Here is a 115,343-nt window from a genome sequence, read left to right as displayed (position 1 = left end):
TTCCGCGGTCGGGTCATTCGGCACAGACCAGAAGGCATCGTTATTAAAGAAGACGTTCGGGTCATCAACGTGGTAGCGGGCCAAGAGGTCACGCTGAACCTTGAACATGTCCTCTGGGTAGCGGAAGTGCTCGCGCAGCTCATCGGAGATCTCCGATTCTGGCTTGACCACATCCGGGAAAACGCCTTCCCATGCCTTGAGCACGGGGTCTTCCTTGTCAAACTCGTAGAGGTCCACGCTGCCGTCATAGGCATCCACGGTCGCCTTCACGGAGTTGCGGATATAGCCCACCTGGTCATTGACCAAGCGCTGGGTGGTGCCATCGGGGTTGAGGGCGTCCTGGGTGGCATCCGAAAGCGAAGCGCGCTGCGAATACGGCAGGGAGTCCAGGGTGGTGTAGCCATCGACGATCCACTTCAGGTGGCCGTCAATAACGGCCGGGTAGGTAGCGGAATCGGTGGTCAACCATGGAGCAACCTTCTCCACACGCTCGCGGGGATCGCGGTCATAAAGCAGCTTGGATTCGCTGCCCACGCGATCCGAAAGCAGGAAGTTCAGCTCGCGGTACTTAGCGGCATACATGGTGCGGTCAAACAGATTGCCAATCTCAACGCCACCCTCACCGTCATAGGTGTAGTTGGTGCTATCGGTGTCGTACTCCACCGGTTTTTCGCCGGTGGTACCGGTAATGGCGTAGTCCAGGTTATCTGCGGCACTAGCGATGACCGGGCCGTAGTAAATGCGTGGCTGGTCTACCTTGATGCCCAAAGACTTCTCGGCATCTTGGGTCTCGCCCTCGCCCTCGGACTCGCCGGCCTGGGTCTGCAGGTCAGAGACGGTGAAGATGGGGTAACCACCGCGGGCGGAACCGGCATCGCGGGCAACCTCATCGACGGTATTGGCCTGCGCGGCTACGAAGCCATTGCCGTGGGTATATACGGTGTGGCGGTTGATCCAATCGGACTGGTTTTCACGCAGCTCGTTCGGGTCCAGCTCGCGGGCCGCAACGACGAAGTCGCGCATCTTGCCATCGATTTCATAGCGGTCCATGGACAGCGTTTCTGGGAACCCATAGAAGTTCTTCAGCTGCTGCATCTGGGTAAACGTCGGCGACAAAATCTCTGGATCCAGCAGGCGCAGGTTATTGATGGTGGCGTTATCAGAGGCAACCTTGTCATCCGATACGTTATCGCCGCCCCAGTTTTCCTTGTAGGTCACGTGGTCATCGGTAAGCCCATAGGCATACCGCGTGGCCTCAATATTGCGGGCGATGGACTCATTTTCCTTGGCCTGGCGGTTTGGCTGGACCGAGAAGCGCTCCATCAGCAGTGGCCATGCCTGGCCGATGATCAGCGAGGACGCGAGCATCAGCACCACGGCGAGGCCAGGGATGCGCAGGTCCTTGATGACGATGGCCATAAAGAGCGCAATAGCGACGAAGACGCCGATGATCATCAAAATGATCTTGGCCGGCAGGTAGGCGTGGATATCCGTGTAGGAACCACCGGTAAACAGGTCGTGCTCGGAATACAGCAGCCCGTAGCGCTCCAGCCAGTAGCCGGCGACCTGGGCCACCATCCACAGCCCGGCCGTAATGGCAAGCTGCAGGCGCGCCGAGCGGGAGATGGAACCGCGCACGCCCGCGGCCTTATTGCCAATGCGGATTCCGCCCAAGATGTAGTGGCCGAATAGGGCAATGAGGAAGGCGAGCACAAGCAGGATGGACAGGGTGCTGACCACCATCTGCAACACGGGCAGACTAAAGGTATAAAAGCCCAAGTCGTGGTGGAATTGGGGGTCTTGTACGCCGAAGTCCTGGCCGTTGAGGAATAGCATCACATCGCGCCAGTGGGACTGGCCGATGAAACCGGCGATGATGCCCACGATGGCCGGGATGACCTTGAACAGCACGCCCATGGACTTCTCAATGGACTGGCGGTACTGATAGACCGGCGAATTCAAATCCCCCATATCCAGGGAATCGGGGCGGCCGCGCCAAGCAAAGAACCCGGCTGCCCACACTACTGCGGCAGCAACGAGCCCGAAGATGATAAAGAGGACTATGCGCGCAATAATCGCGGTGGTGAAAACACTGCGGTAATCAATGGAGCCAAACCACCTCCAATCCGTGTACATGCCCACGAGCATGGGGCCGAAGAATAAGAGGACGGCAATGATGGCCGCAATAATTGCCGCGACCTTAGGAGGCCGCTTCAATGGGGCGGCTGGTGTGGATGACCCTAGGGACAACGCCAGCTCCAATCAAGTAGTGCGAATATTAAACATGTAGACTTTTTCCAGTTTAAGGAATCAATACCCAGATAACGAATAAGGATGCCTATGAGTTCCCCCGAATTATCACAGCCAGCTTTAAACCGCGCCATGACGGAGGCCGTGGAGTTCGTCCATGCTGAAGGTTGGGACGCCCGCCCCACCATCTTCGCGCTTGTCCCCACCCATCTGGTGGCAGACCAGCTAGCGGCCATGGATGAGGAAACCGCGTCCCCGCTAACCCTTATCGTGCAAGACAATGTCCCGGAAAACATCGAGCCGGGTTCCGAGGAATTGGCTGATTACGTCTCCCGCTTGGCCTGGCCGCGCGAGGTCGCAGGTGCCATCTTGGCCCAGGAGATTAAGTTCCGGGATACCTCTAGCGAGGACCCCTCCCCTCGCCCGGCGCGCCTGTATTCGGGTGCCCTGCGCGAGGAAGGAATTGAGACCACTTTGCTGCAGCTGCGTCCCACAGAGGAAGAGCTTGAGGCCGCAGGCCCCTTTGCTGAGGACGATATTCAGCTCCGCGGCGGCCCGCAGGTAGCCCCCGGCGTGATCGCCGCTTTGCGCTATGGCCTCAACCAGGATCCGGATGAACTAGACTAAGTGGCAATTAAGCCCGCGACCAAGGAGTTCTATACAGTGCGACGCCTTTCCTTCTCCCGCCGTTTTCCTGCCCGTACCGCTACCGCGGCGGCGCTACTGGGGCTCAGCGTGGCTGCGGCAAGTTGTTCCTCCGATGCCGATGCGCCTGACGATGCCCCCGTAGAGACCACTCCTGCCGCCTCCACCACAACCTCTGAAAACGACGAGGAATCCACGGCATCCAGCACCGAATCCTCCGCCGCGTCCTCCTCGGAGTCAGAAACGGCGGACAAGGATGAAGACGAGGCTTCCGAGGAAAGCACCACCAGCGAGCCGAGTGCTGGCGGCGAGTTGGATAAGTCAGTCGCCAAAGTCTACGACGTATATAAGTCGCTGGCACCCAAGGACCTATTCGCCCAGTTTGAGCGCTGCGATTCCACCGGCGGGGACTCTTCGTACAATTGCTCCGGCCCTAAGGTGGGGCAATTCCAGTTCTTTAAGTCCCACTCCAAGGCCTCCCAAACCACCCAGGTACTTACGGAGCTGCGCAGCTCCCATGCCATCGAGGACGATGGCGATCGCGTCGTCGGCTGGTCCACGTTGGGCACCACCGCGGTTATCACCGTGGTGGATAATAAGGAAGGCCTGGTCATGCAGCAGATGATCTCTTCTGACCAGGTGGACCCGGAAGAAAAGATTAAGGAATTGGGCCTAGTAAAGGACTAGGCCTCGGCCGCACAAGCTCTTTTTAGCTGCATTCCTTGACGTCTTTGCCCGCCGCAAAGTCCTTCATGGCCGCCACGGCATCGTCCAGGTTTTCTACCTGTGCAATGGTCATATCGCCGTGGTCGCTGCCGGCCGCCGCTGAGCAGTTGTCCTTGGGCGCCAAGAAAAGCTCGGCGCCTGCCTCGTGCGCGGCGGCGATTTTATGCTCAATGCCACCAATCGGCCCGACCTTGCTATCGGCCTGAATGGTGCCGGTGCCGGCCACGAAGGTGCCGCCGGTTAGGTCTTCATCGCTGAGCTTGTCGATAACCGCCAGGGTAAACATCATTCCCGCTGATGGCCCGCCGATATCCTGTAGGTTGTAGTTCACCGAGATATCGTCCTTGGGCTGGGATAGCATGGCGATTCCCAGCAGTGCCTTGCCCTTATCGTGCGGGTTTTCGCCCAATTCGATTTCTTCGCTGAACTCTTTATCCCCGCGCGTGACGCTGACTTTCACCTTATCGCCAGGGCTTTTGTCCTTGATGATGTCTTGGACCTCGCTCGGCTCGGTAACCTCGGTGCCATCGACGGCGGTGATGACATCGTCTTTTTTAAGGTGCTCCGAAGCGGCGCCATCCTCAATGACCTCCGCCACCGTGATTTTGACCGGCAGGTGCAAATAGTCCATCGCCGCGATGGTGGCAGCGGACTCCGATTGGGTAAAGGCCTGCTTATTGGATTCTTGGACCTCTTCATCGGTCATGTTTTGCGGAATGACGGTATCGATGGGCACCAGGGTGTCATCGGTAAGCGCCCAGCGCCCCAACGCCTGCGCCAAGGTCATATTGGTGCGCACGGATACGGTGGTCATATTGAGGTGCCCACTGGGCTCATAGGTCTTTGGCGCCTGCACATCAACGACTTGGGTGCCATCGACCTCGCCCAGCGTATCCACCGTAGGACCGGGGCCTTCGGCGGCATAGGGAACGGTCAGCGAGACATCGGTGCCCGGGATATGGTCAAGCGATACCAACGCACCGGTAAGCACAACGGGGATAGCACCCCAGGCGATGGTGCGGACGCGACGGCTAGCAGGAGAATTCACGAAGCAATAGCCTACAACCTTTGGCGTACTGTTCGCTGTCAGCGTTGCTGTGATCATGGAAACTTTCCGCACGGTGCCGGTAGATTGGAGCGCATGAGCAACGGATTCGGTTTTTCTTTCCCAAATAACGATGACGACGATAATGACGGCCGTCGTGACCAGAACCCGTTCGGCGCATTCGGCGGCGGTAATGGTGGCGGCCTCGGAGACATGCTGAACCAGTTCGGTCAGATGCTATCCGGAATGGGCTCGTCCATGAACTCGCCCCAGAACTCCGGGCCGGTCAATTACGACATGGCCAAGCGCATCGCCCTGCAGCAGATCCCCAAGTCAAAAGACATCAGCGCGGAAGATTCCAAGGCAGTAGAAGAATCGGTGCGCCTGGCGGAGCTCTGGCTTGACGATGCCTCCATTCTCCCCACCGCTTCCGGAACCACGCAGGCATGGGATTCCAAGCAGTGGCTGGAAGAAACCATGCCCGCCTGGGAGCGCATGGTCACTCCCGTGGCCCAGCACATGAACGATGCCCAGCTGGAATCCATGCCGGAAGAGGCCCGCCAAATGATGGGCCCGATGACCAAGATGATGGGCCAAATGTCCAGCATGAATTTCGGCATGCAGCTAGGCCATGCCCTGGGCGATCTGGCCAGCCAAGCGCTGACCGGCTCCGACTTTGGCCTCCCCATCGCCCCGGCCAATACGGTGGCACTTTTGCCGCATACCATTCAGAAGGTCGCGCGCGAGCTCAACGTTCCTGGCCAGGAGGTATTGGTCTACATCGCCGCGCGCGAGGCCGCCCGCCAGCGCCTGTTCAAGCACGTGCCGTGGCTGGTAGAGCGCATCGTCTCCTCCGTGGAGGAATACGCCATCGGCTTGGTCATTGATACCTCCCACATTGAAGAGCTCGCCCGCGAGCTGAACCTGGAATCCGGCGATCCGCAGGCCATCCAGGAAGCCATGAGCAAGCTGCAGGGAATGGATCTCTCCCCGCGGATTACCTCCAAGAACACCGCTGCCGCCTCCAGGCTGGAAACCCTGTTGGCCTTGGTCGAGGGCTGGGCCGAGCACGTCGTGAGCGAGGCCTTGGGCGAGCGCATCCCCTCCACCTCCAAGCTCACTGAGGCATGGGCGCACCGCCGCAGCACCGGCGGGTCTGCTGAGCAGGCCTTTAGCAAGGTTGTGGGCATCGAGCTCAACGCCCCCAAGGTCACCGAGGCCGCCGAGCTGTGGCGCCGCGCCACCGTGGCCGTGGGTGCCGAAAAGCGCGATAAGGCCTGGGACCACCCAGACTTCCTGCCCACCGCAGAGCACCTCGATAACCCGGCTGCCTTCATCGATTCCCTCTTGGATGATGAGCCTGATGAGGGCTTCGAGGAAGAATTTGCCAAGCTCGAAGAGATGCTCAAAAACGGCGAGGGTTCCGGCGAGGACTCCGAAAGCAAGTCCGAAGAGGACAAGGATTCTGCACAAGACAAGGACTCGCAAAGCAGCGACGACGGGGACGACGTGGACGACGGCGACGACAACTCCGAAAAGGACAACGGCGGCGAGGATAAATAGCTCGCGCTAACCGCCCCAGCGCTGGTAGGCCTCAAGGTAGCCCTTGGCCCGCTCGGCGTGGGGCGCCCTATCGGCCCACCGCCAGAATTCGCGCCCATGGCGCGGGATGAAGGTATGGGTCAGCTCATGGATGATCACCGAATCCAATACATAATCCGGCACCTGCTGTAGGCGGTTGCTCAGCCGGATATCCGCGGTGGAGGTAGTACAACTACCCCACCGCGTATTTTGATTGCTCACCCACCGGATGGACCCAATCCACGCGCGGCCTTCCAGGTACTGCGCGTTGAGCTGTTCTGCGCGCTGGAGAAGCGCCGCATCGGTCTTCGTACCACCACCGGTTTTCTTCTCTAAGCGCGCGAGCATGTCCTGTACCGCCTCGTTTTCCTCCCGGGCGGACATCCAAGCCGGAATGCGCACTTCCAATACCCCGGCCACCATGCGCGCCTGCACCGACTTCCGCCGCCGCGCAGAGCGGATAACCTTGACCTCAGGGTGGGTACGTCCTGGTGGTTGCGTGCTCGACATGACAGGCCATTGTACCTGTGGTGCAATGGACGCACATGCGGCACATATGCCGTATTCGGGGCGATAGAGGGGATTTGAGGGGGAGAACCAGTGACTGGCTCACACGGCACGGCTCAACGTGTGACATTGGCGCCAGGGTGCGGCGTATTTTGCCGCGAGAATTCCGTGGTGCAATTCGGAATGGACGCCACCCGGGTGGCGGTGGCGGATACGGGCAATGCACAGGGCGTGGCCCGTGCCTTTGCCACGGCCCATCAGCCGGTCGATTCCGGGGAATTGGCGGCGCGGTTGGAAGCGGCCGGCTTGGATAGCGCCGCCGCCAGCAGCCTCATCGATGATGCCTTGGACTATGGCATTCTCTGGTCCCAGCCACCACATCCAGAGCAGCCTGAAACCGTCATCATGCTGGGCGAATCCCCGCTTGCTCTGGAGTTGCGCGCCCGCTTGGCAGCAGATGGATATACGGTGCGCATCCCCCTTGATGAGGACAATATCTTTTCCTATATCCACGACCTCGATGGGCTTTTTACGGTGCTTGCCATCGACCAGCTCCATTGCCCCATCGATTGCGCCAATGCGCTTGCCGGAACCCCAACGACGTGGCTACCCATCTCCCTCCTAGATAACCGCGGCATCATCGGGCCCCTGCGCGTGGAGGGGCAAGGCCCCTGCCCACTGTGCATTCACTTATACCGCGTGGATGCGGATCCGCAGTGGACCACCATCGCCTCCCAGCTCACTAGCGTGCGCAGGCAGCCAGAAAAACTAGTCATCGATGCTGTAGCGGCCCAAGCACAGGTGGTGGTCCGCCGCTTAAGCAAGCGCCCCTTACCGCCAGGCGCGCCAACCTCATTTCCGCGCCCAGGCCAACAATGGGAGGTAGACGTCTACGGCCGCCACCAGCAGCGCACGGCCATCGCCCATCCGCGCTGCCCGGTGTGTTACGGCGGCAAGGTTAACCTGGCTACATCCGCACCGAGCGAATGACCTCTAGGATTTGCTCGCCGTAGCGCTCCAACTTATTGGGCCCAATTCCAGATATAGACAGCAGCTCCGCTTCATCTACCGGCAGCTCTTCCGAGATGGCCTGCAGCGTGGCATCGGTAAAGATAACGTATGCCGGAACCTTTTCTTCCCGAGCGACCTGCGCGCGCCACGAGCGCAGGGCGGAAAAGACCTCATCATCGCCATTGCCCTCGCAGTCTTCATGCCGGCCAATGACCTTTTCCGCCGGTGTCTCTAGTACCCCACTGCACACGCGGCAGCGTTTCGGGCGACGGGAGCGGCCACTTCCCGCAGCCGATTCCACGCCTGGCGCGATGCCATCGAGAAACCGGGTGCGCTCCCGGGAGGCCCTGGAACCGGCGGTCTTCGCCAATGCCCACGACAGGGCTAGATGCTCGCGGGCGCGGGTAATGCCTACATAAAACAGGCGGCGCTCTTCCTCGATCTGCTCGTTGCCCGCTTTGATGGCGTGGTTGATGGGCATGAGCTTTTCGCTCAGCCCGACGAGGAAGACGGCGTCCCACTCCAAGCCCTTCGCCGCGTGCACCGTAGCGAGGGTAACGCCCTCCATAGCGGGGGCTTGCTTATCAGTGGAGCGGCGGCGCAGCTCGCCCAGCACGCCATTGAGATCGATGCCCGGGGTGGATTCCACGATCTTTTCGATCAACCCCACCAGCGCGTTCAGTGATTGCCAGCGCTCGCGGGCCTGCGCGCCCTGCGGTTCGGTCGCGCTGAGCCCAAGCTCGACAAAGGCGGCACGCGCAATCGCCACGGGGTCCTCCGGTAAATCATCGCGGCGCGTGGCGGCAATGAGCACGCGAATGGCCTCCAGAATCTCCGGGCGGCGGAAGAAACCTTCACCGCCGCGGACTTGGTAGACCACTCCGGCATCGGCAAGCGCCTGCTCAAATTGCTCCGACTGGGCGTTGATGCGGTACAAGATGGCAATTTCTGAGGCCGGCACGCCCTGGTTGAGCAGGGTCAGCACCTGCCCGGCCACCTCCTGCGCCTCATTTTCCTCGGACTCGTAGGCCTTAAACGTCGGCTCCGGCCCAGGCTCGCGCATGCCCTGCAGCTCTAGGCGGGTGCCCGCCGCGCGCCCCGTAGCCTTGCCGATGACCCGATTAGCCAGGTCCGTGACCTGCGGCGTAGAGCGATAGTCGCGCTGCAGCTTGACGATGGTCCCGTCCGGATAGCTGCGCGAAAAATTCAACAGGTACTCCGGCGAGGCGCCGTTGAAGGAATAGATGGTCTGGTTGGCATCGCCCACCACGGTGAGATCATCGCGATCACCCAGCCAGGCGTTCAGCACGCGCTGCTGCAGGGGCGTGACGTCCTGGTACTCGTCAACGACGAAGGTGCGGTACTGCTCGCGAAAGGTCTCTGCAATGGCCGGGACATTTTCGATGGCTCCAGCGATGTGCATGAGCAGATCATCGAAGTCCAAATGCATCATATCCGGCGTAGCCTTGGCCTTCTCGTAGCGCCGGAAGGCCTCGGCTACCTTAGCGGCATCGGCTGGAGCGGTGCGATCCGTTTCCGCGATGACGCTCTCATAATCCTCCGCGCTGACCAGCGCGGATTTTGCCCATTCGATTTCTGCCAGCACGTCGCGGATCATGTCTTTGGAATTATCCAGCCCCACCGAGCGCACCGCGCGGGCTACGAGCGGGAATTTATTATCCAATAGAGTCCACGGCAGATCGCCTGCGACCTGCGGCCAGAAATACTTCAGCTGGCGCCGCGCGGCCGCGTGAAAGGTCTGGGCCTGCACGCCAGCCACGCCCATCATGCGCAGGCGATCCCGCATTTCTCCTGCCGCACGCGCGGTAAAGGTCACGGCCAAAACGCGCTGGGGGTTTACGAACCCTTGATCCACCATGTTGGCGATGCGATAGGTAATGGTGCGCGTCTTACCGGTGCCCGCGCCCGCCAAAATGCACACCGGCCCGCGTGGGGCGGTGGCCGCGCGGCGTTGATCCTCATCCAGCAGGGATAAATCCGGCTTATTCACCGTGATACCACTCCATAATCATCGTGTGTGCGATAGAACCCGCGGTGGCCAACGGGAGCTCAGGCAGCTCGGCGCGGGTCACCCAACGAATTTCTTCCAGTTCCCCATCAGTATGGCAGGTGGCCTGGACATCCGATGTCTCTGCGTGAAAGCCCAGCATAAGCGAGCCACTCGGCGGCCACGGCTGGGAGCCCCAGTAGCGAAGATTGTCAATGCGGCGCCCGGTTTCCTCCATGGTTTCGCGGGCAAAGGCGGCCTCAATGGTCTCGCCCGGTTCCACGTATCCGGCGATAAAGGAAAAGAAGCCATTGCGCCCGCGATTGCGCGCCAGCAAAATCTTCTCCTCGCCCTTGAGCTCAATGAGCCCGATAACCGCCGGGTCTAGGCGCGGAAATACCATGCGGCGCGAATCCTGCGGATCGCGGCCAATAATACCCGGCGTGGGATAATCCAACGGGTGGCCCGTGCGCGGATCGAAGCGCTGCTCCAGCCGGTTGCGAATCAAGGCAATGGCCTGCATGACGAGGGAATCATCGGCGAAAAAGGTCGCAGGTTGTAGCTGCCCCATGCCCCGCGCAATTGCTTCCGGGCAGGCAAAAACGTGCAGCGTGCCGATGTCCACCATCTCCGGTGTCCCCACGCCCTCCGGCAATTGCTCCACCAACGCGGCGTCCCCGCTCGCGGTGGCAGGCACTAGACCCGTGTGCGTTACGGGCAAATACAATTAATCCTCCTCGTCCTCATCTTGCACTTCCACGGGTTGTTCCAAGTCATGCTTGATATACAACAGGCGGTCGCCCGGTTTCAGTGCGGAGGCATCAGCAGTATCGACGCGGTGGAGCTCGTTATTGCGCAACACCGCGAGCACGATATCCGCCAGGTGGCGTGGGTTGGACCCGACCTCGAATTCGCGCACGGCGCGCTCTGATACCGAAAAGCCCTCGTTGGGAGAAAGCAGGTCTTCCATCATTTCCACCACGGTGGGGGTCACGGTGGCAAGCCCCAGCAGGCGGCCGGCGGTCTCTGCAGAGGTAACCACGGAATCGGCACCGGATTGGCGCAGCAGGTGGCGGTTTTCGGACTCGCGCACCGAGGCCACGATCTTGGCCTTAGGGGCGAGCTCGCGCACGGACAGGCAGCACAGCACCGCGGTATCGTCCGAGGATGGGGTGACCACCACGGAGGTTGCGTGCTCCACCCCGGCGATCTTGAGCACGTCCTGTTTGGTGCCCGAGCCAAAGATGGTGACCAGCCCGTGGTGTTCCGCATGCGCCAGCGAGGCGCGGTTATTATCGATGACCACGATTTGGGAGGTGGGCACGTCGTCTGCCAAGAGCGCGGCGACCGCCCCGGCACCCTTCGTTCCATAGCCGATAACGACGGTGTGGTTACGCAATTGCTTTCTCCAGTTCTGGATTTCAAAGGTGCGGCGGGCCTTGTCCGTGAGCACGGAGAGCGTCGCACCAACCAACAGCACAAGGAAGATGAGGCGGGCTGGGGTAATAAGTACGAGGTTGATAAACCGCGATTGCTCCGTGACCGGAACGATATCGCCATACCCCACGGTGGTCAGCGTGACGGCGGCATAGTAGGAGGAATCCAAAAGCGACATGTCCTCGCTATAGCCCCCGCCGTCTAAGTACACCACGACGGTGACAAAGATGAGGATGCCGAATGCCCACAGCGCGCGTTTAGCCAACTGGCGCCACGGGCTGGCATTTTGATCCTTGGGCACAGTGATGACATCAAGGAGCGCGTGATCAGGTTGCGAGGACAACTCGACCTGCGGCAAAAAGCGCTGTTTAATACGCCCTTTGAACACCTTCGCATGTTTTTTGGCCACTGGCCCAGCCTTCTTTTCTGGATCGATTTTTGATTCCGCCGGTTATACGGGGACGCAATTATCCATTCATCGTCCGCATTCCGTCCCCATACCTTAGCCCTAGTGGCCTGCTACTGACGATTCAAGCAGGCTACGCAGCTCCTCACCTTGGGCTAAAGTATCTGGCTCAAAAGTATAACCATCGTGAACGTAATGGAAAGCGGCGCGGATTTTATCGCCGCCGTGGATGCGCCGCCAGGCTTCGGCATAAACCGCCAACTGAATCTTCGCCGCGTCCATGGCCGCGCCCTTCGGCGGCCGCCCGGTCTTCCAATCCACCACCATCCAGGTGCCATCTGCCAAGCGGAAGACGGCATCCATTCGCCCGCGCACCACCGCACTGCCGATGGTGATTTCAAACGGCGCCTCCACAAAGTCCGGCTGGCGCTGCGCCCATTCGGAATTCAGGAAGGATTCCTTGAGCTCTTCCAGATCGAAATCCTCTGGCTCATCGATGCCCGGCAATTCCTCTTCCCCTAGCAGCGCGGGGCTGCCAAAGCGCTCTTCCAACCACGCGTGGAAGGCGGTGCCTCGCTTGGCATAGGAATTGGGCTTAAACGGCACCGGGCGGCGTTGCCGGCGCGCAAACTGTAGCGGATCGCTGCCCAAGGCCACCATGTCAGAAGCGGTAAGTTCACTGGGAAGTTCCACATCCACAACCGGTTGTTGCAGGGACTTGTATTCCTCAATGAGCGCGCCCGCATCCTGTTCCCACAACTCGAAGGTCTCGCCGTGGCTCAGCTCAGGAAGGTCCTCCATGGCGGCCAGGACCGCATCCGCGCCGGCCAGGGAATCCGGATCCGCTTCGAGGGCTGGGAAGAGCCCGCTTTCTGCCCCATGAGCCGCGGTATCCACCGGCTCTTCGGGCACCGTCCACTCCCCCACGTACTGGGGGAAGGATTCTTTTAGCCTTTCGAGGTACTCATACGGGCCCTTCTTGGCCTTGCCCGTCCGGTTATTCGTGCCGGAGCCGGTAACGGTCAACGTGGACTCGGTTCTGGTCAAGGCCACATAAAACAGGCGTGCTGCTTCCTCCGCATTATGCGCGCGGTCATCATCCAAGAATGCCTTGCAGGCCTTTTCAAATTCGGAACGGGTGACCGCATCGGGTGAGACCTCGATGTAGTCATTGTCACCGGGTACCTTCTCGATCTTGGACAAAAAGGTCTCTGCTTGGGCCTTATAGCTTGAAGAGTCAGCGTGCACGACATAGACGTGCTCCCACTCCAAGCCCTTGGCCTTATGCACGGTCATAATCTGTACGCGATCCGTGGAGGCGGGCACCTCCCCAAGCCCGAGGCCATCTTCATGCTCGCGAGCGAGCTCCAAATAATCTAAGAGCGCATACAAGGAGTCTCCGTGGAATCCCGCGACGATATCGGCGAATTTATCCAGGTGGGTGGCTCCCCCGGCGCTGCCGCGGGCAAGGACCTCGGTGCGGATATTGAAGATGGCCTCAATATCCGCAAAGAGATCGCTTAAAGGCTTAGACAGCGAATAAGTGCGCAGGTAGCGCAGCTTGGCAGATACCTCTTCCATGCGCGCCAAGCCCTGCGGGGTATAGCGATCGCGCTCGCCGAGGTCCGCCAGGGCATCGGCAAGCCCCACCGTCTGATCAGGGCCCTCAGCCGTAAGCTGCGCTAATTGGGCGCGCAGATACTCCTCAGGATCCATGCCCTCTTCCCACTGCAGGCGCTCTTGTTTTGCTCCCGCCAAGTTCTTTTGCCGCGCGGCAAGGGCTTGGATATCGCCCATGCCCAGCCCGCAAATGGGCCCGGCGAAAATGCGGAGGGCGGCTTGCGCGTCTTCCGGCCGCACCAGCATGGTCGCCAGCGCTACAAGGTCCTGGATTTCCGGTTGCCATAGCAGTCCACCCAGACCATTGATTTCATTGGGGACATCGACGGCGTCCAAGGCTGCTGCAATGGCCGCGGTTTGCCGGTTGGTACGCACCAGCACCGCTGCGCGAAAGCCATCGCCCTCGCGCGCATCCCACTGCTGCCTTAATTTCTGCGCAATATAATCATGTTCCTCATCTTCGCTGGCGAAATAGCCGAGCTCAATCTCGCCCTCGCCCTTGTGCGGGGCCGCATGCAGCTCATCGACGGGCCGCGGGCCGCCCCCAAAGACCCCGGCTGCTACCGAGTTGGCCAGCTCTAAGGCACCCGACGGGTTGCGCCACGAGGTAGTCAGCTGATCCTTGGGAGCAGGGGTGCCATCTGCCTGCGGGAAATCCTCCACGAATGCGGTGAGGTTTTCTGAGGTAGCCCCGCGCCAGCCATAGATAGCCTGCATGGGATCGCCGACCGCGGTCACGGAAATGTCCTTGTGCTCCCCACCAAAGAGGCTGCGCAGGAGTACACGCTGAGCATAAGACGTATCTTGATATTCATCCAGCATGATCACGCGGTAACGCTGCGCCTGTTGCTTGCCCACCGCCGGGTGCTCTTGCGCGAGGCGCGCTGCCACAGACATCTGCTCACCAAAGGTGATGACCTGCTGCTCTGCCTGGGCGCGCTTGAGTTCCTCGATCAATGGCACGTACTGCACGCGCAGATCCTGGACATTGATGTACTTCTGCAGGTCCTTGGAATACTCGCCCTTCGTCCTCGGCGCCTTTTCCAGGTTGTCAATATCAGCGCGGAAATCCCGTGCGAACTCGGCGATATCATCCGGATCTTTCAAGGAATTGTCCATATCGGAAGTGATCTTGAGCAGGGTTTCCGTAATGGAGCCCAAGGTCTTTTCATCCGATAATTTGCCACCGTAGTTTTTCACCACGTCATAGGCAATGGCGAAGCGCTCTGCCTCCGTGATGATGCGCGCCGAGGGCTCTACTGGGACCAGGAGGCCGTATTCGCGCACGAGCTCGCCGGCATAAGAGTCATAGGTGGCCACGGTGGGCGCGATATTGTTAAGCGCCTCGGCGGCGGGGCTACCGGGGACGATGAGGCCGGAATCGCGCAGCTGAATGAGCTGGCGGCGAATGCGCTGTTCTAGTTGCTGGGCCGCCTTGCGCGTAAAGGTTAGCCCCAATACCTCTTCAGGGCGCACGTAGCCATTGGCCACCAAATAGACCACGCGGGAGGCCATGGTTTCCGTCTTACCGGCACCCGCGCCGGCCACCACGAGCTTGGGGCCAAAAGGACTCTCGATGACGTGGGCTTGTTCCTCGGTGGGTGGGTAGTCCTTGCCCAGTGCTTTCGCTATTTGTTCCGGGGAAAAATTCTGCTTAGGCATGGATGGTCATCTTTCCTTCCTCCTGCACTGGGCAGATGATACGAATGGGGCACTTATCGCAATCTTTATTGGTGCGCGCGGTAAGTTGCGGACCACGCAGTTCCGCTGCCAGTGGTGGCAAAAGTGCGGAAAATTCTTCCAGCGCCTCCGCGGTGAGCTGGCTTTGTGTGCGCGTGGTGATTTTGCTGGAATCTTTTCCGGGATAGACAAGCACCCCGCCTGCGCGCGGCATCCCTTCGCCATCGCGCACGCGCTGCCCGTCAAAGCTTCCCCGGGACAAGGCCAATTGGTAGGTCATTAGCTGGCGGTTTTCTTCCGCCTCTGCCTGCGTCGCTGCAGATTTACCGGTCTTGAGATCCACGACCAAGTAGTTTCCGTCTCCATCCTGCATCAAGCGGTCCATGAAGCCGCCCACCCGGATATCCGGGGTGACCTCGACGTAGACGGGTACTTCTACCCCGGCGAGCTCGTTTTTCACCTCGGATTGCTGTGCCCATTGCTGCGTGCGTTCCAGCAGGCGAGAAAACTCTTCCAGCTTGCTCTGTAGCTGCCACTGTGGAACGTCCAGGATGAGCTCATAGGCCTCCATGACGAGCAGGCGCGCCTTTTCTGCATCCATGCCGCGGCCGATGGCCTCCAAGAAGGCGTGTGCCATGGTGCCGCGCAAAAGGTGCTCGGCGCCGCTGGGATCTTCGGCCAAGTTTCCCACGATCGCCTTGAGCGGGCAGTTAAGCAGGGCTTCGACCCGGGATGGCGATAGGCTCTTGCTACCGCGCAGCTGCGTATGCGAGGCCACAGAGCGCGCGGAGAACCACTGGTCTGGATGGGCGCCTGGGATTCCCGCCTGCGCTAAGCGCGCCAGCTGCCGGGCCGCCTGACGTCGATCCGCCTCGCCGGAATCTGGGTTCGTGACCACGCGGCGCAATTGCGCCACAAAGGAAGGGACGGAAAGCACCGATATATCGAGGGGATCGACCTCGAGCCCATCGCGCAGGGACACCGGTGCCGGCTCAGGAACATCTAAGCCCAGCTCGCGGGGAAATTGGGTGGCGCGCAAGGCGCGGCTGGCCTCCCGGCGCGCCATTGTGCCGGGCACATCGACCCCGCGCCCGGTAAATTCCGCGATGAAACGGGAGGGCTCTGCAAAGGCATCCTCGTTGGGGTTTTCCACCGCGGCGATGAGCAACCGGTTCCGGTGGCGCGTGGTGGCGACGTGGAAGAGCCGACGCTCCTCGGCCAGACGGGAGGCAATGTGGCTAACAGGGGTATCAGGCTCAATATCGCGGTCCAGGAGATCGATGAGATCTTCTTGGCCAAAAATGGAACCGGTCTCCCCCAGCGAGGGCCACGCGCCTTCTTGGGCTCCGGCGACGATGACGGTATCCCATTCGCGGCCGACGGCGCCGTGGGCGGTGATGATCTCCACGGCCTGTGGGATGGCGGTGCGGCGGTCGCGCACGCCGGTGGGCAGTTCTTGTTCGGTGATATGGGTTAAAAAGGACTGCAGTGAGGATCCAGGGCGGCGCTCGGAGTAATCACCGGCGGCGTCAAAGAGCGCCATCATGGCATCAAGATCGCGGTCCGCCTGCGAGCCGGTGGCGCCGCCGCGCAAGGCGGATGCCTGCAGGCGCATATCCAGCTCGGTAGCACTCCATACCTCCCACAGAATCTCTTCCACAGAGGCTTGGGCTTGTATGGCCTGCCGGCCCGCGGCGAGTACCGCGCGCACGCGCTCCAGGATGGAAAACTCGCGCTCTGTGAGCTGGCCATTGAAGTCCGGCAGCTCGCCCTGCAAGAGCTCGCGCAGGCTATCCATGCCGCGCGTATCGGGCGCCCACCGGCGCAGACCGCGAATCAGGCGGCGCAGGGTGACGGGATCCGCCCCGCCCACAGGCCCGGTCAGCAATTCCTCAAGCTCCGCATTGCTGAGGTCTTCTTCCAAGGCGCGCAAGGCAAGGAACATGGCAGATACTAGGCGCTGCTCAGCCAAAATGACGTCGGTTGGGCTGATATGCACCGGCACCCCGGCCGCCAGCAAGGTGCGGCGCATCTGGCCAATATCCGCCGTTGAGCGCACGATGACGGCGATATCGCGCCACTGCACGCCATCGTCCAAATGGCGGCGGCGCACGGTATCGGCCACCACATCGCGCAGGCGGCCCTCAGAATCCACGATGGAAACGCAGGCTGGGGATCCGCTGCGATGCGGCTGCGAAAGCTCCACGGAGTGTTCCGCGGGAAATTCCTCAAGGAACTGCGAATTCGCACCGCGGAAGGCAAAGACGGATTGGTCCGCATCGCCGCCGATGACCAGCAATTGTGCATCGGGGGCCAAGCGAGAAATGAGCTCGCCCGCAGTGGGATCCAATAGCTGGGCATCATCGACCACGATGGTGTGCCACGGGTGCGAACTCGTAAGTTCTGGGCGCAGCAGGACCTGGTTGACTAGCTCGGCCGCGGAATAGGAGTGCGCCCCGGATAGGGCTTGGACGCGTTCGTATTCGCGCAGGAACGTACCGGCGGCAACCCACATACTGCGGCCGTACTTGGCTCCGAGGTTCTCCAAATCCGCGGGGCTTAGTCCTCGTTCGATGGAGCGCAAAAGAAAATCGCGCAATTGGCGGGCAAAGCCTACGTACTCTAGGGCGGGTCGGACTTCCTCCGGCCAGTCGCCGTGGCCGGACTCCGCGTGGCCTTCGAGCAATTCACGGATAACGGCGTCCTGTTCCGCGCCGGTGATAAGGCGCAATTCCTCATCGCTAGCGCTGCGCAGGAGGGCAAAAGCCAGGGAGTGGATGGAGCGAACCATGGAGGACTGCGCCGCATAATCTTCGAGGCGCTCAGAAAGCTCGCGGCGCAATCGAGCACCGGACTCCTTAGAGGCGGCAACCACGAGGATGCCGGAAGGGTCTGCCCCCGTCTCCTGGGCGCGGTCGAGAGCATGAATGACGGTATCGATAAGAAAACTGGATACGCCGGTTCCGGCGGTGCCGGTTACCTTCCAGGTACCGGTTTCCGGCAGCTCAACGGGCCAGGATCGGGCGTGTGCGGACGTGGTGCGGGCGATGAGTCGTACCTCGGGCGACGGCGGTAGGACCACTCCCGCGCGGGCGGTGGAATGGGGATCGTAAGTCACCGCCCCAGTATTGCAGATGCCCTAGACACGAGAAACTGTTCCACCCGCTCAATATTGGAACGCACATTCGAGCGCGAGCGCGGGTTAAGATCATTAATGTGCCGACGATAGGACACCGCTCGCAGCAAAAGCTCCTGCATGCCTGGCACATGGCCAAACCGCTGGCAGATATCATCATCTACCACTTGTGCGATCAGACCATCCACGATCACAAGCGCTGCGCTCCACCCGGCTGGGCGCGCGGATTGGCTCGGCACGAGATCCACGATTCCTGGTGGGTGCGCGCCATAAAAGACCGTGGTGGTCAGCAGGGCGGTATGGGCGGTGATCAAGGGGACATCGGCAAGCGCGGCCTTATCGTAGGCCTCCCCCGTCTCCGCCCAGGCGGTGCGCTCCGCGCGGGCAAAGGCATCATCGCGGTGCGCACCCGGCGGCGCAGGTGCATTGGCCATGGCATCGTCCAAGCGCAAAGCCGTCTGCGCTGCTTCATCGATGCGCCCGGTGACCTCGCCGGGAAGGAACTGCGTCGCCTTCCACCCGGCGGCGGTGTGGCGGCCGTCGCTCGCTAGTACCGGCCGCGATACCCGCGCGCCCGGCACGCTGAGTTTTTCGCGCACCTTGGCAGACCACGCAGCGAAGGGGCCGGCCTGGGAGTAGACCACGTCGCCCACCTTGATGCCGTTATCCCATACTGGGCCCAGCTGATCGCCTTGGGCCCGGCGCGAGCCTGTCGCTCCGGTTTCTGCGTGGAAGGCGCTTAAAACATGCTCTGGGGGAAGCGGCATCCAGTACTCCTTATTGGGGTTGGTGGGGATCCTTTTGCTCCGGATTAGGATATGGCCACGGATTGGGCTCGCAGGTCACATCCTCATCAGGATAGACCTCCTTGGGATTGCGGTCATGCAATTCCTTGTTGTTCAAACTCAGCGTCTGCTGCATCATTACCGGGGCCAATTTGCCCTCGCCGCCGCATTGTTGGTGGGAGGCATATCCGATGGCGTGGCCCAATTCATGATTGATGACGTACTGGCGGTAATTGCCCAAATCGCCCTCAAAGGGCGTGGCCCCGCGCACCCACCGCGCCTCATTAATGATGGTGGTGGATTCGCCGGTAAACATGGTGTGACAGGAGGTTTCCGTCTCAATCTTCTCGCCACACCGCTCCGCGGCCGTGGTCAGAGAGGTCAGCTGGATGCGGGTATCGGGATCGTCTGCGGAGGCAACGTGCTCGAATTCGAAGTCACCTCGAGCGGTCCACCCGCGTGGATCCGCAAGGGTTGCCTCCACCATTGCGGCAAAGGCATCATCTCCGCCGTAGGGAGCGGTATTGAGCCCATCTTCTACCTCGATGGAATAGCGCACCTTCTTCTCGCCGCCCTCGCCCGCTACAGCGCCGGGGCGGCCGATTCCGTGGAACGTGCCCTTGCCCTTTTTGGTGAAGTCACTTCCAGGGGGCATCTCACTAATCTCGCGCTCTACCGCCTCCGCGTTTGCGGGGTCAGGCCCCGTGAGATCCTCGTGGGTAGGGGTGGCGGCTGCGGTGGTCTCGGCGCTGGATGCATCGCCATTGTCATCGGCCGAAGAGCCGGACGCGATATCCACAATCACCCAGATGGTAAGCAGCACCATCACGGGGATAGCCACCACACGCCACCAGCCGTAGCGGCGGGCGAACCGGACCACCGGGTTCGGATGATCCGGGATTCGCCCATGGCTATGGTGAGCCTTGCGATTCTGCCTACTTTCCATAGGCATTGAGCGTACCCGGTTGCCTATTCAAAAACTGAATTAGCAAACCTTTAAAAAGCCCCAAGCTTAGGCGCCGGCGAAACCGACGGACTGCTTCTTCGCGGCACCAACTTCGACGTACACCACGCGGTCAGTGCGCACGAGGTACTTGCGGCCCTTGTCATCTTCTAGCTCCAACGTGGAGTTTTCCGCCAGGGCGCTATTAATCTTTTGCGTCAGCTCCGCCTGCTCGCCACTGGTGCTAATGATCAGCTCGCGCGGGGTATCTGCAAAACCAAACTTGATATCCATAAAATTATCCTCCTTTAACGAGAGTTTTACATGCCAATGGCCCCACTATAACCATCCCGGCTACTATCAAGGTGTGTCTGTCATAAAAACCCAGCCACCGACCTTCGCGGAACTCGGCGTCGCCGCCGAAATCTGCGATGGGCTCGCTGACCGTGGCATCGCGCGAACCTTTGCAATCCAGGAATTAACCCTGCCCATTGCGCTTAAAGGCCAAGACCTTATTGGCCAGGCGCGCACCGGCATGGGCAAGACCTTTGGCTTTGGCGTGCCGCTGCTCGATCGCGTTTTTGATGACGCGGATATTGCCCCGCTGGATGGGACACCTCGGGCGCTCATCGTCGTTCCCACCCGCGAGCTAGCGCAGCAGGTCACCGCGGATTTGCAGGACGCGGCTGCGCACCTGCCGGTCCGCCTCGCCTCCATCTACGGCGGGCGCCCCTATGAGGAGCAAATTAAGCTTCTCCAGCGCGGCGTCGATGTGGTCATCGGCACGCCAGGCCGCCTGCTCGATCTGCACGAGCGCGGCGATCTGGTCCTGCGCCACGTCGCCATCGTGGTGCTCGATGAGGCCGATGAGATGCTGGACCTAGGCTTTTTACCCTCCATAGAGGCCATTTTGGAAGCGCTCGATGGCAACGCGCACCAAACAATGCTGTTTTCTGCCACCATGCCCGGCGCCATCTTGAACCTATCGCGCCAGTTCATGAATAAGCCCGTACACATCCGGGCCGAATCGGATGCGGATGAGGTCACGCACGAAACCACCCGCAAGGTCACCTTCCAGGCCCACCGCATGGATAAGGTGCCGGTCATCGCGCATATCCTGCAGGCCCAGGGCCGGGGTCGCACCATCATCTTTACCCGCACCAAACGCTCGGCCGCGCAATTGGCCGATGACCTTGCTGAGCGCGGCTTCCGCGTCGGCGCCGTGCACGGTGACTTGGGCCAAAAGTCCCGGGAGAAGTCCCTGCAGGCCTTCCGCTCGGGCGAGGTGGACATCCTCGTCGCCACCGATATCGCGGCGCGCGGCATCGACGTCGACGATGTCACCCACGTCATCAACTACCAGGTTCCCGATGATCCCATGACCTTTATCCACCGCATCGGGCGCACCGGCCGCGCAGGGCACACCGGCACCGCCGTCACCCTGGTGGGCTACGATGAGCTGGCCAAATGGCAGGTCATCAACGATGAACTAGGCCTAGATACGGCCACGCCGTCGCAGTGGTTTTCCACCTCCCCGGAGCTTGCCCAGGCGCTGTCCATCCCCGCTGGCGTGCAGGAAAAGGTGGGGCCGGCCACCAGCGTGATTGGCCAACTTCCGGCGCATAAGCGGTCTGCGGGACAAGCCCAATCGCGGTCCCGGGACGGGTCTCGGCGCAGCAAGGGCACGCCCCGAGGAGGGCGCCGATGACTAAGGCCCCCATCTTGCGGGCTACCGCGGCGGATTGGAAGGCCACCGGCGTCATCGGCGCTATCTGCGCCATCGCGGTGGGCGGCGCGGTCGCCACGGCCAATATCCACCAGGCTGACCTGCACCAAGAGGCCGTTCCTGGGGAAAGCGATGCCGCCGTGCTTGCCGATGTCCCCTCCTCCCTCACCGCCGCCTACAGCCTGCCCAACCAGCCCGTACCCGGCCAATACCGCGCCATTTCCGCCCACGGGTTGAGCATTAGCCACGATGGCGATGTGCTCACTGCCACCAATGCCGACGGCTCCACGGCCTGGACCTATACCCGCAGCGATGCCGAACTCTGCTCGCTATCGACTGCTTGGGGCAAGGTGGTTGCCACCTATCGCACGGGCGTGGGCTGCGGGGATACGGTGGCCATCAACGCCGCGACGGGTGAATATGACTCCACCCGCAGTGCCATCAATTCCCCGGACGTTATCCCCGTGCGATCCAATGACCGGGTAGGTACCGTATCTGCCGGGCGAATCGACCTATGGCGCTCAGATCTCGTGCGCACCGTGGAATACGGCGACGTGGAGGCCAAGCAGGAGGCGCAGAAGCAACCGCACGAGGAATGCGCCATTTCTTCGGCGCTCACGCGTACCGAGAACCTCGCGCTGACGGAATCATGCCCGGAGGAACCTCACACCACGTGGTTAAGGTTTCAAAACACCACCCCGGAGGACTCCCGGGAACCAGAAATGGACGCCGATGTCTCCCTCGAACGCGATGGGGCGCGGCTTATCGCGGTGGGCCAAGACGCCGCCGCGGTCTATATCCCCGGCCCAGAACCCCGCATTGAGTCCTATAACAACCAGGGCGACAAGCTTTCTTCTACCCCCGTAAAGCCTTCTGCCGCCATCGATTCCGGCACAAGTCCTTTTGCCCCAGCCGTAGCGGATCTCCCGCACCACATGACGTGGTTTGATGGGCAGCGCCTCTACCTTCTAACCCCCAGTGATTTGCACGTCGATCACGTCATTGACGGTGCCATCGGCACCCCGATTTCAGTGGCTGGGCGCATGCTAATGCCCACCGAAAAGGGTATAGCCGTGGTGGACTGGTCTACCGGCGAGGTACTGCGCGAGATAGCCGTCGACCGCGGAGGCTACCGCGGTCCTGTCCACCTCACGTTGGCGGGCGAGACCATTGTAGAAACCCGCGGCGATACCGTCGTTGGCCTCAGCAGCGACTAAGCGAGTGCCACTCGCGGTTCCCGCGCGAGTGGCCCTTAGAAATTCGAGGCGGCCCACTCTGAGGACTCGCGCCTAAACATCAAGAGATAAAGCACCGCGACCGCGCTTAGCAGTGTGATAGTTCCCAGCACCGGGGATCCACCGCTATACATTTGAAACGCACTCGCACCCAGGATGAGCTCTACGAGGACCACGGCACCTCTTCCCCATCGCTTTCCCTTCACCATGGCCCAGGCGCCCGCGATGACAAAGCCAAAGACAATGAAGATAAAGATGGCGGTGCCAAGCCCTACAAAGCTTCCTGATCCGGAATCAGAGACCATCGAGTCATTTTCCGCACCCACCGCTTCGCGCACAATGAGGAAAATGCCAAAACAAATAACCGCGATGGATTGCACCGTGGCAATACCAGCGCCTATCAGCACCGACTGCGGGGCACTCTCCGGTGCCGGCGCGGGCGCTGCCGACTTATCTCGCTGCTGTTTATTTACCTGGCGTTTGTTCTGCTTAGACACAAAGCCACAGTCTACTAATCCGGCGCGAATTTTTTCTGCGCCACCCACGGTGGGCCTCGATGTTGCCAGCAGTAGCGCGGGGGCAGGGGGCTGAACTGGGAAATTTGACGGTCTCTTCCTCACCACACTCACCATATAACACCTATAGCTGCAGCTCACGGCGATTCTCACAGGTTTCTTTAAAATTCGATTTTGACATTTATGGCCCCCACACTGCACCTATTTGCGTGATGTTAACCACAATTTAGCCTTTAACCCTAGCGGCGATCGGGTAAACATGTCATCATTCTCTAGTAGCAAAAAGAAAGAGGGCGTAAACCTCTTCTTAACCTGGAGGAAACTTCAGGTAACAACACCGTGAACCATAGGCGGCGGCGACGCTGGCCCGACCTCGAGACCGGGCCCCACTGCTAGCAGACCAGTTCACACACCACCTAAAAATCAAGGTGCTTTCCTGCCCCTCATGGATTGCGCTCGTATTTACTGCTGTCAAAAATTTGTTAGGAGATATCAATCATGGATTGGCGCCACGAAGCCGTTTGCCGCGACGAAGACCCAGAGCTGTTCTTCCCAGTAGGTAACTCCGGCCCTGCTCTTACCCAGATCGCTAAGGCCAAGCTGGTCTGCAACCGCTGCCCCGTTGCCTCTTCCTGCCTCAACTGGGCACTCGAGTCCGGCCTCGATGCCGGCGTCTGGGGCGGCCTGTCTGAAGAGGAGCGCCGCGCCCTCAAGCGTCGCCGCAACCGCGGCCGCGGCCGTTCCCGCGTGTCCGCCTAAAAGCGCGGACCCGGGGAGCCTAACCCCTACCCCAATTTTCGTTTCGGCGCCCTTAGCCGCTACAGTTGAATAAAGTTCAGAAACCCTCAACGAAGGAGTGCGCAATGAGCAAGCGTGGTCGCAAGCGCAAGGATCGCCGCAAGAAGGCCGCTAATCACGGCAAGCGTCCTGGCGCATAACGTACAGCACATATTAAAAGCCCGGTTTCGTACCAGTTCACCTTAAGAACTCGTACGGCCGGGTTTTTAATCTTTCTATTAGAAATCCGACTCTCGGAGCAGTAGCGACCAGGGCGCTAATTTGGGTTGGTACTACTGGTCCATATCGGGACATCGGTCATAGCTTCCCCGAAGTGCACTAATTGAACTCATTTCGTGGTTTCCTTTTGCCGGCTTCCGTTAGCAGGTATAGCGATCGGCGATGGTGGCCCCTGTTACATATGGGTGCCCATCGTCCGTAAGCTGTTCGCCTCAACTACCTCCTCAAGGCGAAAGACACTTGACGACGACGAGTATGCAGGACTAGCCCGAGACTCACCGTGCAAACTGGTAGTAGCCGGAACCCGCACAAACATCGCTCCTCACTACGCCCAAATTGATGGAGTAGAGACATACTAAATCTTGCTGACACCAGAAACCGATTTAGGCGCATAATTATCCTCGGGGCAGCGATTCTCGCCTTCTTCACTTCGACAACATCTCTGCTGCACCCCACAGAGCCGAATCTTGAATCCTCAGGACACAACAGCCAAATCTTCGTTGTAGAAAAGTGAATGCTGGAATACACTCGATCGTCTAAGAAGACAGCAAAACTGGGTACTGGGCTATATCCGCAACCTGTTTTCGACAAGACTTTAAATCAATATTCAGGGGCTTGGGTTATACGCCCTGCATAGCCCGAAAGGAATCTCATGTGGCTTGACGGATACCATCAGCAATTCGGAAATAGGCTGGAAGACTTCCTTTCAACAACAGTCCCCACGACACTTGCAGACCTTACGCCTCTTCAGCGCAAGCAGGTCACCGATGGCACAAAAGAGTTTCCCTTCGAGATCGTACTCGAAATCTTAAACTCTAAACACAGCTATGAAGAGAAAGCATCCCGCATCCTCGCCATCAACGGCACATGGATGAATGCGATGTCAGGGAGTCAGTGGGCACTTGGCCCTTTAAGTAGCACGGCCTACTCCGAAAGAGTAGGTATAGGCATCAGATGGGGCGAGATCGCTTTTTCACCGTTGCTAAACATCGCAGAAAACCTTATCGATACGTATCCCATCTGGCCGGGCGTACTCATGGAATTTGCTCACATGCAAGAAGACAATCGTGATTACTACCGCCAGCGAATTCAGAAAAACTAGCGCTGGTACCACCAGAGAGGTACCAGCCCCAAAAACAGAACCCGTTCTTCAACTATTCGCAGGATGCGTATTTACCAGTCGGGGCCGGACATGACCCCAGAAAATGGACACGTCAGGGCTAGGCCCCTACTATTTGCCTATCCACTCGCATTACGCCCCAGGGCGTGTGGGTAGGGTTTGACTCGCGGGTTGACCGCTGCGAGTGCGATCCTATGGAAAATTTTTTCTACAGCACCGCTTCGGCAGAGGGCGCCTGACGGTAAGTATGCTTGCTTCTGAACTGGATGAGGAAACACGGCAGTACGAACTGTCCCGACTCTTGTTGCGAGACGTTCGCAGCTCTGAAGGGCGCTTCTTACCAGCGGGATTCGATCTCCGTAATTTCTATCGAGATGCGGCGGCGCAGCGATTGCGGTGCCTTAGCTTGGCCGGCACAGCAATTGCGCACGAGGGAGCGGACGAGCTCTTCGCGCTCTAGTCGTTGCTGGCAAAAATCACATTGGGCGATGTGCTCGCGGATGGCTAAAGCGCGGGCGTAGGTCGTGGATTCATCGAGAAGCTCGCAAAATAGGTTGTGTACCTCAGTGGAGCTACACGCACCACAGTTCTTTCCGGTTGCGCCTTCCATTACTTCTCCTCCATGTCCGGGTGTTCTAATCCAATTCCTTGTTCACGTGCTACGTCCTTCAACGCCTTGCGGAGCATTTTTCTTCCACGATGTAGCCGGGACATCACCGTTCCCAATGGAGTATCCATGATTTCGGCGATTTCTTTGTACGCTAAGCCCTCCACATCGGAGTAGTAGACCACCATCCGGTAGTCCTCAGGTAGGTCATTAATGGCCTGCGAGATGGACCTATCTGGCATCTCTTTAAGCGCTGCCACCTCGGCGGATTCCAAGCCGGTGGAATCGTGTCCCGCGGTGGTATAGAGCTGAAAATCACTCAGATCATCGGCAGAAGACTCGGTAGGGCGCCGCTTCGCCTTGCGATAAGAGTTGATGTAGTTATTGGTCATGATGCGATACAGCCATGCCTTCAAATTCGTTCCCTGCTTAAAGGAATGAAAGGACTTATAAGCCTTGAGATAGGTCTCTTGCACCAAGTCTTCCGCGTCTTGCGGGTTTCGCGTCATGCGCAGCGCGCCGCCATAGAGCTGATCAAGCAGCGGGAGCGCTTCCTTTTCAAAGCGGCGCTGCAGCTCCTTTTCGCTCACTGTTTCTTTAACCACACAATCTATCCTAACGTCTCACGCTAAAATTCCTATATGGCCAAAAAGTCCCCGCATGCCGCTACCCCGGCCCTGAAAGTCATCGAAGATGCCGGAGTCAAGCACTCCGTATCCACCTTTGAAGCGGGCAAGGATCACTTTGGTGATCGTGCCGCGGCGGCCTTAGACGTAGAACCCGAGCGCGTGCTGAAAACGCTCATTATCGATCTCACTGCGGGCAAAGGTCCGCGCCGCGAGCTGGCGGTATGCGTGATTCCCACGACGCACCATTTAAGCCTCAAGAAGGCAGCCGCTGCCCTTGGCGTATCTAAGGCAGCCATGGCGCAGGTGCACGATGCCGAGAAATCCTCAGGCTACGTGCATGGCGGCATTTCCCCGCTCGGACAAAAGAACCCGCTGCCCACGGTGATCGAGGAATCCGCGGTGCTTTTCGATACTGTCTTTATATCCGGCGGCCGCCGCGGCCTAGATATCGAGCTCAACGCAGAAGAACTCGCGCACTTGTGCGGGGCCGACTTTGCCGATCTACTGGCGGATGAGTAGCTCCGGGTAGTCATTGGAGACAGTCCCCACGGCCTTATCCACCGCGTGGTAGTCGAATCCCCGCAGGCCAGTGGGCACTAGCAGCTCCTTAGCTTCGTCGGCGCTGCCCTCGAGCCAGGTGCGCATCTCCTCCGGCGCCAAAAATCGCGGCAAGCGGTGGTGCAGCCACTCCATCTCTTCGGTAGCCGCGGTGGTCACGATGGTGGCAGAGAGCCGATCCAGCCCGGTATCCCAGAGCCCCGCGGCCCACAGCAGGCCCTGGTCGGGATGGACGTAGTACGGCGTCTTGGTGGAGCCATCCTTGTGCCACTCGTAATAGCCGTTCATGGGGATAAGGCAGCGCTGGGATTTAAAGGCCGTGCGAAAAGACGGCTTGCTCGCCACCGTTTCTGCCCGGGCATTAAAAAGCGGCGGGCCATCCATGTCTTTCTTCCACTGCGGCAACAGCGCCCACCGCGCGGGTTCGACTTCCGCCAGTTCTTCGCGCACGCGCACGATGGGAATGGGCTGAGTAGGGGCAATGTTATATCGCGGCCCGGGCGTGCCCTGTGGGGCGTGGACTTCCTGGACACCTGGGAGGTTTCCCACCTCATCGAGGAGGGACTCGGTAAAAAGAACGAATCTTCCGCACATGGCCTCTATTATGGACACTATGTCTCAACCTTGGACCGCCCCGCTGGCTACCAGCCCCGTTACGGGGGAACACCAGGTGCCAGGATCGAAATCGATTACCAATCGCGCCTTCATCCTGGCCGCGCTGGCTGATTCCCCGTCCATCCTGCACGCCCCGCTGGTATCGCGCGATACGCAACTGATGGAGGACGCACTCAGTGCCATGGGGGTTCGCTTCACCCATGACGGCGCCAATATCCACGTCCAGCCTGGGAAGCTGCACGGTGCCAGGGTGGATTGCGGGCTGGCCGGCACCGTGATGCGCTTTGTGCCGCCGGTCGCAGCGCTGGCGGATGGCCCGGTGCGCGTCGATGGCGATAAGCAGGCCTATAACCGCCCCATGTCCACGACGCTGGATGCGCTGCGCAGCCTCGGCGTCGATGTGGAAGGAGGTAGCCTTCCCTTTACGGTGTCCTCCAACGGCGTGCCAGAAGGCGGCAAAGTCACCATCGATGCTTCTGGTTCTTCCCAGTTCGTCTCCGGCCTGCTGCTGAGCGGGGCGCGCTTTTCCCAGGGCATCCAGCTCACCCACGAGGGCGGCCAGCTGCCATCTATGCCGCACGTGGAAATGACGGTGGGCATGCTGCGCCAGGCGGGCGTGCGCGTGGATTCGGATGGCACCACGTGGACGGTGCACCCCGGCCCCATCGCCGGCCGCGAATGGTTCATCGAGCCGGATCTCTCCAATGCCACGCCGTTCCTCGCCGCAGCGGCGGTCACCGGCGGGCGCCTGACCATCAAGAATTGGCCGGCGAATACCACCCAGCCGGGCGATGCCATCCGCCAGATCCTGCTGGATATGGGCGTGATGGTAACCCAGGAGCACAACAGCGTCACAGCAGAGGGCAACCCGGCGGGAAGGTTGCAGGGCATCGAGCGCAATATGGGCGATATCGGGGAGCTTACCCCCACCGTTGCAGCCTTGTGTGCGCTCGCGGAAACGCCGTCGCGGCTCACGGGCATCGCCCACCTGCGCGGCCACGAGACCGACCGTTTGCAGGCGCTCGCGGCGAATATCAATGCACTGGGTGGTAGGGTCACCGAGCTTGACGATGGCCTGGTGATCGAACCCGCCGAACTCCACGGCGGCGATTGGCCGTGCTATGCCGATCACCGCATGGCCACCGCCGGTGCCATTCTGGGGTTGAAAGTCCCTGATATCCAGATTGAGGATATTTCCACCACTTCCAAGACCTTGCCCGGTTTCGCCCGCATGTGGGAGACGATGCTGCACCCCGACCAACAGGATTTACATGGCTAGACGTTTCGGTTCCTTTGATGAATCTGATGTGCGCGTGCGCCCCGGCAAGGGCTCGCGCCCGCGCACCAAGGATCGACCCAAGCACAAAAATGCCAAATACGGCATGGTAATCACCAAGGACCGCGGGCGGTGGGGCGTTGCGCTTGACGATGGCCCCCAAGTCACCGCCATGCGCGCCCGCGAGCTGGGCCGCACCGCCATCGAGGTCGGTGACCGCGTCGGCGTGGTTGGTGATACCTCTGGTGCCAAGGACACGCTGGCGCGCATCGTCAAGCTGGCGGATCGCACCTCCGTGTTGCGCCGCACCGCCGATGACACGGATCCGTATGAGCGCATCGTGGTGGCCAATGCCGATCAATTGCTGATCGTTTCCGCCGTGGCCGATCCGCCCCCGCGATCCGGCTTTGTCGAGCGCGCCTTGATTGCCGCGTTCGTGGGCAACCTCCACCCCATCTTGTGCCTGACCAAGACGGATCTCGCAGATCCAACGCCGTTTGCAGAAGAATTCGCCGACCTAAACGTCACGGTGGTCGAAGCCGGGGTCGAGGATGGCCTAGATGCCGTGCGCGCGCAAGTAGATGGCCATATTACCGCGCTCATCGGGCATTCCGGGGTGGGCAAGTCCACGCTGGTTAACCGGCTGGTTCCAGACGCGGAAAGGGAAACGGGGGAAGTATCGGGCATCGGCAAGGGCCGACATACCTCGACGCAATCGGTGGCCCTCCCCTTGCCCACCGACGCCCCAGGAACCGAATCTCAGGGCGGCTGGATCATCGATACGCCGGGCATTCGCTCCTTCGGGCTGGCGCATGTGGACGCGGATACCGTCCTTGGCGTTTTCGAGGACCTCGCCGCGGCTATTGAGGAGTGCCCGCGCGGTTGTACGCACGCAGGGCCGCCGGCGGATCCGGAATGCGGGCTCGATGATCCAGAGATCATCCCCGAGGGCACCGCTACCGCCCGCCGCCGCGATGCGGTACGCGGGCTGCTACAAGCCCTGCGCACCAACGTGGAGTGGGAAAATTAGCGCGACTTAGAGCAATTCCACGAGGAACGGCAGCTCCGTTGGGTGGTAGAAGGCCATGAAATTATCCAGGGCATCACCCACCGCGAGCTCCGCGTCCTCATCGCCCAGGTCCGCGGAATCGATGGCTTCGATGGCCTTGGCGGTTGCCTCTTCGGATTCTTCGATATCCACGTGAATGGCGGCGAGGTTATCGGTGCCAAATTGCGCTGGCTGAAGCTCTACCACCGGCTCGCCCATATCTGGGCGCGGGGTGACTGCAGTGTCATCAACGTCGATAGAAATGACCACGCGACGGTGCGGGAACTTCTCCTCGTCCCCAATGGTCAACAGGCGCAGCGAGGCCATAGAGGCCTCAAGGAAGGCGGAGTAGGCGATCTCTTCTTCATCGCCTGCGGTATAAAAATCTCGCAGGGCTGGGGTGACCATGAAACCCCAACCGGAACGCGCCGCGAGCGTTCCAGTTTCTGCGAGCTCCGCCAGCATGGCATAGGTCGCCGGAATATAGACGCGGGCTTGAGCCACTAAAATTCCCCTTCAATATCGAATACAGCTTGAATTTCTACGGACACGCGGTCGAAGCTGGTGTACAAGAAACCGATCATTCCGGCATCGACGGCGGCGCGCACGTTAAGAATCGAATCATCGACCATGACGCAATCGCTCAAGGGCAGCTCGAGGGCATCGGCAGCCGCTTGGAAGGCCGCAACCTCCGGCTTTTCCGCCCCGATTTCTCCAGACAACACCACGGCATCAACGTTGCCGCGGTATTCCCACTCGCGAATGTGCTCAGCGCCGGAACCGCCCGGGTCATTAGACAAGATAGCGGTTGCGGCACCATTTGCCTTCGCCGCAGACAGCAGAGCCTTCCAGCGGCGATTGTCCTCTTCAGCGCCATCGAGGACGCCGACATAGTCAACGATGAGACCACGCATAATTTTTAATCCTTCAGTACACGAATACTTTGTAACTCCCGAAAGTATAGCGAACTGCGCTTATATTCTCGCCCGCCTCATACAGGAAACTGCCAGAAATAGCGCGCGCAGCGCCCCCATGAGATAATTATCACGCGTTCGCCTCCTGCCTTTTTCGCAGGAGCACTCATTTCACCATGTATGAGCCCATTCCCGGCTACTCTCACCTCAAGCTGTATATCGCCCCGCACCGCATCCATTACGGCCGCCTCCCCACAACGGCCGAGGTTGCCGCCCAGCACCATATCCAAGCCTGGGTCGTCTTCATCCTTGAGGTCGCCGCCGGCTACCGCCCCATTGCCCACCTCAATTCCCCGCGCTTTTCGGATTCCATCCGCCTGCACATTGGCTCCTGGGTGCACCGCCGGGAAAGCCCCTATGACACCGATGCCTTGCGCCTTACCAGCCTGCACGCGCGACCCAACGGCGAATACTTCGGTTCCGCGGTCATCGGCACTCACCGCCACGCCTTTACCGGCTCCGCCACTGACCAAGGGCTACGCTCGTTTCGGCTGCTCTAAAACTAACAGCGCCCCTCCCGCTTCCCCACCGCGCAAGGACGGGGAGGAAGAGGAAGGGGCGTGATAGGACGTTGAAGCGTTATGCCTCTACGGTTTCTTGGCCTGCAGGACCAGAGCCCGAGTCACCGCCGGATTCTTGGTTTTCTTCCTGCTGCTTGAACTGCTTGCGCAGCATGAATAGCTGGCGCACGGTTTCTTCCTTCACGCCTTCATTCATGGCATTGAACATATCGCCACCCTCCTTCTGGTATTCCACCAGCGGGTCGCGCTGCGCCATCGCGCGCAGGCCGATGCCCTCCTTGAGGTAGTCCATCTCATAGAGGTGCTCGCGCCACTTCTGGTCAATAATCGGCAGGATCACCATGCGCTCGGTATTGCGCATCTGCTTGTCGCCGCCGATGGCAGAAACGGCTTCCTCCAACTTGTCGTACTCCCGGTTCGCGTCGGTAACGAGGGCATCGCGCAGCTGCTCCGCAGTGAGCTCGCCTGGGGAACCGTACTCGGAGCCTTCCACGAGTTCCTCCGGGGACATCGTGGGGCCGTAGAGCGCCTCAAGGGCGTTCCAGAGTTCCTCGAGGTTCCAGTCTTCGACATAACCGGTGGCGGTAGCACCCGCGACGTAGGCAGAAACCGTGTCATCGATCATGGTGCGGATATCGTCCTTGATGTCATCGGCATCGAGGATGGAATAGCGCGTGGAGTAGACCACCTTGCGCTGCTCATTGAGCACCTCATCGTACTTCAGCACGTTCTTGCGCATCTCGAAGTTTTGATTCTCCACCTGCGCCTGGGCGCCCTTAATGGAGTTCGAGACCATCTTGGCCTCGATGGGGACATCATCAGGCACGTTGAGGCGATTCATCATGTGCTCCATGGACTGGCCCACAAAACGCACCATCAATTCATCGCGCATGGACAGGTAGAATCGGGTCTCGCCCGGGTCACCCTGACGGCCGGTACGGCCGCGCAGCTGGTTATCAATGCGGCGGGACTCGTGGCGCTCGGTGCCCAAGACATAGAGCCCGCCCGATTCGCGCACCTCATCACCCAAGCGCTTCGAGCGCTCCTTCTCACCGTCGATCTCGGCTTCCCAGGCCTCCTGGTACTTTTCCTCATCCTCAAAGGGATCGAGGCCGCGTTCGCGCAGCTTCTCATCGAGGATGACCTCCGGGTTACCGCCGAGCACGATATCGGTACCACGACCGGCCATGTTGGTTGCCACGGTCACGGTGCCGGGGCGGCCCGCACGGGCAATGATCTGGCCCTCTTCTTCGTGGTGCTTGGCGTTGAGCACGTTGTGCTGCACGCCGCGCTTGCTAAGCAACTGCGACAAGTATTCGGAGCGCTCCACAGAGGTGGTACCAACCAAGACCGGCTGGCCGTTTTCGACGTGTTCTGCAATATCATCAACCACCGCGGCAAATTTTGCCTCTTGCGTCTTGTAAATGCGGTCCGAGTGGTCGGTGCGCTGGTTCGGCTTATTGGTAGGAATGGGAACCACATCCAGCCCATAGATGGAATGCAGCTCCGCGGCTTCCGTCTCCGCGGTACCGGTCATGCCGGAAATTTTTTCATAGAGACGGAAGAAGTTCTGAAGGGTAACCGTCGCCAGCGTCTGGTTTTCGTTTTTGATCTCCACCTGCTCCTTGGCCTCAATGGCCTGGTGCATGCCTTCGTTATAGCGACGTCCTGCCAAAACGCGGCCGGTAAAGCCATCCACGATCATCACTTCGCCGTTGCGAACGATGTAGTCCTTATCGCGGGTAAAGAGCTCCTTGGCCTTCAACGCGTTATTGAGGTAGGAAACCAACTGGGAGTGCTCCGGCGCGTAGAGGTTATCAATGCCGAGCTGATCTTCGACGTATTCCACGCCCTCTTCCAAGACGCCGATGGTGCGCTTTTTGTGGTCCACTTCGTAGTGGATGCCCTCGCGCATGCGCGGCGCCAGCTGGGCAAAGACGCCGTAGAACTGGGAGGAGCCATCAACCGGGCCGGAGATGATGAGTGGGGTACGGGCTTCATCGATAAGAATCGAGTCCACCTCATCCACGATGCAGAAATTGTGTCCGCGCTGAACTACATCATTAAGGGTGCGCACCATGTTATCGCGTAGGTAATCAAAGCCCAGCTCATTATTGGTGCCGTAGGTGATGTCGCAGTCATAGGCTTCCTTGCGCTCTTGCGGGCGCATTTCTGCCAAGATTACGCCCACGGACAGGCCCAACCAGCGGTGCACACGGCCCATCATCTCGGCGTCGCGCTTGGCCAAGTAGTCATTGACCGTGACAATGTGTACGCCCTCGCCCTCCAAAGCGTTGAGGTAAGCAGGCAACAAGGAGGTCAGGGTCTTACCCTCACCGGTACGCATCTCTGCAACATTGCCAAAGTGCAGGGCGGCGCCGCCCATGATCTGCACGGGGTAGTGCTTTTGCCCTAGGACGCGCCAAGCGGCTTCGCGGACGGTAGCAAAAGCATCGAGCAAGATGTCGTTCTTTTCTTCGCCATCCTTGAGGCGAGTTTTGAACTCGTCAGTCTTGGCCTTTAGCTCATCGTCCGAAAGCTCCGCGTACTGATCCTCGAGTGCAATTACATCGTCTGCAATCTTGCCCAGGCGCTTGACCGTACGGCCTTCGCCCGCGCGCAGCAGCTTGGAAAGTCCAAACACTATTCGTTAGTCCTTCTTATCGCGACACATTCGTTAACTTCCCGCAATTGTACTCACGCCGCTGGCCTTGTCGCGTTCTACCCGCCCTTAAACGATAGTGATTTCACACTAAGGACACTAAGAAAACAGATAACTCACAGCATGACAAATCCCCCTTCCCCACCTCATCGAGCAATAGCCCGATTGGTAGGAAGGGGGAATAAAGAGGTTTAGCGCTCTAGGCGGGCGCCGGAGGCTCTAGCCCTCTGCATCCTCAGACAAGGAGATGATGCCGTAGTCGAAAGCGTGGCGGCGGTAGACCACGGATGGCTTGTTGTTTTCCTCATTGACAAAGAGGAAGAAATCGTGACCAACCAGCTCCATTTCACTCAGGGCATCGTCCACGCTCATCGGGGTGGCCGGGTGTTCCTTGGTGCGCACGATCTGGCCGGGGCGAACATCCTCGACGGTCTCGGCATAAGGATCAACCAAGCGCTCTTCCTTGGCGCGCTGTGCTTCTGCCTCCGCAACCATCTCGGCGGCGATTTCGCCGGTGCCCTTCTGTGCGCGGTGGCCGCCCTTGACGTATTCACGGCGCACCTTCACCTTGCGCAGGGAGCGTTCCATCTTCCCCATCGCGGTTTCCAGCGCTGCGTAGAAGGAGTCTTCCTTAGCCTCTGCGCGGGCGATGTGGCCTTTACCGGTCGCAGTGATCTGGATGCGGTCGGACTCTGCTTCGCGGCGTGGGTTTGGCTCGTGCTGCAACTCCACGTGGAAGAAGGTCAATGTGGGATCAAGGCGTTCAATCTTGGCCAGCTTTTCATTGACGCGCTCTTGGAAGTGTTCCGGAACTTCAACGTTACGGCCCGTAATCGTTACCTGAGCATTATTTGGCTGGGACATTGAGATGCCTCCCTTTGGTAGTGGGGACTAGAAACAATCACAGTAACTGTTCCTCTGTGACACCTTTAATAATACCAGTGGTTATGACCTGATGGCGTTAGGGGGTAACACCGTGCACCCTACTGTGTGATGTACCTTAAGCATCTGCGAAGGCCAATGCCCCATAGACTGTGGCGCCGGCGGCGCGTAGGGCCGCCATACTGGCCGCAAGGGTGGCGCCGGTGGTTATAACGTCATCGACAAGCAGCGCCGGCTTACCGTTCACTGGGGCGCAAACCCCCACTCGCCCCTGTAGATTCGCCCATCTATCCTGCGCATTGAGCTCAGATTGATCCTCGGTATTCGCGCCCATGATAAGCGCCTCGCGCACCTGCAGGGACCGTTGCCCGCGCGCCGCACCCTGGCACACGGCCGTCACGGGATCGCCGCCGCGCCTGCGCGCAGAGCGGCGACGAGTAGGTGCCGGCACTAGGCACAGCTCGCGGGGAATCTCGCCGCGGGCAGCCAAGTGCGCCACGCCCGCGGCCACCACCGCACCGATATAATCGCGCACCTCCCTATTGCCCTGTTCCTTCATGCTGATGATGATATTTCGGCGAATGTCCGAATAGGACCCCAGGGCAAATACCGGTGCCCCGAGCAGCCGCGGGCGGCTTACCAGGTAAGGAGGCTGGCGCAGGTGCTCCCGGCACTGCGCGCACAAAACATGTCCGGGCCCCCGCACACGCACGCGGAAAAATCAGTTCTCGCACGCTCACTGCGCACCACCGCCCCATCCCCGAAAGGCCTTTGCGGCGGCGCCACCTAGAGCGCAACCGCCTTCTAATCGGACACGATAGGCGAAGAACGCCGGCCCTGCAGGCCAGGCACCTCGCGCCAGTTCACCTCATCTACCACCGTGGCGGGAAGTTCCAACATGGCATGGGAATCCGTTATATAAAGCTTTGACGGCGAGGTCGCCACCGCGACTACTGGGGCGGTGATATTACCCGTCGGCATGGTAGATGCCGAAGAACCATCCTGCTCGATGCGCCATACCGGCGACTGCCCAGAGGACGTACCCACGATGAGCGAGCCATCGTTATTCCAATCCAGCGATAATGCCGAACCAGAGACCTCTGGACCCACCTCGCGGGCGTTGACGATGCGCTTATCGCCGCTGCTGGATTGGGCTACCGCAGCGATATAGACGTGGCCGTCAATGATCATCGCCGCGCGTGCGCCGCTATGGGAGAGCCGGATAACGGAGATTTCGCCCTCGATCTCATCAATGCTGCGGGCATCAACCTCGGATTCCGAAATCCGCCCGGTGGTCTTGGAACGCACGACGCGCACGATGCGGTCACCATCGACCACCGTCCAGGCGGCCTGCCCGTTGAATTCGAAGGTGGGCCGCGCCAGCGTCTTGCCGTCGACCGAGTCCTGCATGACGGAGCCGATTTCGCCCATTTGCAACTTGAAGTCACCACTAGACTTCCGGCTGACCGCCGCAATCATGCCGGAGTCGGTGACATCGACTGACTGCACATTGCCGCTCGAGCCCAAGGCACCAGTGATCGGCTCGGCCACCCCACTATCGACTTCCAGCACGTTGCCCTCGTTCAATGCGTACAGCGTGGACAGGGAATTGCTATTGATCTTGGGGTTATAGTCAGCAAAATCATCCACGCTGACTGTATCCATGCCTTCTACCAGGTTGCTGCCATCGGCCTTGACCTTGAAGGGGCCGATATGTCCGGCATCAGAAAGCGTCCAGACCAATTGCGCGGCAAAGCGGGTGCGGTCATTTTCATCCAGATCTGACAAGCCCTCGAACTGGTAGCCGTTTTCATTATCGTAGCCAGCAAAGGTGACCTTTTCATCCGCTGCCCGGCGGGTAGCCGGGGCAATGCTGCTGGACGGGCCTTCCATCAAGAGGGTAATCAGAGTGGACTCGGATTCTTCGCTGCCTTTATAGAGCCACCGGCGATCCGGGACGAGGACGTCATCGGTTTGTTTATAAAAATAGAGCGATTGCGGGGTGTAATGATTGCGCAGCTCATTGCGCTCAATAACCAATCCTGCCGGCAGCCCATTAATAAGCCACTGGTCATCCACCATTTTCATATCGATGGTAGCTTCGTAGCCTTCATTTTCCGGCACATACGCCCCACCGGATTTAAGCCGTCCAATGATGGTGCCCCGCACATTAAATGAGCGCACATCCTCCGCTGTGTTTTGTTTCTTATCGGGTGCGGTCACGATATCCAGGCTATCGACCACCATGACATCGCCCGAGGCATCCCACGCCCCGCGGGCGGTCTCCGTGAGGAATCCACGGGCCGCATCGTGATCATTGGTGGGAACGGCCGCAGCTCGGTAAAAATCGCGCAGGGTAAGGTCCGGGTCTGCCCCCACCTCTGGGGCAATGACTTCTTCCGGGCCATCGGGCTGATTGTGGTAGGTACCTACGACTTGGGGGCTCGTATCGTGCGGCAAGGTTGAGCAACCGGAAACAAAGCCCAGCGCCGCCACCGCGCCCACTGCGGTGCTCCGCCGCCACAATCCGTTGCGTACGACCGAATTCATTTATATATCCCCCTTAAAATCTGGCGCCTTATAGGAGCGCCTCTCTGGCGACGCGGCCCCGCGATTGTGCTCGCGTTCGGAGGGCCACAGGATGCCGTCACCATCTGACTCAGCTGCGTCAGCGGAGTCATCGTCGATGCCAATTCCACGACCTACCACTGAGCTATTGCTTGGCGATGCCCCACCAGCGGACGCTCCGCCCTTATCTTCCGCTGCACCATCCTCCGTTGCATCAGCTTCCGCTTCCCCAGCTTCCTCGGTACTAATATCCGCGTTACTAGCATTCGCGGCGCCAGTTGCGCCGCTGGGGTCGGCGGTAGCAGGGGCATCGGCAAGCGCAGCGTGCCCAGAGTCTGAAGCTGTGCCTGGGGCACCTGGAATCTCGCGGGAAATGGGCTCATCACCAATCTCGGTATTCGGCTCGCGCGGGATGATGAGGCGGAAACGGGAACCATAGCCGAATACGCCAAAGGCATCGAGCGTGCCGCCATGCAGGGCTGCATCCTCGCGGGCGATGGCAAGGCCTAGCCCGGTGCCGCCGGAGTGGCGCTTGCGGGAAGAATCCGCGCGCCAGAAGCGGTTGAATACTAGTTCTTCTTGTCCTGGTTTCAGGCCCACGCCGTGGTCCGTAACGGCCACGCCGACGGCCTTATCTGTGGTGGCAATATCGATCACCACAGGTTTGCCCTCGGAATGGTCGATGGCATTGGCCAAGAGGTTGCGCAAAATACGCTCGATGCGGCGCGAATCGGCCTGGATGGTAATCCGCTCGTCCGGCATATTGCGAACGACCTCCACGTCGAGCTTCTGCGCCAAGTGCTCGACCTGGCGGTAGGCAGCATCCACGCAAGAGCGCAGGTCAATGGCCGTGGTGGACAAGTCCGCCACGCCGGCATCGTGGCGGGAAATCTCCAACAGATCCGCCAGCAGCTCCTCGAAGCGGTCCAGCTCCCTGGACATGAGCTTGGAGGCACGCTGCGCGCCCGCAGGCAGGCTATCGGCCTCGGATTCGATGAGGTCTGCGGCCATGCGCACGGTGGTAATGGGTGTGCGCAGCTCATGCGAGACATCGGAAGTAAATTGCCGCTGCAAATCGCCGTATTCCTCTAGCTGCGCAATCTGGGAGGATAATTTATCCGCCATATTATTAAAGGATGCGGCAAGCCGGCCCATCTCATCGTCTCGGTCCACGGCCATGCGCTCCTTAAGGTGGCCGGCGGCCAGGCGCTGGGCGATGCGGGACGCGGACTTAATCGGGGTAATGACCTGCTGAGTAGCCAACCAGGCAATGCCCACCAGCAAGACCACGACCACCACGCCGGCGGCAGAGAGCAGGCCGCGCATAAGCGCCATCGTTGATTCTTCCGATTCCATGGAAAGGGCCAGGTAAACCTGCAAATTCGGAATCTCTGCATCAGTGGGCGTGCCCACCATGAGCGCGTTATAGTAATCGCCATTGCCGCGCGGGACAGGGTAATACTGCTGCGCAATCTGGTCCTGGCCCACCATCTTCCGCATTTGTTCCGGCACCGGGAAATCCTCCGGCGAGGTGGTGATGGATCCATCTTGGTTTTCCACCACGATGACGGGTTCATATACGGCCTGCGCATCGCCTTGTTGTGCAGAGAGCTGATCCAAGGAAGCGCGCGCGGAATTGATGCGCACCTGCACCGAGTTAGCGGAGCTGGTGGCATCGATTTGCTGCTCTACCGCCGTGCGGGCGCGCTCGAGTTCCTGCAGCGCCACGTCTTCTTTTTGGGATACCAACCGCTGGGTCAGCACGGAGACCAAGGCATAGGCCAAGATGATCATGACCACCGAGGAGGCGACCACAATCATGCCGATAACGCGCGCCTGCAATGAGGTGCGCAGCGTATCTACTATGGCGTCACGAATGCGCCGCAGGCGGTCCAGAATTCTGATGTTTCCTTACTCCCCGGCACCGGCCTTGCCGGTCTTATACCCCACGCCGCGCACCGTCAGCACGATCTGCGGATCTTCCGGATCGTGCTCGATCTTCGCGCGCAGGCGCTGCACGTGCACGTTAACCAAACGAGTATCGGAGGCATTGCGGTAGCCCCAAACGGATTCCAGCAGTGACTCGCGGGTATGCACCTGCCCTGGGTGCCGCGCCATTTCCAGCAGGAGATCGAACTCCAGCGGGGTCAGGTTCAATTCGGTGCCATCGGTACGGCGCACCGTATGTTCCGGCACGTCGATGATCAGGTCGGCGACCTCAAGGGTTTCCGGTTCCGCGGAATCGGTGCGGCGCAGGCGCGCCCGAATGCGGGCGATGAGCTCCTTCGGCTTAAAGGGCTTGGTGATGTAATCATCCGCGCCGGATTCAAGGCCCAAAACCACGTCCACGGTATCGGTCTTGGCGGTAAGCATGACGATGGGCACCGCGGATTCGCGCCGGATGGTGCGGCAGATATCCACACCATTCATGCCCGGCAGCATGAGATCCAAAAGGATGAGATCCGGTTCGTGCTCGCGGAAGGCAGGAACGGCATCGTTGCCATCCATGACGGGGACGGGGTTTAGTCCCTCAGATTCAAGGACAATGGTCAGCATTTCCGAGATCGCTGGATCATCATCCACAACCAAAATCGTTGGCGCCACGTTTTAATCTCCTACAAGGTCATTTATTGCTGCCGTAATAGTATCCGCATCGGCGGTGGCGATCCAGCACCCACCCCAACCGGATTCGACCAAGCGCCGGTAGGCGGCGGCGGTGCGCTCCTGTAATCCCCCATCGCGTTCATAGTGGTCGCGCTCGCGGGTGGAATCGCTAGCGGCTCGGGAGTGCGCTCTTGCCGATGCCACCTCCACCGCCGTATCCACATACACCTGCAGGTCTGCTTGTGGCAGGCCCAAGGTGCCAAATTCTAGGTCATAGACCCATTGGAAGAGGCTATCGTCGCGCAACCGGGCCGCGGAATAGGCAGCGTTGGAGGCTACATAGCGGTCTAGGATCACTACCTCGCGCGTTTGCTTCGCCGCCAGCAATTCCTCTTTTACCCCAAAGCGGTCGAGGGCGAAAAGCGTGGCCATACCGTAGGCCGAATCCGTAAGGTCGCCCATCTTTCCGTAGAGCGCCTCGCGCGCAAGCTGCGCGTGGATGGAGGTCTCATAACGCGGAAAGGAAACGGTTTTTACTGGGACTTGGAGGGCGTCCCGCACTGCGGTCGCAAGTGTATTTTTTCCGGCGCCATCAATGCCTTCAATGCTTATAAGCATGGTGAGATATGCAGAATCCTTTCTGCTCCTAGGCGGCGCCAGCGGCACCGAGGGAGGTGGGTTTTAAGAAAGCGCCTCGATAAACGGTTCCACGTCGTAGTCTTCTTCGACGGTATCCAGGATCTCAAGGGCATTTTCGGTCAGGGTATCGTCAACGGTTCCCACCAAGTCCCTAATATAGGGGTAGTCTTCAACGGTTTCGCTGGCGCTGAACGGCGCGCCCGCCCAAATGGCGGCGATCGTGGCCGCAGCGTGGGCGTTGAGCTGTTCTTCCTCGGTTAAATCGTTCTTGCTGCGAGCCACCTCGCAGGCATCCTGTACTGCGCGGATTACCCCTTCTTCATCGAGGTTTGCCAATTCATCTAGAAAATCCACGTTGAGATCGGTGCTAAAAATCTCTTCGTCCCAGCTGCTCATTTCTCACTCCTTCGACGGGTTTAGCGCCATTTATACACGCTTTTGCGGCGCAGAAAAATCGGGCATGAAAAGGATTGCATAGAAAATTCACTTTTCCATTTGAGCTTTGTTCACATATCACGGATTCTAAAGGCTGTCGCGAAAATTCCAATGCATGATACTCTCGTTATCAACTTGTTACCCACCCTATGTAACTAAGAAAGGAGGGCACGATGAAACCAGATTCACGTCGCGTGTACGTCTTCATCGTGCTCGGCCTTATCGCCGCCGTCGTCGTGGGAGTGGGTGTGTGGCGCATGAGCACGCCGAGCGCCCGTTACTCCAACGCCGCGAATGAGTCCCCTACCTCTACCGTGGCACCAAAAAATACTTCCGCTGAAGAATCGACGACATCGTCGACGCATAAGAAGCCTTCGACGGAAAACTCTGCCCCCGCAGAGGCCAATTCTGGCGCCGGTGAATCAGACCACCAGCACCCTGAATCAACGGACCCATACTTGGCGCCGAATGCCGTCACGCATCCCCACGCGGCCACCCGCCCTACCAAGGTGTACCGCCCCGAAAATGTGTACTCGCCAGGAACTTCCGTTAATAATGCCCCGTCTAACCAGGGCGGGCAGGTGCCGCAAAATGGTAACGGCACAGGCACCGGCACCATGCAGGCGGTCCCAGATAACCCCAGCAAGCCGGATAACCTAGCACCGTCGTCCCAGGCACCGAGCTCACCGGCTCCATCCCCTGCCCCGGGCGAAGAGAAGCCTGATCAAGGTGGCGAGCCCGGCAAGCCTGGTAAGCCGGAGGAGCCCGCCGAATCCGGTATCCCGGCGCCGCCAGCGACGCAGGCTCCGCACAAGCCTCGTCCCGAGTCGAGCACGCAGCGCACCCCGTCGGCTCCCGATGCCACTACAGAGGGACACGGTGCAGGAGCGGGCGCGCCTTCTGGTACACAGCAGACGAAAAATAAGTCCCACGCCGAGCCGCAGGCAACCGAGAAGCTTGTTCCTACGCAGCAGCCAGGAAACCAAGAACCCACGGATCTCCCGGCAACGGGAAGCTCAGCCGCCAGTTCTTCTGCTGCGCGCTAACTTTTCACCGCGGCTAGCGCCTAAAAATGCCCCCTTGCTGGGATTTTCCAGCAAGGGGGCATAGTTGTGAGGCCGCTTAGACTCGGGCGACGAATAATTGCGCCGTGCTGCCCTCAGGATTTTCCTTTTCTACAGCGTGAGCCTGGGCGGTAACCATGCCGTCGGAGGCCGGCAGCCATGCGGCCTGGCCCGGGGAAAGGATCAATTCCTCGCCCGCAGCATTGCGCAGGTTGAGGGACCCACCGGTGCACAAGGCGATGGTGGGGCCGTCATAGTCGAGGTCGACGGAAGAATCCGGCCCGAGCTCGGCGCGATCAAGCAGAAATTCATCGATGGGCACCGGATAGGACCAAGCCTCGGCACCATGGACGTTATCCTGGTTCCGCTTATCTTTTTGCTGCACCCGCGGCTCATTGGCGGCCGCATAGGTCAAGACCTTCACCAACTCCGGCACATCCACGAATTTCGGGGTCAATCCGCCGCGCAAGACGTTATCGGAATTGGCCATTATTTCTACGCCAAGACCGGAGACATACGCATGGAGCTGCCCGGCGTCGAGGTAGACGGCCTCACCTGGGGCAAGCTCGATGTGGTTAAGCAAGAGCGCGCCAAGCACGCCAATATCGCCAGGATAGCGATCATTAAGGTCCACCACCGTAGCCATGACCCGCGCTTTCCAATCCTTCGGGTCGGCGGAAATCAGGCGCTCGCCGGCGGCAACGATGGCCTTAATAAGCTCCTTGCGCTTGGCCGAAGGGATGGTAATCCACGTGGTGAAAAGCACCCGGAGGTTGGCGGATTCGGAGGATTCCGCGGGGTCATCGTCAAGCATGGCAAGATAACGCTCAAGCTCTGGGCACTCCAAGGCAGCAAAGAGCTCGCGGGTTTGTGCCAGGGGACGGAAACCGGCCATGGCATAGAAATCCGAGAGCGCCACGATAAGTTCCGGCTTGTGGTTATCGTCCTTGTAATTGCGATTTGCGGCCTGCAGGGCAATACCCGCCTCGTTTTCGCGGGAGAAGCCCTCTTCGGCCTGCTCCTTGGAGGGGTGGGCCTGCAAAGATAGCGGGTCTTCGGCGGCGAGAATCTTCAACAAAAACGGCAGTTTTTCGCCGTATTCTTTGTAGACTCGCGTACCCAACTGGCCTTCTGGATCCTCCGCAATCACCTCGTTGAGAAGCTGGCCTTCCACCGTGGAAGGATCACCGGGGTGGGCACCAAACCAGAGTTCAGCTACCGGCTTTCCTGCGGCTTCTTCGCCCCGCAGCTCAGGGATGAGGGTGCGTGATCCCCAGGAATAGTTGCGGATTGCGCCTTCCAGTAATTGCATATATTTCTATCCTTTAGAAATCTCGTAGGCGGTCGCGGCAAAACTCCGCGTAATAAGCTGCAGCGAGCGGGCAAGGTACCCTAGGCCCGGTTCCGGGTCGGTGCTGCGGACTGCAAGCGAGTTGGGCAGGTTCGCCTCTTCCTGCCCCCAGAAAATCACTTTTAAGGGTATCAAAGGTGCCTCCGCGCCAGCACCGTCGATAAAGGGATCGTAGAAAAGGTCATCGGCCGGCGTGGACGCCGTGCTGGATTCGGCGCCTCGGTCGAGTGCGCCACTCAGGTCAGCGGGCTCGACGAAGGTCCCGGGCAGCCCGTGCACGGCCCAGATAGTCGCGGCCATGCGGGCGACCAGGGTATCGATGTGCACGCGCTCACGGCGCTCGGCATATGCATAGGGATCGATAACGCAAGAATGGATAATCCGCGCAACCTCTGCGTATTCGCGCAGCTGCCGTCCCGGATTGATGGCATCATCGCGCTCTGGAGAAAGCTGCTCGATCTCGCGGTCCACGGCGGCGGCGAGGTCCTCTAGCTCCTCGCGCACCGCATGCGGGGAGGTATGCACGATGCTGCACAGCGCGTATAGGGCCGTGATAAATCGCGCCGGCGAGCAGCCCTCTGCGGTGGGAAGCGACGGGGCAATCAGGGTGTCCTCTGGGCAATCCTCTACCAAGGGACCGCTTGCCGGGCCCACCAGAATTGTGGTGGCGCCGCGCTGGCTCGCGGCAATGAGTGCGCGGGAGGCCCAATCGCATTCTGCGGGCTCGCCCACTGCCACGACGATATCGAGCGCGCCCACGTACTGCGGCAGCGATTCCGTCACCACCAGCGGGATGCGCAGCGGTTCGGCCAAGCCGACGCCGAGGTGCGCTGCCTCGCGGGCGATGGCGTCGGTGGGTAATATGACCAAGGAGCGCGGGTTGAGCCCGTTTAAGATTTCACCCCAGCGCTCCACTTGCCCGGCGAGCAGACGAATCTGCGCACCCTCGTGGGCGACATCAAAAAATCGCACCGTTTCGGTGTCATAGGTGGAACCATCAGTGAAACCGTTATCCATATCGCTCTAGCATAGTCGGGCTCCCACTAAGATGGTGCGGCATGACGTCAGCACAGATTCATCCCGTATCCCTTATCGGTGGCGGCCCCGGCGCGTGGGACCTGATTACGGTTCGCGGCATGCGCGCCTTACAGGAGGCCGAGGTCATCTTGACCGATCACCTAGGCCCTGCCCCGCAGTTGGATAAGCTCTGCGATATTTCCGCAAAGGAGCTTATCGATGTCTCCAAGCTGCCCTACAAGAAGTCGATTACGCAGGACAAGATCAATGAGCTGCTCATCGAGCATGCCCAAGCCGGGCGGAAGGTGGCGCGGCTCAAGGGCGGCGATCCTTTCGTGTTCGGCCGCGGCTTTGAAGAGGTACAGGCCCTAGCCCAGGCATCTATCCCCACCACCGTGATCCCGGGAGTGACCTCCGCTATTTCCGTGCCCGCAGGCATTGGCATCCCCGTCACCCAGCGCGGCATGGTTCACGGCTTTACCGTCGTATCGGGCCACCTGCCTCCCGGGCACGAGAAGTCCCTCGTGGATTGGCACGCCCTGGCCCAGTCCGGCGCGACCTTATCCATCATCATGGGCGTGAAAAATGCCCCGGCGATTGCCAGGGCATTGCAAGACGGCGGGCTCGCTGGCTCGACACCGTGCGCGATTATCCAGGAGGGCACCCTGAACACGCAGCGGGATTTTCGCTGTGAACTAGCCCACCTTGCGCAGACGATGGAGGATCATAATGTCTCCTCCCCCGCCGTCTATGTCATTGGCGAGGTTGCCGGCCTCGACCCAGCCGGGGATTAGGCCTTATCCGCCTGCGGTGCGGAGTCCTCCACGATGCTCACGTCCTTGGAGGCACCGGCCGCGTTGTGCGCAAAGCCTGCGGCATGAAACTCCGCGTGTGCCTTGGTCTCGGCGTTCTCGGCTTCCAGCTCCCTTACGCGAGCAGCCCGGGTAGCCCGCGCGCCGTGGATGGTGGCGGAAATACCCACGACGAGGATCATGCCCATGAGCAGTGGGGAGACGAAGCCCGGCACCGTCAGCCCGAAGTAGGTTTCTAGCCCGCCTAAGACCTTGCCGATATTCAGCGCCACGATAGCCGTACCCACGAGGCCACCGAGGACGACCGGCTCAATCCGGGAAATCACCCATGCCGCAATCGGCGCGGCAATGGAACCGCCGATGAGCAGGGCCAACACGGCGGAGAGGTTGGCGACGATATCCTGCCACAATCCAACGACGAAGCCGAGGGTGGCCCCCAGTGTGACTAGGAATTCGGCGGTATTTACCGTGCCGACGATGCGGCGAGGCTGCTCGCGGCCAATTGCCATAAGCGTCGAGGTAGACACCGGACCCCAGCCACCACCACCGGTGGAGTCGACGAATCCGCCGACGGAACCAAGGCCAATCAAAAATGGGGTGGAATGGCTGCGTTTTTGCACAAACTTCGCCCGGCGCGGGCGGGAAAAGCGCCAGATCAGGTTGCTGCCGATGGCCACCAAGATGAGCGCGGTAATGGGAGCAGCCGCATCGGTGGAGATATTGGAGAGCACAGTGGCGCCGATAAACGCCGCGATAGAACCCGGAACGCCCAGCCGGAAGACGGTCTTCCAATCCACATTGCCAAAGCGGGCGTGGCTGAGACCAGACATTGCAGTCGTCCCCAGTTCCGCGGTGTGGACTACGGCGGAGGCTTGGGCGGGTCCCAGGCCCGCTAGGAGGAGGATGGTGGTTGAGGTGACGCCGAAGCCCATGCCGATGCCGCCATCGACAAGCTGGGCGGCCGCACCGGCCACGGCGATTAAAATAAGGGTTAGCATGGAACACCGACCTCCTGGGCGATGTGATAGTGAGCAGCAACGATGCCAGCTAGGTCGGTACCCAGAACGGGATCGACGGTGACATTGCTGGGGGTAGATGACAGTGGTTTAAGGAGCAGTCCTGCGGTAACAAACAGCGGGATAACCCGCATTCGCGCAGTGCTTCTTGCCAATGCATGAATGTCATTGCTGCCACCGCGGGTGGCAAATGCGGCCGTAGCGGGAACGCCGGTGATTCGGGATACCTGAGCCGCAAGCCGGCGGACGGAGTCATTGGCCGCAGCAGCAGAGGAACCAACGGAGTAGATGACGTGGTGGGTATCCCCAGACCTGGCGCGTGCCGCGAGCACCGCCGCCAATTCGGCTTCAGCGGCTTCCCGCCTGCCCACATCTCGTACGCCATACTCTGCGGCACGCCCTCCGCCCAAGCACTCACCTTGCACCAAGCGCAGGCCTGAAGCCTGTTCGGCCGCAGCGATAACGCGGGGAACGTCAACGCGCTGGTGGTAACCCTGCGTAAAGAGCAATGGAATGACTACGGCCGTATCCTCCCCGCAACGAGCGAGATCGACCGCAGCGGCGGTGAGATCGGGAGTATTGAACTCCAGGTGTGCCGCACGATAAGCAGGTCGGTCTGGAATCGCGGCGGCAGCGGCCTGGGTGAGCTGTTCAACGCCGGCGGCGGCGCCAGGGTGGCGCGAGCCGTGGGACAAGGTAATCAGTGCGGTCATGGTGCATCCTTAATCCACTGGAGCCGTGGAGTGTCCGCGGCGGGCTAGGGAGCGCTGCAGGGCCTCGGTGGAAGAGACTGCTGGGGCCGGTGCTACGGGGGCATCGTCTTGTCCGTGGAAGCGGACCGAAAATACGCGCAGGCATTCCTGGCAATTCCAGGCAAAGTCGTCTTCTTCATCCGGGAAGAGATCGGTGCCGGCGCAGTAGGGGCAAAAGGTGGGGTGATTGCGATTGGGGTTAGGCTTACGGCGAAAATTCACTGCAGATCTTCCTCCTCGGCGCGCAGTACCCAGTGGCGGAACTGCTCGCCTTCTTCGCGTTGTTCCTTATACTTATTGACCAGCCGTATGACGTAGTCTGGGACCTCATCGGCCACGACCTTGTGTCCGCGGAGCTTGCGGCCCCAGTCAGGGGAAAGGCCTAAGGCGCCACCCAAGTGGACTTGGAAGCCCTCGACGCGGTTGCCATCGGCATCGGTGACGATCTGGCCCTTGAGCCCGATATCGGATACCTGGGAGCGCGCGCACGCATTGGGGCAGCCGTTTAATGCGATGGAAATGGGCACATCCAAATCCCCCAGGGTGTCTTCGAGGATGTCCACCAATTCGATGGCACGGGCCTTCGTGGTCACGTGCGCCAACTTGCAAAATTCCAGACCAGTGCAGGAAATGACGCCGCGGCGAAACTCCGTGGGCTGGGAATACAGGCCCGTTTCATCCAGCGCGCGCGAGAGCGCCGGAATATCGTCTTCCTCCACATCGAGGAAGAGCAATTCCTTCATCGGGGTGGTACGGATGTGCGAGATGCCGAACTTTTCTGCCACATCAGCAATGGCAATGAGCTGTTCGCCCGTTGCATGGCCCACGGTAGGTTTCACGCCGACGTAGAATTTGCCGTCCTTTTGCTTGTGCACTCCCAAGTGATCGCGGCTGCCGGGATTGACCTCGAGCGGGATGCCATCGGCCAGCGGCTTGTCCAAGTACTCCTCCTCGAGCACTTGGCGGAACTTTTCGATGCCCCATTTAGCCACCAAGAACTTCAGGCGCGCGCGATTGCGGTTGCGGCGGAAGCCGTAGTCGCGGAAGATGCTGACCACACCGGCCCATACTTCCGGCACGCGCTCGAGTGGCACCCACGCGCCCAAGGATTGCGAGAGCATCGGGTTGGTGGATAGTCCCCCGCCCACAAAGCAGTCAAAGCCGGGGCCATATTCGGGGTGGTTGACGCCGACGAAGGCAACGTCTTGAATTTCGTGCGTCACGTCCTGACGCGCATTGCCGGAAATCGCGGTTTTGAACTTGCGGGGAAGGTTATGGAACTCCTCGCGCGGTAAGTAATTATTCTTAATCTCCTCGATGGCTGGGGTGGCATCGATGATTTCATCCTCGGCTACCCCGGCGACCGGCGAACCCAAGATGACGCGCGGCACATCGCCGCAGCCCATCAAGGTGCCCAGGCCCACAGATTCGAGCTTGTCCCAGATGGTGGGCACGTCTTCGATCTGGATCCAGTGCAGCTGAATATTCTGGCGGTCCGTAAAGTCCGCGGTGGAGCGGGCATAATCGCGCGAGATTTCTCCCACCGCGCGCAGCTTGGCTGGATCGGCGCGGCCGCCATCGAAGCGCACGCGCATCATGAAGTATTCATCTTGCAATTCCGCGTTGGATAACTTGGCAGTCATCTCCCCGCCCAGGTTCTGGTTGCGCTGGGTATACAGCCCCAACCATTTAAAGCGCGGTGCTAAATCCTCCGGCGGGATGGAGGAAAATCCCTGCTTGGAGTAGATGTCTATCACACGCTGCTTGGCAGAGAGGCCACCATCATCCTGTTTGATGGCCTCATCGTTATTCAACGGTTCCTTACCGTCAATTTTCCACTGGCCCTCGGGCTTATTGGCACGTGGCTTGCGTTTGGTCGTTGTTGCGGTAGCCATAATGTGGTGTAGACCTCCCTTTCAAAGCGTTGAGGGAAAACCTACCCGTCTATAGATTGCAGACAAAGCAGTCTGTTTTATTTTCACTTTTCCCAAAGCTATGACCTGCACTTTGAGAAGGTTTAATAAAGAATCTAATTATTCCGCTTGTGCGCAAACAGACCATACGGTTCACTCTCTTAAGAGAAATCCCGCGCTCACTCACGATAAATAGACCACGTGGTCTATTTACGCATATTTATCGAGGGTCCGTTCCCTTCACCCCACCGCGGGAGAATACGCAGACAAGAAAGGCAAAATTACCGTGTCAGAAAAACCCTTAAACGTAGCCGTCATCGGTGCCGGCCCCGCCGGCATTTACGCCTCCGATATCTTGGTGAAAAAGACCGGTGGCAATGTACACATCGATCTCATTGAGCAAATGCCCGCCCCGTTCGGTCTCATTCGCTACGGCGTGGCCCCTGACCACCCGCGCATTAAAGGAATCATTAAATCCCTGCACCGCGTATTGGACACGGAGCAGATTCGCTTGCTTACCAACGTGCACATCGGCCGCGATATCACCGTGGACGAGCTGCAGCAGCACTACGATGCCGTCGTCTTTGCCACCGGCGCAGTAGGCGATCGCCACCGCGATATTCCGGGCGCGCAGCTGCAGGGCGTGCACGGCGCCGGTGAGTTCGTGGGCTTTTATGACGGCAATCCGCGCTTTGAGCGCGAATGGGACCTCTCCGCCATCGAGGTCGCTGTCATCGGCGTGGGCAATGTGGGCCTGGACGTCTCGCGTATCTTGGCCAAGACTGGCGATGAACTTAAGGTGACCGAAATCGCCGATAATGTCTACGATTCGCTGGCGCGCAATAAGGCAGAAACCGTACGCGTCTTCGGGCGCCGCGGGCCCGCCCAAGCCAAGTTCACCCCGCAAGAGCTCAAAGAGCTCGACCACTCGGAGAACATCAATGTGGTCGTCTCCCCCGAAGATATTGATTACGATGAGGCCTCGCTAGAGGCACGCGCTTCCAGCAAGTCCACGGATTTGGTCTGCCAGGTTCTTGAGCAATATGCCATTCGCGATCCCAAACAAGCTCCGCATACGCTGCAGATCCACCTCTTTGAGCAGCCGGTGGAGATCCTCGGTGAGAACGGCCGGGTGAGCGGGATTAAAACGGAGCGCACCGAGCTGACCGGCGATGGCAACGTGCGCGGGACGGGTAAATTCACCACGTGGCCGGTGCAAGCGGTCTACTTTGCCACGGGCTACCGCTCGGACGCCGTGGATGGCGTGCCATTTAATAGCGAGAAAAACGTCATCAACAATGACGGCGGCCACGTCATCGACGAAGAGGGCACCATCGTGCCTGGCCTCTACACCACCGGCTGGGTAAAACGCGGGCCCGTGGGCCTGATTGGCAATACCAAGTCCGATGCCAGTGAAACCATTGGCATGCTGCTTGATGATGCCGCCGCGGGCACCCTACCGTCCCCCACCGCCGGCGATATCACCGAGGCCTTCGCAGATAAGGGCATCGACTACCTCACGTGGCAGGATTGGCAGCGCCTCGATGCCGCTGAGCGCGCTTTGGGCGAGCGCGAAGGCCGCGAGCGAAAGAAGTACGTGGAGTGGGAAGACATGGTCGCCCACTCCCGCGCGCAGTAATTCAGTAATTAGCGCCTGATGATGGCGAGGACCTCGTCTACGATCTGCTGCACCTCTTCGGAGGTCTTCGCCTCAACATTGAGTCGCAGCAGCGGCTCGGTATTGGAAGCGCGCACATTGAACCAGGCATCCGTGCCCTTGAGCTCGACCGTAACGCCATCGAGCTCATCGACGGATTCAATCTTATCCGCCAGCTCATCGAGTACCGCCTGGGTGGCGGCCTGTTGATCCGCCACGGTGGAGTTAATCTCCCCGGAGGCCTCATAGCGGGAGTACTCCGCCATGAGCTCGCTCAAAGGCTTATCCGTCTGCCCCAGCGCGGCCAAAACGTGCATGGCGGCCAGCATGCCGGAATCGGCATTCCAGAATTCCTGGAAGTAGTAGTGCGCGGAGTGCTCGCCGCCAAAGGCCGCCTTGTGCTCGGCCATTTGAGCCTTGATGAAGGAGTGGCCCACGCGCGTGCGCACGGCGGTTCCGCCCTTTTCCGCTATGAGCTCCGGCACCGTCTTGGAGGTAATTAGGTTGTGGATGATGGTCGCGCCCGGGAACTTATCCAAGTAGCGGCTGGCCACCAGCGCGCAGATGGCAGACGGCGATACCGGCTGGCCCTTTTCATCCACCACGAAGCAACGGTCGGCGTCGCCGTCGAAGGCAAGGCCGATATCGGCGTTTTGCTCTACGGTGAATTTCTGCAGATCCTCCAAGTTCTTGGGATCCAGCGGGTTCGCCTCGTGGTTGGGGAAGGTGCCGTCGAGCTCAAAGTAGAGATCGCGGACATCAAAGGGCAGGCCATCGAAAACGGCCGGGACCGTGTGCCCGCCCATGCCATTGGCGGCATCGACGGCGACGACCAGCGGCTTGGATTCTTCCAGCGGCACGAGGTGACGCAGGAAGTCCGCGTAGCCGGTCAGGATTTCTTGCTCGGCGATGGCACCATTAGGGCCGTCGTAGCTTGGGGTGCCATCGATAAGCATCTGCTTGATTTCTTCCAACCCAGTCTGTTGCCCCACGGGGACGGCACCGGCGCGGCAGAGCTTGATGCCGTTGTACTTCGCCGGGTTGTGGGAGGCGGTAAACATCGCGCCCGCGCACTCCATAGAACCCGCCGCATAGTAGAGCTCATCCGTAGAGGTAAGCCCCAAAAGCGTCACATGGAGGCCTTGGCTCACCACGCCCTCAGCAAAGGCTTGCGCCAACGCGGGAGAAGACGGGCGCATATCGTGGCCTACAGCCACGGTGTTTTCGCCTTCTTCGCGCAGGATTGCGGCGAAGGCGGCGCCAGTATCGCGCACGAAGTCTTCATCGATATCTTCGCCCACCACGCCACGGACGTCATAGGCCTTAATCACTGCATCAAGATGCTCACGAGTTCGCATACCTCGCAATAATACTCCCTGCCTACGGGCAACTAGCGCAGTGCTCCTTCCGTGTCTGCGGCTAGGTAGCGCGAGTTTTCTCAGGCGCTGTGCTCAGCGCCCTTGCTTTAATCAGATTCGGTGTCCGTGTCCTGCCTCTCGGCAGAATTATCTTCGCTCTGCGCATCAGGAACGACGGACAGGTGAGCGCGGCGGGCCTTTTTGGCATAGGCCACGCGGCGGGTGCGAAATACCGGGTGATTGGAATTGGCGGGATCAGCGCCATCGAAGGTGGCGGCGTAATCGATGGGATCTGCCCCGGAGCCGGCGCTGCGGTCATCGACAAGCCCAGTGGTCACCCTGCCATCTTCCTTGACCGCCTGGGCCAGTGCCATAAGGTCATCATCCTCGTCCAGCTCAATGCGGTCTACGCGCACCAGCTCCCACCCCACCGGCGCAGAGATGCGGTCGCGGTGGGTGCTGCACAGATCCCAGCTATGCGGGTTATCCTCTTCTGCCAGCGGACCAACCACTGCGGTTTGATCCGCATATGCATAGGTCAACGTCGCCACGGCGGGTCGGCCGCAGCCTGGGCGGGAGCAATGGCGAGATTCAGTCACGGACAATAGTCTAAACCCTTGGTTGAGATTTAGATAGTACTTCCCCGGCGTGGCTGCACTTATTGCGCCGCCACCGAGCTTTAGAATCAACGCCATGACCGCCGCTCGCCCCCGCCCGCATATTCGTCCCGCCCGCGACCGCCACGGGCGCGGCCTGCACGGGCCCTTGCTACCGCAGCAAACCCCGCGCTACCGCAGCGCCCGCGAGCTCTTCGATGCCGCCGTCCTCGAGGCCTACGCACCCATTCAGCACGCCTTCGCCCCGCAATTGCGCGGGCTCGACCTTGCGGTAGATACCATCCCGCGCATGCGACTTTCGGCGGATATGACGGTGCTGCCAGATGAGATCATTGCTGATGGCCCAGTGCCGCTCGGCCGCATCGTGCCCGCCGGTGTCGACTCTGCTGGCACCCCCACTCGCGCCCGGCTCGTTATCTTCCGCATGCCCATTGAGCAGCGTGCCGTCACCTCCGCCGAGCGCGCGGAACTCCTCGGCACGGTCATTACCGCCCTGGTGGCCAATTACTTAAACCTCGCCCCAGAGGAGGTAGACCCGCGCTATAGCTGGTAGGGACACCTTTTCGCACCACAAAGAAAACTCTAGCCCTTGACCGCACCACTCAGGGGGCGCAGCCAAGGGCTAGAGCACACAACTTAATTAACCAATCTCGCGCTTAAGGCGGCGGCGTTCGCGGTCCGAAAGCCCGCCCCAAATTCCGAAGCGTTCATCGTGCTCCAGCGCGTATTCCAGGCATTCATCGCGCACCGCGCAGGCTTGGCAGATACGCTTTGCCTCACGGGTGGAACCTCCCTTTTCAGGGAAGAATGCCTCTGGATCCGTCTGCGCACACAACGCTTGATCCTGCCACTCCTGCTCGACGGCACCGAAGAGTTCATCGAGCGATACCTCTGCAGCAGCACCGCCACGGAGAATGGCGTTGTTATTAGCCATTTTGTCCACGCCTTTTCCTTTCTCCGAGGTTGGGTAATCCTAATCAGTGCAACCGACTGTACACGAGGCTGAAGTGCGGCTGAATCGCCGTCAATCCGCGAACCAATCCGTGAAAACAAGTGCGTCGGTCGCCGTTTCTTGCACTGGTGTAATTTCACACCGGATCACTAAATATCGTCAACCTGAATTAGTGCCTTTTTCGCGCTTTATCGCAAAAACGCTGCACACGATCCCCATCCGTCACATTAGTAACACCCGGTGTCATCCGGGGGTGTAGGTAGGGGGTACTAGATATAGTGGTACCCGGTTTTTCTGTCAACAATTTTCAGGAACTTTCGGCGTGTCTCCCAAATCTCGACCGGGCAGGGATCACAAAGCCCTCCGCACCGCGCGGCGTTACCGAGCTGCAGGCGGTGCGGAGGGAAGGCGGCGGGCTCTTTAGGCGTCGGAGCTAAAGCGAATGCCGGCATCCGGGATGGTCACGCCGGGAAAGACTCGCATGCCGTCCACGAGCTCGCAGCGGGCGCCAACGTGGGCGCCTTCGCCGATGACGCAGTTTTCAATGACCGCATTGGCGCCAATATGCGCGCCCGAGGCAATGATCGAGTTGTGGATAATGGCGCCTGGTTCGATGCGCACGCCATCAAAGACCACGGTTCCTTCAAGGCGGGAGCCGGCGCCCACCTCAGATCCGCGGCCCACCGCGGTGCCAGATAGCAGCAGCACGCCGCCGGCAATGCCCGCAGAGGATTCCACGAGGGACTCGCCGGTGCGACCTTCCAACAGTGGCGATGGGGCGATGCCGCGCACCAAGTCGGAGGAGCCGCGGGTGAAGTCATCCGGGCGGCCCATATCGCGCCAGTAGGAGTTATCGACGTGGCCGACGACCAAGCGGCCATCGGCAAGCAAGCCTGGGAAGGTCTCGCGCTCGACCGAGACCACGCGGTCTGCAGGGATGGACTCGATGACGGAGCGGTCAAAGACGTAGCAACCGGCATTGATCTGGTTGGTTGGTGGATCCTCGGTCTTTTCCAAAAAGGCCGTGACCCGGCCCTCAGAATCCGTGGGCACGCAGCCAAAGGCGCGCGGATCCGCCACGTTGAGCAGGTGCATGGTGACATCGGCACCCTTGTTGTGGTGCGTGGTCAAGATGCCCTCTAGATCCATGCCGGAAAGAACATCGCCGTTGAATACCATGACGGTGTCATTGCGCAGCTTGTCATAGACATTGCGGATGCCGCCGCCGGTGCCCAGCGCGGTTTCTTCCACCACGTATTCAATGTCCAGGCCGAGCTCGGAGCCATCGCCAAAGTATTCCTCGAAAACCTCTGCCTTATACGAGGTGGACATCACCACGTGCTCAATGCCCGCGGCTTTGATGCGGGCGAGCAGGTGCTGCAGGAACGGGTAGTTTGCCGTCGGCAGCATGGGCTTGGGTGTACCAATGGTCAGTGGGCGCAGGCGGGTACCGCGCCCGCCCACCAAAATCACCGCATCGGTGGTGGCACCGTGAGTGGTGGCTGCTTCAGTCATAGTCATCCTTTGTATGCAGACAATCTTATTCTGAGGTTTTTCGAAGGTCAGTGTATGCGGCCGCGACCAGAAACCAGGTCAACGGCACGCGCTTCAGGCCTCCGAATCTTTGGCCGTGCTGGCGCGAGCGGCCGTTACCGCTCCCCGCGCCTGCAAGCCCAGCCACAGCGCGGCGCGCAGCGGGGCCTGCCACCACGCCGGGTGACGGTCCGCTTGGAAGCGATACGCGGAGCTATGGTGCGCCCGCAGCATCGCCCCGGCGTGCGCCTGGGTGGAATGCCCCTTGGCGTGGCTAATGACGGCTTCCGGGCAAAAAATGTTTTGGTACCCGGCGCGGGCGAAGCGATCACCCAAGTCCACATCTTCCAAGTACATGAAGTAGCGCTCATCAAAACCGCCAATGGCATCGAAGGCGTCCCAACGCACCAAGAGGCAGGACCCAGACAGCCAGCCGGCGGGGCGCTGGACGGACATATCGGCATCGTTGCGGTACGTGCGCGTCCAAGGATTAGAGGGCCACAGGTTCGAAAACAGCGCGTGGCCGATGCCGGTAGATATATTAGGCACCGACCGGGCAGACGGATAGTTGCTGCCATCGGGTTCCACGATGCGCGGGCCTACCGCCGCGGCATCCGGCCAGCGGCGTGCGCACGCGATCATCTGGTCAATGGCGCCTTCACTAAAGGTGACATCCGGGTTAGAGATAAGGAAAAACTCATCATCTACGCGCTGGTTCTCGCGCACCCACCGCGCACCGGCGTTCATGCCGGCGCCGTAGCCGATATTGCCGCCGGTATCGAAAAAGTGCACGTCTTCTGTTTCTGCAGCAGCGGCTTCGGGGATGCCGTCGGTCGAGCCATTATCCGCCAGCACCACCTGGGCGCCTTGAGCGCTGGCGTCCGGCAGGGAGCCTATAAATCGCGCCAAGTACTCACCGGGGTTATAGGTCACGGTGATAATGGCGAGCGGAGCTGTAGTTTCAGTAGTCACAATGGGCCCCAAGTTTAGTCACGCCAGAGGCTGTGTCCGGAGACAGACACTGTTTCAAACACGCGAAACTGGTCACGGATCCCTAATTTTGGCGAGATCTCCCCTAAACTGTCTCCAGATCCCCGGAAAGTAGAAAGCCTTCACTTGTGACTTCTGAGAACACTCGCCGGGCGCGCAATATCCAACCCGCGCCCTCTGCCGCTAGCGCGGTTAAGCAAAAGGGTTCCACGGCCACCAAAACCATCGTGGCCGTCATTTCTGCCCTCATCCTAGCTGTCTCCGGCGTGGGCTATGCCACGGTGGGGCGCCTGGATACGGGCATGTCCTCCGCCTCGGACCTCTCTTTGGGCGAGGATGGTTTATCCGATCCATCCTTGGACGGTGCCGCCGATATCTTGCTCGTGGGCAAGGACTCGCGTACCGATGCCCAGGGCAATCCGCTCTCCGAAAAGGAGCTGGCGGATCTCCACGCCGGCGTTGCCGAGGGCGAGGAAAATACCGACACCATCATGCTCGTGCGCATTCCAGAAGACGGCTCGCGCGCTACCGCGGTCTCCATTCCGCGCGATACCTATGTCAACGATCCGGACTACGGCAATATGAAGATCAATGCCGTCTACGCCTCGCACAAAAACGACAAGGTGCAACAGCTCCAGCAGGAAAACGCCCAGGCGGAGACGCAGGGCGAGAAGAAACCGTATACGGATAAGGACATCGAAAAGCACGGCGTAGAAGCCGGCCGCGAAGGCCTGCTCAAGATGGTGCACTCCCTGACCGGCGTATCCATTGACCACTACGCCGAGGTGGGCTTGCTCGGCTTTACGCTGCTTACTGATGCCGTCGGCGGCGTCGAGGTGTGCCTCAACGAGGATGTTGAGGACGAGATGTCCGGCGCCAATTTCCATAAGGGCACCCAGACCCTCGATGGCGCGCAGGCGCTGACCTTCGTGCGCCAGCGCTATAACCTGCCGCGCGGTGACCTTGACCGCATCGTGCGCCAGCAGGCGTATATGGCCTCGCTGGTGAATAAGGTGCTCGATAATGACACGCTGACCAGCCCGTCCAAGCTATCCAAGATTGCAAAGGCTGTGGAGCGCTCCGTGGTCATCGATGATGGCTGGGACATCATGGGCTTTGTCACCCAGCTGGCCGGCCTGGCCGGCGGCAATGTCACCTTCACCACTATCCCGGTCACTTCTATCGATGGCCGCGGCGATTACGGCGAATCCATCGTCACCATCGATACCAATGAGGTCCACCGCTTCATGGAGGATCTGGCCATGTCGCACGAGGAAGCCGAAGAGGACGCGGCCAACAATGAGGAAAACTCCGAAAACGAGCCGGAGCACGATGCCGATATCAACTCCGATAACGAGGTTCATGTCCTCAATGCCGGCAATATCGATGGATTGGCCGCTGGCATTGGCACCTGGCTGGAAAACACCGGCTATACCGTTGAGCGCTCCGCCAACGCCCAGCCCGGTATCTACTCCGAGTCCCAGGTCGTGGCCGCAGACCCGGAGAGCGAAGATGCCAAGAAGCTGGCGGAAAAGCTCGGTGGCCTTCCTGTGGTAGAAAATCCGCAGCTCGATGACAATACCTTGCTCGTCGTGGCCACCGATGATTACCAGGGCCCTTCCGATGAGGAGGCCAGCGCGGAGGAATCCGCTGCCGAAGAAGATACCGACCTGGTAGGAACCCCGGGCAATGACTTCGGCGCCAACCAGGTCTCGCCTGAAATCGACGCCGGCGGCCACGGTCCGCGCTGCGTGAACTAAGCAGGCTGGCCTACGATGGGCGGGTATGGAACTACTCGCCCATCTTTTAAACGCCGATGCCGCCAGCCCGCGGCTGACTGTTTATAACGAATCCACCGGCGCGCGCATGGATTTTTCCGCCCAGACGCTCGATAACTGGGTGGCGAAGATCGCCAATATGTTGGAAGAAGAGCTCGACTTGGAGCCGGATTCCACCATCGCCATCGATGTGCCCACCTCGTGGCAGGCCGCCGTCATTGCTTTAGGCGCCCTCGCCGCTGGGCCCACCTTTGATTTCGGTGAATCGGCCGCGCTTGCCGATGTCGTCTTTACCTCCCCCTCCCGCTACCTCGCTGCCCAAGAGCGGCAGCCGCAGGCCGATATCGTGCTCATCAGCGACGACCCCTTTGGCCGCGGCATCGTTGAATCCGGCGGGGATCTGCCCACCGGTGCCATCGACTTCGGCCCCACCGTCCGTTTTTATGGAGATCAGTACTTTGGTGAAACCCAGCCCCTGCCGGAATTGGTGACCCCGCCCGGCGGCGCCGAGCGGCTGCTATCTACCGGATGGAGCGACAAGGCTTCTTTCACCCGCGCCGTGCTCGAGCCCTTAGCCGCCGGTGGTTCCGCCGTCATCGTTGCTGGACTCTGCCCCGCGTCCCGCTTGGATGAAATTGCAGCGAATGAGAAAGTAACCGCCCGGCTGTAGGCCAAGTGGCCTATACTTGCCTTCCATCATGTTCTTGGGAATCTCTTCAGACGCGTGGGTCTACATCTTTATTGGTGTGCTCATTTTGGTCGGCACTATCACTCAGGGCTCGATCGGCTTTGGGCTCGGCACCATCGCCACCCCCATTGTCGCGCTCCTGCGCCCGGATTTAGTCCCCACGCTCATTTTGCTCCTCGCGCTGTGCATTTCCATCTATACCCTGGCGCGCACGTACCGCGAAACCTCATGGCGCCTAGTTGGCATATCCGTCATAGCCCGCATTCCTGGCTCGTTTGCCGGCGCGTGGGCGATCGCTTCTCTCTCGCACGATGGCCTTTCCATCTTCATCGGCTGCGCGGTGCTCTTGGCGATGTCCCTCTCCAGCCTCGGCTGGAGCCCCGAGCCCACCAGGCGCAATACCGTCCTGGCCGGTCTGACCTCCGGATTCCTGGGAACCTCTACTTCCATCGGTGGCCCGCCGATGGCGCTGATTATGAAGCGCTTTGACCCACAGCGCACCCGCGGAAGTCTCGCCGGAACCTTTGTGATCGGTACCGTCATGTCCCTTTTCATCCTGGGCTTTAGCGGCCAGGTCACCCAGCCGCAGGTCTATGCCGCAGCAGCGTATAGCCCCTTGGTGGTCATCGGCCTGTTCATTGCCAACTACCTGAACCACTTCATCGATACCAAGCGCCTTAACCGCATCGTCACGGTGGTAGCTATTACCGCTGCCCTTGCCCTTATCGGCCAAGTGCTGTTTTTCTAGGCCTCCAATAAGACCGGTATGACGTGGTAATCACTGCCCCCGGTTTTGTCCTAACCTGTCCAGCTATTGTTTCGCGCTGAAAAAAGCTTGTACGCTAGAAGCACATCATCAGCGCAGAGGAAGAACCAGAGAGTCTGTGCTCTCCATTAATTTTCCCTGCGCTCTATTCTCTTTCTTTTAGGTGATGAAATGAACGAATTTATCGCTGCGCGCTGGCAGGATATCCTCTTCCGCAGTTACCAGCACGCAAGCCTTGTCATCCAATCAGTTGCCGTGGCCCTGGTCATCGCGTTGATTATTGCCATTTTTGTAGCCCAACGCCCGCGCGGTGCGGCTATTGCGAATGCCTTAACCTCCATCGGCCTGACCTTGCCTTCGCTGGCGCTGCTTGGCCTTGCCATCCCGCTCTTTGGCATCGGCACCATACCGTCCGTTGCCCTCGTGGTCTTTTATGCCGTCCTTCCCATCCTGCGCAATGCCATCGTCGGTTTGCACACTGTCAGCGACGATGTCATCGAATCCGCCCGCGGGCAGGGCATGAGCTCGACGGCCATCCTTTTCCGCATCCGGCTGCCACTGGCCTGGCCGGTGATTATGACCGGCATCCGCGTCTCCACCCAGATGTCTATGGGTGTTGCCGCCATCGCCGCCTACGCGCTCGGCCCAGGACTGGGTGGATATATCTACTCAGGGCTGAGCCAAATCGGCGGCACCAATGCACTTAATTTCACGCTGGTGGGCACCATCGGCGTCGTCATCATTGCGCTCATTGTGGATGCGATTCTCGCCGGAATCCAAAAATTGACCACCCCGAAAGGTATTTAAGAATGTCCGATTCAACGCACGCTTCATCCACACGCTCTGCGGACGCGAGCAATAGCGGTGCCAGCATCGTTTTTAATCACGTCACCAAGGCCTATTCGGGACAAGACTCCCCCGCCGTCGAGGATCTCTCCTTCGAGATTCCGGCGGGCGAGCTGGTCGCATTCGTCGGGCCTTCCGGTTGCGGTAAGACCACCTCGTTGAAGATGATTAACCGCTTGGTGGAGCCAACCAGCGGCACCATTTATATCGATGGCGAGGACGCCACCAAGAAAAACCCCACGCAGCTGCGTCGCGATATTGGCTATGTCATCCAAGGCGGCGGGCTCATCCCACACATGTCTGTTGCGGATAATATCGCCCTGGTGCCCAAGCTGAAGAAGTGGAAGGCCGATAAGATTTCTCAGCGCACCGACGAGCTTTTGGAAATGGTGGGACTCGATCCTGCCACCTACCGCGATCGCTTCCCCAGCGAGCTATCCGGCGGCCAGCAACAGCGCGTCGGTGTTGCCCGCGGCCTAGCTGCGGATCCGCCGGTGGTCTTGATGGACGAGCCCTTCGGCGCGGTCGACCCTATTACCCGCACCCGCCTGCAGGATGAATTGGTCAATATCCAATCCGAGCTGAAAAAGACCATCATCTGCGTCACGCACGATATCGATGAGGCCATCAAGCTGGGCCACCGCATCCTCATCTTTGAGCCGGGCGGAAAGATCAGCCAGTACGATACTCCCGAAAATATCCTCGCCGCGCCTGCGAATGACTTTGTGGCTGACTTCATCGGTTCCGGCTCCGCCTTAAAGCAGCTCAACTTACGCCGCGCGGACGAGCTAGAACTTGCGGATCAGGCCACCGCGCGCATCGGCGAATCCACCGATAAGGCGCTTGCGCGTCTGCGCGAGGCCGGCGAGGAAATGGTGGTCATCGTCGATGACAAGGGCCATCCCCGCGACTGGATCTTCGCCCGCCAGCTCGAGCGCTACGAGACCATCCCGGAGCCGCAGTTCGAACTCAACTCCGTTGTGGATGCGCGCTCTACGCTTAGCGATGCCATGTCCGCCATGCTTGCTTCCTCCCACAGCGGTGCGCTTGTTACCCGCCGCGGCGAATTCGTCGGCGTTTTGTACTACGAAACGGTCACGGATTATATCCAGCAGATGAACGCCGCGGCTCAAGAGGCTTTAGATGAAAAGGAGGTGGATTCCGGTGGAGAAATTTAAGCGCCTCACTGGTGAAGACCGCCTCCTTATCATCGGCATCCCCATCCTGGTGGTGCTCTCGGTGGGCGGCTGGCTCATCTGGCACGCCACGGCCGAGCTGGATGATATTGAAGAGCGCACCTTGCAAATTAGCTCCGTACTCACCATGACCCGCGAACACTTGGTCCTCGTGGTCATCTCCGCGTTGCTGGTCATCGCCACGGCCGTTCCCCTGGGCATCGTGTTAACGCGTAAGTCCACCAAGTTCATGGCGCCGATTATCACCAGCATCGCGAATATTGGCCAGGCCGCGCCCGTCGTCGGCGTCATCGTCTTATTGGCCATCTGGCTGGGCTTTGGCGAACCGGTGGCCATCCTCGGCCTCTGGTTCTATGCCTTCTTGCCGGTACTCGCCAACGTGATTGCGGGCTTGCGGGGTGTGGATAAACAGCTTGTTGAGGCCGCCTACGGCCTCAGCATGTCGCCCCTCCAGGTACTCACCAAGGTCGAGCTGCCTATGGCCCTGCCGGTCATCATGACCGGCATCCGCACCTCCCTGGTGCTTTTGGTCGGCGCTGGTGCCTTCGCCACCTTTATTGATGCCGGCGGCCTCGGCGGGCTGATTACCACCGGAATCACCCTCTACCGCAACCCTATTCTCATCTCCGGCGCGGTCCTCATCGCATCCTTAGCCTTAGCGGTCGAATGGGTGGGCCGCGTTCTTGAGGTTGTCTTCGCCCCGAAGGGAATGATCAAATGAAACGCGTCCTCGCAACGCTTGCCGCCGCAAGCACGTTCTTCCTCGCCGGGTGCGGCCTCGGCACCGCCGGTGGCCTCATCCCGAGTGGGGAATTAAAGGGTGACCTGGCCGAAATTGACCTCGACGGCGCCAATATTTCCATCGGTTCCAAGAACTTCACCGAGCAGGTCATCTTGGGCAAGATTGGCGCGATCCTCTTGGAATCTGCAGGTGCCAACGTAAAGGACTTGACCAATATCCCCGGCTCTACCTCGACGCGCCAAGCGCTAGAGGTCGGCGATATGGACTCCATGTTTGAATACACCGGCACCGCCTGGATTACTTACCTGGGCAATGCCGATCCGGTCCCCGGCTCGCAAGAACAATACGAGGCGGTAAAAGAAGCCGATAAGGACCACGGACTTACCTGGCTGCCCCCAGCGCCGATGAATAATACGTACGCGCTAGCCATTAGCGCGCAGTCCCACGCAAAATACGGCCTCGAATCGCTAGCAGATATTAAGGGTATTCCCGCCAACGAACAGACCTATTGCACCGATAGCGAGTTCTTGGCCCGCAATGACGGCCTGCTTACCATGTTGGATAGCTATGGCGTTGAACAACCACCGCGCGACCGCATCCGGATCATGGATTCCGGCGCCGTCTATGCCGCCTTGAATAAGGGCGAGTGCACCTTCGGTTCGATCTTTGCCACCGATGGCCGCATTAAATCCCTGAACCTCACCGTGCTGGAGGATCCTGAGCTCTTCTTCCCCAAGTACAACCTCGCCCCGGTTGTGCGCACCGAGGTCTTGGAGGAATACCCAGAGATCAAAGATCTCTTCGCTCCCCTCTCGGAACTCCTGACGGATGAAAAGATGCAAGAGCTCAATGCCCGCGTGGACGTCGACGGTGAGGACTATACCGCCGTGGCACAGGATTTCCTCATCGATGAAGGGCTGCTAGAAGGATAATCCTCTGGCCGCTCTACCAGAGCAAATGGATATACAGAAAACTTTCAGTAATTTTCAGCGACCTATCAGATAGATTCCATGGCTGTTCCAGCCATATGCCCCATACTTAAATCATGCGTTTGAGAGAGCGCATACGAGAGAGATAGAGAGAACCCCTCAGTTTCCAGAGGGCGGTGCAAACCGATACATGGAAACACCCTTGTAGAGAGAGACGTCAGCGGCACTCGGAACCGAAAGGAACCGGGTGCCGCTGGCGTTTTACTAGTTCCACAGGCATAACCCGCACGGGTTATGCGGGCTATGCCACCAAGTCGTTCTTGCGCGGCGCGAAGAGCACGGCGGTACCCGTCACGATTGCAGCGGTCACAAGGTAAAAGGCTGGGGCGAGTTTATTTCCGGTGGTATCAATCAGCCACGTCGCGATCATCGGGGCGGTGCCACCGAAGATGGCATTGGCCGTATTAAACGTCAACGCGAAACCAGACAGGCGCACGTGCGTGGGGAACTGCTCGGAAAGGAAGGAGGGCAAGACGCCATCGTTAAGCGCCAGCACCCCACCCAGGCACACCTGAATGATGATGACGAGCAGGATGCCTGCGCCATCGAGAAGCATGAATGCCGGAATGATGGCAAGGCCCATAAAGAGCGCGGCGCACAGCATGGTGGTGCGCCGGCCAAGGCGATCGGACAGCAGGCCTGTCAATAGCGCGAAGCCCACGTAGAACGCGGAGGCCACCGAGGAAGCAATAAACGCCGGGGTTTCTGCCATGCCCAGCTCCTCCGAAAGATAGGTAGGCAGGTAGGTCAAGATGACGTAGAAGCCAATCGCGTTGAGCACCGCGCCGGCAAAGGCAATGGCCAGGGCCTTGGGGTATTTCAGCACCTGACGCAGGGGCGAAAGCTCGGTTTCCGCGTGCTTTTCAAAGCGGGTGGATTCCTCCGTGTGGCGGCGAATCCATAGCCCGTACAAGCCCAGCGGCAGCGCCACCAGGAAGGGCACGCGCCAGCCCCAGGAATGCAGGGCATCATCATCAAGCACGCCGGTAAGAAATGCCGCGATGAGCGAGCCCAAGAGCAGCCCGGATGCGGTGGCCGAGGGCACCACCGCAGCGTAAATCCCGCGTTTCCCAGGTGGGGCAATCTCAGCCAGGTGCGTGGCGGCGCCGGCGTATTCACCGGCGGCGGAAAAGCCTTGCACCATGCGGCACAGCAGGAGCAATAGCGTGGCGGCAAAGCCGATAGTGGCATACCCAGGCAATAGACCGATGCAGGCGGTCGCCAGCGACATCAGCACGATGGAATAGGTCAACGTGTGGATGCGGCCGTGCCTATCACCAATATGACCCCAGACGATTCCGCCGATGGGGCGCACCAGGAATGACAGCGCGAAGAGCGCGAAGGTCAAAATCAGCGCGCGGCGGCCTTCCATTTCCGGGAAGAAGACGCGCGAGATAATCGCGGACATATAGATATAGGCCGCATAATCGAACCACTCAATAAACGTGCCGATGAATGCAGCCTTGATAGCGGAAACGCGCTGTTCGTGTGAAGTACCAGGAACGTCCACGTCCCTTGGGACAGATTCATCGCTCGCTGGCGGTGGGGCTATCAGAGGAGCCATGCTCCTCACCTCGTTTCTATTGAGCTTCATTCGCAAAAATGGCGCAGCATCATCTGCACCCATAACGACGAGCCTACAGAAATTACTATGGTTTAGATCACTTTTATCTGCTTTTATATCCTCGCCTACAAACTTTGCTTGCCGATGCCTTCCTCCCCACCCAACTCACAGCACTTAGCAGCAACCTTTCAGGCAGATTCCATGGCTGTTCCAGCCATATGCCCCATACTTAAATCATGCGTTTGAGAGAGCGCATACGAGAGAGATAGAGAGAACCCCTCAGTTTCCAGAGGGCGGTGCAAACCGATACATGGAAACACCCTTGTAGAGAGAGACGTCAGCGGCACTCGGAACCGAAAGGAACCGGGTGCCGCTGGCGTTTTACTAGTTGTATTTTTGGCAGCCGCTTTGCCTGCTGCCTCTGGCTGCCGTTGCTGGTGGCTACCGCGAGGCCGAGCCACCGGCGCTAGGCGGGCTTCTTTCGCGGAATTTCCTTATCGAAGTCAATAAGCCGCCCCAACGCCCAATCGCGGTCCGTGAGCAACCGGGCAAATACCATCCCTGCGCCGATGGCGCCTACCACCATCAAGCCGGTGGCCACATTCGCCACCGCCTGATCCATCTGGCCGTCGTTAAGGTAATATACCGCGCGGAACATCGTCACCCCGGGGATCATGATGACGGCGGCTGGCACGGTGGTGGTAATGCGCGGCAACCGCGCCTTTTGGGAGGCCACCGCACCCAAGAGTCCGATAATCAGCCCGCCAATAAACGCCGCAAAGTAGACGGTCGTGCCCAGCTCCAAGAGGCCTAAGCGCACCGCGTTGGCCACTGTCCCCACGCTTGCAGCCACTAGGACCATGCGGCGCGAGGAATTAAAGAGGAAGGCAAAACCCGCGATGCCAAAGAAACTGGCGACAGAAGCCAGTAGGTACCACCGCGTATCCGGTGCGGGAACCGGCGGATCCGGGCTGAGATCTGTCAGCCAACTGACCATGGAGACGGTAAACGTAGCGGTAAAGATGACCGTAAACGCATACCCCAACCTGGCGATGCCCGCATCGAAGTCAAAGCGCGCAATATCAATCAGGGCCGAGAACAGCGGGAACCCCGGAATCAAAAAGAGCACCGCCGCTACATAGCCCGAGGAAAGCGAGCTCGGCTCTACCACCCCGGCAAATCCTAGGAGCTCGATGAGGATAAAGAACGTGATGCTAGCTGCCGCACCACCGGCGATGATCCCGCCAATTTGGTGCACATGCTGGTGCAATACCTCATAGCGCACGAATTGTCCCACGAATGCGGCCAGCGCGACGAGGCCTACCGCCTGCACCGGAAAGAAATTTAGGAATGCAAACGCCGCGCACGCGACCGCTGCCGCTGTGGATAGGACCCACACGCTCCAGCGCTTTTTCACGTCACTTTCAATGGAATCGAGCATCCCTGAAAGCTCTTCCGCGGTAATTCCGGAATACAGGTGGTTATGGGTGAGATCCTCCAACGCCTCAATGCGGGAGGCATCGACGGCCGGCGAATGCGTGCGCGCAATCACGGTGCGAAAGGAATCGCCCCGGTGAAAGGTACAAGTAATTTGGGTCAGCCCCACGTTGGCATCCAAATGATCAAATCCCAGCGCCCGGGCGCTGCGCTTCATGCCGCGCAGCACGCGATAGCCTGATGTGCCCGCCCCCATTAGCATCATTCCGACGCGCAAGACGACGTCAGCTTCCACGCCCATCTGCCGGTGAAAATTCGGATCATACTGCGACGACAAATCTTCCACCTCTACCTCGCGGGAAAGCTGCGATCCAGGCCACTTCTCGGCGGCCATTGCCCCAGCTTCCACCCACATTTTGGCTGTTTCTTCTACCTCCCAGACTAGCGCACCGTGCGCCTCCCTCGCGGCCTTCTTACCCTCCACTAACTTCCAGGAAAATTTCAGCTTTCTTCAATGCCCATAACAGGGTCTAGCGCCATACTTTTCTTAGCGTTCGAGAGAGCGCAAGAGAGATAGAGAGAACCAGCTCCAGCGCCCTGCGGCCCTTCACTGAGGCCCGGGCGCTGGAGTTGTTTTCAATAGAGTTCGCAATAGCCCCCTAGCCTTTACGGACTCGACGTTTTAAATTCATCAAAAGTTTCCATTATGTGAAACACCCCGTAATCTACGCGGTTTACGTTGGCTGGGTGACTCTCAGGGATGACCACGCCGACGCTAAGAACGGCATCGCGACTGCCACGGCCACCGGCCCGAGCAACGATAATTCATCGGAGCTCGTGCGAAAGGCTACAAAGAGCCGACATAAGGAATGGTTGCTGGCTGCCGCGCTTTTGGCGCCCAACCTCATCTTGCTGGCCATTTTTACCTACCGGCCACTACTGGATAATATTCGGCTTTCCTTTTTTAACTGGAATATTTCTAGTTCAAGCTCCACTTTTGTTGGTTTTGATAATTACGTGGAGTGGTTCACGCGTGACGATACAAAGACGATCGTCTTAAATACCGTCATTTTCACCTTTTTCGCGGTCATCGGCTCCATGGTAATTGGGCTTGCGCTTGCGCTACTTCTCAATCAAAAAATCAGAGGCCGCAACTTTGCACGCTCGGTGGTCTTTGCGCCTTATGCCATCTCCGGTGCTGCGATTGGTATCGCCTTCCAATTCGTATTCGACCCCAACTTCGGATTGATTCAAGAAATCCTTGGGTGGTTTGGCATTAGTTCTCCAAACTTTTACGCCGTGCCTAGCTGGGCGTTGTTCATGGTGACATTCACATTCGTGTGGAAGAACTTGGGATACACGTTTGTCATCTACTTGGCTGCCCTACAAGGCTTAGATAAAGAATTAGACGAAGCTGCCGCCATTGATGGAACTGGGCGTTGGCGCAAATTTTGGCGCGTGACAATGCCACAACTGCGCAATACCACCTTCTTCCTTTCCATTACGGTACTGCTCAACTCTGTGCAGGTCTTCGACATCATCAACGTCATGACCCGAGGCGGCCCTCAAGGAAACGGCACCCAGACGCTGGTTTTTCAGATTTATAACGAAACCTTTGTCAACTTCCGTGCTGGTTACGGCGCCACTGCTGCGACAATCCTATTCCTCATCCTGCTCGTCGTTACGTTGATTCAGGTCCGCATCATGGATAAGCGAGGTTAACCCACCCTATGGCTGATTCAAATCTTCACATGATCACAGACTCTTCCCCTGTATCAAGGCGTGCCAAGCTCATCGGTGGCTACGTAGGAATTATCCTCGTCCTCCTGCTCGTGGGACTGCCGTTGTTCTGGATCTTAATGACCTCATTCAAGGCCAGAGGTGATATTTACACCGACCCAGTTAACTGGCTACCGCCGACGTGGGAAACCAAAAATTACGCAGACGCCACAACGCGCGTTCCCTTCTGGACCTACCTGCGCAACTCCGTCTTCATTACCGCGGTCCTATCCGCTATAAAGATTGTGCTTGGTGTCATCTCCGCCTACGCCTTATCTATCCTTCGCTTCCCAGGACGCAATCTAGTCTTCATCGTGGTGATTTCTTCCCTGATGGTCCCTGCAGAAATCACGGTGATTTCCAACTACGCCTTGGTCAATTCCTTGGGATGGCGTAATACCTTTGTCGGCATCATCGTCCCGCTGGCTGGTGTTGCATTCGGCACCTTCCTCATGCGCAATCACTTCCTTTCCTTGCCTTATGAGCTTGTGGAAGCTGCTCGCATGGACGGTGCCGGCCCCATTCGCTTGCTCACCAAGGTGCTGCTTCCCGTTTCTTGGCCAACACTGACAGCATTTTCAGTGATCACACTAGTAAACGAATGGAATACCTACTTGTGGCCATTCCTGATGGCGGATACAGAACGGGTTGCTCCCTTGCAGGTGGGGCTGACCATGCTGCAAAACAACGATGGCGTTACTAACTGGGGACCAGTAATGGCAGCAACCGTTCTCACCATTCTTCCGATGGTCGTCATCTTCCTTGGCCTGCAGAAATACATGATTCAAGGTCTCACCACTGGTGCCGTCAAAGGTTAGAAGGCTTCTATCCCTATCACGCTCGCCGTTATCACCCTATCCTTCTCAATCTGACTTCTATATAAGGAGATACCCATGCTTCGCCGTAAGTTTCTCGCGCTAGCTTCCACTGCTTCTACCGCTACATTTCTTGCCGCTTGTGCTGGCACCTCATCTACTAGTTCCCAAGGCAGTAGCGACGGTGGCGATGGTGGCGAGGTCACGGAATTGACGTGGTGGTCCAACCACCCAGCTTCCTCAAAGGACATCGAAAAAGAAATCATCTCTCGCTTCGAGAAGGAAAACCCTGATATCAAGGTCAACCTTGTTGACGCAGGAAAGAACTACGAGGAAGCAGCACAAAAGTTTAATGCTGCACTCACAGGATCTGATCTTCCAGACATCGTGGTTCTGTCTGATGTGTGGTGGTATAACTTCGCCATCAATGGGCAGATTGCCAATGTTGATGATCTAGCCAAAGAAGCCGATATTGACCTTTCAAGCTATGTCCAACCGCTCTATGAGGACTACAACTACGACGGCGGCCACTTCGCGCTTCCCTTTGCCCGGTCGACTCCCCTGTTCTACTACAACAAGGACGCGTGGAAGAAGGCTGGCTTGCCGGACCGCGGACCGGAGTCTTGGGACGAAATGGATGAGTGGTCTGAAAAGCTCGCCAGCGCTGATTCTAAAATGAAGCCCTTTGGCTGGGGCGATGCAGTCGGCTACTTGGGATGGATTTTCCAAGGCCCCTTGTGGTCTAAGGGCGGCGCCTACTCCGATGAATGGGATTTGAAGTTCACTGATGACAAAACCATCGAGGCTGTGGAATGGCTCAAGGATGTTACCGATAACAAGAATGGCTATTCCTACATGGGCAATGACATGGCCATGGAATTCGGTACCGGACGCGCTGCAGCCACTGTCCTATCCACAGGCGATCTTGCAGGTATCACTGATACCGCTGACTTCGAGTTAGGAACCGCATTCCTTCCCAATCCAAAGGGAGACGGCGCTTGCCCCACCGGAGGTGCCGGCCTCGCCATTCCTTCCGGTATTAGCAAGAACCGCCAGTTGGCAGCCATTAAGCTGATTGATTTCATCACGAACGAGGAAAACACCTCATACTGGTCCCAAAATGTGGGTTATATGCCAGTCCGCTCTTCTGCTGCCGACAACGAAGATCAGAAGAAATTCATGGAAGAGAACCCGAATTTCGAAACTGCTATCAAGCAGCTTCCAGAAACACGCCCACAGGACAACGCCCGTGTATTCCTCCCTGGTGCAGATCAGGAGATTGGTGGTGCCTTCGAGAAGATCGTCACCAACCGCGACGATGTCACCAAGGTGCTCACGGATCTGGAAAAGACTCTGCAGTCCATTTATGACAACCAGGTAAAGCCCGTCATTAACGGCTAATCTTGCCAATTCTCCTTAGTATCTGAAAGGTAACACCATGGCTACTGTCACATTTGATGGAGCAAGCCGCATCTACTCCAAAGACGCGGAGCGCCCCGCAGTTGACCGTCTTAATCTAGATATTTCCGATGGCGAGTTTTTGGTCCTCGTCGGGCCTTCTGGCTGCGGAAAATCCACCAGCTTGCGAATGCTCGCGGGCCTTGAGCCGACCGACCGAGGTTCCATTCGGATCGGAGGAAAAGACGTCACTGGAGTCAGCCCATCAGATCGAGACGTAGCCATGGTCTTTCAGAACTACGCCCTGTACCCGAATATGTCGGTCGCGCAGAATATGTCCTTCGCTTTGGAGAACCGGAAAGTACCCAAGGACCAGATTAAGACGCGGGTGCAAGAAGCCGCCAAAATCTTGCAGATGGAGGATCTGCTTGACCGAAAGCCCGCAAATCTTTCAGGTGGCCAGCGCCAGCGCGTAGCGATGGGCCGCGTCATCGTGCGCGAACCAGCTGTATTCTGCATGGACGAGCCATTATCCAACCTGGATGCAAAACTGCGCGTATCCACCCGCGCGCAGATTTCAAATTTGCAACGTCGCCTTGGCACGACCACGGTATACGTAACCCACGACCAGACCGAAGCAATGACCATGGGTGACCGCGTCGCGGTGCTTAATGCAGGTGTCCTACAACAAGTAGATACCACTCGTGAAATCTACGACCGCCCCCAGAACGTCTTCGTTGCCGGCTTCATCGGCTCCCCTGCCATGAATATCTACAACCTCGCGCACACCTCTAGTCAGCTTTCACTGGGATCTACTCGCATCAACTTGGCGAATTACGACTTCGATGGTGCGCATTCCGTTACCGTTGGCGTTCGCCCTGAAGATTGGGTGCACACAGAGGAAGGCGCGGAATTTACCGTTAAGCACGTTGAAGAGCTCGGCAATCAAACCTACCTCTATGGCGACTTGGCAGACTCGGGCGAAAATCTCCAGTCGACGACCCGCATGGGCGGACAAACTGGGATATTGGTAAGTGCTCGCCGTGATTACACGATTGGTGACACTTTCCGCGTTTCCCCAGATCCTGACCGTATCCACCTATTTAGCTCTACTACTGGTGAGCGTCTAAATTAGAGTCGACAAAGCGAAGTTAACAATGTAAATTTCTATTTTGCCCGGTGTAGCAAAAATTGTTTGTTTCTCGCTTGCCTGAGACATCCACGCAATTCTGTTTCCCGCGGATATTGCTAAGGCCAACTGCACTCCACGAACGATAAAGCCAATCGAAAGGTCACTAACTGCCGATGCGCTCTCTGAAGAAGCTATCTGTCACCGCCCTTGCCACCACCGCCATTCTCGGCACTATCGCCGCGCCGGCCGCGAACGCAAAGAGCGACCCAGTACGTTCCATCATCGATCCTGGAACCTGCAAGGCCATCACCAAACTGGCTAACGAGGGCAAGCCGGTTCCAGATCCTTCCATCCTCCACGATGAGGACTCTGTGAAACCTTATTTCAGCGATGGCGTACTGAAGTACAAAGTGGCGGATAACTTCCCATACCGCAAGCAGCTGGACGCCGCCGTTGCCGAGTGGAACGAGGCTCTCGAGGGGAAAGCTACCCTTAAGGAAGTAAATCCTTCCGAAGCTGATGATGACACCATTTCCATCATCTACAATCCGGATCCCCGCGGCTACGTCCAAGGCTCGGCTTACCCAGATCACAAGTTGGTGTCCATCAAGATGCCCAACGCCACCTACCCTGAGGCGCTCCAAGGCACCATTGCTCACGAGCTAGGCCACATGATGGGCGCGGGACATTCCTGCGCCGGCGCACTTATGGCAGGTTCCAACCAGAACCCGATCTCCTATCACGTAACCCCGCTCGATGCGGCCGCCATCATCCAAGGTCAGTTCGACTAAGCACGCCTCGACTTCTCCCCTGGTCCTTCACTGGAACCAGGGGATTTTTATATGCCCAGTTTCGGGGCGGTGGATAAGCCACGTTGGGGAAATGTGGGCATCGGCTAGCAGAGCTACTGCTAACGTTGCCCATATTCAAAGGTTTGCACATGAAAAGGAGCCTTCTCTATGGAGACGTGGGAACCCACATTGTCCACTGGTCCGCTGCTAGGGATTGCGGTCGCTGCAATCGCTGTGATTTTGGTGCTGGTTATATATTTAAAGCTCCACGCTTTTCTCACTCTGCTGGTGGTCTCCGCGCTGACAGCACTTGCAGCTGGCATACCGCTCGAAGGCATTGTCCCTACGATGACGGAAAGTTTCAGCTCGACCCTTGGCTCGGTGGCGCTTCTGGTGGGACTCGGCGCCATGATCGGCCGGCTCGTGGAAGCTTCCGGCGGTGCTCAGTCGCTTGCCGATGCCATGGTTCGCCGCTTTGGCGAAAATAAAGCACCCCTTGCACTCGGCATTGCCTCACTGATTATGGGCTTTCCTATCTTCTTCGACGCTGGTCTTATCGTGATGCTGCCGGTTATCTTTGCCGTCGCCCGCCGCTTGAATGGCCCAGTCATTGCTTTTGGCCTGCCAGCCGCCGGCGCATTTTCTGTCATGCATGTCTACCTGCCACCGCACCCCGGTCCTGTCGCCGCCAGTGAATTCTACGGCGCCGATCTCGGCCTGGTGCTGCTCGTCGGCCTACTGTTGGCCCTGCCTACCTGGTATATCTCCGGCTACCGCTTTGGACTTTTTGCCGGAAAGAAGTTCCCATTCAAGGTCACTGACGCCATCGCCGGGCCTGCCCTTGAAAAGGAAGAACAACCCTTAAAACCTGCCTCCGCCACCACAGTGATTTCTATTTTGCTCATCCCGATGGTGCTCATCTTCTTTAATACTGGGCTCAACGCCCTAGCTTCCTACGGCACAATCGATGCCGATGCCACGTGGGTCAGGTTCTTCGTCATGCTCGGCCAAACTCCAATCGCACTGCTGATTACAGTGCTTATCGCGCTGGTAGTCCTCGGCTTGCGCCGCAGCGTGGAAAAGACGGCGCTGGAAAAACTCGTTGACTCCTCGCTTGGCCCTATCTGTTCTGTCGTGCTCATTACCGGTGCAGGCGGCATGTTCGGCGGGGTGCTTCGCACCTCAGGCATTGGCGATGCGCTTGCCGATTCCCTCTCCGGCCTCGGCATCCCCGTCATCCTGGCCTGCTATCTCATCGCCGTAGCCCTCCGCCTGGCACAAGGTTCAGCCACCGTCGCACTCACCACTGCTGCTGCCCTCATGGTTCCCGCCGTGGAAGCTGGCGGTTTCACCGAGCTCCAACTCGCACTCATCGTTGTGGCCACCGCCGCCGGTTCGGTCTTCGGCTCGCACGTTAACGATTCCGGCTTCTGGCTCGTCGGCCGCCTGATGGGCATGGACACGATGACAACGCTGAAGACATGGACCGTTAATCAGATGCTCATCTCCGTCATTGGCTTCGCACTCGTCCTAGTCCTCTACGGCGCGGCTGCAGTCTTTTAGGCGCCGGTCTTTATCCAAGCAGCAGCGTCTTCTGCAATATCTTCCGCTGGTCGCGTCACATCGAAAACGCGGCCAGTTTCGTCCTCTTCCAGCGGCTCCAAGGTGTCGAACTGCGACTGCAACAGCGACGCTGGCATGAAGTGTCCCGGCCGGTGTTGCATCCGCTCATACAACACATCAAAGTCACCATGTACGTGCACAAACGCCACGCCTGGGCAGTACTTTCTAATCAGATCTCGATACTTTCGCTTCAACGCGCTGCACCCCACCATCGCACCTTCTGGCCTATCCGCCAGCCACTGACCAATCTGTTTTAGCCACGGCTCCCGGTCCTCATCATTCAGCGGCGTTCCCGCGGCCATCTTGTCGATATTTGTCTGCGGGTGCATATCATCGCCGTCGCGGTACTCTAGCCCCACCAACGGCGACAGGGCCTGCCCCACCGTCGTCTTGCCCGAGCCAGAGACTCCCATGACGACGACATGACGGAATGTATTCTGGTTCATGGTGACTCCTCAGGCTGGGTTCTTTCTATCGAGTTTATCCACTCCTCTACTACCGCTCAGAATAGCGAGAAGGCAAGCTAAGAACAGAACATTCCGGCGGTATTAGCTAAAATTTCCTAGAACACTTATTCCTATATGATATCTTAATCATATGGGTCGGCACACAATTAATGAACACTGGTTTGAATTCTCAAAACAAAGACTCGACAGTTTCGGGGCAAAGGTTGAGGATCCGACCAAGGAGCATCGTTATCCAAGTCAGCCTGATTGGTATGAAATAGCAAATAATCTAAGACCATTCCTCTTTCACGACCTCAACATTTCCAATGTATCCCCTACAACAGCCAGGATTTTAAAAAGCTGGCTCATAGATCCTCCCAAAGCAAGTACTTGCTTTGGGGGAGATCCTGAAAATAATTCTCCATGGCAAGTCACCAACGGGCGACACCGCTTAACTGGGGTGATGTCGGCACGGCCCGATCTAAATATTCCCGTTTACTGGGATATTTTTGGGTACGAAAATGGACCATACTCCGAAAAGGTTCTTGCCTCAAAGATAGCGCAAGCCGAATTAATCGAGCAAGAAAGACACTCTTACCTCCCAAGGACAGTCCAAAACGACAGATTTTTGATCGCTCTTGAAAATCTAGCCAATAAAAAGTTCAAAAAGCCTGAACCAAAGTGGCCTATTTCTACAGTAAAAGTTCAGGGAAGAGAACCCGACCACTCCTTCCTCAGCGATGACGAATGCAATTCAGCATTTGTATGGAAACACAATGAAAACGCCTTAATCGTGGTCGATTCAGTAAAAACTCTTTACGACGATCGTTTTTCGAGTGACTGGGCCGAATTAAGGGGAAAAATTCCTGAACTTGAGCACGTTATAGCAGACAGCAGAAACCTCACTGTGGTTTCAGAAGTCATGACCGGATTTAAATCCGATGTCCATTACACATACTTCCCAGAATCCAAAGACTTTTTTTCAATTCACTGTTGGGGACCTCCAATTCAGGTGTGTATCTGTCGAGCTGGCGTCCGGTTGACACGATTTCCCTAATATCTATCTTTAAAGGCGAGATTTTTGAGGGCGTCAGTTACCAATTTCCAGAATCCCGGATGATCCAGCTTGGTAGCGACCTGGGTATGGCAGCTGTCATCAGCGGGTTCCCGCAGGTCAGTCACGGTCATGCCGGTGGTAAGTACGCCGGCGAGCTCGACATGCACGGGTGCTTTGCGGGTTTGCACGATGCTCGGATCGATGAGGTAAGCCACCGTGCATGGATCGTGAACCGGAGGATCCGTAAATCCTTGGTTTTGCTGATACGCCTCACGGAAGAAGCCGAAGAGGCCGACAACAAAGTCTGAGACGGGCGTATTCAACGCCTTAATTTCGGCTTCGACCTCGGCTGTTGCTAGTGCTTGGTGGGTAAGGTCGAGCCCGACCATGGTGACCGACCACGGCTCTTCGAAGACGATATGTGCTGCCTCAGGATCGATCTTGATATTGAATTCGGCGACTGGGGACCAATTGCCTTCGTGGTAGCCGCCGCCCATAAGCACAACCTCTTTGACACGCTCTACGATGCGCGGTTCTTTGCGCGCGGCCATAGCGATATTGGTCAACGGACCCGTTGGAACCAAGGTAATGGTGCCGGGTTCATGGGCCATGATGATGTCGATGATGAAGTCGATGGCGTGGGCATCGGCAAGCGCGGTGCTTGGGTCCGGAAGCTCGACGCCATTAACATCCATGCCGGTGGAGCCGTGGATGGACTCAGCAACTTCTACGGGGCGCACGAGCGGGCGATCGCAGCCGGCGTAGACCGGAATCTCTGGGTGGCCGGCGATCTCCTTGACCACCAGCGCATTGCGGGCGACCTTGTCCAAGGTCTGGTTGCCTCCGACGGTGGTAATGCCCAGCAAATCAATGTTGGGATTGCCCATGGCCAAGAGCAAAGCTACTGCGTCATCATGGCCGGGGTCGCAGTCCAGAATAATTTTTCGCGTCATATCTTGAGCCTACTTTTGGTCGGTGAAGACTGCCACGGTCTCATCCTGTGGCGCAGCTTCAATTCCTCTGTGCTCACCAGCTGTACCCTGGAAAGCAGCAACTCACCCCGTAAACGGTATAAACCGTCGTGAAAAGGAATTCGCCCCGCCATGCCTTCAATTTCTGACCGCCTGACCCAGGCACAGCAAGATTTTAACGCGGTGATTTCCACCATTCCTTTTGATGAGGATGCCGTAGATACTGCACTTACGCTGCGCGGATTGCCTGTTGCTTTTAAAGACATCGTGGATATCGCCGGGGTGCCAATGACCTGTGGCACCAACGTGGATATGGGACCGGCTCCGACCATGAATGCCACGGTGGCACAGCGGCTAATGGATGCCGGCGCGATTCCCGTTGCCAAGGCCAACCTCCAGGAGTTTTCCTATGGCATCTTGGGTGACGCCTCCGCGTATGGGCGCGTGATCAATCCTCGCGATCCACAGGTCTGCGGCGGCGGATCCAGCTCTGGGTCGGCGGCGCTGGTTGCGTGCGAGGCGCTAGATCTCACGGTGGGTTCCGATAGCGCCGGTTCCGTGCGCGTCCCGGCCGCCAGCCAGGGCGTCCTCGGTTTTAAGCCCACCACCGGTACGATCCCGCTCGATGGCGTCTTCCCCTTCGCGCCGAGCTTCGATTGCATCGGTTTCTTCGCCAGCTCCATCGAGCTCATCGAGCAGGCCCTGCTAGCCACGGTGGATGAGGCACCCACTCCGGCCAAGACTGTATCCACCATCGATGTCTCTGCGTTGCAAACCAAAGGTGAGCGCTTTGCTGGTCTGCTGTCTGCGCTGCAGGATTCCGCGTTCGCAGCCGTAGAGCGCCTCGATTACTCCCAGCTCGAATCCACCATCGCTACCACCGCGAAGCTCTACGCTCCGATGCGCGTCAAGGAGGCTTATGACGTCCACCAGCCCTACCTTGACCAGCGGGATAAGTACCAGGATGTCATCTTGGAGCGCATCCTCGGCGGGCAGGATATTTCTCAGGCAGACTACGACGCTGCAGCGCAGCAGGTAGAGGAGTTGCGCGAGGAAGCACTAACGCTTTTCGATGCCTCCCCCATCATCCTCACCCCCACCCTCGACGCCGGCCCCATCAAATGGGACGACATCACTGCAGAAAATACTGCCGACTCCGCCGCCAGCCTGCGCCGCTGGACCGAGCCTTTCAATGTGTTGGGTTGGCCGGCGATCACTATCCCACTGCGCACGAGGGACACCACGGGAGTGGGTGATGCGGTGCAGGTCATCGGCAAGCCGGGCCAGGATCTCACCGTCTTGCGCGTCGCCCGCGAAATTCAGGCACTGCTTTAAGCACACCGCAATTCTGCGCGTCTCTGCCTGCTGACGTCGTTGGTAAGGTGATCGTTATGAGCACTCCAGCACAGCTTGCCGCGCGGTTGCGCGCTGAGGCCGATGACGGGCCCTTGGAGTCATTCTGCTTGGATACCGGCATTGACCTGCTGGTTCTTTTTGGCAGCGCGCACGTAGATGCCACCAACGCGAATGATGTTGACCTTGCCTATTCGGTTGATTTCTCGCGCGCGAAGGCTGACCGGCCGAATCTGCTCGACGTTGCCACGGCGTTTTACTCCCGCTACGGCGACGCCATCGATCTCATGTGCCTGGATACCGGGGACACGGTGGCGCAGCATGAAGCTCTGCAAAAGTGCGAGCTCTTGGTCGATCCGTCCAATTCCAAGTATGGAACGCTGCAAATGATGGCGGCACGGGAGTACATCAATACGGCGTACCGTCGCGAGTTCGAGCTCAGGAGCTTAATGTCATGAGCTGGCTAGCCTCCCGCTAGCACGGTCTTTTCTTGCGTGCGCGGGCGCCAATATGCAGCTTGTACAGTGTTAAGTTCCTTGAAGTGCGAGGACGTCAGCTCATCCATCGCGGTTAAATAGTCGCCCACGTCCTCGCGCGGTATGCGCAGACCCATCGTCAGGTGCGGCGTCCAGCGCGGTCCGCGGCCCTCAGGATTGGCAGCGCTAATCTTCCGCGCTGCCATTTCGAGTTCATCGCTAGTCTCTAATAACCAAGCCACGGTTCGTTTCCGCTTCGTGCCGAAGATAACGTTTCCCACGCGCCGAAACGTCGCCGGAATGACCGCCGGTAAAAGCTCCGCGGCAAGCTCCACAACGTGGGGCTCCATCTCCGGCGCGAAGGTCACCGTAATATGCGGGCGCTGGTTTTGCACGGGGAATCCGTGCTCGGCAAGACCTGCAAAGATCTCCCGAATCTGCTCTTCCTGCTTTTCTGGCAGGTAGAGCAGGATATTATCCGGCGATGCTGTACTCACGATGCGGCTTTCTTCGGTTCAAGTGAACACGATTCATTCGTGTTCCCAAGATGCGGGCGGTTACGGTTTACTTCTAGTTCTGTTTCTAGGGTACCGCCGGTCAACACTGGTGCGATCTCCGCGATGCTATAGGTCCCATGCTCAATTTGAGCAAAGTCGCCCCTCAAAAATCGCATCGCGCCTTCAATTGACGCAGAGGAGGATGCGCATAGGAGGTTGCGCATAGGACCCTGCATATAGAGCCCTGCACGCCGGACTCTGTACAAAGAACCTCCCCTTTTCCTTGTGCTCGTTTACACGGGTGCCTTTAATAAGAATATGAGCACATCAGATTCTTCGCCTTTCATTCTCGCCATCACGGCGTGCCCAACGGGTATCGCCCATACTTATATGGCCGCCGAGAACTTAGAGGCCGCCGCCGAAAAGCTGGGCTACCGCATCAAGATTGAAACGCACGGTTCGATCGGCGTGGAGGGCAACTTCAGCGCACAAGACATTGAGCAAGCCGATGCCATTGTTATCGGTGCCGATACCGTCATCGCAAAGGACCGATTCCACGGCAAGCGCTTGGTGGCCACCGGCGTGGACGAGGCCATCAAACACCCCGAGCAGCTGTTGACCAAGTCCTTGGAGGCGGCACCATGGAAGGGGGAGGATAAGGGGGCATCGGCAAGCGAGGCGGAGGACGCCGCGGAAGATGCGGGGCTGCGCGGTATTGGGCAGACCATGTACAAGGCGCTGATGAACGGCGTTTCCCACATGATTCCTTTCGTGGTCACCGGCGGATTGCTCATCGCCGTGGCGTTGTCCTTGGGTGGCACGCCCACGCCGGAGGGGCTGTCCATTCCTGAAGATAGCTTCTGGAATACGCTCAATGAGCTCGGCGGCCTGGCATTTTCGCTGATGGTGCCGGTCTTGTCTGGCTACATTGCCGTTGGCATCGCGGATAGGCCAGGTTTAGCGCCAGGCCTTATCACCGGACTCATCGCCACAACCGGCTCGCTGTATGGGTCCGAGGCCGGAGCTGGATTCTTGGGCGGTATCGTCACCGGTATCCTCTCCGGCTACGTGGCACTTGCGATCAAGAAGATTCCGGTGCACAAATTCATCGCGCCGATTTGGCCGATTATCGTCATCCCGATTTTCACCACGCTGATAGTGGGCCTAGCCTTCATCTATTTCATCGGCGCGCCGATTGCCACCGCCTTTGAAGCCATGACCGAATACCTCGGCGGGCTGCAGGGCTCGTCTGCGATTGTGCTGGGACTTATCATCGGCGCGATGATCGCCTTCGATATGGGCGGGCCCTTCAATAAGACTGCTTTCCTGTTTGGCGGCGGCATGATCGCCGCGGGAAATGCCGCCCCGATGGGTATGGCCGCCGCCGCGATTGCGGTTCCGCCGCTCGCAGTGGGCGTGTCCACCCTCCTGCGCCGCGGTTGGTTCAATAAGGCGGAAAAGGATTCCGGTATCGCCGCACTATTTATGGGATTTTTCGGCATCACCGAAGGCGCCATTCCCCTGGCCGCGGCGCGCCCCCTGCAGGTCATCCCGGCCAACGTGGTGGGCGGTGCCGTCGCCGGTGCCATGGCCGGCGCGTTTGGCGTCCGAGATCATGTCATGCACGGCGGCCCCATCGTCGCCGTTCTCGGCGCGGTGGATCAGGTGGCCTGGTTCTTCCTGTCCATGCTCTGCGGCGTTGCCGTGTGTGCCGCGCTCATGCTCCTGCTCATTCGCCTGACCCAACGCTCCCCGGAAACAGAGGAGAACACGGAGGAGCCCACAGTGCTCCCGCTTCTCGGTACCTCTACCATCAGCCTCGATGAGCCACTCGGTAATGACTCCGAGGCCGTCATCAAGTCGCTCGTTTCCCTCGCCGCAGCCGATGGCCGCATTAGCGACGCCGCTGCGGTTGCCGATGCCGCCCTTGCCCGCGAGTCCCAACACTCCACCGGCGTGGGCCACGGCGTGGCCATCCCGCACGCTCGTTCCGCTGGGGTTACCACACCGACGCTGGCCTTCGCCCGGCTTCCCGAAGGTGGCATCACCTGGGGCACCGGAGAAGGACCCACGAGCTTAGCCTTCCTTATCGCCGTGCCCGATGACGCTGGGAAACAGCACTTGAAGCTACTGTCCACCCTCGCCCGCGCCATCATGAAGGAAGATTTCCGCGCCCAACTGCACGCGGCCAGCTCTCGTGAAGAAGCAGAAGAGGTTATCGCCTCTGTCCTCCAAGTCGAGCCACAAGCCGCCGTGGAGTCTTAGTCTTCTGCCTTGGCCTCAGCCTGCCCAGCAAGGAGCTGTTCCACCGATACCACGCCCCCGAAAACGTAACCGCCTTCACAAATGGCAGTGGCACGGGTTACACTAAGATTCACACTTATTGTTCAACAATTAAGGACGGTGTTGAATGGCTTCGCTCCACATTGATCTCAACGCGGACTTGGGTGAAACCACCGCTGGCAACCCGGTAGCCGATGATGCCGCGATGCTGGAGATGGTCTCTTCTGCCAATGTCGCCACCGGCTTCCACGCCGGTGACCCGCACTCCATTGCCCAGACCCTTGAGGCCGCGGCGCGTGCGGGAGTAACGGTCGGTGCACACGTGGGCTATAACGATCCGGCCGGCTTCGGCCGCCGCTTCATCGACTACAACGCGGCGGAGCTCGCGGACGAGATCACCTACCAAATTGGTGCGCTTGACGCGCTGGCGCGCGCCAATGGCACACGGGTGTCCTACGTGAAGCCGCATGGGGCGATGTACAACACCATCGTCAAGGACGAGGCACAGGCCAAGGGTGTCATCGCGGGCATTAAGGCCTTCGGGGATCTACCTGTGATGCTGCTGCCGGGCGGCCGCGCGGTCGATATTGCAGAATCGCAAGGCCTCACCGTCATCCGCGAGGCATTTGCGGACCGCAATTACAACCCCGATGGCACGCTGGTCTCACGCAAGCAGGACAATGCGGTATTGGGGGATGAAGGGGATGTCGTCAAGCGCGTGCTAGAAGTCGCCCAAACCGGATCCATTACCGCCATCGACGGCACGACGCTCGATGTCGATGCCCAATCCGTGTGCACCCACGGTGATTCACCGGGCTCCGTGAAATTGCTACGCGGTGTGGTCGAGCGCCTCAGCGCGGAAGGAATCGATATTCGGAGCTTTATCTAATGCCGCATATTCACTTCGTTGGCACCCGCGCCCTGCTCATTGATTTGAACGGGCTCGAGCAGGTCATGGCGTGGCACGCGGCGCTGTCCGCTAAACCGCTCAAGAACCAGGTGGATTGCATTGCCGCCGCCACCACGTTGCTCATTACCTTTGAGGCGCCGAATTCCGCGCGCGCGGCCGCAGAGTTTCTGACGGATTTCTCCCCTGCCGCCGCTACCGCGAAAGAGGCGCGCACGGTAGACATCGACGTGCTTTACGATGGCGAAGATGTCGACGCCGCCGCCGAGCTCCTCGGCATGTCGCGCGAGGCCTTGATTGACTGGCATACCTCTACCGAGTGGACTGCCGCCTTTGGCGGCTTTGCCCCCGGCTTTACCTACTGCGCGCCCTCCGATCCTGCCCAGGCCAAGGCCGTGTCCCGCCGCTCCGATCCGCGCACCGCCGTTCCGGCTGGCGCCGTGGGCATCGCGGGCGAGTTCTCTGCGGTCTACCCGCGCGTTTCACCAGGTGGCTGGCAGTTGCTCGGCACCACCAATACCCCGATGTGGGATTCGCACGCTAACCCACCCGCGCTGGTGCAGCCCGGTGACCGCGTGCGCTACCGCGCCGTGGACGAGCTGCCGGACTTGGTGGATCGCAGCGCGGAATCCAAGCGCTCGCCGGCCCGCCTGCCCCGCATGGAGGTCCTCGATGCGGGCCTGCTCACGCTTTTTCAAGACCTTGGCCGCCCCGGCGTAGGCGACCTTGGCGTAACACCCTCCGGTGCCGCCGATCACGCCGCCGCGGCAACCGCGAATGTCGCCGTGGGCAATCCGCGGGGTGCGACGGTGCTAGAAAATATCGGCGGCATTAAGCTGCGCGCGCTGACCGATACCGTCATCTGCGTTACCGGCGCCACCGCCCGCGTCCGCCTGGGGGAGATGCCCGTGCACCTCGCCCGCCCGGTGCTCGTTACCGCTGGCCAGACCGTGACGGTCGGTGCCGCAACGGTAGGCATGCGCAACTACGTTGCCATTCGCGGCGGCATCATTGCCGAATCCGAACTGGGGTCCTCTTCCACCGACGTGCTTTCTGGCCTCGGCCCCGATCCCGTCACCACTGGCGATGTCATCGGCGTGCTGCCGCGCTCGACCGGCATGACGGATGCGCAATTGGTCAATCCTCTGCGCGTATCCGCCGATTCCACTGGCAAAACGCGCGCGACGCTGCGCTGCGTGCTGGGTCCGCGCGATGACTGGTTTGGCGATAATATCTCTACCTTCCTGGATACCGAATGGGTCGTTTCCTCTGATTCCAACCGCGTTGGCCTCAGGCTTTCCGGGGCGAAAGACGGCGCGGAGGCTTCTGAAGCCTCCGCAGATGGGGACATCACCGTGCAACGCGTGAAAGACGGCGAGTTGCCCTCCGAGGGAATGGTGGCCGGCTCCATCCAGATCCCGCCGAATGGCAAGCCGGTGGTCTTCCTGCGCGACCATGCCGTCACCGGCGGCTATCCCGTCATCGCCACCGTCTTGGAAGAAGATATCGACATCGCCGCGCAGCTCCCGCCCGGCGCGCGCGTGACCTTCCGCCTCGTGACACCTCAAGCTTTAAATACTGGAGAAGAAAATGCAGATTAAAACCGTCCTCATTGCTAACCGCGGCGAAATCGCCGTGCGCATTGCCCGCGTGGCCCGCGACTTGGGCATTAAATCCGTCGCCATTTATTCCGAGGCCGATGCCGGTGCCCTGCACACCCAGGTTGCCGATGAAGCCTATGCGCTGCCCGGCAATACCGCCGCCGATACTTACATGAATATCCCGGCGCTGCTGGATATCGCCGTGCGCGCTGGCGCCGATGCCATCCACCCGGGCTACGGTTTCCTCTCCGAAAACGCCGACTTCGCCCGCACCGTCACCGATGCCGGCATGGTGTGGATCGGCCCATCCCCGGAGTCCATCGAGCTGTTGGGCGATAAGATTGCCGCGCGCCGCGTGGCTGAAGAGGTCGGTGCGCCCCTGGCTCCGGGCACCTCAGATCCCATCGATGATTGGCAGGAGGCCCGCGCTTTTGCCGAGGAGCATGGCCTACCCATTGCCATCAAGGCCGCTTATGGCGGCGGCGGGCGCGGCCTTAAGGTCGTGGACTCCATGGATGAGATCGAGGGCGCGTTTAACTCCGCCGGGCGCGAGGCCATGGAGGCCTTCGGCCGCGCCGAGTGCTACGTGGAGAAGTTCCTGACCCACCCGCGCCACGTGGAGGCGCAGGTCTTGGCGGATACCCATGGCAACGTCCGCGTGCTGGGCACCCGCGATTGCTCCACCCAGCGCCGCTTCCAAAAGCTCATCGAGGAGGCCCCTGCGCCCGCGCTTTCCGATGCCCAGCGCACCGGCATCATCGAAGGCGCGCGCTCCATTTGTTCCCACGTGGGCTATACCGGCGCCGGCACCGTGGAATACATCGTTTCCGAGGACGGCACCATCTCCTTTTTGGAGGTCAATACCCGCGTCCAAGTCGAACACCCCGTAACCGAGGTCGTGACCGGCACCGATATCATCGCCGAGCAATTCCGCATCGCCGCGGGCGAGCCCCTGTCTATCTCTGAGGATCCGGATTCCACCGGCCACGCCTTTGAGTTCCGCATCAATGCCGAAGACATCCTCAACGGTTTTGCCCCCTGCCCCGGCACCATCGTCTCCTTCGAGCCGCCCACTGGCCCCGGCATTCGCGTCGATTCGGCTGTCCGCTCGGGATCCATTATCCCGCCGTACTATGACTCGCTCATTGCCAAGCTCATCGTGTGGGGCCCCACGCGCGAGGTAGCCCTCGCCCGCTCGCGCCAGGCGCTGCGCGAATTCGACGTCTCCGGCGTGCGCACCGTGCTGCCCTTCCACCGCGACATGATGGACGAGCCAGCACTTATTGGCACTGCGTCTTCCGCTGAGGCCGATGCCGGCGCCAGCGAAATCGGCGTCTTTACTGACTGGCTCGACCACAACTACCGTCCCTCTGCCGCCAACCAGGTAGACAAGGTCGAGGCCATCTACACCAAGCGCCGGACGGTCGCGGTGGAAATCGATGGCAAGCTCGTCAATATCGGCGTGCCCATGGACTTCCTCGCAGGCGCCGGTGCCGGTGCCGGCGCTGGTGCGGGCGGCGCGGACGGTTCTGGTGCCACCGCTCCCTCGACGGCCGGGGCGCAGTCCACCGACGATAACGCGGTCACCTCCCCCTTCGAGGCCAACCTCGTGGCCTGGAATGTATCCGATGGCGATAGCGTCTCCGAGGGCGATTCCATCGCCACGGTCGAGGCCATGAAGATGGAATCTGCCATCAAGGCCCCGCGCGGCGGCACCATCAAGATCCTCGCTAAGGAGGGCGACCGCCTGGATTCCGCGACGGTGATTGCGACCATCGACTAGCGCGTGCTGCCTACCTGGGTGCTTGGCCGCGCAGATACTCGCCCAGGTAGGGCAAGAGAAAGCGCACGGTTCCATAGCGGTGGCTGGCGATGAGATCGCGTTCTAAAAGCAGCTTGCGGGCCATGGAAATGGCATTGGGAGTCTTGCCCAGGTGCGCCGCGATGGCACCGGTGGGAATATCAGGTCCGTGTTCGGCTTCCAGCTCCGCCATGGCGTTGAGAAAAGCGCGCTGGGCGTCAGGAACATTCTTCAACGCAATCTTGTGCACCTGGTTGCCCATATGCGCTGGAATCTCGCGCGCCATCGAGTACCGCATGGGTCCACGCCAAAGCGCCGACCAACTGCATTAGGTACGGATACCCCTGCACCAATGCGGTCGCCTCTTCCAAAGCGCGCTCGCTGAAACCGCGCCCAGCCACGGTGGCGGTGCTATGCAGGGTCTCAGCTACGGTGGCATCATCAAGCAGCCCCAAATCCAGCCTTTGAGCGCGGCGCTAAGAGGTGGTGCCCTCGTGGTCCAATAGTTCTTCTACCCCGAAGGTCAATCCCGCGGCGGCGAAGGCGATATCGTACTCGTCCCGAATGAGATCCTGGATGGCGGTGGCAAGCTGCGCAAGCTCGCCCACGGAAGCCGCTTGCACCTCATCGACAGTCAACAAGACTCCAGCATCATGCGCACGCGCGGCCTTCAAGAGGCTACGCAACCGCGAGACAAAGCTGGGCTGGGCCTGGTTGTGGGGCAATTGTGTCGTCACAGATCCCACGCCCGCCACAGAGAATCCCGTGATCTTGCGGCCCGTCTTCTCCGTATAGTCCAGCTCCTCGATGGCTTCCGGAATCGTGGAATCGCGCAGCTGCGCTACCATCTGGGCATCCGCATAGGCGCGGATAACAACACACCCTAGGCGGCGCGCGGATTCTTCGAACTCATTGAGCAGCACGGTTTTGCCCACCCCGCGAGTACCGCTGACCAGCAAGGCACGCTGCATGGCGCCCACGCCACCCACGAGCCCATAGTTAAACGAGCTGATTTCAAATTCGCGCCCAGCCAGCTACACCGGCGACGCGCCAAAACTGGGGCGAAAAGGATTCTTATCCGGAATCACTATGCCAGACCTTCCATTTAGATCTTTTAGAACTTCGCCGCCTCTTTAGAACTTTTAGATCTTTAAGTCATACGGAATGGCCGTTGACGCCTCACCCATTCAGTAAGGTGAGGGGCATGCTTTCCCAGTCCGTCGCCACCGCTTTGCGCCAAGAGATGTCGGCCGGCAATTTTCAACCCGGCGAGCAACTCAGCGAGGTAAAGGTGGCCGAGCAATTCGGTTGCTCCCGCAATACCCTCCGCGAGGCCTTCACCGCGCTTACCGCCGAACGCCTGGTTGAACGCATCCCCCACCGCGGCGTTTTCATCGCCACCCCGGACGCCGCCTATATCCGCGATTTATTCGCCGCCCGCGCCGCCATCGAGCCGGCTGCCGCGCGGTGGGGCGCGTTTGCCGATGCCCCCTCGCTCATCTCCCTCGCATCCTCCGCCTTCGAATGCGCAAGGCGCGATAAACACCAGGAAGTCTCCTCCATTAACCAGCGCTTCCACCAAGCACTGGTAGCAGGACTTGATTCTCCCACCTTGGATGAGCAGATGAGCAACCTGCTCGCGCGCATGCGGCTTACCTTCTTATTGGTCATTCCCCGCTACCCGCAGCTGCACGCCGAGCACATTCAAGGCAACGTTGATGTGGCCACGCTCATCGCGGAGGGAAAACGCGAAGAGGCCACCACGCGCTTGCGCGATAGCCTCTTAGAAACCTGCGATACCATCTTGTCCTTCACGGACTAAGAAAGTAGCGGGGACAATGCCTAAGGGATGAGGTACTCCGCATCGCGGGCATTGGTCACCAGCATCTTGCCCGGCGCATGGGAAATGGCCAGCTCCGGCTTTGATTCCATCACGATGGCTTGCGGGGTGACCCCACACGCCCAAAAGACGGGCAAGCAGCCTTCTGGAATATCCACCGCATCACCAAAGTCTGGGTGCGCTAAATTCGCAATGCCGATAGCCGCTGGGTCCCCCACGTGCACCGGCGCGCCATGCACGGATGGATAGCGGGAGGTAATGCGCACCGCATCGGAGACCTGCGATGCCGGAATCGGGCGCATCGACACCACCATCGGTCCGGAAAATACGCCCGCAGGAGTAGTAGGAATATTCGTCCGGTACATCGGCACATTGCGTTGCTGTTTGATATGCGCGATCTCTATGCCCGCATCCACCAGCGCTGTTTCAAAGGTAAACGAGCAGCCGATAAGGAAGCTGACCATGTCAGGGGTGTAATGGGAGGTGGCATCGGCAAGCGTGGCCGTGTGCTCACCATGCTCAAAGATGCGATAGGCCGGGATATCGGTGCGGATATCGCCGCCAGGCAGCAAATCCGAGGTGTACTGGCCCGCCTCAAGCACGCCGACGATGGGGCACGGCTTGGGGTTGCGCTGGGCGAAAAGCAGGAAGTCGAAGGCGTATGCGCTGGGCAGCGAGAGCAGGTTGGCCTGCATGTAGCCTCGCGCGTGCCCGGCGGTGGTGGTCATCTCGTGGGTGCGCGCAAACTCGCGCACCTCTTCTGGCGTATGCATTATGCCCATATCGCCGTGATTCCTGAGACTGCTCGGAGACCGATGAAGATGGTGAGCAACCAGACCAGGCTGCCAAGGATAAGCAGCCACTTTGGGTACTTATAACCTTGCAGCAGGTCCTTGCGGCGCCAGGCCACCCACATCACCAGCGCGAAGCCGATGGGAAGGATGAGCCCGTTAATCGCACCGGCGAAGATCAAGAGCTTTTGCGGTGCGGAGTTGATTATTACAAAAATGATCGTGCAGACCGTAATGAAGATGACGGTGAAGATATTGCGGGTCCGGGACGAAGTTTCCTGGGTGGTCACGAAGGATACCGAGGTATAAGCGGCACCGATGACGGAAGATAGGCCTGCGGCAAAGAGCACCATGCCGAATGCACGGAGTCCGAATTCACCAGCTGCGTGGTAGAAGGCATCGGCGGCAGTATTATTTTCTTTTAGCGTGACGCCGGTGGCCACCACGCCCAATACCGCCAAGAAGAGCAGCATGCGCATAATACCGGTGACGATGATGCCGCTGACGGAGGTGCGCGTAATGTTCTTGACGTTTTCAACGCCAGATAAGCCCGCATCGATCAACCGGTGCGCGCCGGCAAAAGTGATATAGCCACCGACGGTGCCGCCGATGATGGTGGTGATGACGAAGAAATCGATTTCACCCGGCGCGACGGTATTCTTAAGTGCCTCCCCTACCGGCGGCTGGCTGACGATGGCCACATACAACATAAGCAGGATCATTACCGCGCCCAAGGCGGCCACGAGGCGGTCCAGCGCCATTCCAGCACGGCGGGAGAGGAAGATGAACACCGCAATCGCAGCCGCAATGACGCCACCGATGCGGGCATCGATGCCCAGCATCGCGTTCAGGCCCAAGCCTGCGCCGGCGATATTCCCGATATTAAAAATCGCCCCGCCGAAAAAGACGAAGCCTGCGAGCACCCAGCCCAAGCCGGGCAGGACGGTATTGCCCAAGGTATTGGCGCGCATTCCCGTCACGCAGAGCACGCGCCACACATTAAGCTGGATGGCAATGTCCACCAAAATGGACAGCGCAATGGCGAAGGCAAAAGAAGCGCCCATCTGGACGGTAAAGACCGAAGTCTGGGTCAAAAAGCCCGGGCCAATGGCCGAGGTAGCCATGAGGAACATGGCGCCCGCCATGGCGCCAATGCCCTTGGGCGGGGTTTTCGCATCCGCCTGCGCATCCGCCTGTGCCTCCGCCTGTGCCGAGGCGGAAGCTTGTTTTTCAGCACTCACTAGTTTCACCTTTCGTGACGCCGGTCTCTCTTAAATGTGATTCGCATCATCATAATTGTTATTACGGAGGTTGTTCAACAACATCTATAGCTAGGGGTGCTTCGGGGGTGATCTACGCTACTTTTCCCGCCTTTCGCCCCAGGTATTCAACTATTGTCTCCACTACCCTATTCGGCTCATTGACCAGCTCTTTTGGCCCGAATCTCAATACGCTAAATTGCTGATTTTCGATTTCTCGTTGCCTGCGCATCTGTTCCTTGACCACTGTTTCCGGTGCTTTCCCATAAGTACCGTCATACTTGATATCCCCGTCGACCTCGATAATGAGCCACCCATCGATACATAAGTCAGCCCGGTACTTTCCCAATATGCGAAACTGTGGGTACACAGTGGCCGTGGGAATCCTTTCAATAATCAACGCCCGCAACAGCGACTCGTACGGTGATTCAGAACCGGCATACGCATGCTCCACCACCATTCTCATGGGGATAGGCCCCTTCATCCGAGCCATTGCTGCCCGAGTTTCCTTCAGATCTTCTATCGAAACTAGGCCCGCACGCAATGCGGAATCGACCGCTACAAGCCCCTCCGCAAACCCATGTAACCTGGCGATATCCAAGCACGTTCGTGCCGGATTAGTCACCCGAACCCCGGACTTTTCCACCGACGTCTCCCCTATACGTGACATTCGATAATACTTTCGCGGCCACTGCGTGTGCGGTGGAATGCTTCCTGAAGGTGAAGCGAGCTCAACGAGCTCTTTTCTCCTGGGAATCACCCAAATTCCCCAAATACGCGCAGCTGACTTAGCCACCAATGACGCTCGGTGCGCACTTAGGCCGGCCGCTAAAGTAAGGGCAAGCTGTTGCTTATGCCATGGCCAGCTTTCCCACGTCGTTGTTTTCACTGCAATCCATGGAGCGACTCGCTTTAATTCGCCCGTGTACAGCGCGGGATAGTAAGGACTAGTTGAACCTGCATAGCGAAGATTAATTAACTCATGATTTAACATGCTCTTTATCTTCGCTGCTTCCTAGAGAAACTGCTGAGCGTGATGCTCCAAGTGGTCATATTCTGAGCTCCCCGCTGGGCATCCGCATTGAACGGGTCCAATCCCACGGGACGGGCGACTTACACCTTTTGCGAAGGATAGGTAGTCGGTCGCTTTGGTCAGGGTTGGAAGGTCAGCCTGCTATGGTCAACCTCCACTGCAATAACTGAGCAAACTCGCTCCTCAAATATCGCAAATTCTCTTCAAATATTGCATGGGACCCTGCACTTTCGGAGCATCCTGAAACGGCTTTCTCACTGCCCGTTGCCACGCTTCCGGAAGAGGCCTTTGAGCAGCCGGTTGCAGAGCTTCTTGAAGCAGCTTATGCAAGGCATCCTGAAGAGCCCTTTGAGCAGCCCAGTGCACAGCTCTTTGTTGCACTGTTGCGGGAGGGTGACGCGGGCTTGTTTTAGGGACCGGTAAGGCGGTACCAGGTACCGGGGTGGCGGTAGCCGCCCGGTAGCCGGTTTTACCCCCGCTTATCGTTTGGACCGTTGACGTTGCTTGAGCTGTTTGCTAAGTGTTCCCCTTTCTTCTTGGAAGTCGTCACGGGTGCGCATGTCTTCACCGATGAGGGTGAGTTTGCTGCCGTTGTTTGCAAGTCGGGATAGGACAGCGTCGGCGATCGCGTTTTCACTAAAGACGCTGTACCAGTATTCCGGCTCGTGCTGGCTGACGATGACGGTTGAGGAATGCTCCCGCTTGACCAGGAGGTTGAATACCTGGGCTAAGGCGAAGGCAGATACGTCCGTGGCCAGGAAGTCGTCGATGACCAACACAGCCGGCTTTGTCAGTTCCTCAAGGAGGGCTTTGCGCTCATAGGCAGCGTCGGCTGTGGCGTCGAACTCGTCGGCTAAGTCGGCGAGTCTAAAGTAGCGTGCGGTTAGTTTATGCCGGCACGCAGCCACGGCTAGGCCTTGGGCGAGGAAGCTTTTGCCGGTGCCGGTAGCTCCCACGATGGTTAGATCTCTGCCGTAGGTAATCCAGTCGCAGGTAGCTAACCGCTCAATACGGTCTGGAGTGATCCCTCGGTTGCTGTGTGCTTCAAAGCGTTCCAAAGCCGCAAGCGCGTTGGGTAGCTTGGCGGCTTTGACGAGTTTTTCGATTACTTTCGAATCACGTGCAGCTACCTGAGCATCGAGAGCTTCTTTGATCTTGTCTTCAAAGGAGTCCAAGTCACGACTGGGATCGTTGACGATCTCCTGCAGCGTCGTGGCAAACACACGCATCCCGCGAAGAGAACCGAGCAGTTCGAAGTCTTCATCGGTAAGAGCCATGGCTATACCTTCCATTCTTTATCAGTGAAGGCAAACGCCCCGGCCCCGCGTACATGCGACACAGAGTCCGGCGTGTCCGCCGTGGGCTGTTGGCGGTGCGCACGCGTAGTGTCGATGGCCGTCGACAGTGGTACATCGGTGGGCAAATACGCCTGTGCTGCGGCCTGTTTTAGATCCTTGAGCTCTTGGGCTACTTTGTTGACGCTGGGGACTGCTTTGCGCGATAACAGCTGACCACAGGCTTGTTCGAGTTCGATTCGGGAGTAATCCTTCGATAGGTTCAGTACGCCCAGAACGCTAGAATATGCTTGGGCTTCGACTTTACGAGCGTTAAACATCTGGCCGATGAGCTGTGCTGTCGCGGTCCCAATACTTTTCGCCCAGTCTTCCAAGCGTTGCCGGTTCCACTGGGTGTTTAAGTCCTTATGGTTGTCGGGGACATGCTCATCCAAGGTGGAGTAGCCATAATTAGCAGGGGCAATACGATGTGAAGCAACAATCTCACCGTCGTAGAAGACATCCAGATAGTCATCAAAAAGTTGCACGTCGACGAACTTGCCCGCTAGCTTCCACGGCACTGAATACCAGTGATTGGCGATCCGGATGTGGTAGTTCATTGCGACCTTGGACTTCTTCCACCGCGACCACGACCACCGCCGGTCGGGCAATGGGCGCAGCAGCTGTTGCTCATGGTCTTCAAACAACTGGCGACGAGAGATATCCTGCCCGCGGAAGGGACGGCGATCGTTGATGAAATCGCTTTGGTCCTCGAGGGCCTTATTGAGCATGTCGAAACTGTAGAACTCCTGGTCGTCGAGGTATTCCACGCACCATTGCTGGGCAATATCCACGGCCTTTTCAACATTCGCCTTATACCGCGGCCGGTAGCCTTTCGCCGCAGTAATACCTATCTGATAGAAATCGGCAAATGTAGAATACTCCGCAACCGGGATACGCCCCCGCAGCCCACAGGAAATCTGTTGCGTGGCTGTGAGCGCGTTATCCGGGATCAACCGCAGCGGACAACCACCGAAATACTCCAAAGCCGCACGGTGGGCTAAAAGCCACGACCGCATTTTTTGATCCGGCCACGCCGATACATGCATCATCCCTGAGTGCGGCAATGAAGCTACAAACAAGTGCGCGGTAACCCGCTGGCCTGAGACAGGATCCACAACGACCATTCCATCGCCCGACCAGTCCACCATGAGCTCGTCACCGGGATCGTGATTCAGTGGCGCTGACAGCTGATGAACATCGACATAATGCTCAAACAGCGAACAGTACTGTCGATACGAATAATGACGCTGACCAGTACCAACAGGGAACTCCAGGTACTTGGCGTGCGCGACTTTCAACGTCACGCGCTTGCCAGAGACCATCCGCTCAGCAACCTTTTTGAAATCCGGTGCGAGGAACTCCGCATCGTTGCGACGCCGGTTATCCGGAAATAGCTCCTCTAACTGGGCATTCGACAATCCAGCAATCCCACGAGCATCGAGTCGATGGTCCCTTACAACGCGACTGGCCTTATCAATCGTCGACTTCGAGACCCCTAAATCGGCTCGAATCTGGTTCCAGGAACGATTCCCGGCAACCAAGGCAAACATGATGGCACGGTAATCCGTCACCACCATCACTCCTTCCACGTGAACGCGACCCACGCGTACACACTGCGTGGGCCGTCCACTAAAGAGTGCCTAAAAACTACCCCCGGTACCCGATATCCGCACCGGTCGGTACTCGATACCGCCCTACCGGTACTAAATAGCGTCGCGCGTCAGGAGGGGCCGCAACGAGTCCTAGAACTATCGCGAACAGTCACGAATCGAGTCCACATCAGGCGCGTGCAGCTCACCGCTGGAATGGGGCGTGATTTACTAGAACCAATGGAACCCCTCGAGCTCTCAGCACTCACCGGCACGCAATCGCGCACCTACGGCACCCGCAAAATCACCAAGGACATGGTGTCTGCGCCGGTCCATGTGGCGATCGCCCTGTGGGACGAACGCTGGGATTCAGCGGAAGACGGAACCATCGAGGGGTGGGTCATCGCGGTCAACACTCCGCAGGCACGCTTCGTACGCAAAGGCCAGATCAAAAAGGGCGATATGGTCAAAGTGGCAGTTAGCGAGCTACAGCGCGTCCTGCGCGGAATCGATGGGCGTACCTGGATTGTTACTGGACGCAGGCAAAATGCGCTGCGATCGGCGCTCGAGAAGCGCGGCTATACGGTGACGGGGAGCTTTGCGGGGGAGAATCGGGCATCGGCAAGCGCGAGCTCCGCACGCCGCAAACAAGCTGGCTTGACCGCGCGGAAGGCCCGCAAGCTGGGCGAGGCCCCGAAGAAGAAGGAAGCAAACAAGGTCGAAACGCCAGAGGCGAAATGGTGGCCGAATTTCTCGCATACGACATCCTGGCCGGCGGGCGCGGTGGTGCGCATCGCTACCGATGCTTCCTCCGATACCGTATTTAAGGGTTCGATGTGTTTCGTGGCGGGAAACGGTGACTACCGCCTGCGCACCCGCGAGACGAAGGCTAGCACGGACGAACTGGAGCTAGAAGCGCTCACACTCGCCTTAAAGTACCTGCTCAAGGTAGGTGCGACGAAGGCCGTGATCGAATCCGATTCTGTTGCGGCATTGGATGCTGTCAACCACATTGTGCACAAGAAAGGCTCGAAGGCGGCACGGCCGGGACGCAGGTGGCGCGGTGTCTCGTCTGGTGCGCGCTCCCGATTCCAACAGGCCTGGGGCGATCTAGAAGGCACCTGCGAAGTGGATATTCGCCGTGTGCTCGGTCATGCCGGGGATCCGCTCAATCGCGCCGCCGATCAGATTGCGTATATGGGGCTGCGCGCCATTGCGCACCCCATGAAGCAATCGCGACCTACCTTGCAAAGCGGGATCAGCAAGGCGCTCAAGGCGGTATAGCCCCAGTTACCTCCGCAGTCGCCGCCACAGGATTCGCGCTGCGGAATGCGGGGTCGCCGCAACCTCGCGCAGGTAATTGCGCGGCATCGACAGCCACGGCGTGCGCGCGGGGTGAACATTAATTGCAATGCCTAAATGCCAGGCCCACAATGTGGTGCGCAGGGCATGGAAATCGTTGGTGACCACCTGCAATACGGCATCTGGTGCAAGGCTATGTGCGTTTTCTAAATTTTCATTTGTACTGGTAGCAGCCGGTTCCACAAGCACATTCCCAGGATCAACGCCTCGCTTGATGAGGTATTCGGCCATCGCGCCCGCTTCCCCGCGGCCAGAGACGATGACCGTCTGCTCAGAATAGAGTTCAAGCGTCTTATCCAAACGAGACCGCAGCATGGCGCCCGGATGACCGTGGGTGACACGGGAGCCCAAAACAAGGAGCGGATCACGCGGGGAATTTTCCATGCTCATTAGCTTAGACCGGCGCGAACCCTTGACAGACACAGGTACTGAACCGTAAATTGAGACACAAGTGTGCAATCGATTGCACGACCCATCGAAGCTGCTCTACCCCTGGGAGCCGAATTGGCCGCAACCACCCTCAAGCACGTAGCCGCCGCAGCTGGGGTGTCCATTTCCACCGCCTCGCGCGCGCTGGCAGGAAATCCAGCTATTTCCGCAGCCACCCGCACGCGCGTAAAACAAGCAGCCGAACAGCTCAATTACCGCCCAAATGCCCAGGCACGCGCGCTGCGAAACGCACGGTCCAATGCCATCGGCCTCGTCATACCAAGCCTGGATAACTCGTATTTCGCCGCCATGGCCGCCGCAATTGAACAAGAAGCTAATGCTCACGGTGTCGCCACCATGATTACCAGCTGCGGCGAGGATCCTGCGCGTTTGGAACGCTCCCTCGATGCCCTCACGCAGCGGCAGGTCGATGGAATAATTACTGTTCCACTCGATGGCGCAGAAGACGCTATCCGCCAGGCCCATTCCCATCGGCCGTTGCTATTGATTGACCGAACACTGGGGGAATTTCCCGCCGTGATTTCTGATCCTGGTCCGGGAATGCATAAGGCAATTGCGCAGCTCAAGGACAAAGGCCATACCTCGATTGGCTACCTTTCCGGCCCCCAAGAAACCTCTACCGGCAGGCAGCGCCTCGCTGTATTCACAGAAGCAGCCCGCGACCTTGATATTCACATTCACCACGGCAGTTTCCGGCACCGAGAAGGGTATAAGGGAGCAATCGAACTACTTAATGCCGGGGTCACGGCTATCGTCGCCGCTGATTCGATGATGACTGCGGGCGCCTTAGAAGCCTGTCATAATTCCGGCAAGGCCATTGGAGAGGAAGTCGCACTCGTCGGTTTCGATGACTTCATTTACCTGCGCTTCCAGCCAGCGCCCATATCCGTAGTGGACCAAAACGTCGACCACATGGGCAAGATAGCCACCGCAGAACTCATCGCGGCCATCAAAAATAAGCGCCCGCCTCAAGGATCGATAATCGATACGCGATATATCCCCCGCATGTCCACCGCATTCACCGTAGAATCCGATTCATAGGAGGATTTCCAATGAGCAAACTCACCGTCGTCGGCTCGATTAATGCTGACCTTATTGTCCATGCCGAACGCCACCCGCACCCCGGCGAAACGCTGCTGGGCTCCGGCGGCGAGATCCTCGCTGGCGGCAAGGGCGCGAACCAAGCGGTCGCCGCTGCGCAATTGGGCGCCAATGTAGCATTCGTCGGCGCGGTCGGCTCCGACCCCTACGCCGAGCCCGCCATGCACTACATGCACAGCTCCGGCATCGATCTCAGCGCGGTGGAACAGTCCGATACCACTACCGGTTTGGCGGTCATCACGGTCTCCGCCGATGGCGAAAACACCATCGTCATCTCCCCCGGCGCGAACGCTCTTGTCGATGCCCCCTTCGTCACCGCCCGCCAATCCACCATCGCCGATGCGGACGTGGTCCTGCTCCAGGGCGAAATTCCCGCCTCCGGTTTCAAAGCCGCAGTCGATGCCGCCCAAGGACGCGTGGTTGTCAACCTCGCCCCGGTCATCGAGGTAGACCGCGACGCCCTCCTGCAAGCCGATCCCCTCATGGCCAACGAGCACGAGGCCGGCCTCATCCTCGAGCAACTAGGTCTTTCTTCCACCGGCACCCCGCGCGAGCTCGCCCACCGCCTGGTTTCCGCAGGCTTTAAATCGGTGGTGCTGACCCTCGGGGCCGAAGGCGCCTACGTAGCAACGCCCGATTCCAACACGGACATCCCCACCCCACAGATCACCGCGGTCGATACCACCGGCGCCGGCGATGCCTTTGCCGGAGCCTTTTGCACCAAGCTCCTTGAAGGCGCCACGCTTGTCGATGCCGCCACCTTCGCCGCCCGCGTCGGTGCCTTCGCCGCCACCAGCGCCGGCGCCCAGCCGTCCTATCCCACGACCTCTTCACAATTGCCAGAGGTCACGCAAGAATAGAACTGTGTTCGGCGGTATCTAGCCGTAGATTGGTTCGGACTCAAATCCGGCAAGAATCCAATGCCACTGCCACACGGGCTTGTAAACGTGCGACGTGAAGTTGGTGCGGTCCTCGTCTGCCTCGATTATTTGCTGCACTACATCCACTAAGTGGTGCTTCACGCAGCTCCCCGAGTACCGCAACACCGTATACCCTTTCAACGCAGCGTTGTTTCCCTTCCACCGGTCCTTAATGAAGGTACCTAGGTCTTCAGCCTTGTGATAGTCGTAACCATCAATCTCGACCGCGACCTTACCCACCACAATATCCCACAGGTACGGACCGATTTGGTGGTTAACCTGCACCTTTTTACCGCGCCTCTGCAATGCGCGGGTCACCTTCCTCTCCGCTTCACTATCGGCGCCAATGGCGGCCTTTTTCACCAGTTCCTTGACCCTTGCCGGTACTCGAGAGATAGCGCCCCATTCCTTCTCTAGGGCTTGTTTCCCGCGTTGCGTCTGATAGCGCGCTTCTAGCATCGCCACCGCTTCCGCTTCGCCTACTTCTCCCGCAGCCAAAAGCGGATTCTGCACGGGAACGCCTTCATGGCTAAAGGTCGTTGTCTGACGCGTACGCTGCACCTTTAACCAAGTGGAGTTGGCCAGCGGGTGCTCGTAGGCACAATGCAGCGGAAAGGTCAGTTCCTTCTTTGAATAGAGCTCAACCGCAGATATCCCCGCGAGCATTATCCCAGGCCATTTTTCATGCACGATGTAAGCGAGCTCGAATGGCGTAGGTTTCCGCCACGTATAAAGCCCACGGCGAATTTTAATTATCTTGCCGCTGGCCAGACCGGACCTCAGTTGCCTTTGATTCAACCCCGATACTAAAAGTTCCTTCATCTACGCCCCCTCGGAACAGTTACGCCCCGAGTGGAAGTGTAAGTGAGGCAGCACGGACTCGCATGGCCACGCGCCATCTCTCAGCCCTGAGGCGTCCATAATAACCGCGTTCCTCTAAAAATCAGGCCGAAAAATGAAGAAACGCGGTTGTTTTGAACGCAGCACCGCCCAATCAACGCCCTAGGCGCCAGAAAACCGACGCCCCCATACAAAAATGTCCAAAACAACCGCGTTCTTATAAAAATCGGGCCCAAAATTGGAGAAACGCGGTTGCTTTGGACACAGCGTGCTAGTGACTACTCCCCTAGCAGCTTCGAGCGCAGGTTCTTATCCTTCTGCTCGACTTCTTCTGCCATCTTTTCTTGGTAGGCGACCATCTTGTCTTGCAGGGAGGGGTCTCCGGCGCCCAGGATGCGGGCGGCCAGCAGGCCGGCGTTCTTTGCGCCGCCGATGGAGACGGTGGCCACGGGAACGCCGCTAGGCATCTGCACGATAGAAAGCAGGGAGTCTAGGCCATCGAGGTCCTTGAGTGCGCGCGGGATGCCGATAACGGGCAGCGGGGTGGCCGCTGCAACCATGCCTGGCAGGTGGGCGGCGCCACCGGCACAGGCGATGATGGCCTTAAGGCCGCGGGAGTGCGCTCCCTTGGCGTAGGCCAGCATCTTTTCCGGGGTGCGGTGGGCGCTGACCACGCCAACTTCAAAGGGGATGCCGAAGTCCGCGAGGACTTCCGCTGCGGGTTCGACGGTGGGCCAATCCGAATCCGAGCCCATGATGATTCCTACCTGCGGTTCCATAATGTCCTTTCTAGGTTTAAAAGTTATGCCCACGTTGCGTGCATGAGAAAGTGCGCGGCCTGGCGGGCGGCATCGCGGGTCTCATCGAGTGATGTACCAGCGACATTGACGTGGCCGATCTTGCGTCCAGCGCGGTGGTCCTTGCCGTACAGGTGAATCTTGGCGTGCGGGTAGCGTTCCATGACCTCGCGCACACGCTGCGGCATAGGCATCCTGGGATCTTCGTCCGCGCCGAGAACATTTGCCATAACGGTCACCGGGGCTAGGGCGTCCACCGCACCCAAGGGCAGGTCGAGTACGGCGCGCAGGTGCTGTTCGAACTGCGAGGTCACGCAGCCATCCTGGGTCCAGTGGCCGGTATTGTGCGGGCGCATGGCCAATTCATTAACGGAGATGTCCTCGCCATTTTCACCGTTGAAGGCGAAAAGCTCCACGGCTAGCACGCCGGTCACGCCGAGGGATTCGGCAATGCTTAGCCCCAGCGCAGAGGCGCGTTCGGCCAGATCAGGCGAGAGATCGGGCGCGGGCGCGATGGCCTCGGCACAGATGCCGTTGGCCTGGCGGGACTGGGTAATGGGCCAGACCTTGGCTTCACCGGATGGGCGGCGCGCTACCAAGATGGACAGCTCGCGGGTCAGATCCACCTTCTCTTCGGCCATGAGCGGCGTGCCGGCGTCTAATAGCTCGGCGACGAGCTCATCAAGATCGGCATCCGAGGGAAACCACACGCCCTTGCCGTCATAGCCACCGCGGCGGGCCTTGAGACAAACGCGCCCGTCTACGGCATCGAAAAAAGCGCGGGCATCAGCAACGGATTCGATTGCGCTAAACCGCGGAACGGGCGCCCCCAGTGCGGAGAGCTTTTCCCGCATGTCCAGCTTGTCCTGGGCATAGCGCAGGGCGCTGGGCTGGGGCTGGACGTTAAAGGAGGCATCGATAAGCGCGGCGGAATGCTCATTGGGCACATGCTCATGCTCGAAGGTAACCGCATCCGCGCCGCGGGCTGCCGCGAGCAGATCCTCGTACTTGTGATAATCGCCCACCACGATGTCCGGGGTGACCTGCGCGGTCGAAGAATCCGGGCTACCAGCAAGAATCCGCAGATGAATATCGAGTTCAGCGGCGGCAGGCTGCATCATGCGCGCCAGCTGACCATCGCCACAGACAGTTACAATAGGTTTTGAGACACTCACGCCCACAATATTAGCTTGGATACCATGTTTACCCGTCATTCGATCTTCCAGAACTCCCTCATGAGCGCCCTCCTTGATGGCATTTATGACGGCGAGATGACCATCTCTGAGCTGCTAGGAAAGGGCAATTTCGGCATCGGTACCTTTAATGGCCTCGATGGTGAAATGATTATCCTGGACGGGACCTGCTACCAACTGCGCGGCGATGGCTCCGCACGGGTTGCGGACTTGGACCAGCAAACCCCTTATGCCGTGGCCACCAACTTTGTGCCGCGCATTCTTGTCGATGCCCCACGGGGCCTGCGCCGCGACGAGCTTTCCGCCTTCATCGATGAGGTGGAACCTTCCGCCAACTACATGTACGCGGTCCGTATCACGGGCAGGTTCTCTGAGGTCACCACGCGCACCGTGGTCAAACAAACCAAGCCCTATCCCCCAATGACCAAGGCGGTCGGCGGCGATAAAGAGCTGCACTTTAGCGATGTCGAAGGAGTCATCGGCGGCTTCCGCACTCCCGTGTACGAGCGCGGGATTTCGGTGCCAGGATGCCACGTGCACTTTATCGACGCCGCGCGGCAATCCGGCGGACATGTGCTGGATTACACCGTGGATGAGGCGAAAATCGAGCTCTGCCCCGGTTCCGATTTAGAACTGCGCCTGCCGCTGACCCAAGAATTCAGCAGCGCTAACCTCGCACCGGAGGACCTAGATAAGCAATTGCACTCCACCGAGGTTAAAACCAGGGGCGATCATTAATAATCTCTGCTACCTGCTTTGACTTGGCTACGGTGGGAAAATACATGGCCCTGTCCCAGCCATTGAGCGCAATGGAGATACCGCCGCGGCGCTTGCGGGCGCCGCGAATATCTTCCAGCGGAATTGAATCGATGTGGCGGCCTTCCCGCACAATGACGCGGCGATTGGTCACGATGAACCGCTTGCGGCGAGCCTTATAAAACGGAATGAGAAAGCGCCACGTGCTCAGCCCGGCCCACAAGACGACGAGCCCGTTGCGCAGCATGGGTTCTACTCCCTGGGCATCGCACCAGCCGATGGCAATCCACAGCACGCCCGTAATGAGGATGAGCTCCAGAAATGGGAAAACGAGCGCGCGAAATGGCGCGGATACATCCGCGCGCTTGACCTCGCCTTGGCCCATCTTCATCAATCCCATAGCCATGGATAGTACCAGTGCGAGACAGCGCTACTCGGACTGCGCGAACTACCACCCGACGCCTGCTGCGCGTCGCCTGCCGCGCGATACCTATCGCGCGGCGACTATCGCGCGGCGCCGATCGTGCGACATCTAACGTGCGGCGCCTATCGCGCCGGACGCAGATGCGTCACGTCACCGGCGGAGTAGTACTCGCCTGCGACGTTAATGCGGCCGTCCTCACCAATGCCCTCAACGCGGCCGTTAACATCGCCAGTCGGGGTCTCCAGCCGCACCTCCTGGTCAATGGATGAGCACACCGCGCGGTAATCCTGCATAAGCTGCGGATCCTGGTTCTCCCACTGCGTAATGCGGCGGCGCAGGTTTTTCAGCACGGTAATGGCCAACTCGGTGCGGTCGGAATCGCGGCCTTCCAGAGCCAACGAGGTGGCCTTTTCAATGGGCAATTCCTCGCGGCTGAGCGTGACATTAATGCCCATACCTACGACCACGCGCGCAGAGGGCGCCTGCCCGCCGACGGCCTTATTTACCTCGGCTTTATTGACTTCAGCTTTGTTGACCTCAGCCTTGTTCAACTCAGTCTTATTGAGTTCTGCCTTATTGACCTCAGTCTTCGGTGCGGACTTGAAGGCTTGGCCCACGGGACCGGCCTCGGCAAGGATGCCGCAGAGTTTATTCCCATCGATATGCACATCATTCGGCCACTTCAGCACGGAGCCCTCGATGGAATCGGTCACGGCCAAGCCCGCAGCCAGCGGAAGCGTGCCCAAGTGGTCGAGAGAATCGGGCAAAAGCAGCACGGAAAAGATCACCTGGGATCCGGCCGGCGCCGTCCACGCCCGGCCGAGGCGGCCTTTGCCGGACAACTGCTCATCGGCAAGCAGCACGGTGCCATCGGCAACGTTTGTGGCCTGCATCAGGTCGGTATTGGTGGAACCGGTCTGATCCACAAAATCGATGGTGGTGAAATCCTCTGCCAGGGCGGTGCGAATGCGGTGCTTATCAAGTGCAGTCATAGATTCCAAGATACCGTCCGCCGGTGGTGCTAGTGTGTTGCGCATGGCAAAGGTCACTTTTGAAAAGGTAAATATAACCTACCCCGGCGCGGCGGCGCCCACCGTGAAGGAATTGGACCTAGAAATCGCGGACGGCGAGTTCCTCGTTTTGGTGGGCCCTTCTGGCTGCGGCAAGTCCACGACGCTGCGCGCGCTGGCTGGCCTTGAACCAACGTCTAGTGGCCGGATTCTCATCGATGATACGGATGTCACGGGCCTTGAACCGGGCGATCGCGATATTGCGATGGTTTTTCAAAATTATGCGCTCTACCCGCACCTTTCGGTGGAAGAAAACATGGGCTTTTCGCTCAAACTGGCCAAGCTCTCGAAGGCTGAAATCAAGCAAAAGGTCCAGGATGCAGCAGACATGCTGGGCCTAAGCGAGTTCCTCAAGCGCAAGCCCAAGGACCTATCGGGTGGTCAGCGCCAGCGCGTGGCCATGGGCCGTGCCATCGTGCGCAATCCTAAGGCCTTCCTCATGGATGAACCGCTTTCTAACCTGGATGCGAAGCTGCGCGTGCAGACTCGTACCGAGCTTGCGAGCCTGCAGCAGCGGCTTGGGACCACCACGGTCTATGTCACCCACGACCAGGTCGAGGCGATGACGCTGGGGCACCGGGTAGCGGTGTTAAAAGATGGCGTATTGCAGCAGGTTGCCCCACCGCGTGAGCTTTATGCGGAGCCAGCCAACGAATTCGTCGCTGGCTTTATCGGATCGCCTGCAATGAATATCTTTGACCACAACGGCGAGCGCCTGGGCGTGCGCCCGGAAAACATGCACCTCAATGAGGGCGCTGAGGGCCTGCGCGGCGTGGTCGACCTAGTTGAAGAATTGGGTTCCGAATCCTTCGTTTACGCCACGGTGGGTGGCGAGCGTTTCGTTGCGCGCTGCGAAGGCACCCCGCCACAGCGCGGCGAGGAGGTTGTATTGACCTTTGATGAAAGCGCCGCACACCGCTTCGATCCAGAGACCGGGCAGCGCATCGCTACCTCTTAAAGCACCCCCGTTTAGAGGTGAATAATCAAAATCTATTCTGCGCGCGGTGTTTGTAAATTATTTTTAAGGAACACCCAAGCTTTCTGAAAGGTGAATTCCCCATGAAGAAGTACTTCATTCGCACCACAGTCGCCACCACGGCAGTACTGGCACTAGCCGGCTGCTCCACGTCTGACGACGGTGCAGATAACGCAGATGGCTCCGCATCCGGTTCCGGTTCCGGCGCTGACTCCCACGGCCCCATCACCTTTGCCATGGGCAAGAACGACACGGATAAGATCACTCCCATCATCGATAAGTGGAATGAAGAAAATCCGGATGAAAAGGTCACGCTCAAGGAGCTCGCGGGCGAGGCAGATGCCCAGCGCGAGACCCTCGTGCAGTCCCTCCAGGCCGGCAATGATGACTACGATGTCATGGCCCTCGACGTGGTCTGGACCGCGGAATTCGCCGCCAACCAGTGGCTCCAGCCGCTCAACGGTGACTTCGAGACCGATACCTCGGAGCTCTTGCCGGCCACCGTGGAATCCGCAACCTACAATGACGTGCTGTATGCGCTCCCGCAAAACACCAATGGCCAGCTCCTGTTCCGCAATACTGAACTCGCGGACGCTACCCCGGAGAAATTCGCCGACCTCGAATCCGCCTGCAAGGCACTGGAAGACGGCAAAAAGTGCCTGACCACGCAGCTCAAGCAGTACGAGGGCTTGGCTCTTAATACCGCCGGCTTCATAGAGGGCTGGGGCGGCTCGGTGCTTGACGATGACGGCAATGCCACCGTCGACTCAAAGGAAGCCCAGGAAGGCCTGCAGGCCATGGTGGATGCTTATGAAGACGAAATCATCTCCAAGGACTCCACCGCCGCCACCGAGGAAGAGACCAACATGGCCTTCACCGAGGGCAAGACCGCCTTCGCAGTGAACTGGCCCTACATGTACACCAACGCGGTCGATGCCGGCATCGACGTCGAGGTCCAGGCACCGCTGGGCAAGGACGGCGTTGGCGTATCCACTTTGGGCGGCTACAACAACGGCATCAACATCAATTCCAAGAACAAGGGCACCGCCCTGGACTTCATGAACTTCATCATCAATGAGGAAAACCAGAAGTCCTTTGCTGAGCAGTCCTTCCCGCCGGTTCTTTCCTCCATCTACGATGACCCGCAGCTGCAGGAGGAATTCCCCTACCTGCCAGCGCTGAAGGAATCCCTGGAAAACGCCGCACCGCGCCCAGTATCGCCGTTCTACTCCGCCATCTCTAAGGCCATCCAGGACAACGCTTATGCCGCGCTGACCGATGGCAAGTCCGTCGAAGATGCCACCTCCGATATGAAGGCGGCCATCGACTCTGCTTCGCAGGGTTAAAGATACGCTCCCTGCCCCTCGTATCCCACGAGCAGGGAGCATGCATAAAACTGAGAAATACATAGCGAACCGCTAGTGCACAAATGGGTGAGGAAGGCGCATACGCCATAGCCTCACCCTTTGTGGTTTTCCCACCCTAGTTGGGGATAGAATCTAGCGCACCAGAAATTATCTGAACCAGAAAGGCGAATAACCGTGGTCACCACTTCGCCGACGCAACAGACGCACTCATCATCGAAGAAACCCAAGCGCACCCCTAGCTCCAGCAGGTTAGCCAATTTCGGGCGGCCCGCCGCGCTGATCGCCCCAGCGCTCATCGTGCTGGGCATCATCATCGGCTATCCCATCGTGCGCGCGGTCATCCTGTCTTTCCAGGGAAACCGGCAGCTGAACCCCAAAACGGGCATCTTTGAAGAAGGCGGTTTTGCCGGCCTAGACAATTACCTGTACTGGATCAATAACCGCTGTGTTTCCGGTGCGGGGGAAATCACGACGTGCCCGCCCGGTGTTATCGCCACCGACTTCTGGCCCGCCGTAAAAATCACGCTGTTTTTCACCGTGGTCACCGTCGCTTTGGAGACCATCCTCGGCATGTTCATGGCCATCATCATGAACGGCGAGTACCGCGGCCGCGGCTTGGTGCGCGCCGCCGTGCTCATCCCCTGGGCCATTCCTACCGCCGTGACGGCCAAGCTGTGGCAGTTCATGTTCGCCCCAGAGGGCATCGTCAATTCCTTGCTTGGTACGAATATCGCCTGGACCACGGACCCGTTTTATGCGCGCTTTGCCGTTATCATCGCAGACGTGTGGAAGACCGCGCCATTTATGGCGCTGCTCATCCTGGCCGGCCTGCAGATGATCCCCAAGGACGTCTACGATGCCGCCCGCGTCGATGGCGCCAACCGCATCCAAACCTTCTTCCGCATCACCCTGCCGCTGGTGCGCCCAGCCCTGATGGTGGCCGTGCTCTTCCGCACCCTGGATGCGCTGCGCATGTATGACCTTCCCGTCATCATGATTTCGAGCTCGTCTAACTCCCCTACCGCCACCATTTCCCAGCTGGTGGTGGAAGATATGCGCCAAGGTAACTTCAATTCCGCCTCGGCGCTATCCACCCTTATCTTCTTGCTCATCTTCTTCGTCGCCTTCATCCTCATCCGCTTCCTCGGCGCGGATGTCTCCGGCAGAAAGGGTGCAAAGTAATGCGTAAATTCGGACACTACGCGGGCATTATCTTCATCATGTTCTGGGGCCTTGCGCCCTTTTATTGGATGGTGGTCACCGCCCTGCGCAGCCAGGAATTCACCTTCGATACCACGCCCTGGCCAACGCATATCACGCTCGATAATTTCCGCGATGCCCTCGCGACGGACAAGGGCAATGACTTCCTCGGCGCGCTGGGCAATTCGCTGTTCATCTCTCTCGCGACCACCGCGGTAGCCGTTTTAGTCGGCGTATTTACCGCGTATGCGCTCTCCCGCTATGACTTCCCCGGCAAGGGTATCGTCACCGGCATCATCCTGGCAGCCTCCATGTTTCCCGCCATCGCGCTGGTTACCCCGCTCTTCCAGCTCTTTGGGCGCCTGGAATGGATCGGCACCTACCGCGCGATGATCATCCCGAATATCTCCTTCGCCCTGCCGCTGACGGTCTATACCCTGCTCAGCTTCTTCCGGCAGCTGCCCTGGGAGCTTGAGGAGGCCGCCCGCGTGGATGGCGCGTCCCGCGCCCAGGCCTTTCGGCTCATCCTCCTGCCGCTGGCCGCCCCGGCGCTCTTTACCACCGCGATCATTGCCTTTATCACCACGTGGAATGAATTCATGCTGGCCAAGCAGCTGTCCACGACGGGCACCGAGCCGGTCACGGTGGCCATCGCCCGTTTCTCTGGCCCCTCGGCCTTCGAGTACCCTTATGCCGCAACCATGGCGGCTGGTGCATTGGTGACCATTCCGCTTATCATCATGGTGCTCATTTTCCAGCACCGCATCGTCGCCGGGCTTACCGCAGGAGGTGTCAAGGCCTAATGCGCCGGTCCCTGCTGTGGGATTCGCTCCTCGGATTCCTCGGCTTCTTCGCGTGCCTTGCGGTCATCCAAGCCGTAGTGAACTTATTTGAAGACTCTCCCGCCGTATGGCCCAGCCTGGTGGCCGGCGTGCTGTGCGCACTGACGTACTTTGCGTGGCGGGCAAAAAGAAAGGATCTGCAATGAGCTGGCACCACAACGCCGTCTTCTACCAAGCCCTGGTGGGCTCGTTTAAGGACTCCGGCAATAACGAGGCCGAGAATAAGGGGATCGGTACACTGCGCGGGGTCATCGACAAGCTGGATTACCTCCAGTGGTTGGGCGTGGACTGCCTCTGGCTCTCGCCGTTTTATGCCTCGCCGCTGCGCGATGACGGCTACGATATCGCCGATTATTACTCTATCCACCCCGATTACGGCACGATGGCGGATTTCGAGGAACTGGTTGAGGAATTGCACCGTCGCGATATGCGCATCATGACGGACCTGGCGCTCAACCACACCAGCTCCGATCACCCGTGGTTCCAAGCCTCGCGCTCCGACCCGGATGGCCCGTTTGGGGATTTCTACGTCTGGGGCGATGACCCCGAGCGCTACCCCGAAATTCGCGTCATTTTCACCGACGTTGAAACCTCCAACTGGACCTGGGATGATAAGCGCCAGCAGTACTATTTCCACCGCTTCTACTCCCACCAGCCGGATCTCAATTACGATAACCCGGACGTGCAGGATGAGGTCTTTAATATCTTGTCCTTCTGGATGGACAAGGGCCTCGACGGCCTGCGCCTCGATGCCATCGCGTACCTCTTCGAGCGCGATGAGCTCGGCGGCGAGTCCCTGCCGGAGACGGTGGAGTTCGTGGAAAAGATTCGCGCCTTTATGGATACCCACTATCCCGAGGCCGTCCTCATTGCGGAGGCCAACCAGCCTCCCAAGGAGACCATGGAGTACTACGGCTCCGGCAATCGCTTCCACATGGTCTTCAACTTCCCGGTCATGCCCCGGCTGTACCAGGCGCTCGCGCTTGGCGATGCCACCCCCGTCTACGACATCCTCAACCAGCTACCGCCGCTGCCCGAGGGGTGCCAGTGGGGTACCTTCCTGCGCAACCATGACGAGTTGACCTTGGAAATGGTCGACGATGACGTCCGCGAGCTGATGTATCAGACCTACCTGCCAGAAGAAGGCATGCGGGCGCATGTGGGCATCGCCAGGCGGCTCATGCCGCTCATGGGCGGGGACCGCCGCAAGGTGGAGCTGATGTTTTCGCTACTGATGACCCTGCCGGGTGCGCCCTTTATTTATTACGGCGATGAAATTGGCATGCTCGATGACACCTCTTTGCCGGATCGCTATGCCGTTCGCACCCCTATGCAGTGGGACGATAGCGAAACCGCGGGCTTTAGTGCCCGCACCCCGGCGCGGCTGCCTATTGTCGGCGGCACGTCCGTGGAATCGCAGCTCAATGATGCCACTTCCCTGCTGCACAGCGTGCGCACCATGATCACGGAGCGCCACGCGCACCCCGAGCTGGGTACAGCACCCTGCGAGCCGGTGGAAACCGGTAAGGAAAGCGTGCTCGGTTACCAGCGCGGCGACCTGCTGTGCCTGCACAATTTCAGCGACCGCTCCGTTGACCTAGGCCCCGTTGAGCTTGGGCCTTACGGGTATGCGTGGTTGCCGGCTTAAAGCGGCCGCCTTCGGCCCTGCATAGCCACTGCACAGCCAGCCATGCCGGTGGATGGGCCCGGCTTTGCCATTTGTGCATCCTCCACTGCGATAACTGAGCAAACCCGGCCCTCAGATATCGCAAATCTTCCTCAAATGTTGCAGAGGAACCTGCACTTTGGAGGATGCACTTCAGAGGATGCACTTCTAATAAGGCACCGTAGCTGCCAAAAAGAGCCCAGCTCCACACCCCGATTCATAGGGTGCGGGTGGGCTCATTTCCTGATGAATTAACTCCAGTCCGGAGCGTCTTCTAAGCGCAGCTCGGAATAGCGAGCTTCAGGGACAGTGGCCGAATATGGTTTTCCTACCGTTTCCCATACTTGGTCTCGGTTGCAGCGCACATCCTGGCCATCGGTATCCAGCATGGTAAAGCCCCACACCAACTTGCCTTGGGAATTTGCAGGCAAAGTATATGGCCCAACTACCTGGTTAATCTTCCAGTGCTGTTCGCTGACGTAGTTGAAGCCGTAGGTCTTGGTCAGGATCTTGGCCAAATCTCCCTCTCCCTGCACGGAGCCGGAAACCTCAACGGTTTCTGTCCGCGCTTTGGATACGGTGTGTTTGACCGGCACCGGCTCAGCATTGTGGTTGGCCACGCTGGCGGCATCAGTTTGCTTGAACCAGCGGCGCTTCGCGGTGACATAGGTGGAGTTCTCCCCCGGCGTTGCGCAATGCGTGCCGGGCTTATAGTCATCGTTCCAGCGCTGGGGCAGTTCAAAGTCTCCGCCGAAGTCAGAGGCGTGGGCTACTGGAACGGCCACCAAGCTCAGCGCTGCGATTGCACTAGCGATGGTCTTAGCCTTCAAGGTTTAACCCCAATCGTTGTTATCACGGGTGGAGACCGCGACGTGGCGTTCCTTGGGCAGAGTTGCGGTAAACTTACCGCCATTGGCCTGCCAGGTGTGGTCGGAACCGCACACGGTCTTTTGACCCTCGAAGTCAGAGACTACCCAGCCAGCCTTCAGCACGGCAGTCTTACCCGGAGCAATATCGTATGGGCCGACCTGCTCGCCTACCTCGTAGGTCTGGCTAGAGGTGTAGCTGGAGGAGAAGGTGAAGTGAATCAGATCCAACAACTTAAAGTCCACACCAGCAGAAACGTCCCAAGACTTGGTCTTGGTTTCCTTGATGGAACGGGTGACTGGAAGTGGCTCATCGTTGTAGTTGGAAACGGTCCAGGTGCCGGCGGAACCGTCGAAATAGGTGCGCTTAATATCAATGGTCTGGCCGGTATCGCCAGGATTGGCGCAGCGCTCGCCAATCGTGGTGGGGTTTGCTGGGCCCAGGTCGCGCTGCGGCAATGCATTGGCGGCTGGGGCAGCGAATACGCCGGTGGCAACGGCTAAAGCCGCGGTGGTGGACGCAATCTTGGAAATGCGCATGAGATGTACTCCTAGCAGGTAGTTAGTAGATGGTTTGGGTGGGTACGGGCAGATCGCGGTATTCGTCAGGGGTGACGTCTACGGTGCGGGTACTACCGTCTTTGGAAGTGATTGTGGCTTCGGCCCAGAAACCGCTCGGGGCGGTGGTCTGTTTATAGTTCGAAGTAAGGTCGTACTTGCCGGATTTTCCGCAGTGCACCTCGCGATAGTTGATACGGGTCATGGTGGTGCCGTATTCCACGCGAACGCGCTCTCCGGGCGCAAGGTTTACGTGTTTGAGCTCAGTACCAACCGGCATATAGGCACGCTTGATGGCGCCGACCGACTCGAGCCAGCCCTGGGGAATATCGCCCCTATTGCCTCGCCAATTGGTATATGGATCGTGCTGGGCACCAACTACGAAGTCCGTTACCGGCGCGAATTCATAGTCACCCTGAGACCAGTTGAGGAAGTCGGTGGAATAACCGGGTTTGCGGAAGGTGGGTTTCACCGCCGTGATATCCAGCGGATACCAGGAGTTATCGTTGGCCTCGCACTTTTCGCCTTCCTTGGGCCACGCAGGATCGCGTTGGGGTTCGGCGGCTGGTTGCATGATCTCGTCTTTGCTCGGATCAGCGATCTTTTCCAAGCTGGGTCCGGAAACCGCAGTGTAGTTACCTTCGATGGGCTTAGAGTTAGTGCTGCCGGAACGAGACGGAATTTCCATTGCCAAGTCCGATACGGATCCATCAGCCTTGATGATATAGGCAAAGGCATAGCGCTCTGCTGGGGCTTTACCGCGGATGACGTTGGCGCCGGGAATGTTTTCGAGGCGGTCATCATTGCAGCCGACGAACATGGAAATAAAGTCCTTTTCCACCACGCCGTATTCCACGCGGAAGGATTCGCCCGGCTTGAGTTTGACGGGCCCGAAGGTTTCTTTATCTCGCCAGCCATTGGCCATTTTTAGGCCAATATCGGATTTGGCGGTGGTGTCCCAACCAGAGGGCAACTTGGCCTTGGAGTTGGCGTCAATTTCGTGGTTGGTGCCGGTTTCTACCTCGGCGGTGTACGGCACCTCCTGGTCGGTGGTGTTTTTGAATTGCAAGGTTCCGTCGCTCATGTAGCGACGGCCTGTTTCAGCAAACCGCCATTCGCGTTCGGTGTTATCTCCGGCGGCGCTGCAGCTTTTATAGAGGTTGGTAATGGGATATGCCTGTGGCATCGGGGGAATATCGCGCGCATGTGCCGCGGGCGCGAGAAGTGTCGCGATGGCAAGCGGCGCGACAAGTCGCAGTCCCTTTGAAATCACCAGAAGACCGTCCTTGTGGTTGTTTAAGGATACGAGAAATAATTCATGAAGACACAGCCGATATTAAGCTCTTCGTTATAGCTCCTCAACAGTTACGGCTATCTCTCTTTATGACATTTATCGTCGATACGGTGGGAAAACGCCCCTTACCGGTAACGAACGCTGCACATCACATTTCACCCTTACCCCTATAAAGGGGAGCTAATATTTCCTAATGTCTGGCAGGTACTCCGGTTGCGCTGATGCCGCACCGATAGCGCTCCGACACCGACCCCTGTGACGATGCCCAAACTGCACAATTTCCGCATCTTTGGCCTTCCACTAGTACACTCAGCGCCTATGACTGACCTGAAGACCACCGCTGGCAAAATTGAGGACCTGGACAACAAGCTCGCCGAGTCCCGCGCGCCGTTGGGGGAAGGCGAGCCAGCCGCCCGCACTCGCGTGAATCAGCTGCTAGATGAGGGTTCCTTTGTAGAAACCGATGCACTGGCCCGCCACCGCTCCACCGACTTTGGCCGCGAGCACGATCGCCCGTACACCGATGGCATCGTCACCGGTTACGGCACCATCGACGGGCGCCGCGTGTGCATTTTCAGCCAGGATGCCACCGTCTTTGACGGCACGATGGGTGAGGTTTATGCGGAAAAGCTCACCAAGGTCTATGACCTTGCGCTGAAAACCGGCGTGCCCATCGTCGGCATCTATGATTCCACCGGCCCGCGCGCGCAAGAGGGCATCGTCACACTTGCTGGCTACGCCCGCATCCTCGCCCGCGCGACCGAGGCCTCAGGTCTTATCCCGCAGATCTCCGTGGTGGCCGGGGATACCAGCGGCATTGCGGCATTTGCGCCCACGCTTGCCGATGTCCTCATTGTCACCCACGGCACCAGCCTGCACCAAGCAGGCAGCGATGTCGCCGAAGCGGAACCGGAAACCTTTGGTGGTGCCGCAGTCCACGCGAAGTCGGGCACCGCGCAGATCAGCGCCCCGAGCGAGCAGGCAGCTCTCGACTTGGTCCGCGACGTACTGGCTTACCTGCCGGCCAATAACCGCGCCGAGGCAACGCGCATCGATACGCGCGAGGTCACCGAATTCGATCTGGATTCCGTCATCCCGGATTCGGCAGCGGATGCCTATGACATGCGTGAGGTGGTCAACGCGGTCGTCGATAAGGGCTCCTTCTTTGAGCTTTCGGCCGAGGCCGCGCCCAATATCATCACGGGCTTTGCCTTCGTGGATGGCCGCGCCGTGGGTATCGTCGCCAACCAGCCGCTAGCGCTGGACGGCGCGCTGGATTCGGCCGCGGCGGAAAAGGCGGCACGCTTTGTGCGTCTGTGCGATGCCTTTAATACCCCAATCATTGAGTTCGTGGACTCGCCCGGTTTCGTTGCCACCCCGGCAGAAGAAAAGGCCGGTCTCCTGCGCCGGGCGGCGGGGTTTGCGTATGCGCAGGCGGAAGCGAGCGTCGGCAAGCTTACGGTGGTCACCCGCAAGGCCATTGGCCCGGCCTACGCGTTTATGGGATCCAAGGATCTGGGCGCGGATCTGGTCTATGCCTGGCCGACCGCGGAAATCGCCGTCGCCGAGGCAGCCCAGACCGCGCTGACCATCTACGGAGATGAGGATAAGCAGGAAGAAATGGACGAGCTTTTCTTGCACCCCTACGCTGCCGCCGAGCGCGGACTGGCCGATAATGTCATCGAGCCTTCCGCTACCCGCCACTACCTGGTTGAAGGCCTGCGCCTGCTAGAGCGCAAGGTCGTGGCCCAGGTACCCAAGAAGCACGGAACTGTTTAGGAAAAGATGTCTGAACCCGAAATCAAAGTCCTGAAGGGAAACCCCACGGAAGAAGAGGCCGCCGCGCTCTCGACGGTGCTCAAGCAGATGCAAAAGGACCACTCCGGTGCCTTTGGGGATCGCAACCACTGGGGCAGGCCCGGTGAGCGCTTCGACCACTACGGCGCGCAGCGCGTCTTTAATCCATCTGCCTTCCACACCGTGCGGTATTACTAATGCGCCTCATTTTGGCCTCGCAGTCCCCCTCGCGCGCCGCCATCCTGCGCGCGGCCGGCGTGGAACCGGTGCTCGAGCCCGCCGATATTGACGAGCGCGCCCTGGAAACCCAGTTGGCGGGGCACTCGCCTGCCGATACCGTGGCAAAGCTTGCCACCGCCAAGGCCGAAAAGGTCGCTTGCCGGTACCCCGACGAGCCGGTTATTGGCGGCGATTCCATGCTGCTATTGGATGGCCAGTTGCAGGGCAAACCGCACACCGTCGATGCCACAATCGAGCGTTGGCACCAACAGGCTGGGCGCACCGCGCAGCTACTTACCGGCCATTGCCTGATTTTTGGCACGCAACGCCACGTGGAAACCTCTACCACGACCATCCGGTTCGCAGAGGCTTCTGCCACCGATATCGAGGCCTACGCTCGCAGCGGCGAGCCCTTGGAGTGCGCGGGCGCGTTTACCTTGGAGGCCATGGGCGGCTGGTTTATCGATAGCATCGACGGCGATCCCTCTTCTGTCATCGGGCTGTCCCTGCCGGTGGTGCGCCGCGCGCTTTACTCTTTTGGGCTCAGCGTTTCTGATTTCTGGTAGGCCCGCACGAGCATCGCTAGAGTGTGTCTTATGGAAATGAAAGACATGCTTGCCCCAGAACCGATTAAATTGCCCGCTGATCCCGGCGCTCAGGACGCGGCCGCGCCTGCGGCCGGCATCGTAGACCACCCGGATTCCCCGTTGCTGTGGGCCATGCTCGCGGAGCAGGAGCTCGCCAAGCTCGAGGGCGCAGACCCCAACGAGTTCATCACCGCTTATGCCTACGCCCGCACCGGCTACCACCGCAGCTTAGACCGCCTGCGCGGCAACGGCTGGAAGGGCTGGGGCCCGGTCCCCTTCTCCCACGAGCCCAACCAGGGTGTGCTGCGCGCGATTGCTGCCCTCGGACGCGCCGCCAAGGCCATCGGTGAGGATGATGAATACGACCGCATTCGCCAGATGCTTTCCGATGCCGACCCCGATAGCGTCGCCCAGCTGCTCGACTAGGACCAGTAAAAATACTAAAGGCTAGTTAGCACTGCCGTTGCACTGCTAACGCTCCTCGTTGCGGCGCTGCCACTTAGGCTGGCAGCGTGTGACGCGGATGACGAGTAGCCCCACCAGTATCGACCAAACCCGAATTTTCCCAACACACCTGAAGCCTCGGGACACAACCACACGGGGACCGAAAAGCCCACCGACGAAGCCACCAAATTCGATCCAGGTTCCAAGGCCAGCCGCGTCTCAGACGATGCGGCCGCCTTCACGTGGACAGAGCGCTCGATTACTACGTCCGCGGAGATCACCGCGCATCACACCGTGCGCCTTCAGGCTGATGGTGACTCGGCGGAACCTGTCTCAGGCGATATTGACCTATCCAATGATTTCTTGTACGAGCATTTGACGTTCGTGCTCAGTTCTTATGCCTAGGCCATAGGATTTGCCGTATTCCATTCGTCTTCGCACGCCACATAATAAGGACTCCGCGGATTGCCGCGGGGTCCTTATTGATAGGAGTTTCAGGCACAATCCTTAGCACCTAGTTTTTATCCAAAGACTGCTTATCCAATAAGTCTCCGGTGTTTTGCGCTGTGCGGACGTTTGCCACCAAAGCTTCCAAGATGAGCCTTATAACCACCATTTTAATATAGAAGAGCACGGTAGCTAGTAGGACCAAGACGATAAATCCGATAAAGCTGAGGAGAACATAACCAAATTCGCCGTCCGAAATTCCATTTATACCGACGATAGTTCCTAGGCTAAACGCCCCAAGAACATTGAGAGCCCAGCAAATTCCGCATATCACCATAGCGACCATGTAGATCGCCTTCACATGGGTCAGGGTTATGAAATCTTTAAATTCAAATTCCCAAATCCCCCCTAAGAGGCCATTTTTGCCACCCAGGCTCTTTATCGCTGCCCCGAATCCACGCTTGTTCTGTCCAGCTGCTCGCCCATAGCTTTGAGGGGCCTCTGTGCCCTGAGGGGGTTGACCAAAATTTGGGTGAGAACCTGCCTCCGGGTTGTACCCGCCTGCAGCCGATGCCTCCTGTGATTGTTGTCCCGTGCCCCACCCGGCGTCTGGCCCAGCATCATTAGCAGGCCGGCGGTTGTTTTCTGCCGAGTTTGCGGACGAGGGCTCCGAATCAGTAGCAGATTTATGGTCCTGCGATGCGGATTCTGCATCTGCTGCGGACGATTGGGAATCCTGGGGGCTGGACTTATCCGAACCAGCATCTACAGGCTGATCGCCGCCTGGAGTTGAAGCTGCATTCTCAGCAGACGTACTAGGTTCTTTGGCCTCCTGCGCACGAGGCTCCTGTCCACCATTTTTCTGCGCCTGATCGTTCTGTGGTTTAGGAACGGCGGACTCAGGAGTTTCAGTGTTCTGACGGGGTTGTTCCGAAAAAT

The 115,343-nt window shown here is 59.1% G+C and carries 110 protein-coding genes (2 of these 110 cut by a window edge); 52 read left to right on the top strand and 58 right to left on the bottom strand.

What is annotated here, in order from left to right:
* Positions 1-2,217 carry the 5' portion of a UPF0182 family protein gene (locus tag ACLI1O_RS03370; RefSeq protein ID WP_239269436.1) on the bottom strand. The gene continues 753 nt to the left of window position 1, outside the view, so only the first 2,217 of its 2,970 coding nucleotides appear in the window; its start codon is at positions 2,215-2,217; the stop codon falls past the left edge of the window.
* A gap of 123 nt (positions 2,218-2,340) precedes the next feature.
* Here ACLI1O_RS03370 and ACLI1O_RS03365 point away from each other — a divergent pair, with 123 nt between their 5' ends.
* Positions 2,341-2,877 (top strand): PPA1309 family protein, encoded by a 537-nt coding sequence (locus ACLI1O_RS03365; protein WP_005277569.1) that lies wholly within the window; start codon positions 2,341-2,343, stop codon positions 2,875-2,877.
* A complete protein-coding gene (locus ACLI1O_RS03360; RefSeq protein ID WP_411697075.1) occupies positions 2,878-3,582 on the top strand; it encodes a beta-N-acetylglucosaminidase in 705 nt (234 codons plus the stop codon).
* A gap of 22 nt (positions 3,583-3,604) precedes the next feature.
* On the opposite strand, the gene ACLI1O_RS03355 is transcribed toward ACLI1O_RS03360, so the two are convergent.
* The gene (locus ACLI1O_RS03355) at positions 3,605-4,669 is read right to left on the bottom strand and encodes a PDZ domain-containing protein (protein ID WP_411706963.1); all 1,065 of its coding nucleotides are present in this window, start codon (positions 4,667-4,669) and stop codon (positions 3,605-3,607) included.
* A 93-nt stretch (positions 4,670-4,762) separates the two neighbouring features.
* Between ACLI1O_RS03355 and ACLI1O_RS03350 the strand changes: the two genes are divergently transcribed.
* Positions 4,763-6,229 carry a zinc-dependent metalloprotease gene (locus ACLI1O_RS03350; protein ID WP_239269433.1) on the top strand — a complete coding sequence of 489 codons (1,467 nt, stop codon included), beginning with the start codon at positions 4,763-4,765 and terminating at the stop codon, positions 6,227-6,229.
* Positions 6,230-6,235: 6 nt separating this feature from the next.
* Here the strand turns inward: ACLI1O_RS03350 and ACLI1O_RS03345 are convergent, their stop codons facing one another.
* Entirely contained in the window at positions 6,236-6,757 is a 522-nt protein-coding gene (locus ACLI1O_RS03345) for a M48 family metallopeptidase (RefSeq protein WP_239269432.1), read from the bottom strand.
* A 165-nt stretch (positions 6,758-6,922) separates the two neighbouring features.
* Between ACLI1O_RS03345 and ACLI1O_RS03340 the strand changes: the two genes are divergently transcribed.
* On the top strand, positions 6,923-7,744 hold the full coding sequence (locus ACLI1O_RS03340; RefSeq protein ID WP_411706962.1) for a hypothetical protein: 822 nt from the start codon (positions 6,923-6,925) through the stop codon (positions 7,742-7,744).
* Here the strand turns inward: ACLI1O_RS03340 and ACLI1O_RS03335 are convergent.
* The 8 genes from ACLI1O_RS03335 to ACLI1O_RS03300 all read right to left on the bottom strand — a co-directional run bounded on the left by ACLI1O_RS03335 (position 7,722) and on the right by ACLI1O_RS03300 (position 20,074).
* Positions 7,722-9,776 carry an ATP-dependent DNA helicase UvrD2 gene (locus tag ACLI1O_RS03335; RefSeq protein ID WP_284849711.1) on the bottom strand — a complete coding sequence of 685 codons (2,055 nt, stop codon included), beginning with the start codon at positions 9,774-9,776 and terminating at the stop codon, positions 7,722-7,724. The genes ACLI1O_RS03340 and ACLI1O_RS03335 overlap by 23 nt on opposite strands.
* Positions 9,769-10,500: an NAD(+) diphosphatase gene (locus ACLI1O_RS03330; protein WP_239269429.1), complete on the bottom strand. Its 732-nt coding sequence runs from the start codon at positions 10,498-10,500 to the stop codon at positions 9,769-9,771. The genes ACLI1O_RS03335 and ACLI1O_RS03330 overlap by 8 nt, the downstream gene beginning before the upstream one ends.
* Entirely contained in the window at positions 10,501-11,619 is a 1,119-nt protein-coding gene (locus tag ACLI1O_RS03325; RefSeq protein WP_239269428.1) for a potassium channel family protein, read from the bottom strand.
* A 99-nt stretch (positions 11,620-11,718) separates the two neighbouring features.
* On the bottom strand, positions 11,719-14,898 hold the full coding sequence (locus tag ACLI1O_RS03320) for an ATP-dependent helicase (protein WP_239269427.1): 3,180 nt from the start codon (positions 14,896-14,898) through the stop codon (positions 11,719-11,721).
* Complete coding sequence (locus tag ACLI1O_RS03315; RefSeq protein ID WP_411707038.1) at positions 14,891-17,998, bottom strand: ATP-dependent helicase; 3,108 nt, start codon at positions 17,996-17,998, stop codon at positions 14,891-14,893. Before ACLI1O_RS03315 ends, ACLI1O_RS03320 begins: the two co-directional genes overlap by 8 nt.
* A 32-nt stretch (positions 17,999-18,030) precedes the next feature.
* A complete protein-coding gene (locus ACLI1O_RS03310) occupies positions 18,031-18,819 on the bottom strand; it encodes a hypothetical protein (RefSeq protein WP_239269426.1) in 789 nt (262 codons plus the stop codon).
* A 10-nt stretch (positions 18,820-18,829) separates the two neighbouring features.
* A complete protein-coding gene (locus ACLI1O_RS03305) occupies positions 18,830-19,783 on the bottom strand; it encodes a DUF3152 domain-containing protein (RefSeq protein WP_239269425.1) in 954 nt (317 codons plus the stop codon).
* Between the two features lie 66 nt (positions 19,784-19,849).
* Complete coding sequence (locus ACLI1O_RS03300) at positions 19,850-20,074, bottom strand: DUF3107 domain-containing protein (RefSeq protein ID WP_239269424.1); 225 nt, start codon at positions 20,072-20,074, stop codon at positions 19,850-19,852.
* Between the two features lie 73 nt (positions 20,075-20,147).
* Between ACLI1O_RS03300 and ACLI1O_RS03295 the strand changes: the two genes are divergently transcribed.
* Positions 20,148-21,488: a DEAD/DEAH box helicase gene (locus ACLI1O_RS03295; RefSeq protein ID WP_239269423.1), complete on the top strand. Its 1,341-nt coding sequence runs from the start codon at positions 20,148-20,150 to the stop codon at positions 21,486-21,488.
* Complete coding sequence (locus ACLI1O_RS03290; protein WP_239269422.1) at positions 21,485-22,723, top strand: hypothetical protein; 1,239 nt, start codon at positions 21,485-21,487, stop codon at positions 22,721-22,723. Before ACLI1O_RS03295 ends, ACLI1O_RS03290 begins: the two co-directional genes overlap by 4 nt.
* 35 nt (positions 22,724-22,758) lie before the next feature.
* Here ACLI1O_RS03290 and ACLI1O_RS03285 read toward each other — a convergent pair whose 3' ends face one another.
* Complete coding sequence (locus tag ACLI1O_RS03285) at positions 22,759-23,238, bottom strand: hypothetical protein (RefSeq protein WP_239269421.1); 480 nt, start codon at positions 23,236-23,238, stop codon at positions 22,759-22,761.
* Positions 23,239-23,754: 516 nt separating this feature from the next.
* Here ACLI1O_RS03285 and ACLI1O_RS03280 point away from each other — a divergent pair.
* From ACLI1O_RS03280 to ACLI1O_RS03270, 3 genes are all read left to right on the top strand, one after another.
* Positions 23,755-24,015 carry a WhiB family transcriptional regulator gene (locus ACLI1O_RS03280; RefSeq protein WP_005277545.1) on the top strand — a complete coding sequence of 87 codons (261 nt, stop codon included), beginning with the start codon at positions 23,755-23,757 and terminating at the stop codon, positions 24,013-24,015.
* 104 nt (positions 24,016-24,119) lie between these two features.
* On the top strand, positions 24,120-24,194 hold the full coding sequence (locus ACLI1O_RS03275) for a 50S ribosomal protein bL37 (RefSeq protein ID WP_369707509.1): 75 nt from the start codon (positions 24,120-24,122) through the stop codon (positions 24,192-24,194).
* Positions 24,195-24,925: 731 nt separating this feature from the next.
* Positions 24,926-25,375, top strand: coding sequence for a hypothetical protein (locus tag ACLI1O_RS03270; protein WP_239269420.1), 450 nt, complete (start codon positions 24,926-24,928; stop codon positions 25,373-25,375).
* 355 nt (positions 25,376-25,730) lie between these two features.
* Here ACLI1O_RS03270 and ACLI1O_RS03265 read toward each other — a convergent pair whose 3' ends face one another.
* Complete coding sequence (locus ACLI1O_RS03265) at positions 25,731-26,003, bottom strand: anti-sigma factor (protein ID WP_239269419.1); 273 nt, start codon at positions 26,001-26,003, stop codon at positions 25,731-25,733.
* Positions 26,003-26,605, bottom strand: coding sequence for a sigma-70 family RNA polymerase sigma factor (locus tag ACLI1O_RS03260; protein ID WP_239269418.1), 603 nt, complete (start codon positions 26,603-26,605; stop codon positions 26,003-26,005). Before ACLI1O_RS03260 ends, ACLI1O_RS03265 begins: the two co-directional genes overlap by 1 nt.
* Before the next feature lie 36 nt (positions 26,606-26,641).
* Here ACLI1O_RS03260 and ybaK point away from each other — a divergent pair, with 36 nt between their 5' ends.
* Positions 26,642-27,148, top strand: a complete 507-nt coding sequence (gene ybaK, locus ACLI1O_RS03255; protein WP_239269417.1) for a Cys-tRNA(Pro) deacylase — start codon at positions 26,642-26,644, stop codon at positions 27,146-27,148.
* Here the strand turns inward: ybaK and ACLI1O_RS03250 are convergent.
* Positions 27,131-27,781: an SOS response-associated peptidase gene (locus tag ACLI1O_RS03250; RefSeq protein ID WP_239269416.1), complete on the bottom strand. Its 651-nt coding sequence runs from the start codon at positions 27,779-27,781 to the stop codon at positions 27,131-27,133. The genes ybaK and ACLI1O_RS03250 overlap by 18 nt on opposite strands.
* Here ACLI1O_RS03250 and aroA point away from each other — a divergent pair.
* Positions 27,780-29,081, top strand: coding sequence for a 3-phosphoshikimate 1-carboxyvinyltransferase (gene aroA / locus ACLI1O_RS03245; protein WP_411706961.1), 1,302 nt, complete (start codon positions 27,780-27,782; stop codon positions 29,079-29,081). The two genes, ACLI1O_RS03250 and aroA, sit on opposite strands and share 2 nt — an antisense overlap.
* Complete coding sequence (gene rsgA, locus ACLI1O_RS03240) at positions 29,074-30,108, top strand: ribosome small subunit-dependent GTPase A (protein WP_411706960.1); 1,035 nt, start codon at positions 29,074-29,076, stop codon at positions 30,106-30,108. Before aroA ends, rsgA begins: the two co-directional genes overlap by 8 nt.
* Positions 30,109-30,114: 6 nt before the next feature.
* Here rsgA and ACLI1O_RS03235 read toward each other — a convergent pair whose 3' ends face one another.
* Both ACLI1O_RS03235 and ACLI1O_RS03230 read right to left on the bottom strand, forming a co-directional pair.
* Complete coding sequence (locus ACLI1O_RS03235; protein ID WP_411706959.1) at positions 30,115-30,630, bottom strand: DUF6912 family protein; 516 nt, start codon at positions 30,628-30,630, stop codon at positions 30,115-30,117.
* A complete protein-coding gene (locus tag ACLI1O_RS03230; protein WP_005281786.1) occupies positions 30,630-31,040 on the bottom strand; it encodes an HAD-IA family hydrolase in 411 nt (136 codons plus the stop codon). Before ACLI1O_RS03230 ends, ACLI1O_RS03235 begins: the two co-directional genes overlap by 1 nt.
* A gap of 176 nt (positions 31,041-31,216) precedes the next feature.
* Between ACLI1O_RS03230 and ACLI1O_RS03225 the strand changes: the two genes are divergently transcribed.
* A complete protein-coding gene (locus ACLI1O_RS03225) occupies positions 31,217-31,600 on the top strand; it encodes a hypothetical protein (protein ID WP_239269413.1) in 384 nt (127 codons plus the stop codon).
* A 79-nt stretch (positions 31,601-31,679) separates the two neighbouring features.
* Here ACLI1O_RS03225 and secA read toward each other — a convergent pair whose 3' ends face one another.
* From secA to ACLI1O_RS03185, 8 genes are all read right to left on the bottom strand, one after another.
* Positions 31,680-34,265 carry a preprotein translocase subunit SecA gene (secA, locus tag ACLI1O_RS03220; RefSeq protein ID WP_349857155.1) on the bottom strand — a complete coding sequence of 862 codons (2,586 nt, stop codon included), beginning with the start codon at positions 34,263-34,265 and terminating at the stop codon, positions 31,680-31,682.
* Positions 34,266-34,502: 237 nt separating this feature from the next.
* On the bottom strand, positions 34,503-35,147 hold the full coding sequence (hpf, locus tag ACLI1O_RS03215; RefSeq protein ID WP_023025625.1) for a ribosome hibernation-promoting factor, HPF/YfiA family: 645 nt from the start codon (positions 35,145-35,147) through the stop codon (positions 34,503-34,505).
* Between the two features lie 136 nt (positions 35,148-35,283).
* Complete coding sequence (locus ACLI1O_RS03210; RefSeq protein ID WP_411706958.1) at positions 35,284-35,724, bottom strand: ComF family protein; 441 nt, start codon at positions 35,722-35,724, stop codon at positions 35,284-35,286.
* Between the two features lie 245 nt (positions 35,725-35,969).
* Positions 35,970-37,715: an MtrAB system accessory lipoprotein LpqB gene (gene lpqB, locus ACLI1O_RS03205; protein WP_411706957.1), complete on the bottom strand. Its 1,746-nt coding sequence runs from the start codon at positions 37,713-37,715 to the stop codon at positions 35,970-35,972.
* Positions 37,716-39,554, bottom strand: coding sequence for an MtrAB system histidine kinase MtrB (mtrB, locus tag ACLI1O_RS03200; RefSeq protein ID WP_411707037.1), 1,839 nt, complete (start codon positions 39,552-39,554; stop codon positions 37,716-37,718).
* A 90-nt stretch (positions 39,555-39,644) separates the two neighbouring features.
* Positions 39,645-40,337, bottom strand: coding sequence for an MtrAB system response regulator MtrA (mtrA, locus tag ACLI1O_RS03195; RefSeq protein ID WP_005281774.1), 693 nt, complete (start codon positions 40,335-40,337; stop codon positions 39,645-39,647).
* 3 nt (positions 40,338-40,340) lie between these two features.
* A complete protein-coding gene (locus ACLI1O_RS03190) occupies positions 40,341-40,955 on the bottom strand; it encodes a dTMP kinase (RefSeq protein WP_411706956.1) in 615 nt (204 codons plus the stop codon).
* A 63-nt stretch (positions 40,956-41,018) separates the two neighbouring features.
* Positions 41,019-41,372, bottom strand: a complete 354-nt coding sequence (locus ACLI1O_RS03185; protein ID WP_023025612.1) for a DUF4259 domain-containing protein — start codon at positions 41,370-41,372, stop codon at positions 41,019-41,021.
* Positions 41,373-41,584: 212 nt separating this feature from the next.
* On the opposite strand from ACLI1O_RS03185, the gene ACLI1O_RS03180 reads away from it, so the two are divergent.
* Complete coding sequence (locus ACLI1O_RS03180) at positions 41,585-42,457, top strand: hypothetical protein (RefSeq protein WP_005277506.1); 873 nt, start codon at positions 41,585-41,587, stop codon at positions 42,455-42,457.
* Positions 42,458-42,533: 76 nt separating this feature from the next.
* On the opposite strand, the gene manA is transcribed toward ACLI1O_RS03180, so the two are convergent.
* Both manA and ACLI1O_RS03170 read right to left on the bottom strand, forming a co-directional pair.
* Positions 42,534-43,787: a mannose-6-phosphate isomerase, class I gene (gene manA / locus ACLI1O_RS03175; protein ID WP_411706955.1), complete on the bottom strand. Its 1,254-nt coding sequence runs from the start codon at positions 43,785-43,787 to the stop codon at positions 42,534-42,536.
* Between the two features lie 6 nt (positions 43,788-43,793).
* Positions 43,794-44,843, bottom strand: coding sequence for an exopolyphosphatase (locus ACLI1O_RS03170; protein WP_411706954.1), 1,050 nt, complete (start codon positions 44,841-44,843; stop codon positions 43,794-43,796).
* A 41-nt stretch (positions 44,844-44,884) separates the two neighbouring features.
* Between ACLI1O_RS03170 and cobA the strand changes: the two genes are divergently transcribed.
* A complete protein-coding gene (gene cobA, locus ACLI1O_RS03165) occupies positions 44,885-45,637 on the top strand; it encodes a uroporphyrinogen-III C-methyltransferase (RefSeq protein WP_411706953.1) in 753 nt (250 codons plus the stop codon).
* Here cobA and ACLI1O_RS03160 read toward each other — a convergent pair.
* From ACLI1O_RS03160 to ACLI1O_RS03145, 4 genes are read right to left on the bottom strand one after another with little or no spacing between them, the layout of a single operon-like run.
* A complete protein-coding gene (locus ACLI1O_RS03160) occupies positions 45,634-46,653 on the bottom strand; it encodes a sulfite exporter TauE/SafE family protein (RefSeq protein WP_411706952.1) in 1,020 nt (339 codons plus the stop codon). The two genes, cobA and ACLI1O_RS03160, sit on opposite strands and share 4 nt — an antisense overlap.
* Positions 46,647-47,384 (bottom strand): sirohydrochlorin chelatase, encoded by a 738-nt coding sequence (locus tag ACLI1O_RS03155; RefSeq protein WP_411706951.1) that lies wholly within the window; start codon positions 47,382-47,384, stop codon positions 46,647-46,649. The genes ACLI1O_RS03160 and ACLI1O_RS03155 overlap by 7 nt, the downstream gene beginning before the upstream one ends.
* A gap of 9 nt (positions 47,385-47,393) precedes the next feature.
* Positions 47,394-47,645 carry a hypothetical protein gene (locus tag ACLI1O_RS03150; RefSeq protein WP_005277497.1) on the bottom strand — a complete coding sequence of 84 codons (252 nt, stop codon included), beginning with the start codon at positions 47,643-47,645 and terminating at the stop codon, positions 47,394-47,396.
* Positions 47,642-49,318: a nitrite/sulfite reductase gene (locus ACLI1O_RS03145; RefSeq protein ID WP_284853441.1), complete on the bottom strand. Its 1,677-nt coding sequence runs from the start codon at positions 49,316-49,318 to the stop codon at positions 47,642-47,644. Before ACLI1O_RS03145 ends, ACLI1O_RS03150 begins: the two co-directional genes overlap by 4 nt.
* A 304-nt stretch (positions 49,319-49,622) precedes the next feature.
* On the opposite strand from ACLI1O_RS03145, the gene ACLI1O_RS03140 reads away from it, so the two are divergent.
* Complete coding sequence (locus ACLI1O_RS03140; protein WP_411706950.1) at positions 49,623-50,975, top strand: FAD-dependent oxidoreductase; 1,353 nt, start codon at positions 49,623-49,625, stop codon at positions 50,973-50,975.
* Between the two features lie 8 nt (positions 50,976-50,983).
* On the opposite strand, the gene ACLI1O_RS03135 is transcribed toward ACLI1O_RS03140, so the two are convergent.
* A complete protein-coding gene (locus ACLI1O_RS03135; RefSeq protein WP_284853440.1) occupies positions 50,984-52,351 on the bottom strand; it encodes a phosphomannomutase/phosphoglucomutase in 1,368 nt (455 codons plus the stop codon).
* Between the two features lie 107 nt (positions 52,352-52,458).
* Complete coding sequence (locus tag ACLI1O_RS03130) at positions 52,459-52,950, bottom strand: DUF3499 domain-containing protein (RefSeq protein WP_284853439.1); 492 nt, start codon at positions 52,948-52,950, stop codon at positions 52,459-52,461.
* Between the two features lie 94 nt (positions 52,951-53,044).
* Between ACLI1O_RS03130 and ACLI1O_RS03125 the strand changes: the two genes are divergently transcribed.
* Positions 53,045-53,521: a metallopeptidase family protein gene (locus tag ACLI1O_RS03125; RefSeq protein WP_284781768.1), complete on the top strand. Its 477-nt coding sequence runs from the start codon at positions 53,045-53,047 to the stop codon at positions 53,519-53,521.
* Positions 53,522-53,608: 87 nt separating this feature from the next.
* On the opposite strand, the gene ACLI1O_RS03120 is transcribed toward ACLI1O_RS03125, so the two are convergent.
* The 3 genes from ACLI1O_RS03120 to ACLI1O_RS03110 form a co-directional block, all read right to left on the bottom strand.
* Positions 53,609-53,902 (bottom strand): WhiB family transcriptional regulator, encoded by a 294-nt coding sequence (locus ACLI1O_RS03120; RefSeq protein WP_005277485.1) that lies wholly within the window; start codon positions 53,900-53,902, stop codon positions 53,609-53,611.
* A 438-nt stretch (positions 53,903-54,340) separates the two neighbouring features.
* Positions 54,341-55,435, bottom strand: coding sequence for an NDP-sugar synthase (locus ACLI1O_RS03115; RefSeq protein WP_284609975.1), 1,095 nt, complete (start codon positions 55,433-55,435; stop codon positions 54,341-54,343).
* 93 nt (positions 55,436-55,528) lie between these two features.
* Positions 55,529-56,437, bottom strand: a complete 909-nt coding sequence (locus ACLI1O_RS03110) for a glycosyltransferase family 2 protein (protein ID WP_411706949.1) — start codon at positions 56,435-56,437, stop codon at positions 55,529-55,531.
* A gap of 134 nt (positions 56,438-56,571) precedes the next feature.
* On the opposite strand from ACLI1O_RS03110, the gene ACLI1O_RS03105 reads away from it, so the two are divergent.
* The 7 genes from ACLI1O_RS03105 to ACLI1O_RS03075 all read left to right on the top strand — a co-directional run bounded on the left by ACLI1O_RS03105 (position 56,572) and on the right by ACLI1O_RS03075 (position 63,391).
* Positions 56,572-58,203: an LCP family protein gene (locus ACLI1O_RS03105; protein WP_411706948.1), complete on the top strand. Its 1,632-nt coding sequence runs from the start codon at positions 56,572-56,574 to the stop codon at positions 58,201-58,203.
* A gap of 25 nt (positions 58,204-58,228) precedes the next feature.
* On the top strand, positions 58,229-58,891 hold the full coding sequence (locus tag ACLI1O_RS03100; protein ID WP_284853436.1) for a TIGR03089 family protein: 663 nt from the start codon (positions 58,229-58,231) through the stop codon (positions 58,889-58,891).
* A 28-nt stretch (positions 58,892-58,919) separates the two neighbouring features.
* Entirely contained in the window at positions 58,920-59,657 is a 738-nt protein-coding gene (locus tag ACLI1O_RS03095; RefSeq protein WP_284781773.1) for a sulfite exporter TauE/SafE family protein, read from the top strand.
* 189 nt (positions 59,658-59,846) lie between these two features.
* Positions 59,847-60,482, top strand: a complete 636-nt coding sequence (locus ACLI1O_RS03090) for an ABC transporter permease (protein WP_005277479.1) — start codon at positions 59,847-59,849, stop codon at positions 60,480-60,482.
* Between the two features lie 2 nt (positions 60,483-60,484).
* Entirely contained in the window at positions 60,485-61,699 is a 1,215-nt protein-coding gene (locus ACLI1O_RS03085) for an ABC transporter ATP-binding protein (protein WP_284853435.1), read from the top strand.
* Positions 61,686-62,438 (top strand): ABC transporter permease, encoded by a 753-nt coding sequence (locus ACLI1O_RS03080; RefSeq protein ID WP_284853434.1) that lies wholly within the window; start codon positions 61,686-61,688, stop codon positions 62,436-62,438. The genes ACLI1O_RS03085 and ACLI1O_RS03080 overlap by 14 nt, the downstream gene beginning before the upstream one ends.
* Entirely contained in the window at positions 62,435-63,391 is a 957-nt protein-coding gene (locus tag ACLI1O_RS03075) for a glycine betaine ABC transporter substrate-binding protein (protein WP_284849884.1), read from the top strand. The genes ACLI1O_RS03080 and ACLI1O_RS03075 overlap by 4 nt, the downstream gene beginning before the upstream one ends.
* A 298-nt stretch (positions 63,392-63,689) precedes the next feature.
* Here the strand turns inward: ACLI1O_RS03075 and ACLI1O_RS03070 are convergent, their stop codons facing one another.
* Positions 63,690-65,012, bottom strand: a complete 1,323-nt coding sequence (locus ACLI1O_RS03070) for an MFS transporter (protein WP_284853433.1) — start codon at positions 65,010-65,012, stop codon at positions 63,690-63,692.
* Between the two features lie 466 nt (positions 65,013-65,478).
* Positions 65,479-66,750: a threonine/serine exporter ThrE family protein gene (locus ACLI1O_RS03065; protein ID WP_284781957.1), complete on the bottom strand. Its 1,272-nt coding sequence runs from the start codon at positions 66,748-66,750 to the stop codon at positions 65,479-65,481.
* A gap of 536 nt (positions 66,751-67,286) precedes the next feature.
* Here ACLI1O_RS03065 and ACLI1O_RS03060 point away from each other — a divergent pair.
* The 6 genes from ACLI1O_RS03060 to ACLI1O_RS03035 all read left to right on the top strand — a co-directional run bounded on the left by ACLI1O_RS03060 (position 67,287) and on the right by ACLI1O_RS03035 (position 73,927).
* Positions 67,287-68,171: a carbohydrate ABC transporter permease gene (locus ACLI1O_RS03060; RefSeq protein WP_411707036.1), complete on the top strand. Its 885-nt coding sequence runs from the start codon at positions 67,287-67,289 to the stop codon at positions 68,169-68,171.
* A 29-nt stretch (positions 68,172-68,200) separates the two neighbouring features.
* A complete protein-coding gene (locus tag ACLI1O_RS03055; RefSeq protein ID WP_284785088.1) occupies positions 68,201-69,046 on the top strand; it encodes a carbohydrate ABC transporter permease in 846 nt (281 codons plus the stop codon).
* Positions 69,047-69,121: 75 nt separating this feature from the next.
* Positions 69,122-70,444: an ABC transporter substrate-binding protein gene (locus ACLI1O_RS03050; protein WP_284853432.1), complete on the top strand. Its 1,323-nt coding sequence runs from the start codon at positions 69,122-69,124 to the stop codon at positions 70,442-70,444.
* Positions 70,445-70,481: 37 nt separating this feature from the next.
* Positions 70,482-71,576 carry an ABC transporter ATP-binding protein gene (locus ACLI1O_RS03045; protein WP_411706947.1) on the top strand — a complete coding sequence of 365 codons (1,095 nt, stop codon included), beginning with the start codon at positions 70,482-70,484 and terminating at the stop codon, positions 71,574-71,576.
* 170 nt (positions 71,577-71,746) lie between these two features.
* Positions 71,747-72,364 carry a hypothetical protein gene (locus ACLI1O_RS03040; protein WP_284853430.1) on the top strand — a complete coding sequence of 206 codons (618 nt, stop codon included), beginning with the start codon at positions 71,747-71,749 and terminating at the stop codon, positions 72,362-72,364.
* Between the two features lie 168 nt (positions 72,365-72,532).
* Positions 72,533-73,927, top strand: coding sequence for a GntP family permease (locus ACLI1O_RS03035; RefSeq protein ID WP_284853429.1), 1,395 nt, complete (start codon positions 72,533-72,535; stop codon positions 73,925-73,927).
* Here ACLI1O_RS03035 and ACLI1O_RS03030 read toward each other — a convergent pair.
* Positions 73,924-74,433, bottom strand: coding sequence for a gluconokinase (locus ACLI1O_RS03030; RefSeq protein ID WP_284853428.1), 510 nt, complete (start codon positions 74,431-74,433; stop codon positions 73,924-73,926). The genes ACLI1O_RS03035 and ACLI1O_RS03030 overlap by 4 nt on opposite strands.
* 151 nt (positions 74,434-74,584) lie before the next feature.
* On the opposite strand from ACLI1O_RS03030, the gene ACLI1O_RS03025 reads away from it, so the two are divergent.
* Positions 74,585-75,490 (top strand): hypothetical protein, encoded by a 906-nt coding sequence (locus tag ACLI1O_RS03025; RefSeq protein WP_284853427.1) that lies wholly within the window; start codon positions 74,585-74,587, stop codon positions 75,488-75,490.
* Here the strand turns inward: ACLI1O_RS03025 and ACLI1O_RS03020 are convergent.
* Entirely contained in the window at positions 75,487-76,443 is a 957-nt protein-coding gene (locus ACLI1O_RS03020; protein ID WP_284853426.1) for a nucleoside hydrolase, read from the bottom strand. The genes ACLI1O_RS03025 and ACLI1O_RS03020 overlap by 4 nt on opposite strands.
* Positions 76,444-76,593: 150 nt before the next feature.
* Between ACLI1O_RS03020 and ACLI1O_RS03015 the strand changes: the two genes are divergently transcribed.
* Positions 76,594-77,796: an amidase gene (locus ACLI1O_RS03015; RefSeq protein WP_411706946.1), complete on the top strand. Its 1,203-nt coding sequence runs from the start codon at positions 76,594-76,596 to the stop codon at positions 77,794-77,796.
* A gap of 56 nt (positions 77,797-77,852) precedes the next feature.
* Positions 77,853-78,272, top strand: a complete 420-nt coding sequence (locus ACLI1O_RS03010; RefSeq protein ID WP_411706945.1) for a hypothetical protein — start codon at positions 77,853-77,855, stop codon at positions 78,270-78,272.
* Positions 78,273-78,277: 5 nt separating this feature from the next.
* On the opposite strand, the gene ACLI1O_RS03005 is transcribed toward ACLI1O_RS03010, so the two are convergent.
* Positions 78,278-78,787 (bottom strand): 2'-5' RNA ligase family protein, encoded by a 510-nt coding sequence (locus tag ACLI1O_RS03005; protein WP_296087670.1) that lies wholly within the window; start codon positions 78,785-78,787, stop codon positions 78,278-78,280.
* Between the two features lie 318 nt (positions 78,788-79,105).
* Here ACLI1O_RS03005 and ACLI1O_RS03000 point away from each other — a divergent pair, with 318 nt between their 5' ends.
* From ACLI1O_RS03000 to ACLI1O_RS02985, 4 genes are all read left to right on the top strand, one after another.
* Complete coding sequence (locus ACLI1O_RS03000) at positions 79,106-81,052, top strand: fructose-specific PTS transporter subunit EIIC (protein ID WP_411706944.1); 1,947 nt, start codon at positions 79,106-79,108, stop codon at positions 81,050-81,052.
* A gap of 145 nt (positions 81,053-81,197) precedes the next feature.
* Positions 81,198-81,959, top strand: a complete 762-nt coding sequence (locus ACLI1O_RS02995; protein ID WP_284849874.1) for a LamB/YcsF family protein — start codon at positions 81,198-81,200, stop codon at positions 81,957-81,959.
* On the top strand, positions 81,959-83,578 hold the full coding sequence (locus ACLI1O_RS02990) for a 5-oxoprolinase/urea amidolyase family protein (protein ID WP_411706943.1): 1,620 nt from the start codon (positions 81,959-81,961) through the stop codon (positions 83,576-83,578). Before ACLI1O_RS02995 ends, ACLI1O_RS02990 begins: the two co-directional genes overlap by 1 nt.
* Positions 83,568-85,361, top strand: coding sequence for a biotin carboxylase N-terminal domain-containing protein (locus ACLI1O_RS02985; RefSeq protein WP_284770060.1), 1,794 nt, complete (start codon positions 83,568-83,570; stop codon positions 85,359-85,361). Before ACLI1O_RS02990 ends, ACLI1O_RS02985 begins: the two co-directional genes overlap by 11 nt.
* A gap of 10 nt (positions 85,362-85,371) precedes the next feature.
* Here the strand turns inward: ACLI1O_RS02985 and ACLI1O_RS02980 are convergent, their stop codons facing one another.
* Together ACLI1O_RS02980 and ACLI1O_RS02975 are read right to left on the bottom strand one after the other, a co-directional pair.
* A complete protein-coding gene (locus tag ACLI1O_RS02980) occupies positions 85,372-85,677 on the bottom strand; it encodes a hypothetical protein (protein WP_349838980.1) in 306 nt (101 codons plus the stop codon).
* Positions 85,678-85,855: 178 nt separating this feature from the next.
* Positions 85,856-86,359: an ATP-binding protein gene (locus tag ACLI1O_RS02975; protein ID WP_411707035.1), complete on the bottom strand. Its 504-nt coding sequence runs from the start codon at positions 86,357-86,359 to the stop codon at positions 85,856-85,858.
* 224 nt (positions 86,360-86,583) lie between these two features.
* Between ACLI1O_RS02975 and ACLI1O_RS02970 the strand changes: the two genes are divergently transcribed.
* Positions 86,584-87,201 (top strand): GntR family transcriptional regulator, encoded by a 618-nt coding sequence (locus ACLI1O_RS02970; RefSeq protein ID WP_411706942.1) that lies wholly within the window; start codon positions 86,584-86,586, stop codon positions 87,199-87,201.
* 20 nt (positions 87,202-87,221) lie between these two features.
* On the opposite strand, the gene ACLI1O_RS02965 is transcribed toward ACLI1O_RS02970, so the two are convergent.
* The 5 genes from ACLI1O_RS02965 to istA all read right to left on the bottom strand — a co-directional run bounded on the left by ACLI1O_RS02965 (position 87,222) and on the right by istA (position 93,216).
* Entirely contained in the window at positions 87,222-88,001 is a 780-nt protein-coding gene (locus tag ACLI1O_RS02965; protein ID WP_411706941.1) for a putative hydro-lyase, read from the bottom strand.
* On the bottom strand, positions 87,992-89,155 hold the full coding sequence (locus ACLI1O_RS02960) for an NRAMP family divalent metal transporter (RefSeq protein WP_284770101.1): 1,164 nt from the start codon (positions 89,153-89,155) through the stop codon (positions 87,992-87,994). The genes ACLI1O_RS02965 and ACLI1O_RS02960 overlap by 10 nt, the downstream gene beginning before the upstream one ends.
* Positions 89,156-89,363: 208 nt before the next feature.
* On the bottom strand, positions 89,364-90,263 hold the full coding sequence (locus tag ACLI1O_RS02955; protein WP_296091023.1) for a DUF559 domain-containing protein: 900 nt from the start codon (positions 90,261-90,263) through the stop codon (positions 89,364-89,366).
* A gap of 518 nt (positions 90,264-90,781) precedes the next feature.
* Positions 90,782-91,579: an ATP-binding protein gene (locus ACLI1O_RS02950; RefSeq protein WP_349837246.1), complete on the bottom strand. Its 798-nt coding sequence runs from the start codon at positions 91,577-91,579 to the stop codon at positions 90,782-90,784.
* Positions 91,580-91,581: 2 nt separating this feature from the next.
* Positions 91,582-93,216 carry an IS21 family transposase gene (gene istA / locus ACLI1O_RS02945; protein ID WP_239270169.1) on the bottom strand — a complete coding sequence of 545 codons (1,635 nt, stop codon included), beginning with the start codon at positions 93,214-93,216 and terminating at the stop codon, positions 91,582-91,584.
* 252 nt (positions 93,217-93,468) lie between these two features.
* Between istA and ACLI1O_RS02940 the strand changes: the two genes are divergently transcribed.
* On the top strand, positions 93,469-94,512 hold the full coding sequence (locus ACLI1O_RS02940; RefSeq protein WP_411706940.1) for a ribonuclease HI: 1,044 nt from the start codon (positions 93,469-93,471) through the stop codon (positions 94,510-94,512).
* Positions 94,513-94,518: 6 nt separating this feature from the next.
* Here ACLI1O_RS02940 and ACLI1O_RS02935 read toward each other — a convergent pair whose 3' ends face one another.
* Positions 94,519-94,980: a YdcF family protein gene (locus ACLI1O_RS02935; RefSeq protein WP_411706939.1), complete on the bottom strand. Its 462-nt coding sequence runs from the start codon at positions 94,978-94,980 to the stop codon at positions 94,519-94,521.
* A 114-nt stretch (positions 94,981-95,094) separates the two neighbouring features.
* Between ACLI1O_RS02935 and ACLI1O_RS02930 the strand changes: the two genes are divergently transcribed.
* A complete protein-coding gene (locus ACLI1O_RS02930; protein WP_411706938.1) occupies positions 95,095-96,081 on the top strand; it encodes a LacI family DNA-binding transcriptional regulator in 987 nt (328 codons plus the stop codon).
* An 11-nt stretch (positions 96,082-96,092) separates the two neighbouring features.
* Entirely contained in the window at positions 96,093-97,001 is a 909-nt protein-coding gene (locus tag ACLI1O_RS02925) for a ribokinase (protein ID WP_296091030.1), read from the top strand.
* 18 nt (positions 97,002-97,019) lie between these two features.
* Here the strand turns inward: ACLI1O_RS02925 and ACLI1O_RS02920 are convergent, their stop codons facing one another.
* The 3 genes from ACLI1O_RS02920 to ACLI1O_RS02910 form a co-directional block, all read right to left on the bottom strand.
* Positions 97,020-97,883 carry an endonuclease domain-containing protein gene (locus tag ACLI1O_RS02920; protein ID WP_411706937.1) on the bottom strand — a complete coding sequence of 288 codons (864 nt, stop codon included), beginning with the start codon at positions 97,881-97,883 and terminating at the stop codon, positions 97,020-97,022.
* Positions 97,884-98,179: 296 nt separating this feature from the next.
* Positions 98,180-98,680, bottom strand: a complete 501-nt coding sequence (gene purE, locus ACLI1O_RS02915) for a 5-(carboxyamino)imidazole ribonucleotide mutase (RefSeq protein WP_284851507.1) — start codon at positions 98,678-98,680, stop codon at positions 98,180-98,182.
* 23 nt (positions 98,681-98,703) lie between these two features.
* Complete coding sequence (locus ACLI1O_RS02910; protein WP_284781823.1) at positions 98,704-99,912, bottom strand: 5-(carboxyamino)imidazole ribonucleotide synthase; 1,209 nt, start codon at positions 99,910-99,912, stop codon at positions 98,704-98,706.
* Here ACLI1O_RS02910 and budA point away from each other — a divergent pair.
* On the top strand, positions 99,898-100,629 hold the full coding sequence (gene budA / locus ACLI1O_RS02905; RefSeq protein WP_349865359.1) for an acetolactate decarboxylase: 732 nt from the start codon (positions 99,898-99,900) through the stop codon (positions 100,627-100,629). The genes ACLI1O_RS02910 and budA overlap by 15 nt on opposite strands.
* On the opposite strand, the gene ACLI1O_RS02900 is transcribed toward budA, so the two are convergent.
* Both ACLI1O_RS02900 and ACLI1O_RS02895 read right to left on the bottom strand, forming a co-directional pair.
* Positions 100,607-101,047 (bottom strand): hypothetical protein, encoded by a 441-nt coding sequence (locus ACLI1O_RS02900; protein WP_284770074.1) that lies wholly within the window; start codon positions 101,045-101,047, stop codon positions 100,607-100,609. The two genes, budA and ACLI1O_RS02900, sit on opposite strands and share 23 nt — an antisense overlap.
* 146 nt (positions 101,048-101,193) lie before the next feature.
* On the bottom strand, positions 101,194-102,063 hold the full coding sequence (locus ACLI1O_RS02895) for a biotin--[acetyl-CoA-carboxylase] ligase (protein ID WP_411706936.1): 870 nt from the start codon (positions 102,061-102,063) through the stop codon (positions 101,194-101,196).
* Between the two features lie 43 nt (positions 102,064-102,106).
* On the opposite strand from ACLI1O_RS02895, the gene ACLI1O_RS02890 reads away from it, so the two are divergent.
* From ACLI1O_RS02890 to ACLI1O_RS02865, 6 genes are all read left to right on the top strand, one after another.
* Positions 102,107-103,099, top strand: coding sequence for an ABC transporter ATP-binding protein (locus ACLI1O_RS02890; RefSeq protein ID WP_411706935.1), 993 nt, complete (start codon positions 102,107-102,109; stop codon positions 103,097-103,099).
* A 101-nt stretch (positions 103,100-103,200) separates the two neighbouring features.
* The gene (locus ACLI1O_RS02885; RefSeq protein WP_239269357.1) at positions 103,201-104,463 is read left to right on the top strand and encodes an ABC transporter substrate-binding protein; all 1,263 of its coding nucleotides are present in this window, start codon (positions 103,201-103,203) and stop codon (positions 104,461-104,463) included.
* A gap of 297 nt (positions 104,464-104,760) precedes the next feature.
* Complete coding sequence (locus ACLI1O_RS02880) at positions 104,761-105,666, top strand: carbohydrate ABC transporter permease (protein ID WP_232207994.1); 906 nt, start codon at positions 104,761-104,763, stop codon at positions 105,664-105,666.
* On the top strand, positions 105,666-106,487 hold the full coding sequence (locus ACLI1O_RS02875) for a carbohydrate ABC transporter permease (protein ID WP_023016855.1): 822 nt from the start codon (positions 105,666-105,668) through the stop codon (positions 106,485-106,487). The genes ACLI1O_RS02880 and ACLI1O_RS02875 overlap by 1 nt, the downstream gene beginning before the upstream one ends.
* Complete coding sequence (locus ACLI1O_RS02870; protein ID WP_239269356.1) at positions 106,487-106,672, top strand: hypothetical protein; 186 nt, start codon at positions 106,487-106,489, stop codon at positions 106,670-106,672. The genes ACLI1O_RS02875 and ACLI1O_RS02870 overlap by 1 nt, the downstream gene beginning before the upstream one ends.
* Positions 106,669-108,174, top strand: coding sequence for an alpha-amylase family protein (locus tag ACLI1O_RS02865; RefSeq protein WP_239269355.1), 1,506 nt, complete (start codon positions 106,669-106,671; stop codon positions 108,172-108,174). Before ACLI1O_RS02870 ends, ACLI1O_RS02865 begins: the two co-directional genes overlap by 4 nt.
* 269 nt (positions 108,175-108,443) lie before the next feature.
* On the opposite strand, the gene ACLI1O_RS02860 is transcribed toward ACLI1O_RS02865, so the two are convergent.
* From ACLI1O_RS02860 to ACLI1O_RS02850, 3 genes are read right to left on the bottom strand one after another with little or no spacing between them, the layout of a single operon-like run.
* Positions 108,444-109,022 (bottom strand): hypothetical protein, encoded by a 579-nt coding sequence (locus ACLI1O_RS02860; protein WP_239269354.1) that lies wholly within the window; start codon positions 109,020-109,022, stop codon positions 108,444-108,446.
* 3 nt (positions 109,023-109,025) lie between these two features.
* A complete protein-coding gene (locus ACLI1O_RS02855; RefSeq protein ID WP_239269353.1) occupies positions 109,026-109,598 on the bottom strand; it encodes a hypothetical protein in 573 nt (190 codons plus the stop codon).
* A 22-nt stretch (positions 109,599-109,620) separates the two neighbouring features.
* Positions 109,621-110,889, bottom strand: coding sequence for a hypothetical protein (locus ACLI1O_RS02850; protein WP_239269352.1), 1,269 nt, complete (start codon positions 110,887-110,889; stop codon positions 109,621-109,623).
* A 339-nt stretch (positions 110,890-111,228) separates the two neighbouring features.
* On the opposite strand from ACLI1O_RS02850, the gene ACLI1O_RS02845 reads away from it, so the two are divergent.
* From ACLI1O_RS02845 to ACLI1O_RS02830, 4 genes are read left to right on the top strand one after another with little or no spacing between them, the layout of a single operon-like run.
* Entirely contained in the window at positions 111,229-112,689 is a 1,461-nt protein-coding gene (locus ACLI1O_RS02845; protein ID WP_239269351.1) for an acyl-CoA carboxylase subunit beta, read from the top strand.
* A 6-nt stretch (positions 112,690-112,695) separates the two neighbouring features.
* Positions 112,696-112,905, top strand: coding sequence for an acyl-CoA carboxylase subunit epsilon (locus ACLI1O_RS02840; RefSeq protein ID WP_239269350.1), 210 nt, complete (start codon positions 112,696-112,698; stop codon positions 112,903-112,905).
* Positions 112,905-113,492, top strand: a complete 588-nt coding sequence (locus tag ACLI1O_RS02835; protein WP_239269349.1) for a Maf family protein — start codon at positions 112,905-112,907, stop codon at positions 113,490-113,492. The genes ACLI1O_RS02840 and ACLI1O_RS02835 overlap by 1 nt, the downstream gene beginning before the upstream one ends.
* A gap of 30 nt (positions 113,493-113,522) precedes the next feature.
* Positions 113,523-113,939 (top strand): DUF3151 domain-containing protein, encoded by a 417-nt coding sequence (locus tag ACLI1O_RS02830; RefSeq protein WP_411706934.1) that lies wholly within the window; start codon positions 113,523-113,525, stop codon positions 113,937-113,939.
* A gap of 532 nt (positions 113,940-114,471) precedes the next feature.
* Here the strand turns inward: ACLI1O_RS02830 and ACLI1O_RS02825 are convergent.
* On the bottom strand, positions 114,472-115,343 hold the 3' portion of the coding sequence (locus ACLI1O_RS02825; protein ID WP_411706933.1) for a DUF4282 domain-containing protein. Its footprint extends 52 nt past the window's final position; only the last 872 of its 924 coding nucleotides appear in the window; its start codon lies off the right edge, out of view; it ends in the stop codon at positions 114,472-114,474.

The sequence above is a fragment of the Corynebacterium sp. LaCa78 genome (assembly GCF_046717505.1).
In the GTDB taxonomy this organism is placed as follows: domain Bacteria; phylum Actinomycetota; class Actinomycetes; order Mycobacteriales; family Mycobacteriaceae; genus Corynebacterium.
This window is presented reverse-complemented; position numbering and strand designations above follow the sequence as displayed.

Bases quoted from the DNA above. Each gene is read 5' to 3' on its own strand.
- ACLI1O_RS03365 (WP_005277569.1), top strand. From the start codon at position 2,341: ATGAGTTCCCCCGAATTATCACAGCCAGCTTTAAACCGCGCCATGACG.
- ACLI1O_RS03350 (WP_239269433.1), top strand. From the start codon at position 4,763: ATGAGCAACGGATTCGGTTTTTCTTTCCCAAATAACGATGACGACGAT.
- ACLI1O_RS03345 (WP_239269432.1), bottom strand. From the start codon at position 6,757: ATGTCGAGCACGCAACCACCAGGACGTACCCACCCTGAGGTCAAGGTT.
- ACLI1O_RS03320 (WP_239269427.1), bottom strand. From the start codon at position 14,898: ATGCCTAAGCAGAATTTTTCCCCGGAACAAATAGCGAAAGCACTGGGC.
- ACLI1O_RS03310 (WP_239269426.1), bottom strand. From the start codon at position 18,819: ATGCCGCTTCCCCCAGAGCATGTTTTAAGCGCCTTCCACGCAGAAACC.
- ACLI1O_RS03305 (WP_239269425.1), bottom strand. From the start codon at position 19,783: ATGGAAAGTAGGCAGAATCGCAAGGCTCACCATAGCCATGGGCGAATC.
- ACLI1O_RS03300 (WP_239269424.1), bottom strand. From the start codon at position 20,074: ATGGATATCAAGTTTGGTTTTGCAGATACCCCGCGCGAGCTGATCATT.
- ACLI1O_RS03290 (WP_239269422.1), top strand. From the start codon at position 21,485: ATGACTAAGGCCCCCATCTTGCGGGCTACCGCGGCGGATTGGAAGGCC.
- ACLI1O_RS03280 (WP_005277545.1), top strand. From the start codon at position 23,755: ATGGATTGGCGCCACGAAGCCGTTTGCCGCGACGAAGACCCAGAGCTG.
- ACLI1O_RS03270 (WP_239269420.1), top strand. From the start codon at position 24,926: ATGTGGCTTGACGGATACCATCAGCAATTCGGAAATAGGCTGGAAGAC.
- ACLI1O_RS03265 (WP_239269419.1), bottom strand. From the start codon at position 26,003: ATGGAAGGCGCAACCGGAAAGAACTGTGGTGCGTGTAGCTCCACTGAG.
- ybaK (WP_239269417.1), top strand. From the start codon at position 26,642: ATGGCCAAAAAGTCCCCGCATGCCGCTACCCCGGCCCTGAAAGTCATC.
- aroA (WP_411706961.1), top strand. From the start codon at position 27,780: ATGGCCTCTATTATGGACACTATGTCTCAACCTTGGACCGCCCCGCTG.
- ACLI1O_RS03250 (WP_239269416.1), bottom strand. From the start codon at position 27,781: ATGTGCGGAAGATTCGTTCTTTTTACCGAGTCCCTCCTCGATGAGGTG.
- rsgA (WP_411706960.1), top strand. From the start codon at position 29,074: ATGGCTAGACGTTTCGGTTCCTTTGATGAATCTGATGTGCGCGTGCGC.
- ACLI1O_RS03230 (WP_005281786.1), bottom strand. From the start codon at position 31,040: ATGCGTGGTCTCATCGTTGACTATGTCGGCGTCCTCGATGGCGCTGAA.
- ACLI1O_RS03225 (WP_239269413.1), top strand. From the start codon at position 31,217: ATGTATGAGCCCATTCCCGGCTACTCTCACCTCAAGCTGTATATCGCC.
- hpf (WP_023025625.1), bottom strand. From the start codon at position 35,147: ATGTCCCAGCCAAATAATGCTCAGGTAACGATTACGGGCCGTAACGTT.
- ACLI1O_RS03210 (WP_411706958.1), bottom strand. From the start codon at position 35,724: ATGAAGGAACAGGGCAATAGGGAGGTGCGCGATTATATCGGTGCGGTG.
- lpqB (WP_411706957.1), bottom strand. From the start codon at position 37,715: ATGAATTCGGTCGTACGCAACGGATTGTGGCGGCGGAGCACCGCAGTG.
- mtrB (WP_411707037.1), bottom strand. From the start codon at position 39,554: ATGATTGTGGTCGCCTCCTCGGTGGTCATGATCATCTTGGCCTATGCC.
- ACLI1O_RS03190 (WP_411706956.1), bottom strand. From the start codon at position 40,955: ATGCTTATAAGCATTGAAGGCATTGATGGCGCCGGAAAAAATACACTT.
- ACLI1O_RS03185 (WP_023025612.1), bottom strand. From the start codon at position 41,372: ATGAGCAGCTGGGACGAAGAGATTTTTAGCACCGATCTCAACGTGGAT.
- ACLI1O_RS03180 (WP_005277506.1), top strand. From the start codon at position 41,585: ATGAAACCAGATTCACGTCGCGTGTACGTCTTCATCGTGCTCGGCCTT.
- manA (WP_411706955.1), bottom strand. From the start codon at position 43,787: ATGCAATTACTGGAAGGCGCAATCCGCAACTATTCCTGGGGATCACGC.
- ACLI1O_RS03170 (WP_411706954.1), bottom strand. From the start codon at position 44,843: ATGGATAACGGTTTCACTGATGGTTCCACCTATGACACCGAAACGGTG.
- cobA (WP_411706953.1), top strand. From the start codon at position 44,885: ATGACGTCAGCACAGATTCATCCCGTATCCCTTATCGGTGGCGGCCCC.
- ACLI1O_RS03160 (WP_411706952.1), bottom strand. From the start codon at position 46,653: ATGCTAACCCTTATTTTAATCGCCGTGGCCGGTGCGGCCGCCCAGCTT.
- ACLI1O_RS03155 (WP_411706951.1), bottom strand. From the start codon at position 47,384: ATGACCGCACTGATTACCTTGTCCCACGGCTCGCGCCACCCTGGCGCC.
- ACLI1O_RS03145 (WP_284853441.1), bottom strand. From the start codon at position 49,318: ATGGCTACCGCAACAACGACCAAACGCAAGCCACGTGCCAATAAGCCC.
- ACLI1O_RS03135 (WP_284853440.1), bottom strand. From the start codon at position 52,351: ATGCGAACTCGTGAGCATCTTGATGCAGTGATTAAGGCCTATGACGTC.
- ACLI1O_RS03125 (WP_284781768.1), top strand. From the start codon at position 53,045: ATGACCGCCGCTCGCCCCCGCCCGCATATTCGTCCCGCCCGCGACCGC.
- ACLI1O_RS03120 (WP_005277485.1), bottom strand. From the start codon at position 53,902: ATGGCTAATAACAACGCCATTCTCCGTGGCGGTGCTGCTGCAGAGGTA.
- ACLI1O_RS03115 (WP_284609975.1), bottom strand. From the start codon at position 55,435: ATGACTGAAGCAGCCACCACTCACGGTGCCACCACCGATGCGGTGATT.
- ACLI1O_RS03100 (WP_284853436.1), top strand. From the start codon at position 58,229: ATGGAACTACTCGCCCATCTTTTAAACGCCGATGCCGCCAGCCCGCGG.
- ACLI1O_RS03095 (WP_284781773.1), top strand. From the start codon at position 58,920: ATGTTCTTGGGAATCTCTTCAGACGCGTGGGTCTACATCTTTATTGGT.
- ACLI1O_RS03090 (WP_005277479.1), top strand. From the start codon at position 59,847: ATGAACGAATTTATCGCTGCGCGCTGGCAGGATATCCTCTTCCGCAGT.
- ACLI1O_RS03085 (WP_284853435.1), top strand. From the start codon at position 60,485: ATGTCCGATTCAACGCACGCTTCATCCACACGCTCTGCGGACGCGAGC.
- ACLI1O_RS03075 (WP_284849884.1), top strand. From the start codon at position 62,435: ATGAAACGCGTCCTCGCAACGCTTGCCGCCGCAAGCACGTTCTTCCTC.
- ACLI1O_RS03070 (WP_284853433.1), bottom strand. From the start codon at position 65,012: ATGGCTCCTCTGATAGCCCCACCGCCAGCGAGCGATGAATCTGTCCCA.
- ACLI1O_RS03065 (WP_284781957.1), bottom strand. From the start codon at position 66,750: ATGGGCGTGGAAGCTGACGTCGTCTTGCGCGTCGGAATGATGCTAATG.
- ACLI1O_RS03055 (WP_284785088.1), top strand. From the start codon at position 68,201: ATGATCACAGACTCTTCCCCTGTATCAAGGCGTGCCAAGCTCATCGGT.
- ACLI1O_RS03050 (WP_284853432.1), top strand. From the start codon at position 69,122: ATGCTTCGCCGTAAGTTTCTCGCGCTAGCTTCCACTGCTTCTACCGCT.
- ACLI1O_RS03045 (WP_411706947.1), top strand. From the start codon at position 70,482: ATGGCTACTGTCACATTTGATGGAGCAAGCCGCATCTACTCCAAAGAC.
- ACLI1O_RS03040 (WP_284853430.1), top strand. From the start codon at position 71,747: ATGCGCTCTCTGAAGAAGCTATCTGTCACCGCCCTTGCCACCACCGCC.
- ACLI1O_RS03035 (WP_284853429.1), top strand. From the start codon at position 72,533: ATGGAGACGTGGGAACCCACATTGTCCACTGGTCCGCTGCTAGGGATT.
- ACLI1O_RS03030 (WP_284853428.1), bottom strand. From the start codon at position 74,433: ATGAACCAGAATACATTCCGTCATGTCGTCGTCATGGGAGTCTCTGGC.
- ACLI1O_RS03025 (WP_284853427.1), top strand. From the start codon at position 74,585: ATGGGTCGGCACACAATTAATGAACACTGGTTTGAATTCTCAAAACAA.
- ACLI1O_RS03020 (WP_284853426.1), bottom strand. From the start codon at position 76,443: ATGACGCGAAAAATTATTCTGGACTGCGACCCCGGCCATGATGACGCA.
- ACLI1O_RS03015 (WP_411706946.1), top strand. From the start codon at position 76,594: ATGCCTTCAATTTCTGACCGCCTGACCCAGGCACAGCAAGATTTTAAC.
- ACLI1O_RS03010 (WP_411706945.1), top strand. From the start codon at position 77,853: ATGAGCACTCCAGCACAGCTTGCCGCGCGGTTGCGCGCTGAGGCCGAT.
- ACLI1O_RS03000 (WP_411706944.1), top strand. From the start codon at position 79,106: ATGAGCACATCAGATTCTTCGCCTTTCATTCTCGCCATCACGGCGTGC.
- ACLI1O_RS02995 (WP_284849874.1), top strand. From the start codon at position 81,198: ATGGCTTCGCTCCACATTGATCTCAACGCGGACTTGGGTGAAACCACC.
- ACLI1O_RS02990 (WP_411706943.1), top strand. From the start codon at position 81,959: ATGCCGCATATTCACTTCGTTGGCACCCGCGCCCTGCTCATTGATTTG.
- ACLI1O_RS02985 (WP_284770060.1), top strand. From the start codon at position 83,568: ATGCAGATTAAAACCGTCCTCATTGCTAACCGCGGCGAAATCGCCGTG.
- ACLI1O_RS02980 (WP_349838980.1), bottom strand. From the start codon at position 85,677: ATGCGGTACTCGATGGCGCGCGAGATTCCAGCGCATATGGGCAACCAG.
- ACLI1O_RS02970 (WP_411706942.1), top strand. From the start codon at position 86,584: ATGCTTTCCCAGTCCGTCGCCACCGCTTTGCGCCAAGAGATGTCGGCC.
- ACLI1O_RS02965 (WP_411706941.1), bottom strand. From the start codon at position 88,001: ATGGGCATAATGCATACGCCAGAAGAGGTGCGCGAGTTTGCGCGCACC.
- ACLI1O_RS02960 (WP_284770101.1), bottom strand. From the start codon at position 89,155: ATGGCGGGCGCCATGTTCCTCATGGCTACCTCGGCCATTGGCCCGGGC.
- ACLI1O_RS02955 (WP_296091023.1), bottom strand. From the start codon at position 90,263: ATGTTAAATCATGAGTTAATTAATCTTCGCTATGCAGGTTCAACTAGT.
- ACLI1O_RS02950 (WP_349837246.1), bottom strand. From the start codon at position 91,579: ATGGCTCTTACCGATGAAGACTTCGAACTGCTCGGTTCTCTTCGCGGG.
- istA (WP_239270169.1), bottom strand. From the start codon at position 93,216: ATGGTGGTGACGGATTACCGTGCCATCATGTTTGCCTTGGTTGCCGGG.
- ACLI1O_RS02940 (WP_411706940.1), top strand. From the start codon at position 93,469: ATGGAACCCCTCGAGCTCTCAGCACTCACCGGCACGCAATCGCGCACC.
- ACLI1O_RS02935 (WP_411706939.1), bottom strand. From the start codon at position 94,980: ATGAGCATGGAAAATTCCCCGCGTGATCCGCTCCTTGTTTTGGGCTCC.
- ACLI1O_RS02925 (WP_296091030.1), top strand. From the start codon at position 96,093: ATGAGCAAACTCACCGTCGTCGGCTCGATTAATGCTGACCTTATTGTC.
- ACLI1O_RS02920 (WP_411706937.1), bottom strand. From the start codon at position 97,883: ATGAAGGAACTTTTAGTATCGGGGTTGAATCAAAGGCAACTGAGGTCC.
- purE (WP_284851507.1), bottom strand. From the start codon at position 98,680: ATGGAACCGCAGGTAGGAATCATCATGGGCTCGGATTCGGATTGGCCC.
- budA (WP_349865359.1), top strand. From the start codon at position 99,898: ATGTTTACCCGTCATTCGATCTTCCAGAACTCCCTCATGAGCGCCCTC.
- ACLI1O_RS02910 (WP_284781823.1), bottom strand. From the start codon at position 99,912: ATGACGGGTAAACATGGTATCCAAGCTAATATTGTGGGCGTGAGTGTC.
- ACLI1O_RS02900 (WP_284770074.1), bottom strand. From the start codon at position 101,047: ATGGGATTGATGAAGATGGGCCAAGGCGAGGTCAAGCGCGCGGATGTA.
- ACLI1O_RS02895 (WP_411706936.1), bottom strand. From the start codon at position 102,063: ATGACTGCACTTGATAAGCACCGCATTCGCACCGCCCTGGCAGAGGAT.
- ACLI1O_RS02890 (WP_411706935.1), top strand. From the start codon at position 102,107: ATGGCAAAGGTCACTTTTGAAAAGGTAAATATAACCTACCCCGGCGCG.
- ACLI1O_RS02885 (WP_239269357.1), top strand. From the start codon at position 103,201: ATGAAGAAGTACTTCATTCGCACCACAGTCGCCACCACGGCAGTACTG.
- ACLI1O_RS02875 (WP_023016855.1), top strand. From the start codon at position 105,666: ATGCGTAAATTCGGACACTACGCGGGCATTATCTTCATCATGTTCTGG.
- ACLI1O_RS02870 (WP_239269356.1), top strand. From the start codon at position 106,487: ATGCGCCGGTCCCTGCTGTGGGATTCGCTCCTCGGATTCCTCGGCTTC.
- ACLI1O_RS02865 (WP_239269355.1), top strand. From the start codon at position 106,669: ATGAGCTGGCACCACAACGCCGTCTTCTACCAAGCCCTGGTGGGCTCG.
- ACLI1O_RS02855 (WP_239269353.1), bottom strand. From the start codon at position 109,598: ATGCGCATTTCCAAGATTGCGTCCACCACCGCGGCTTTAGCCGTTGCC.
- ACLI1O_RS02845 (WP_239269351.1), top strand. From the start codon at position 111,229: ATGACTGACCTGAAGACCACCGCTGGCAAAATTGAGGACCTGGACAAC.
- ACLI1O_RS02840 (WP_239269350.1), top strand. From the start codon at position 112,696: ATGTCTGAACCCGAAATCAAAGTCCTGAAGGGAAACCCCACGGAAGAA.
- ACLI1O_RS02835 (WP_239269349.1), top strand. From the start codon at position 112,905: ATGCGCCTCATTTTGGCCTCGCAGTCCCCCTCGCGCGCCGCCATCCTG.
- ACLI1O_RS02830 (WP_411706934.1), top strand. From the start codon at position 113,523: ATGGAAATGAAAGACATGCTTGCCCCAGAACCGATTAAATTGCCCGCT.